We start from the raw sequence: 114,316 nt of genomic DNA, 5'->3' as shown, positions 1-114,316 counted from the left end.
AGTTGAACGTGGGTGCCGGGCCGGTGCCCTTCAGGAAGGCGTCGACCTTGGGCCAGTCGGGGTCGTTCTTCAGGAAGGAGCGGATGGAGATGAAGGTCGAGCTGGAGTTGATCGGGTCGCCGTTCGGCATCGTGCCGCTCCACCCGGCCGGGACGTAGACCGGGTCGTCGATCCGGTTGTAGTCCGCCTTCGTCTCCGGGACCGAGACGCCCTTGGCGTCCTGGAACTTCCAGACGCCGTCGAGGATCGCCTTGGCCATGTTCTTCGCGCCCGTATGGTTGGCCCGGGCGGCGTAGTACATCAGGACCTTCGCGTACGATCCGGCCACGCCCACGTCCGTGGTGTGGTCGGCGACCGTGACGTGCAGGCCGGGATTGGCGGGCGGCATGCCCGTGGTGGCCGACCAGTCGCCGGCCGGCTGCCCGGTCCAGCGCAGCGTCGACGGGATCTGGTAGGTGCCGTCGGCGGCGATCGTGGTGTTCGCCATCGCCCACGCCACCCACTTGTCCAGGATCGCCTTGGCGTCGGCGTTGCCGCTGGCGTTGTAGAGGGCCGCGACCCGCTCCATCGACCAGGCCTGGAAGCCGAACCACTGGTTGGACGGCGGGTCGTGGTAGACCGGCTGCCAGTCGTAGGCCATGCCGTGGAACTTGGGCAGCCCGGCCGGCGGGGCCGCGTAGTGGCCCTCCCAGCTGTTGGTGGCGCCGCCCGCGATCGCGCCCTCATCCGACTGCAGCCACTTGTAGAACTGCAGCTGGCGGGTGAGCGAGGTGGCCCAGTCGCCCGCGCCGGTGGGGCTCTTCGGCTTGAGCTCGGTCACGTTCGACAGCGCCCAGGCCGCCAGCGGGTTCTGGTATCCGGCGTGGTTGTGGCTGGAGCCGATCCGCCAGGCCCAGCCGGCCGAGCTGTCGGTCGCGCCGCCCCAGGCGTAGTACCAGGAGAGCAGGAAGTTGGAGCTGTCCTTGCCGGTGCCGGCCGGGCAGGAGGTGCTGGTGCAGCCCGGCTTCTTGAAGTACTTGTCGTACATGCCGTAGCGGAGGTAGTCGCCCATCTTGGCGGCCTTGGCGATGGTCGCCGAGATCTGCGACTCCTTGCCCTGGGCCTTCGCCCAGGTCTGCGCCCAGTAGGCCACCTGGACCGCGCGGGCGTCCGCGTCGGGGGCGTTGGTGTACTTCCACTGCTTGGCGTACGAGCCGTCCTTGATGAACAGGTCGAGGAAGCCGTTGGGGCCGCCGTGGCGGAAGGTGTCACAGGACGGCTGGGGGAGGGTCTCGAAGACCGACTCCTCCGGGCCGCGCTGGTAGGTGTTGATGTAGGCGGGCCTGGTGGTGCCGTCGCCGCAGCGGCCGAACTTGTAGGTGTTGTCGACGTCGAGCAGCCAGTGCATGCCGTAGACGTCGCTGGTGCCGTAGGCGGTCTTCAGCTCGTTGGCGATCGGGTCCACGCCGACCGAGACGCCCGACTCGATCTGGGTGGGATATTTGTTGATCTCGTTCCACTCTCCGGCGTACGTGGCGGGCTTGGCCGGGTTGTAGAAGGAGTTGGTGGGCTGGTCGGCGGTGGCGGGGATGATGTATCTCTCCATCGACGCCCACGCCGCGTTGAACTTGCTCCAGTCGCCGGTGACCTGGCCGTAGACCGCTTCCAGCCACAGGTAGTAGCTGTAGGCCTCCGACGTGGTCTCGTGGCCGTGGTCCGGCGCTTCCACCAGGAAGGTCTCGACCGAGTGGTACGGCACGCCTTCGGGGGAGAAGTATCCGTTGCCCGGGTCGTGCAGCTTGTTGTAGAGCGTGGTGAAACGCTGGACGTAGGCGTTGGTGCCGCCGGGCTCGTCGTCGGCCTCGGTGGCGGTCAGCGGGGTCGAGAAGTAGAAGACGCCGCCGGTGGCCGAGAAGGTGAACGTGGCCGAGCCGCCCGTGCTGTCGGCGTCCTGGGCCGCCGAGATGGTGACGTTCTGGGCGAGGTTCCAGTTGGCGGGGGTGAACGCCAGCGTCGTGGGCGCCGCGGACAGGTCGGCGTCACCGCCGCTCTGCTTGGTGACGGTCACGGTGACGTTCGAGTTCGGCTGGAGCGAGAGCTTCACCGCGGTCGTGGCGTTGCCGCCCTCCGGCACCACCAGCGAGGTCGGCGCCACCGAGACGAAACCGTCCGGCTGCGGCGACGGGCTGGGCGATGGGCTGGGGGACGGGCTCGGGCTTGGCGACGGCGACGGGCTCGGTGACGGCGACGGCGAGGGTGCTCCGCCGCAGGTCACGCCGTTGACCTTGAACGAGGTCGGCTTCGGGTTGCTGCCGGTCCAGGTGCCGTTGAAGCCGAGGCTGGTGGTGCCGTTCGTCGGCAGGCTGCCGTTCCACGGCATGTTGGTGGCGGTCACGCCGGTCCCGGACTGCGTCCAGTTGGCGGACCAGCCCTGCGTCAGCTGCTGGTTCGCCGGGAAGGCGAAGGTGAGCGACCAAGCGGAGATGGGGTCCCCGGTGTTCTTTATCGTGACAGCGGCGGTGAACCCGCCCTGGCCAGGGCTTGAAGTCCAGTCATTCGAGGTGTACGTGACGTCGCAGGCCACGGCGGCGGACGCGGGCGTCTGCGCCAGGCCGGTCAGCACGCCGGCACACATCGTGATCACGGCAGCCCACACGACGCGTCGCCGCGTGCGTGGGAGCGCTCCCGTTACAAGAGCTCTTTTGCGCATTAGTGAGGGTTCTCCAAAGTACGTCGGGGTGCATCGGACACGAAAAACCTGTTCGAACCAATGCGGATCGAGGTCCAGCTGGCCTTGATAAGATGGGAGCGCTCCCACATAGAATTGTCGGGAGCGCCTCGGTGATGTCAATCGGTCGTTGCCGAACATTCACGCCGCCGGGTCCGGCCTCCGTGAGGGGCGCACTCCGGGCTGGTCTTTTACCGGCATGGTCCCGCTGGCGGTTTTTTCCTGTGCTGAAACTTTCAACTGTTACCCGTGGGTTTCGCCGCCGTGAACGTGTCGCGGACCATGGGTCTCATGGACTTCGAGCTCGATGACGATCAGCGACTGTTCCAGCGCACTCTGCGCGCATTCGTCGACAAGGAGGTCATTCCGGTCGCCCCGGAATGGGAGCGAACCGGCCGCTACCCCGCCGAGATCATCTCCCGCTTCGCGGAGCTCGGCCTGTTCGGCATCACGGTCCCCGAGGAGTACGGCGGCCTCGATCTGGACCGGGTCTCCTTCGCCCTGGTCTTCGAGGAGATCGCCCGCGGCTGGATGGGCGTGGCGGGCGTGCTCGGCTCGCACACCCTCGCCACCTGGATGATCGCCCAGTACGGCACCGAGGCGCAGAAACGCGAATTCCTGCCCGAGCTGGCGGCGGGCGCACGGCGTACCGGAATCGCGTTGACGGAGCCCGGCGCGGGCACCGACCTGCAGGGAATCGCCACCCGAGCCGTCCGGGAGGGTTCCCATTACGTCGTGTCGGGCACCAAGACCTGGATCACCAACGCCCGGCACGCCGACCCGCTCCCCGTGCTGGTCAAGACCTCGATCGAGGAGCCCGCGCATCGGGGCATGTCGGTCCTGCTCGTCGACCAGGACCAGTTCACGGTCAGCCGGGATCTGCCCAAACTCGGCTACAAGGGGACGGAGACCTGCGAGGTCGTGCTGGACGGCGCGCGCGTGCCCGTGTCGCGGCTGCTCGGGGGGACCGAGGGGCGGGGCATGCAGCAGGTGCTGTCCGCGCTGGAGCTCGGGCGGATCAACATCGCGGCGCGGGCGGTGGGGGTGGCGCAGTGCGCGTACGACGCCGCGCTCGGATACGCCAGGGAGCGGCACGCGTTCGGGCAGCCGATCGCGGATTTCCAGGCGATCCAGCTCAAGCTGGCCGACATGGCGACCGAGATCCAGGCGGCCCGGCTGATGACCTACTGGGCGGCGACCCGGTCGGCGGCCGGTCCGGTCACCAGCGAGGCGGCGATGGCCAAGTACTTCGCGTCCGAGGTCGCGCTGAAGGCGACCATGGAGGCGATGCGCGTGCACGGCGGTTACGGCTACTCCCAGGAGTTCGTCGTCGAACGCCTCTACCGGGACGCGCCGCTGATGGCCATCGGCGAGGGCACCAACGACGTGCAGCGGCTGGTCATCGCCCGATCGCTGCTGTCAGGAGCGGCTAAGGTCGGCTGGTGACCGATTGTTTGTTCTGCGCCATCGCCAACGGCGACAAACCCGGATATATCGTCTTCAGGGATGATTCGGTAGCGGCGTTCCTCGACACCCGCCCGGTCTTCAAAGGCCACGTTCTCGTGGTTCCCCGCCAGCACGTCGAAACCCTGACCGACCTCCCCGCCGACCTGGTCGGCCCGTTCTTCCTCCGCGTGCAAACCCTGACCGGCGCGGTGGAAACAGGCGTCGAAGCCCGCGGTTCCTTCGTCGCCATGAACAACCGCATCAGCCAGAGCGTCCCCCACCTGCACGTCCACATCGTGCCGCGCAACCCGAAGGACGGCCTGCGCGGTTTCTTCTGGCCACGCATGAAATATGCCGACGACGCCGAAATCGAGTCGTACGCGGAGAGGATCCGCGCCTGCCTGGCGCCCGTGACGTTCTAACCTGAGCTGAGGCGGTAGAGCAGCTCGGGTCGTCCGACGGCTCCGTACTGGGGCACCCGGCGGGCGATGCCGGTCTCGATCAGGTGCTCCAGGTAGCGCCGGGCCGTCACTCTCGACACCCCGACCGAGGTGGCGACCGTCTGCGCCGACAGGCCCTCGGCGGCCTTTCTGAGTTCGGCGACCACCGCCTCCAGCGTCGGCTGGGTCAACCCTTTCGGCAGGTGGGAGCGGACAGGACCGCGCAACGCCGCGAGCGCGTCGTCGACCTCGCCCTGGCCGCTCGCCGTGCCGGAGGCGTCCACGGAGGAGCGGAACCGGGCGTACTGCCGGAGCTTCTCGGCCAGCGCGGCGAAGGTGAACGGCTTGAGCAGGTACTGGGTCACGCCCACCGACACCGCGGAGCGCACGACCGACAGGTCGCGGGCCGAGGTGATCACCATGACGTCGCAGAGGATGCCGGCGCCCCGGACGGCGCGGCATACCTCGAGCCCGTGCATGTCGGGCAGGTAGAGATCGAGCAGGATCAGGTCGACGGGCTGCCGCCGCAGGAACCGCAGCGCCTCCCCGCCCGAGCGGACCACCCCGGCGACCTGGAATCCCGGCACCCGTTCCACGTAGACGCGGTTCGCCTCCGCCGTGATCTCCTCATCCTCCACGACCAGAACGGAGATCATGTCCGGCCCTCCTCGGGGAGCGGCAGCCGTACCGTGAAGATCGCGCCCGGGCCCGCGGTCACCTCGATCGTGCCGCCCAGGCGGCGCACGGCCTGGGCGACCAGCGAGAGGCCGAGCCCGCGGCCGCTGCCCTTGGTGGTCCAGCCCCGCTGGTACGCCTCGGCCACGGCGGACGGATCAAGCCCCGGACCGCTGTCCGCGACCCGGATCTCGCAGACCCGGCCCGTCGCCTTCAGGCTCACCTCCACCCGCGCGGGCGGCATGCCGGACATGGCCGCGTCCACCGCGTTGTCGATCAGGTTGCCGAGGATGGCCACCAGGTCGCGCGTGTCCAGCCCGACGTCGTCGAGCTCGCTCTCCGGGCTGATGCACAGCTCGACACCGCGCTCGCCCGCCTGCGCCGACTTGCCGAGCAACAGGGCCGCCAGCACCGGCTCCCGTACCGTGGCCACCACCAGGTCGGTGAGTTCCTGCGCGGCCCTGAGTTCTTCGGTGGCGAACGCGACGGCCTGCGAGGGTTTGCCAAGCTCGACGAGAGTGATCACGGTATGCAGCCGGTTGGCCGATTCGTGCGCCGCCGAGCGGAGCGCGTCGGCGAAGCCGCGTTCGGCGTCGAGCTGCCCGGTGACCGCTTGGAGCTCGGTGTGGTCACGGAGCGTGACAACCGTACCGAGCGAGCGTGTCCCCGACCGCACCACGGAGGTGCTGACCACCAGCACCCGGTCCTCGGTCAGGTGGAGCTCGTCGCTGCGGTTCTCGCCGGACGCGAGCAGTTCGGTCAGCGACGGCGGCAGCCCGAGACCGGTGACCGGGCTGCCTTCTGCGTCCTCGGGCAGGCCGAGCAGCGCGCGTGCGCCGTCGTTGCACAGCGTGAGCGTGCCCGCGCGGTCCACCAGGAGCAGCCCTTCGCGCACCGCGTGCAGGATCGCCTCGTGGTAGTCGTACATCCGGCTCAACTCCGACGTCCCCAGACCGTGCGTCTGGCGGCGCAGCCGCCGCCCCACGAGGTAGGTGCCCGCCGTCCCCGCCCCGAGCCCCAGCAGCGCGGCGAGCCCCGCCGTCTCCACCTGGTCACGCAGCATCCCACTGATCTTCTCGACCGTGATACCGGCGCTGACCAGGGCCCGCACTCTCCCCGCGGCGTCCCGCACCGGTGTGATCGTCCGGATGGAGGGACCGAGGGTGCCGGTGTAGGTCTCACTGACCGTCCGCCCGGCGAGCGCGGGAGCGATGGTGCCCAGATAGCGCTTGCCGATCTCGCCCGGCCTGGGGTGGGTGAACCGGATGCCCTCCGGGTTCATGATCGTGATGAAGTCCACCTTGGTCTCCAGGCGAACCTTCTCGGCGTACGGCTGGAGGGTGGCCGTCGGGTCGGCGGAGCCGAGCGCGGCGAGCACGGACGGCGACCCGGCCACGCTCACCGCCACCGCCCTGGTCACCGCCGTGGCGTCGGTGGCGACCAGATCGCGCGCCTGGAAGAACGCCATCACCGTGCCGGCCGCCACGGTCACCACCACGACGACGATCTGGAGCGCGAGCATCTGCCTCGCCAGACTCCACTGCCGCATGCGCTCTCACTTCCTCACGGTCACTTCGGTGATGAACGAAATGTACGCAATGGTGACCCAGATCACCGCCCCGGCGCATAGTCGCTCCACCGACATCCCCCATCCCGAACTGGGAGTGAGCGCCATGTCCACGCCAACGGAAATCCCGCAGGCCCCCCGGGACCGGACCCGCTACCTGTACCTCGCCGTCATTATCGCGGTCTTAGCTGGGATCGCGGTCGGCTTCATCGCCCCGGACCTGGGCAAACAGCTCAAGCCCCTGGGCACCGCCTTCGTGGCGCTGATCAAGATGATGATCAGCCCGATCATCTTCTGCACCATCGTGCTCGGCGTCGGCTCGGTGGCCAAGGCCGCGAAGGTCGGCAGGGTCGGCGGCCTGGCGCTCGGCTACTTCCTGGCCATGTCCACGGTCGCGCTCGCCATCGGACTGATCGTGGGCAACGTCGTCGATCCGGGCCACGGGCTCCAGCTGACCGACGAGCTCCGCCAGGCCGCCGCCGCCGAGGCCGCCAAGGGCGGCGAATCGGACACCACGGCGTTCCTGCTCGGCGTCATCCCGACCACCCTCGTGTCCGCGTTCACCGAGGGATCGGTCCTGCAGACCCTGCTGGTCGCCCTGTTCGCCGGTTTCGCCCTCCAGGCCATGGGGGAGCGGGCGACGCCGATCCTCACCGGCATCGGGCACATCCAGCGGCTCGTCTTCCGCATCCTCGCCATGATCATGTGGGCCGCCCCGGTGGGCGCCTTCGGCGCGATCGCGGCGGTGGTCGGCGCGACCGGCGTGGACGCGCTCACCAGCCTCGGCGTCATCATGCTCAGCTTCTACGCGACCTGCCTGCTCTTCGTCTTCCTCGTCCTGGGCCCAATGCTCCAGCTGGTGGCCCGGATCAACGTGCTCTCCCTGTTCAGCTACCTCCGCCGAGAATTCCTGCTCATTCTCTCCACCTCCTCGTCCGAGTCGGCCCTGCCCCGACTGATCGCCAAGATGGAGCACCTCGGCGTCAGCCGCCCGGTCGTCGGCATCACGGTCCCGACCGGCTACTCCTTCAACCTCGACGGCACGGCGATCTACCTGACCATGGCCACCCTGTTCGTGGCCAGCGCGACCGGCGCCCCCCTCGCGCTGGGCGAGCAGCTGTCCCTGCTGGTCTTCATGATGATCGCGTCGAAGGGCGCGGCCGGGGTGACCGGCGCGGGCCTGGCGACCCTCGCCAGCGGCCTCCAGTCCCACCGCCCCGAACTGGTCGACGGAGTCGGCCTGATCGTCGGCATCGACCGCTTCATGTCGGAGGCTCGCGCCCTGACCAACTTCGCGGGCAACGCGGTGGCCACCGTTCTGGTCGGCAGCTGGACGGGAGAGTTCGACCGCGCCCGCGCGGTGGAGGTCCTCTCCGGCCGAGACCCGTTCGACGAGACGACCCTCCTGGACGAGCACGCCCCCGCGCCGGACGAGCCGGTTCCCGCCGCTAAGGAGGCCGCCATGGCTCCATCCCCGGCCTGAGGAGGGAACGCAGCCTGTTCCCCTCGTCACATCCGGCCTGAGGGGGACGCTCCCGGGAGCCGCCGTGGTTGATGGCACACCCACGCCACGACCTCCCGCCTGGACAACGTCGCCGCCCGCCCACCGGTGGGCGGCGACGTTGTTGGGATGTATCGGAAATGTCGGGCGCGCGGGTAGGCTCCGCGACGTGGAACCCCTGGTGGCCGTACTGGTCCTGGTCGCGCTGGTCGGCGTTCCGGCCATCGTGCTGTGGCGGATCCTGCGCGGACGCCGCGAACTCGGCAGCGGCCCGGCCGAACGCGCCACCTTCGAAACCCTGCACACCGCCTCCCTGGCCGCCCCCATGCTCCGCGCCGGACTCAGCCAGGCCGGAGTGCTCAAAGCCTCCCGCCACCTGCGCCAGCTCCTCGGCACCCAGGCCATCGCCGTCACCAACGCCGAGGAACTCCTCGTCTACGACGGCACCGGCGACCACCACGCCCGCGACGCCTTCGAGCACGCCATCGACACCCTCAACGACGGCCGCACCCAGGTCCTGCAGCTCAACTGCGACCTCCCCGAATGCCCGATCCGCCACGCCATCGTCGTCCCCCTCACCACCGACGACCGCGTCGTGGGATCCCTCGCCGCCTACGGCGACCACGCTTCCGCCGGTTTAGTCCGCGCCGTCCAGGAAGTCGCCCGCTGGGTCGACTCCCAGCTCGAACTCGCCGAGCTCGACCGCTCCCGCACCATGCTCATCGAAGCCGAGGTCCGCGCCCTGCGCGCGCAGATCTCCCCCCACTTCATCTACAACTCCCTCACCACGATCGCCTCCTTCGTCCGCACCGACCCCGAACGCGCCCGCGAACTCCTGATCGACTTCGCCGACTTCACCCGCTACTCCTTCCGCCGCCACGGCGACTTCACCACCCTGTCGGAGGAACTGCACTCCATCGACCGCTACCTCACCCTCGAACGCGCCCGCTTCGGCGACCAGCTCCAGGTCACCCTCCGCATCGCCCCCGAGGTCCTCGCCGTCGCCGTCCCCTTCCTGTGCCTCCAGCCGCTGGTCGAGAACGCCGTACGCCACGGCCTGGAGAGCAAACCCGGCGTCGGCCGGATCACGATCATCGCCGAGGACGCCGGCGCCGAATGCGGCATCACCGTCGAAGACGACGGCCTCGGCATGGACCCCGAACGCCTCCGCCGCGTCCTGTCCGGCGAAGACCGCGCCACCGGCGTCGGCTTGGCCAACGTCGACGAACGCCTCCGCCAGGTCTACGGCGACGAATACGGCTTGGTCGTGGAGACCGGCGAGGGCGCCGGCACCAAGGTCACCCTCCGCCTCCCCAAGTACCGCCCCGGCGTCAGCGCCCGCTAACCGGCCGACCACTCCAGGATCGAATCGGTTAGGCCGGTACCCGTTCTCTTCGCGTAGCGATCGCGGTCCGCCGGCCCAAAACGCTGATATTCGCATCATCAAGAGACGCAGGCGCACCACTGTCATATTCGGTAGCACCCGCGAAGATTTTCGGGCGACCCCCGCTCGCGATGTCATTGATGACCGCGTCGGCCAAGGCTGATCGTTCTTCCACCAATCGAAGCGTGTCCCGGAGTTCGTTCCGGTCAATACCAGCAAATTACCCGGCCACAAGAGCATCGTCATTTATGCTCACAGTGCTGCCATCCCTGCCGACGGAGAAGACGATGGTCACGGCGCGGCACTTCGCCAACAGGCTCGCTGTCCAGTCCGGCAACAAGAACCTCCGCATGACCATAGTCGGAGACGTGCGGTTCGAGATGCGGGTTCCGCTCAAGGCGCTGCGCTTCACGGCGATCGACCATGACACCTTCTGTTTCGCCCCGATCCAAAAGACGGTCGCGGGCACGGCCGTAAATATGGCCAAGGCGGCACAATCACTTTTCGCGACTGCGGTAATCGCCAAGATCGGCGACGACGAGCTCACGCAGTTGATCAAGGACCACCTCAACCGGATCGACGCCGATTGGCATCTCATTGTGGACGCGCAGACCGCCAACGGCCTGGTGGTCATTGTTCGGGATGCCGCTGACGAGAAACACGGCGGGAACCGGCTCCTCGTGTCGGGCCTGCCCGCGCCCGGCCTACGAATCTCGATGGCGGACATACATACCGAGGCCCTGCTCATTCAGCAGAGTGATTTGCTGATGATAGACGGCTACTCGTTGCTGTCACAGAGCGGCCGCGAGGCGCTCATGGCGGCACTGAAGCTGGCCGGCGGAGCAGACACGCTGCGCTGCGTGGACTTGGTTCCGCATAATATCCACGAACTCTTCGAGTACCCGGAACTGGAAGGGTTTCTAGGCCATGCGGACATTGTCATCTCCAATGCGCGGACCTTGGCAGCCCTGCTCGGTGAGCGAGCGGACTACCCGTTGAGCAAAGCCGGTCTGCGGCCATTGCTGGAGCATGTTCGCCGGCTCTGCCTGCCACCGCAATATTGGATCCTACGTTTCGGTGTCGGGGACACGCAGGAAACAGTCATCCTTCGGCCGGAGCGGGAACCCATTTATTACGAAACTGGATATGTCGAGACTGACGACCATGCCGGGTTCGGTGATCGACTGGCGGCGTGGGAGTTGTATCAGATCCTGAATCATCGAGTCGTTGATTAGCATGTTCATTCATTTCTTTCATGGCCAGCTCTTCACGCTATACCAGATACTTGAGAGAGTGCGTCCGCGCGCGGCGCTTGTTGATCGTCTGCGGCATGCCCTCCATTGGTCGGTCTTCCTTACCCATGACGCGCTCGTGATGCCAACGACTGATCTGGTCCAGTCGCCGGTGTCAGCGGCGTTCATGAAAGATCTCCGTTTTCTCGCCGACTGCGATCTTCTTTACTTCGTGGGGTCGACCGTGGATGTCGATGACCTGCAGGCCAGCAAGCGGGCTCATTTTGGCGGCACGTCGATGCATCCGCAGTGGTCGCAAGGCAGCGCGAAACGGCGACTGCGCAGCTTTCAGCGGAACATGAACGCGCGTTCCGTCGACACCACCACCGATGTGAAGATTCGCTGGAAGGGAGATGTCGCCGCCCTGGACCGACAGATTGGAACGTTTGCCATGCGTCAACTCCGGCACGTGCACACCATGCTCGACACGAAACCAGGGCCGAGCCAATACGAGTCCGCTCTGTACGATATTCCGGAGAAGCTGGGCGCTCACGCCTTTCTCTGGAACGTAATCGAGGACCTGAAGATATTCCCGTTCGAGACCTCCTCGATAGCCCGGCGCCATTTCGAGCTGGCGCTCGGCTGGAATTGGGCGCACAGCTATCTCGATGAGTACGGCACCACGATGGTCGGGCGCATTCCCGGGATCGGCTACGTCGATTGCGGTCTCAGGTCGACGGACTCGACGTCTCTGGTGGATCTCGTGACCTATGACGCCGTGCTGCGCGTTCTCGGTCTGACCGAGGTCTTCGCCGCGCTCTCACTTGCGGATCTCGTCCGCCTGCGCGAGGACCCTCGGGTGATTCTCTTCGAGCAGAACGTGCTGGGCGAGTTCTATCGTCTGCTCTCCCGTACCGGTCGCCGGAACTCCTCGGCCTTGCCCTACCTGAGGCGGCTGGCGGACTCCACCCGCGACAGAGTCCAGTCCGCACACAGTCCGGTGGACGCGATGATAGCCGCGGCTCTCAGCGCGACGGAGGACGGCAAACCACTGGAGATGGTGGTCAGGCGAGGGAGATCGACCGCCGCCGATCCGCCGGCTGTGCTGGACGGACTCCGCCCGCATGGGGTGAGCTCACAAACACCTCAGCCGGAGGAACGGCCCACCGTAGCCGTCCTCGTGGCTCTCGTCGAAGAGCTTGACACCGTGCTGACGCTGATCGAGGCGCTCGCCGGCCCGTTGACGATCATTGAAGACGAGGAGACCGGACGGGCCGCTTACCTGACGCCCTACGGTCCCTTCAGGCTTCTCTTCGCCTTGGTCGGCCGGGGGCAGGAGCGGTCGGCGGTCAGCGCGGCCCTGGTCATCGCGAACCACCGGCCGGTGCTCACGGTGAGTCTCGGTATCGCGGGGGCGCTTTCGGAGGAACTCTCGATCGGCGATGTGGTTATCGGCGACCAGGTCGTCAGTTATCTCGCGAATGCGAAGGCGGTGCCGGACGGTGGCAGCGGCTTTATCTTCAGGATGGCCGGTGACCCACTGCGATCAGATGATCTACTAGTAGAACGGGCGGTTCAACTTCCATTTCTCCGCCGATCGGCCTTCGCCGCGTCGAGGGAACGGGTAGCCCGGGCCACGGAGAAGAATCCAGAGCCGCCTATGCGTGCGGGCGGCTACGGATTGGTGGCCGGCCCAGTGGCGTGTGGGCCGGTGGTCGGCGCGGCGACCGAGTTCAGGAACTGGCTGCTCCTGTGGAAACGGGACTTGATAGCCCTGGACATGGAGACCTCGGGGATCGCGGCGGCCGCCTCGGCCCTGGGAACGCTACGACGGGTTCGTTTCTTGGCCCTTCGGGGGATTTCCGACCTCGCCGATGAGGACAAGTCCCGATTGGAGCAGTCCACCAAGGGAAGCGCGCGCCGCCTGGCGATGCGTACCTCACTCGAGGTTCTGTTGCTTCTACTTGATTCCTTGCCAGATGCAATATTGCGCTGAGGACGGCAGGGTCATTCGGAGCGCACCACCACTTAATCAGTTTTGTGGACGGTGCGCGGATGCCTCCATTAAGGTGGGGCGAGAGTTACGGGAGTGATACGGTCTCCGAGCTGCCTCGGGTTGAACGATGCGATTTCCGGACAATGCGTCGAGCATTGCGACTACGGAGTGTGACGTGGTGCCGAGAGCGGTATTGCTGACCGATCTCGACAACACGCTCTTCAGCTGGATCGACTATTTCGCCCCCAGTATCCGGGCAATGGTGGGCGCCCTTAGTTCGGTGACCGGCGTTCCCGCGGACGATATCTATCCGCAACTACGTGAGGTCTTTCGCCGGCACAACGCCGCTGAGCATCCGCGGGTGATACGCGAGCTGAAGCTGTACCATGATCGCGACCCGGTGGAACGCGAAGAGATAGTGCGCCTGGGACAGCAGGTATTCGACCAGGCGCGGAGCGTGAACCTCAAGGCCTACCCTGGAGTCGTTGCCGCGCTGACCGAGTTGAGGAATCATGATGTTGTGGTGGTCGGGGTCACGAGTTCATCCGTTTATGACGCCGTCACCCGGATAGAGATGCTCGGTCTGGCTCCGTTGCTCGACACCGTCATCGCGTGGCAGGGTATTCCAGGAATCGCCCCTCCCGATCATACGGAATTAGCCCGGCGAGTGGTCTCCATCCCTACAGAACTACTGAAGCCCAGCTGCCATCCATATCAGATGGCGCTTGAGCGGTGCGATCTGGACAAGCTGGTTCCGGTGTGGGTGGTGGGCGACAGTATAGCCAACGATCTGATTCCCGCCCGGGCGATCGGCGCCAGAACCGTATGGGCGAGGTACGGGCACGCCTATGAACGCGTCAACTTCGAAACCATCCTACGAGTAACGTTCTGGGATGCCGGGAAGGTTAAATCTGCGTACGATTCTTCGATCATGGAACCGGATGAGATCATCGATGATTTCGGTCAGATAGTCGAACTCATGCTTGGCGAGGAGCGGCGTGCGGCCACCCATTTCGATTTCGCCGGCCCGGACCCCAGGCTTGATTCGATCTCTACCGGATGCGACTCTGAAGAAAGATGAATACACGGGGAGTGGCTTCGATGCGGAATCATGGAGAGGACGCCCTCTCGTTAAGGCAGGCGCGGGTTCACACCATGATCCAGAGTGTCGGTGGATATTGGCGCCCAATCAACGGTCTGGCCCGTCTCCTTGAAGAACTCGGTGAACTTGCCGACGGCATCGAGAGCCGCGACGAGGGGTTCTCGCACGACAAACTGGCAGAGGAGTTCGCCGACATATGGATCATATCCACTTGTACAGCGAACCAGTTCAATATTGACTTGTCCTCGCAGCAGGCGCCGGACGGACCCGTACCGGTGGGAGTGGCCTCGCTCCTGAGCCGCGCCGGTTGGATCGCGCGCATCCTCAATTATTACGACGGCCCCAAAAATCCACGGTCCGTGGCTGACTGGCCCTCGCTCGGTGCGGCCATCGCGACATTCCATGTCGCGCTTAGAAGGTTGGCCGAGGAGTTCAAGGTAGATGTCGACGCAGCCGTTGACGCCAAGATTGAGATGACGCCCGAGAGGGACGTCGGCCGATTCCAGCAGTCGTTCGACCCCAGCACGGCCGAGACGGTCGACGGCTTCGAGAGGCTCCGATTGAAGACTCCCTGCACGCTCGCCAAGCGGGCGAAGCTATGGGGGGCTCCGCCGTGGCGGGCGAACTGGCCGGCATTCATGAACGTTGACGCGCTCGTCCCCTACTTGACCGTATTCGCCAAAGCCGCGGACCGCGAGGGCTTGGATGGCTTCGTCGTCGCGCCACCTGGCGAGATCGAGAACCAAGGTATGCCTGGACTGGCCACCTGGTTCAGAGAGTTCCTGGAACTGCTGGTCCAGAACGACACTCCATCCGATCGTCCCGATGCCCTCACTGATATCAACCGTCCAGGTTGGCAGTTCTCCTACCATGGCGTACGGATGTTCATCTCCGTCTTCTCCTCGCTCTATCCGGCAAACCATCCTCGGCATTCCGCCGTAGGTCCGTACGTGCTGTTCCAGCCGGAGTCCTCGTTCGACGCCCATGGAATCGGCTCCCGGCATCCCTCCTCCGCGCGGCTCAAGCAATCGATCAGGCGGCAGTTCGCCTCGGCCGGCCTCGACTATCCAAGCGAGATAATCGACCAGCGGGTGGAGGCCGCCATCTACCTGTTGCCGAGGTGGCGGGGGGACTCGGAGGTGAGATGGTGGGTCCGCGCGCCGGAATCCGATCGGCGGCTCCCGCTCAAGCAGAGCTGACCCGCTGAAATATGACGTGATGGGCCAGGTGATTCTCCCTCCGTCCCAGTCTGGTGGCCTTGTTCGATCGCACGGCGAAGTCCGCGTGAAACAGGCTCCATAACTCGTGTCGGGTCGGATGATGGATCACGTTTCCGAGCGTTCCGACCCGCTGGCCGCCGCCCTCAGCCGCGGGATCGTCATCCGCGTAGCAGACGATTGCGAACAGGCCACCTGGGCGCACGGCCAAGCTGACGGTTCGGGCGTAGGCAGCCCGGTTACTCACGTCGACGTGATGGAAGACGCTGTAGTCATAGACCAGGTCGAAGGTGGATTCGCTCCGGTAGTCGAGGAGGTTTGCGACCTCGAACCTGATGTCGTCGACCCCACTGGCAGTTGCCTTTTCGCGGGCGGCGGCGATGGCGGTTGCACTGAAGTCGATCCCTGCTACCTGGAAGCCGTGTCGGGCCATGGCAACGGCGTGGTCGCCCCGGCCACAACCGAGGTCCAGGACTGACGAACCAGGTGCTAACAAACTCGCCCACTCGGCGAACTCCACCGGCGTCCTGCTCGGCTCCCAGGGCAGCGCCGCAGTAGCTCTCTGATAGAGCTGCTCCCAGTGATTCTCGGCCGGGGAGGGTCGAATTGGTCGCTGGCCTGATACGCCGTCCATCGGTGTCCATCCATGACAGTGTTCGTGCCGGTGGCGCTCGGAGAGCCCTCGTGGAACGCGTGGGCGTGGTTTGCCGATTCTGACGTTAGAACAGGCCCTGTAGCCGCGCACTGGCAAGTTCCGGCAACGCTGGCACGGTGCGCAACGTCACGCAAATGTGTGATGCTGTCGGGGCTTCATCCATTGGGACACCTGTGACTGCTCCGTGATGGCGTTGACTTCCGTAGACCGTTTCATCAGTCTCTATGGAACTAAGTCATGAGGAGGCGGGACATGACCGGGCTGCGGGTCATGGCGGTCGACGATGAGCAGCCGGCGCTGGAGGATCTGGCGTATCTGCTCCGGGCCGATCCGCGGATCGGTGATGTGCTGACGGCCAGGGACGGCGCGGCTGCGCTGAAACTGCTGGATCGGGCCATGGCTGACGGGCGGCCGGTGGACGCGGTCTTTCTCGACATCCGGATGCGCGGGCTCGACGGGGTCGTGCTCGGGCGGCTGCTCACCCAGTTCTCCCGGCCGCCGAAGGTCGTGTTCGTCACCGCCTACGAAGATCATGCGGTGGACGCGTTCGAGTTGAAGGCCGAGGACTATCTGCTCAAGCCGGTGCGGCCTGATCGGCTGGCCGAGGCGATTCGCCGGGTCTGCGCGGGCAGCACGGGGATTGTGGGCGATCGCGTGGAACATGACGTCGACACGATCCCGGTCGAACTCGGTGGTGTGACGCGTTTCGTGACCAGCAACGAGGTCCGATACGTGGAGGCGCGTGGCGACTACGCCCGGCTGCACACCGCGACCGGCAGCCACCTGGTCCGGATTCCGCTCGCCGCGCTGGAGGAACGCTGGGCGTCCGCCGGGTTCCTGCGGGTGCACCGCAGCCACCTGGTCGCGGTCCGGCACATCGACGAGCTGCACATCGACTCGGGCAAGTGCGTGGTCAGGATCGGCGACACCGAGATTCCGGTCAGCCGCCGGCACACCCGCGAACTGCGCGACCTGCTCGTACGCCGAGCCCGCAAGGCCAAATCCGAATGAGCGCCAAACCCCGCCGCGTCGTCGTCACCAGCCCGCGTACGGCCGTCGCCCGCAGGCCGCGCTACCCGGTGACCCGGGAGATCGACGAGCAGACCCGCCTCGGCGAGGTCTACATGGGCTCCCTGATCCGCACCCAGCTCCGGCTCGCCCTGTTCGTCTGCACCGTCCTGGCCTGCGTCATCGGCGGGCTGCCGCTGCTGTTCCTGCTGGTCCCGGACCTGCGCGCGGTGGAGCTCGCCGGGCTGCCACTGCCCTGGGTGATCCTCGCTGGGCTGATATATCCGGCTTTTGTGGTCGGCGCCTGGCTCTACGTACGCCACGCGGAACGCAACGAGCGGCACTTCGCCGAGCTGGTGGAACGCGAGTGAGTTCCGTCATCGCGATCGTCCTGGTCGTGCTGGCGGCGGTGCTGATCGGGGCGTTCGGGATCCGGGTGTCGCGGACGACGTCGGACTTCTACGTGGCGTCGCGGACGGTGACGCCGCTCTGGAACGCCTCCGCGATCGGCGGGGAGTATCTCTCGGCCGCGTCGTTCCTGGGCATCGCGGGGCTGATCCTCACCTTCGGCGCGGACATGTTGTGGCTGCCGGTCGGGTGGACGGGCGGCTATCTGGTGCTGCTGGTGCTGGTGTCGGCTCCGCTGCGCCGGTCAGGGGCGTACACACTGCCGGATTTCGCCGAGGCGCGGCTGGAGTCGATGGCCGTGCGGCGGGTGTCCAGCGTGCTGGTGGTGCTGATCGGGTGGCTGTATCTGATGCCGCAGTTCCAGAGCGCGGGGCTGGTGTTCCGTACCATCACGGGGGCGCCCACCTGGGCGGGCGGGTTGCTGGTGGCGGTGGTCGTGGCGGTCAACGTGCTGTCCGGCGGGATGCGGTCGATCACGTTCGTGCAGGCCTTCCAGTACTGGCTGAAGCTGACCGCGCTGGCCGTGCCGCTGGTGTTCATGCTGATCGCGTGGCGCTCGAACGGCTCGCCGGGGCTTGAGCCGTCGGATCCCTGGGCGCTGCCCCTGCATGGCCGCGAGTATCCCGTCTATTCGACATATTCGCTGATATTGGCGACATTTCTGGGGACGATGGGGCTGCCGCATGTGCTCGTGCGGTTCTACACGAATCCGGACGGGCGGGCGGCCCGCAGGACCACGCTGGTGGTGCTTTCTCTCCTCGGCGCGTTCTATCTGATGCCCGCCATCTACGGATATCTGGGCAGAATCTATCTGCCCGGCATCGACCGGCCGGACGCGATCGTGCTCACCCTGCCCAGCCATCTGGTCCCCGGCGTGGCGGGGGACCTGCTCACCGCGCTGGTCAGCGGCGGCGCGTTCGCGGCCTTCCTGTCCACCTCCTCGGGCTTGACCGTCTCCGTCGCGGGCGTCGTCGGCCAGGACATGCTCAAGTTCAAGGACGGCGTGCGCTCCTTCCGGGTCGCCACCGTGCTCGCCGTGCTCGTGCCCTTCGCCCTGGCCGGTACGGCGCGCGCCCTCCCGGTCGCCGATGTCGTGGGCTTGGCGTTCGCCGTGGCCGCGTCCTCGTTCTGCCCGCTGCTGGTGCTGGGCATCTGGTGGCGGCGGCTGACCACCACCGGCGCGGTGGCCGGACTGCTGGCCGGCGGCGGCATGGCCTGCTCCGCCGTGATGGTGACGATCATCGCGGGCCCGCATGATGGCTGGGCGGGCGCGCTGCTGGCTCAGCCGGCCGCCTGGTCGGTGCCCATCTCGTTCACCGTCATGATCGTCGTCTCGCTGCTGACCCCCGCGCGGGTGCCCCGGAACGTGGCCAGGACCATGGTCCGGCTGCACACCCCGGAGACCCTGGACGTCGATCGGGGCGACTGGCGCCCCCGCTCAACCTGACCTCCCACGCGTCCGTTTTGCCCCGATAATTTTCGGAACCGTTCGTCGCGCATAGCGGACCATTCGGCGCAACCCAGACCCAGCTGAGCGCCACGTGGCGGCGGCTCGGCGAAGAACGAGCCCACGCCTCTCCTCGCCGGGTACCGTCCCCTCCTACTTTGTGGGTGATCCAGATCACAGGAGGCATCGTGACGACGCAACATCATGATTCGTCGGTATATGAGGAGATCGGAGGCTCCGAACGGTTCCAGGAACTGAAACGCCGCTACCGGTCGTGGGCGTTCCCGATGACGGTGGCCTTCCTCGCCTGGTACCTGCTCTACGTGGTGCTCTCGGGCTTCGCCAGGGACTTCATGGGCACCAAGCTGTTCGGCAACATCAACGTCGCGCTGATCTTCGGGTTGCTCCAGTTCGTGTCGACCTTCCTGATCGCCTGGGCGTACAACCGCCACTCGCTGGCCAAGCTCGACCCGCTGGCCGACGAGCTCCGCCATGAGATCGAGGGGGCTCCCAGCGGGGAAGAGGAGGTCAAGGCATGAGCGAGACCACGCTCTCCACGATCCTTTTCCTGCTCTTCGTGGTCGGCACCCTGGTCATCACCTTCTGGGCCAGCCGCCAGACCAAGACCGCCGCCGACTACTACGCGGGCGGACGCCAGTTCAGCGGCGTGCAGAACGGCCTGGCCATCGGCGGCGACTACATGTCGGCCGCCAGCTTCCTCGGCATCGCCGGCATCATCGCGCTGTACGGCTACGACGGTTTCCTCTACTCGATCGGCTTCCTCGTCGCCTGGCTGGTGGCCCTGCTGCTGGTCGCCGAGCTGATGCGGAACTCCGGCAAGTACACCATGGCCGATGTGCTCGCCTTCCGGATGAGCCCCCGGCCGGTGCGGACCGCCGCCGGGGTCTCCACGATCACCGTGAGCATCGTCTACCTGCTCGCCCAGATGGTCGGCGCGGGCGCCCTGGTCACCCTGCTGCTCGGCGTCACCTCGTCCAACGGCAAGGCGCTGACCATCGTCGGCGTCGGCATCCTCATGATCGTCTACGTGGTCGTGGGCGGCATGAAGGGCACCACCTGGGTCCAGATCATCAAGGCCGTCCTGCTCATGGGCGGCGCGACCCTGGTCACCCTGCTCGTGCTCGGCCACTACGGCTTCAGCCTGTCCGGCCTGCTCGGCGAGGCCGCCGCCCAGAGCGGCAAGGGCGACGCCTTCCTCAATGCCGGCCAAAGGTACGGCACCGAGGCCCAGGGCATCGCCGGAAAGATCGACCTGATCAGCCTGGGCCTGGCGCTCGTGCTCGGCACGGCGGGCCTGCCGCACATCCTGATCCGCTTCTACACGGTCCCCACCGCCAGGGACGCCCGAAAGTCGGTTCTCTGGGGCATCGGCATCATCGGCACCTTCTACCTGCTCACGCTCGTGCTCGGCTTCGGCGCCGCAGCCCTCGTCGGAAGCAAGACCATCTCCGAGCAGAACGCGGCAGGCAATACCGCCGCACCACAGCTCGCGAAGGCGGTCGGCAACCTGATCTTCGGCGAGGTCGGCGGCACCATCCTGCTGGCGGTGATCGCGGCGGTCGCGTTCGCCACCATCCTGGCGGTGGTGGCCGGTCTCACCCTGGCCTCCTCCTCCAGCTTCGCGCACGACCTGTACGCCCACGTGTTCCGGCGCGGCAAGGCCACCGAACGGGAAGAGGTCATGGTCGCCAGGATCTCCGCCTTCGTCATCGGCGCGGTCGCCATCGGCCTGGGCATCCTCGCACAGGGTCTGAACGTGGCCTTCCTGGTCGCCCTGGCCTTCGCGGTGGCGGCCTCCGGCAACCTGCCCGCGATCCTCTACAGCCTGTTCTGGAAGCGCTTCAACACGGCCGGCGCGGTCTCGGCGATCTACGTCGGCCTGGTCTCCGCGATCTTCCTGGTCGTCTTCTCCCCGGTGGTGTCCGGCTCGGCCTCCGCCATGTTCCCGGACGCGGACTTCGCCTGGTTCCCGCTGTCGAACCCCGGCATCATCTCCATCCCGCTGGGCTTCCTGGCCGGATGGCTGGGGACGATCCTCAGCAAGGAATCCAACGACGCGAAGTTCGCCGAGATCGAGGTCCGTTCGCTCACCGGCGTCGGGGCTGAAAAGGCGACGCCACACTAGTCGCCGTCGAGTGCCCCCGGACTGGTCACACCCAGTTCGGGGCACTTTCGTTGTCCAAGTGTCGGCGAGCTTGACGAGTTGGAACGTGAGCCAGGGCTGAGACGCCTCAATGCAGGGCGACGCTCGGAACCGCCGCGTCGTGCCCACCGCCCAGTGGTACGACCAGGTGTCGGCGGCGAACGCCAAACCGGGGCCGAAACCCAAGGCCTGCCCGACCAAGAAGGGCAGCAAGAAGAAGCCCGGCTGTCCTTCCCCGAAACCAGGGTCAGTCGGCGCCCAATTCGGCGTAACGGCGGGACGAGGCCAGGGCCGCCTTCAGGGTGTCCTTCGTGACCTGGACCGGCTTGCTCCAGCCTTCCGGGCCCTTGCTCGCGTACACGGGGGCGTAGGCGGCGGTGTCGCGCTGGTAGCGCCAGCCTTCGGCCAGCGGGCCGGCGTCGACGGTGTCGTAGCCGATCGCGTCGAAGAACTCGATCACCGCGCGCTTCGCCTCGGCGTCGTCGCCGACGATCGCCAGCGCGCTGCGCTCGGGCGAGCCGGCCGGGCGGGCCAGGGCCAGCAGGTGTTCGAAGTAGATGTTGTTGAAGCCCTTGATCACCTTCGACGTGGGCAGATGCTCCTGCAGGAGCTCGCTGGTCGTCGTCGACTCATCATCCAGCGGGGCGAAGTGCCCATCGCGTTCCGGATAGTAATTGTTCGTATCGATGACGACCTTGCCGGCGAGCGGCTCGACCGGGACCTCGCGATATTTGCCCAGCGGGATCGTGACGACCACGAGGTCGCCCGCCTCGCCGGCCTCCGCAGGGGTCGCCGCCCGCGCGTGCGGTCCGAGCTCGTCGACGAGCTCTCGCAGGGTCTCGGGTCCCCGCGAGTTGCTGAGGACGACGTCGTACCCCGCGGCCACCGCCAGCCTGGCCACCGTGCTGCCGATCTTGCCGCTACCGATGAGTCCGATTGTTGTCATGCCCGCCCCAACATGACCGGCCCGGCCCGCATTCCCGCAGACCAACTGACGCAGCTGTGCGATGGAGCGCGGTTCGGGGAGCCAGTCACAGCTGGGCCGGAGCCGGGTACCCGGGCCGCTGGCACGAGTGCGAACCTGGCCACCGGTAAAGATCGCAACTAGGGACTTTGGTCTCTACCTGCGAGGCCGACCGCTGCGGGACAGTGGCGGTCATGACGTCCCGCACCGACCCAGCATCCCGTTTGACCAGGCACCTGCCACGCGAGGAAGCGCTGCGGCTCCTGGAGGTCGTCCGGCTGGGGCGGATCGTGTTCGTCTCCCGGGCGTTGCCCGCCATCCGCCTGGTCACCCACACCCTCACCGACGGCCGCCTGGTCATCGGCGCGGCCTACGACGCCGAACTGGCCGCTGTGCTGGTCCGGCCCGGCTTATCCCATGTGGTCTACCAGACCGACCGGATCGACCCGGCCACCCAGCTCGGCTGGAGCATCACCCTGACCGGCCGCGTCGCCCTCATCCAAAGCAGCGGTGAACTCGACCAGCTCACCCCCCGCCTGCACCAGTGGAACGGCCAGCCCTGCGACCTGGTCGCCTGGATCCACCCCGAACTCCTCACCGGGACCGCCGTCGAGGCGATCACCAACGACGATGACGCCACGGACAGCCCGCGATGACCACCGCCGCACGGCAGATCCGCGACCTGTCCCGCGAGGAGGCCCTCGACCGGCTGGGCAGCATCTCCCTCGGCCGGATCGTGTTCACCCGCAACGCCCTGCCGGAAATCCGCCCGGTCAACCACCTGCTCGACGGCCACGCCGTGATCATCCGCAGCCACCTGGGCGCCGCGATCGTCTCCGCCGCCGCCGAGCGTGGCGTCGTGGTCGCCTATGAAGCCGACAACCTCGACCCCGTCACCCACCTGGGATGGAGCGTCATCGTCACCGGCACCGCCTACCTCATCCGCGAGCCCGCCGCCATCGCCCACTACCAGCAGCGGCTGCGGCCATGGATCGCCCGTGACATGGACTACGTGATCGCGATCGGCGCCGATCTGGTCACCGGAATCGAGCTGACCGCCATCCGCTGACTCAGCAGAGCCGCTGCCGGATCAGCCAAAATAGCCCGCAGACCCCGTCGGGCACCCACGTTTACGCACGTAGGCTGCTGTATGTGGCCACCCACGATCTTGAAGGTGCCGCTGCGGTGGGTTTACCGCTGTCGAAGCCACGAGTGGCGGCAGGTCAAGGGCTTCGGTATCGCGTAGGCCCACTCGGCCCTGGGAAAGCGGGGCGACTTCGATGGGCTGAAAAGGCGGCACAACACCAAACCGCCGTCCTGCAGGGCGCGGGGCTCCATCAGAGCTCCGCGCCCTGTTTCCGCCTCACCGCGGGCCCGCAGGCGTCCCACCTCGATGAAGGGCGGCGCTAGACCACGACGACGTCCTCTTGCACGTCGCCTATATGCGTTGTTGCGTAGCCAGAGTGGTGTCTCCGCTGGAGGCCGATGAGCTCACTCAAGTCGGCGATTCGGGCGGAGGCTCGCCCATCGCCGAACGGACAGGTGACGGGTGCTTCCGTCAGAGAGTTCGTGATCAGTTCCTCGGCGTGCTGGGCCAGGTGTCCCGGATCGGGCACGAGGAGGCATCGTGGGCTGAGGGCTTCGGGACGCTCGGTGGATCGCCGTATGACCAGGAGCGGCAATCCCAGGACGCTGGACTCTTCTTGGAGCCCGCCGGAGTCGGAGATCAGCAGGGTCGCTTGCTCGGCGATCGCAAGGAAGGCCGGATATGTGAGTGGCCCGGTTACGTGCAGCCGTTCGAGGAGGTACCCGAGGCCGAACTGCCGTACGCGCTGTCGGGTTCGAGGGTGCAGCGGGAGCAGGACCGGCAGGTCGAGCGTGCCCAGAGCTTCCAGTAGCCGGCGAAGCCTGTCGGGGTCGTCGGTGTTCTCGGGGCGGTGCACGGTGGCCAGGACGAAGCGCGGTCCGGTGAGGGACGCGGTCGCCCGGTGGGCGGAGGCGTGGTCCCTCGTGGTGAGGTGGACGGCTTCGACGATGGGGTTGCCGGTGAGGATGATCCGGTGCTCGGGGATGCCCTCGGCCCAGAGGTTGGTGACGTTGCCGGGGGTGGCGGCGCAGCACACGTCGGCGAGGTGGTCGATGAGAATCCGGTTGTGTTCCTCGGGCATGGCCCGGTCGTGGCTGCGCAGGCCGGCTTCGACGTGGATGAGGGGGATCTCGACGGCGTTGGCGGCCAAGGCCCCGGCGAGGGCGGTGTTGGTGTCGCCCTGCACGATGACCACCGCTGGCGGGTCGGCACCCCAGTCGCGGGTGAGCTGGGAGGTGGCCTCGCCGATCTGCTCGCCGCGGTGTCGGCCGCCGACATCCAGCCGCCGGTGGGCTTGGCCGCGGCCGAACGCGAGCTCGTTGTCGAAGTGCTGGCCGGTGTGGATGACACGGGCCGCATCGCCGAGCAGGGTGATCAGCACCGACAGTTTGATCATCTCGGGACGGGTGCCGAGGACGACGGCGATGGACCGGTCGGGGAGACGGGGCATCAATCGGGCTGGCTCCTTTTCGGGGACGGCTACCAGAACAGGTGGCTTCGTTCGCCGGTGATGTAGCGGCGGGCAGCGATGAACAGGCGCAGGTAGAGCTGGTCGGTGTCCTTCTCCAGGTACCCCGGGATGAGGTCGGTCCGGCTCAGCGGGGCATCGATGTAGCGGCGATTCGCGCTATCCCGGATCAGGTAGCGGGCTGCCACGTCGGGCCGGGTTCCGTCGGCGAGTTCGATCGCGGCGGCGAGGTCGAGTTCGACGAGCCCGGATACCTCGGCGTCGTCCAGCGGGATCTGTTCCAGATCGAGGTCGAGCGGGAGCAGGTGCCAGTACTGGAACTCCCGTTCCATCCAGCCGGGGGCAAGCGTCACGGCGGTCTGCCGGATCCCCAGCGGCTGGAGGTCGGTGTAGGGGACGTTGATGCCGAGTTCCTCGCGGATCTCCCGGACGCCGTCGGGCGTGGTCTCGCCCGCTTCGTAGTGGCCGCCGACGGTGAAGTCGGCCTGGTCTGGTCGGTCGAAGGAATACCGGCCCGGCTGCTTCTTCTGCAGCAGCACGGTGGCCCGTACGGGGTTGACGGCCAGGCATGAGAACGTGCGGTGCCATAGCCCGTCTTCGTGCGCGATCTTTTTGTCCTGCTGCCCGATGTGCTGGTTGCGGTCGTTATAGACGTCGATGAGCACGTGGTCCTCCGGGCGGCGTGGGTGTTCAAGCCCCGGCGGTGACGCAGGACGCGGTGAGGTCGCCTCGCTCGAAGCGGGCGAGAGCGTCGGCATAGCGGTGGGGCTCTCCGACGGTAACCCAGACAGCGTCCAGGCGGTGGACGCGGACGTCGCCGACACGGGCCTGTTCTCCGACCGCGACGCCGAGGTCGACTTCTCCGGCCGCTTCGGGCCGGGTGACCAGATGATCGAGGATGGCGGGGCGCAGGACCAGGCGGGAGACTACCGCGAGAGGTTCGGCCACCGAGGCGGGGTCGGGGCGCTGCCGGATGCCGGTGACGCGGTTCCCTCCGGGCTCGGCGAGGTCGACGACGCCGAACGAGCCGATGTCGGTACGGTCGATGCGCTGTGCCGCGATGGTCGCCTCGGCGGAGGCGCTCTCGGCCAGGGCGCGCATCGCAGCCAGGTCCGCTCCTGGGGTTCCGCCGAGCAGGACGTCGTCACCGAACGCCACCAGGAACTCTTCGCAGGCGGTGAGCTCGTCGGCCAGAGTCAGCAGCGGCGCAGCGTTGCCGTATCCGCAGGACAAGTCCTCGGGGACCGCTCGGATGGCGAGACCTTGGTCGTGGAGCCAGGCGGTGTAGCCGGGGACAATCTGGTCGTCGGGCCGGGTCACCACGTACACGTGGTCGGCTCCGGCGGCGATGCATTCGGCGATGACATGTCCGAGGGCGGGCTTGGACCCAATGGGCAGCATCTCTTTGGGGACGAACCGGGTGAAGGGGTAGAAGCGGGTGCCGTGCCCGGCGGCGGTCACCACGGCGGGGCAGGGACGGTGCGGGAGGATCATGGGCGGGCTCCGGTCAGGTCGGCCAGGGCGCGGTGCAGATCGGTGATCTGTCCGCGGATCCCGAAGGTCAGCTGGTGGCAGGGGACGGTGGCGGCGAGGTGTTCGCACGCCAGGGCGGCCTGCCTGGTCAGGGCGGTGTCGCTGGTGGTGCGTTCGACCAGCCAGGGCTGCCAGAACTCGTCGGTCGGGGTGAAGCACGCCTCGGTGAGCAGGGCGAGGGTTTCGGTTTCGGTGAGACGTCGGATGCGGGGCGGTTGTGCGGTGTCGCTGAACCGCGGGGCAAGCAGGGTCTGCAGGTGTGACCCGACTGTGAGTGATGATCCGAGCGCCGCGGCGAAGGGCCGGGCCGCCAGGGTGGTCTTGGCGGCCGTGGCGAAGGTGTCGGGCAGATCGGTGCGGGCGGATGCGGGGATGGCGGCGCGGAGTTCGGGGAAGGCGTCGATGGTGCCGCGGGCGACGGGGACGGGCAGTGGGACGGCCACCACCCGGTCGTCTCCGTGCACGATTATCCGGTCGTTGGACAGCAGCGCGCCGTCGTCGCCGAGTGCGCGAAGCAGGGCGGCCAGGGTGCTGGTCTTGCCGGCGCTGCGGGGCCCGCAGATCATCAAGGCGCTCCCCGCCCGGTCGACCCCGGCGGCGTGGAAGACGATGCCGTGCGCGTTCTCATAGGTCCGCAGCATCGCCTCGCGGATGATTCGCACCGCGTAGCGCGCGGCCATTTCGGCGCTGTTGACGAACAGGTCGATGATGGTGCCGTTGATGGAGACCGCCCACGCTCCGGGCCGCTGTTCCAGGTCGTCGCGGCGCACCGTGTAGCTCCGGGTGCCTGCCGACGTACGGCTCTCGGTGAGGGTGACGCCGGGAACAGGTGAGACCTGGCCGGTGACGTTCTCGGTGAACGCGGCCGTGGCGGTGCGGTACTGATCGGATTGGGTCCACAGGTTGAGCTGGTAGCCGGGCAGGTCCAACTCGCCGATGGGGCCGGCCAGGTAGTCGTCCAGGTGGGCCGCCAGGTCGGGAAGCAGGTGCGGCGGGCTGGTGAGGGAGATGCCGACGTCTCCGGCAGATCGGCTCAGGTCACCGGTCCCGATCGTCATGACGACCTGATCCGGCTTGTGTGGCTGCTCAGCGAGGTCAGGGCGGCGTCGATGCGGGGTTGCCGCTCGAGGATCGGAGTATTCCTCAGCCGCAGGACCGAGGAGAGCCCGAACGCGCTCAGGACGGTCTTGGCGGGCAACTGACGACGGAGCGCGGCCACGGCCAGGTCGAGGCGATTATGGAACCAGCGGACGGGCAGGATGCCGGGGTCTGGATGTCCAGGGCAGAGCCCGGGCAGGTCGTCGACCTGGCCGGGAGAGAGCGCGGCTGCGGCGGCCAGGAGAGTTCGGGCGGCATATCCGGCGAGCGCGCACAGGGTGATGTCTACGTCGTAGCAGAGTGCGCCGAACAGCCGCTCCCAGTCGTTGTTCTCGGCGGGCCGCAGGTCGGCCAGCAGCGGCGGGAGGACGTCGATGCAGACCAGCCCGTCGCCCGTGGAGATGAAGTTCGCGAGGTTGGTGTCGAGTCTGGCCGGGGTGACCTTCAGGGCCGTAGCCCAGGCCGCGATCTGCCCGACCGCAGCGAGGAATGCCTCGGGGTCCGTCCCGGCGAGGTCGGGCACCGGGACGCCGGGCACCCACTGGTGCTGGACGGCAGGCCGCCAGGAGTGGACCACGATCCGCAGCTCGGCTGGCAGCCGTACCCCGCCGTCGCGAAGATGCTGGACATATCGGTTCAGGTGGGGCGTGCTGGATTCCTCAGCCCACCGGATGAGCGGGGCGCTTGCGGAGCCGCTCATCAGTTTGAGGACCTCGCCGTCCCGCTGGTGCTGAAGCAACGTCATCGGGCATCACCGTCTCGGTAGCTCGTCAAGAAGTCGCTGGCGTCGGCGTTCATCGCCCGGAACTCGGCTGGCAGGTCCAAGCCGAGCAGCCCGGCGAACTGTGCCGCGGCAGTGACGGTCGCGGCGCTGGCCTGCGGGAGGAGGACCGGGGTCCCCGTGGGCTGGTGCCGGTATCCGGCGGCCACCAGCCCGGCCTCGACGGCCTGCCCGGCACACACCAGCAACAGCAGCAGAGCCTCGATCTCCGACCCGGACGCGGCGGTCCGCGCGAGCTCGATGTGCGCAGGGGGCACGTCGGCCAGGACACTGATGCTGAGAGCGGCCAGGGTCACGTCAGCGAGTTCGTCCCCGAGATCGCCGATCGGCCGGGCCACATCCTCGTAGGCCGACACGTCCATGCCGCGGTGGCGGGCGACGCACAACGCTACATGGCCGAGCTGAACCGCCAGCTCAGCACCCGCCGTGGCGGGGTCCCACGCTCGTGGCGCGGTTCCGGCGAAGCCCTGCCGGAGCCGCCGGGTCCTGTCCACCATGTCTGCCAGGTCCTCGTCGCCGATCACGAGCCGGCCACCTTGATGACCAGCGGCTGCGCACCGGCGGTTCCGCTGCTCCAGTAGGCGTCCGAGCCCTGCCCAGAGACGACGACACGGACCCCGAGGTCCTGGGTGAGCGCCGACACCACCCGGTTGGGGACCGCCGCCTCGATGCGCAGCTCCCGCCGGTCCGACACCAGCTCAAAGGAGACGTCGGCCAGGCCGCGCCGCTCCAGCACAACCGAGATGACGTCCGGGCTGGGGAGTGCAATGTCGGCGGGGGCCGCGCAGACCATCCGCTGCCGCTTCGGACAGTGGTTGCGCTGGGTGCACACCTGCCCGCCGTAGATCCCGAACCGGTCGGCCTCGCCCAGCGTGTAGGCCAGGGCGCACGCGTTGGTGTGGAACACCGGGTGGCCTGGGTGCCGGTCGGTCGTGCGGTGGATGAACTCCCAATACGGTTCGGGGTAGACGCACTCGGCGTCGGTAACCCCCGGTGTGGTGGCGAGCTCCGGCCAGTGGACAGCGAGCCGGTCCAGCGCCTCGGGCTCGACCTTCAGGCCGGCGGCCATGGTGCAGACGGCGTAGCGGGCGGCCGTGTCCAGGACCCGGGTCATCACCTCGATCGTCGCCGAGGCGGGGAACGCCGGCCGCCAGTAGTGCACGACCGGGATCCCAGCCGCGTGCAGGGCGGGGAAGTTCTCCCGGATCTCTTCGTGCCGGACACCGACCTCGATATCGGCGTCCATGCCTGAGTAGCTGAGGTAAACGATGACGCGCAGGCCCGCCGCTCGGACGGCGCGGATCGCTTCGATGGTACCGGCGGGTACCCGGCATTTGGTGATGAGGACGACCGCGTTCGGGAGGCCCGCCGCGACGAACTCGGCCAGGAGCTCGGCCAGGTAGTCCCTCGAAGCCCTCACGGCCATCACGTCGGTCCAGGTGAACAGAGCCACCGTCCGGTCCGCCCCGTACAGGTCGGAGTCCATCAGCAGCCGGACGGTCTCGGCCGGGGTGTGCAACTGGACCGGCCGGACCCGGGTCTGGCCTCGCTGCTTCAAGAAGCAGTAGTCGCAGCTCTTCGGGCAGCCCTGGATCGAGTTCACGGCCAGCCAGGACGCATGCTGGTCGATCACCGGCGTCCACTCCCGGCGCGGGTCCAATAGGCCGACGGGCTCGGCCGGGCTACGGGCGATGGTCGTCAACGCGACCTCCTCGATCGCTTCTTGGGAGCCCTACGCCGGGCCTCCCGCCTGCTCCTCAAGCAAAAGCGACGAGGGATTCGCGCGTGACCCCCGCAGACGGGGAGAACACCCGTGGGGAACTCCTCAGATTCGGGGAGTTCCGGCGGTCAGTACCTCATGCTGAGCGCAAGACCTGCCGCATCGGATGCGGCGGCCCGGCACAGTGGGTACCGTCGGAGTGACTCTCGAGGAGAGCGAGGGCCTTTGCCGTGGGTGCATCTTCTGGCAAGGTGAGCGTTCGTCGACAGGTCGCCGAGCTACGCCAGACGATGCAGGCGAATGGCGCGGCCCCGCACCAGATCGCCGAGGCGATCGCGACCCTGTTGGGCGTCAACAGCCGCGTAGCATGGCGGCTCGCGACCGGTCTCACTCAGGAACAGGTCGCCGATCTCTACAACATGCGGTGGCCGTCGCCCGTGCCCAAGACCGGCAAACAGGTCAGTTACTGGGAACGGTGGGAAGGTCCGGGCAGCCGTTCTTCGACATCAGCGCGGGCCCCGTCGCACCTCGACCTTTCCCGGCTGGCCGTCGTCTATGGCAGTACGGTCGACGATCTGCTGTCCATGCGGACAGGTGGCCGGGCGGACGCTACCGTTGCCCCCGAGATGCCGGGGACCCCTGGTTACGCTGAGATTCTGCTTTCGGACGTTGAGTCGGAGGAGGACGCCACGAACCGCCGGGAGATGCTCGCCAGCATGACCGCTGCGGGGGCCGCGCTGGTCGGTCTCCCGCCTGTGTTGCGAGCAGCAATACCGGACCGAATCGGCCCGGAGCAAGCTGCGGAAGTCCGCAGACTCACTGCGATGTACCGCGGCTGGGTGTACGAGCACGGCGCCAGCGGCCAACTCCAGTGCGGCGTGGCCCGGCTCCTGGGACACGCGACCAGTCTCATCAACCGGACCTCTCACCAGCCCATTCGAGACGACCTTCTTGACGCGCTCGCCGACGTCGCGGGCCTGGCTGCCTACGCATGCCGAGACCTCGGTCTCCAGGACTACGCCGCCCAGCACTACGTCATCGCCTTCCAAGCAGCAAAAGCCTCCGGAAACCACGCTTTGGCCGGCCACACCGTGGTGCGCATGGCCGGACACAACATCGAACTCGCCCGCCCGCGCGAGGTACTCGACTACCTCGACGCCGCCCAGGGCATCGGCAAGACCCGCGGCTTCACTCCCGGTGAGCTCTCCAACCAGTACGCGATCAAAGCTTGGGCGTTCGCGCAGAGCGGCCGCGCCCAAGAGGTCCACCGGGCCGTCGGCATGGCCGAAGAGCACGCCGCCCTCGCTGAAGATCGCAGCGGCCCCGACTGGAGAATCAGGCACGTGGCCGAAGCGGAATTGTTCAGCCTGACCGGCGCCGGCTACGCCGAACTGTCCAAGCACTCACCCGCCCACGCACCCGAAGCCATCTGGCGACTCACCAAAGCCATCGACCTGCGCGGATTCGGCGGAGCCCGAAACGCAACCCTCGACAACATCTCCCTCGCCGAAGCGCACCTCGCCACCCACGATCTTGAAGGTGCTGCTGCGGTGGGTTATACCGCTGTCGAAGCCGCTGGCACCAGTTCGTCCCGCCGCGTTCGAGTCCGACTTGGAGAACTGCGACGACAGCTCGAACCGCACACAAAACACCCCGATGTCGCCGACCTCGCCACGCGGATCTCCAGGCTCTGAAGTCGAGCGAGTTCCGCTCAAATCCAAAGCCTCTTGATTAATGTCAAAGGGCTATCGCTTCGTTTACTTCTGATCAGAAGTCGAACTCGCCAGCCTTGGCGCCTTCGACAAATGCGCGCCATGCAGCAGGGCTGACCACGAGTGGTGGCAGGTCAAGGGCCTCGGTGTCGCGTAGCCCGACTCGGCCCTGGGAAAGTGGGGCGACTTCGATGCAGTCGCCTCCGCTGGACCCCGAGTAGGATGACTTGCGCCAGGCGGCATTTGTCAGCTCATCTTTCAGGTCCATGTGTTTACCATTTTCTCGTTGATTAGCTTCATCGATAGCGTGGCAGGAAGTGCTTCAGCGCGGATGGCTTCGTATCGCACGGTAACGGCGGAAACCTCTTCCGGGCGATTGGTGACATATCCTAGCGTAGCCGACTCAAGGAAAACGGTGTCGGCTTGTCCAGCGAGTTGGGCGATGACGAAACCACCTTCAAGCCCGCAGGTCGCGCGGCTGTCCAGGGGAGCCAGCTGGATGGTCACGAACGGGTGGCCCGCCATATCGATCAGGTGCTTGAGTTGGTTGTGCATCACTTCACCGCTGCCGACCGGGCGTGAAAGTACTCCCTCGTCGAGGACGACCCAGAACATTGGTGGAGTAGATCGTTCGAAGATGGTCTGCCGGTGCATACGGGCGGCGACCGCCTCTTCAATCTGTTCCGGCTTCATGCCGGGTTCGCCGCTGAGGATTGCCCGAGCGTACTCCTCGGTCTGCAACAGGCCAGGGATAAGGAGCGGCTGCCACGTGCGCAGGGTTCGTGCGTCGGGCTCGATCTGAAGCCAGGGGCGAAACCATTGAGGGCTTGATTCCATGGTGATGAGAGGCCATAGGCGGAGAAGTTCGCCGTCGAGCCCTAGCGCCTTCTCGCAGAGTTCGACGAACTCACGGCGAGGCGCGCGTTCCGCGCGTTCAATGAAACTGATCATTCCCGTGCTGAAGTTGATCATTTCGCCCAGCTGCTCTTGAGACAAGTTTGCAGCCAGCCGGTATTTCCTTAGCTCGGAGCCGAGGAGTGCGAGCGGGCTCGCACTGGGGTCGAGCTCGTGAGGGGCAGGCATTCTTCCTCCGTTCGGCCGGGTTATACAGCGGTTTCAATCCGTTTCAATCGCCTTGCCATCGATCTCTATAACAGATGTGCCGGTTTCTTCTGTGCTTCAAGTCAAATTAGGGGCAATCTTAGGGCCGTTCGTCAAGAGCCGCGAGGCGGCGGGCCTTGTGGCTCTTGACGGCAGTCCTCCGACAAAAGGGGTAAATCGCCATGGCCACGGGACAGGTCGCGTCGAGATTGCTTGGTGCCCTCAGTTTGCCGGGCGTCGACAGCTCGGTGTCGGTCGCGCGGCGATACGTCGCGACTGTGCTCAGGAACAACGGGTTCGGCCGGATCCACGATGTCGTCTTGCTGGCCTCGGAGCTGGTTACCCATGCGCTCGCCCACTCGGAGTCGGGCTGTTCGCCTGTCGGTCGCTTGATGATGACGGTGTCCGCGGATGGCGCGTCTGTGCGGGTCGAGGTGATCGACCAGGGATCAACGTCCAGCAGGCCGAGCGTGTGCGCCCACCCTCACCCGGACAGCTCCGGAGGCTGGGGCCTGTGGTTGGTCGAGCAGATCTCGACCGCGTGGGGGTTTAGGGACCACGAGTTGGGCCGGGCGGTCTGGTTCACGTTGGAGGCCCCGCGTTCCCTATCGAAGAAGCCAAAGATGAACGGAGATGACATGTCCACGGCCACTGGGCAGGAAACCACCCTTCTCATCCCTGAACCCACCGTCGAGCCAATTATTCGCCGGAAGCCCCCGACCAGCGCCCAGATCGCCGAGCTACTGGCCGCTCAGATCAGCAGCGGCGCACTCGCCAAGGGCGAACCGATCCCGACCATCCACGAACTGATGAGCACTCACGACGTGAGCCGCCACACCGCGACCAACGCCCAGCACCGACTGTGCTATCGAGACCTGATCCACCTTCTTCCTGGAGACGGCTACGTGGTGAGCGACCCCGATGAGGTGGTTCAGATCGTTCCCGCCGCTGAGCGGGTCGGCACGATCGTCCAAGACATCATCTCCAGGATTCAGTCCGGCGAGATCCCTGGGCACCGCAATCTCGGCCCGAGGACCAAGCTCCGCGCCGAACACGGGCTGTCTAGATACGCGGCCCATCAGATCATGATCAGACTGACCAAGCTGGGCTGGGCGTACTGCATCATCCACCGGGGCACCTATTCCGTTCCGCCCCACTTCTGGCCGACCAAGAGCATTCACGGCATCTCACGGAAGCAACTCATTATCTACACCTACGACAGCATGGATGAACTCGAAGCACGGCTCGCCGCCCACCTGGGCTTTACCGGAGAACACACCAGCTAAAGCATGCGAGTAGGTGCCGGACCGCCGGTTCCGCTGCCACGACTGGTTTCGTATTCACAGACACAGGCCCGATCAAGATTGGTGACCTTCGCTCAACGCGCCTTTCTAGGGCATAGGGGCAGGCCAATCCCACTCAACGGTGATGTTCCGGACGAGTTGGAAGTGGCGATGTCGCGGGCGATTCTCACGGAAACGGCGGCTGCCGCTCTGGCGGCGGCTTCCTGATCAGAGGAGCGCCGCGATTTCCGGCCAGGCGTAGAAGACCTCGTAGGGTGGCACCTCTCCCGCGAGGACTCCGCCGAGGGAGGTGTAGAAGCGGCGGGCGCGTTCGTTGACGGCCAGTACCCGGATCGCCAGCGAGCCGAACCCGTCGGCGCACAGATCGGCCGCCGCCGCCCGCAGCAGGGCGCGGCCGTGGCCCTGGCCCTGATGGCCGGGACGGACCGCGAGGGCGTAGATCTCGGCGTCAAAGCCGAGCTCCGGATCTGCCGGGCCGCCCATGACCAGACCGATGACCGTTCCGTCCGGCAGTTCGGCGATCCTGGTGTGGTGTGGCCGAGGCCGTTCGGCCGCGTCCCCGAGGAGATTCCGGCGCCAGTTGGCGGCGGATTGCTCGCGGGTGACGTCGAAGGTCTCGAACTCGGCGAACGCGGCACAGGTGATCTCGGCCATGACGTCCGCGTCGGGCGGAAGGGCGTACCGGATCGGCATGAGCGGAGACTACGGCGAGGTTCCGGCTGCGGTAGGAGAGGGGGTGTCGGGTTGGGTCGGACCGGAGCGCCCTGCCGTGATCGTGTGCAGCGCCTGGACGAGGTCGTGGGCGGAGGGGGCGCTCTCCGGATCGACCAGCCACTGGGTCGCCAGCCCGCCGAGTAGCGCCTGGTAGAACGTGCCGACGGCCATCGCCTTCTTCTCGTCGACGGCCGGGTCCAGGTTCTCGAAGAGCGCCGCCAGCCCCAGCCGGGCCTCCCGGTTCGCGCTCGCGAAGGACTCGCGCAGCTCCGGCAGGCGGTCCATCTGCGCGATGAGCTCGAACTGGATGGCCCAGAGGGGTCTGAGCCTGATGTAGGACTCGATGATCCGCTCCCACGTTGCCTCGAACCGCTGCAGGGGGGTCGCGCCGGGCGGCGCCTCGGCGGCGAGGGCGTGCTCGATCTCCTTCCCCCATTCCTCCATCGCCTCGACGAGGGCCGCGTTCAGCAGCGCCTTCGTCGATCTGAAGTGGTAGCCGATGGAGGCGAGGCTGGTGCCCGACGCGGCTGCGATATCGCGAGCGGTGGTGCCCGCGTATCCCTTCTCCATCAAGCACCGCTTCGCTCCAGCGAGCAGATCTTCCCGATTACCCATACCCACGATCTTAGCCGATGGTCGTACAAATGTCTTGGACGAACGTACTAGACAAACGAATGAGACGTTTGTACGGTCAAGGCATGGTAAACATCCTGATCTCCGGTGGGAGCGTCGCCGGGCCGGCGCTGGCCTTGTGGTTGCGGAAGTACGGGTTCAACCCGACCGTCGTAGAGCGCGCGCCCTCGCTGAGGGACGGCGGCTACAAAATCGACATTCGCGGGGCAGCCCTTGAGGTCGTCGACCGCATGGGGCTTCGGGACGAGGTGGAGCGGAACAGCACCGACATGCGGATCGCGCGGTTCGTCAACGTGAACGGCGAGCAGGTGGGGACCATGAGCGCCCAACTGTTCGGCGGTCGCGAGGGTGACGACATCGAGATCATGCGCGGCGACCTGGCCCGGATTCTGTATGACGCGACCAAGAACGACGTCGAGTACGTTTTCGACGACTCCATCACCGCACTGCAGGAGACGACCGAAGGCGTGCGGGTCACCTTCGAGAACGCCCCCCCGCGGATGTTCGACCTCGTGGTGGGCGCCGACGGCCTGCACTCCAACGTCCGGGCGCTGACCTTCGGCGAGGAGTCCCCGTTCATCCACCACCTAGGGCACTACATCTCGATCTTCACGGTCCCGAACCATCTCGATCTCGACCGCACCGAGATCATGCACCCGGCCCCGGGCAAGAGCATGGGGATGTACAGCACCCGGCAGAGCGCCGACGCCAAGGCGATGTTCCTCTTCTCCTCGCCCCCGCTCGCGTACGACCGCCGGGACGTCACCCAGCAGAAGAAGCTGCTCGCCGAGATCTTCGCCGGCCAGGGCTGGGAGGTCCCGCGACTCCTCGACGCCCTGGTGGACGCGCCGGACTTCTACCTCGACTCGATCAGCCAGGTGCGCATGGCCCGCTGGTCCTCCGGCCGGGTGGCCCTCGTCGGCGACGCCGCCTACGGGCCCTCACCCGCCTCGGGCCAGGGCACCAGCCTGGCTCTGGTCGGCGCCTACGTCCTGGCGGGCTCCCTCGCCGCCGCGGCGGGGGACCATCGGGCCGGGTTCGCCGCCTACGAGAGCGACATGCGGCATTTCGTCGAGGAGAACCAGAAGCTCGCCGCGAACAACCTCAAGGGCATGGTGCTGAAAACGGCGGCACAGATCCGGTTCCAGATGTTCATGCTGCGACTGATGCCGCATCTGCCGGGGAAGAACAGCATGATCAAGCGGATCACCGAGCCGATACGCAGGGCCGCGATCGCGATCACACTCAAGGACTACTAGCTCCGGTCGGCTGCCCCGGTGCGCTCGGCCGGCCCTGCACCACGTACCTCCGCAATACTCTGCGCCGTCCGGATCGCACCGCCATCGGCGATTGGGTAGCGCTGTACATTTCTCGCGAGCAGCCATGAAGGTGGGTATATGACACCTGACGACCAGCCGTTCCGCGACGCGGTGCGCGAACATCTGGAGTTCGGCTCGCGAGTGGCCCAGCAGAACTCCCGCGCAACCACAGACGACGAACTCCATCCGTTGCGTGATGTTCCGCTTTGGACATGGAACGAGCCCGATCCGGCCAGTTAGTGCGATGCCCCCGCTCGGGCGTCGATGCCCGCGGCCGGGCCCAGTCGATAGAGTACGCAACACCAACGCTTCTGCGGGCGGCCTTGAATGTAGGCCCGTAACTCGGGGTTCAGCCCTATCTTGCCGGGCTTGGGGTGCGGCCGGCGCGCGTCGGCGCGGGCCTGGGCCGCATGCGGGCGGTACCGGCCGTTGGTCGGATGTCGGTCGCGCCACCGTTACCCGGTTCGGGGGCGCTTTCGTTGTCCAGGTGGTCGGCGTCGGCGAGCTTGACGAGTTCGGTCATCGCCTCGCGGATGTGGTCCATGACCTGCCACACGTCGGGCACCCGCGACGGGCAGGCGACCACGCCGAAGTCGAGGTTGCCGTCGTAGGACAGGCAGGTGATGCTCAACCCGCCGGTCATGTCCGTCAGGACCGACATGGGGTAGTACGCGAGGAGCCGGGCCCCGCTCATATACAGCGGAACCTGCGGCCCCGGCACGTTCGAGACGATCAGGTTCACCCCGGGCGTCACCAGCCCGGCCAGCCGGAAGACCGCGGGCGTGGCCCGGGCCAGCACCGCGGGCAGCGCCGAGCAGAGGTCGTTCAGCCAGGTCGTGTGGGACACCGCGAAGCGGCGCTTGGCGGCGTTCATGGTGGCCCGGACCGTCGTCAGCCGGTCCTTCAGGTCGGCCACGTCGGTGGCCAGCGGGGTGATCATCGCCGAGATCTGGTTGCGCCCCTCACCCGTACGGCCCGAGCGAATCGAGACCGGGACGGCGGCGACCAGCGGCTGGCCCGGCAGCGAACCCCGCTCCTCCAGCCAGGCCCGCAACGCCGACGCGCAGACCGTCATGACCACGTCGTTGACGCTCATCCCGAAGGTCCTGGCGACGTACTTGAGGTCGGCGAGCGCGACAGACCCGTAGGCGAAGCTCCGCCGGCTGGACACCGGGCCGTTGAACGGGGTGCGCGGAGCCGCCAGCGAGGGCAGGTCCGGGACCGGCTTCTCGCCCAGCATCGAGCGGGCGGCGCGGGCGATGCGCCGCGCCCCCGGCAGGGCGGAGAGCACCGGGATCGCGTCCAGGTCGGCGACGGCCCTGCTCAGCGAGCGGACCGAGGCCATCGGCTGGGACAGCGCGCGGTTGACGGCGTTGGCCAGCATGTCCCGCACGTCGGGCGCGGTGGTCGGCGTGGCGGGCGGGGCCGGTTCGACTTCGCGGGGTTCGGGGGAGAGGTCCAGGAATGAGCTCAGGATCTCCGCGCCGGAGACGCCGTCGATGGCGGCGTGGTGCATCTTGGTGTAAAGCGCCACCCGGCCGTCGCCGAGGCCGTGGATCAGGTGCATCTCCCACAGCGGCCGCGACCGGTCCAGCCGCCGCGCGTGGATGCGCCCCACGTGCGCGGCCAGCTCGTCCGCGCTCGGCACGATCGACTCGTACACATGATCGGCCACGTCGAAGTCCGGGTCTTCCGTCCAGTACGGCCGATCCAGCCCGAACGGCACATCGGCCAGCCGCATCCGCAGCGGCGGGGCCAGGTGCAGGCGCTCCCGCAGCAGCTCGATCAGCCTCGCCCGGGTGATGGCCCCATCCAGCACGGCCAGCCCCGCGACATGCGCCGCCGTGGTGGCAGACTCGCCGCTGAGAAACTGCGCGTCGAGCGCCGTCAGCTGACGCATGGGCTTCCTCCCCTGTTGACCCCCGGTGTTCTACCCAGGGTGACCATCTTCGCCGTGTTCGGTTACCAGGGCATTTCCCCGACGTCTCCGGGAGATTCTGTCAGCAGCCAGACAATGGACATGACCTTGCCAGTCATTGACGAGACCACCCGGAGCCCCGCCCACCTGCCCCTTCACCCCCAAACTGCCCAGGTAGTGACATTTGCCTATACAGCGGTGACGGGATGTTCGACGACGGCGTCGAAAAGGTAACCGTTGGGGTTGTATTCGGCACGGACCGGCTGGGTCGCGCCGGTCTCGTCGGTGGCCCTGGCCAGCAGCGTGTACGGCCCCGGCGCCGGCGGGCACCAGGCGATGTGCCAGGGCGCCCAGGCCGCCGCCAGCCGCTTGCGGGTGTGGGCCCGCTGCCAGGAGCGCCCGCCGTCCACGCTGACCTCCACCCGCACGATGTGCCCCGCCCCCGACCAGGACCTGCCGTGCAGGATGTGCTGGCGCCCGGCCTCCAGCCGGGCTTCCCACGGCAGCTCGAAGGCGCTCTTCACCACCTGCGTGGTCAGCGGCCGGTCCGCGAGGCGGTAGAGGCCGGTGCTCCACGGCGAGCTCAGCTCCCGGGAAGCCACTTCGATGCTGCCCAGCCATTTGATCGACGCCACCCCGGTCCAGCCGGGCACGACCAGCCGGGCGGGGAATCCGTGATCGGGTGGCAGCGGCTCGCCGTTCATCTCGTACGCGACGAGCACGTCGTCCAGCGCCTTGGCGACCGGCAGCGGACGCCGTACATGCCCGAGGTTGACGCCGTTCTCCACATATTCCTGGTCCAGGCCGACGGGCATCACGTCCACCGCGTCCTTCGTGATCCCGGCCAGGTCCAGGAGGGTGGCCAGTTTCACGCCGCGCCAGCGGGCCACCCCGATGCCGCCCAGCCGCCACTGGGTGCCGGTGGCCGGAGTGCCCTGCTGGCTGGCGAAGAAGGAGCGGCCGTTGCCGGCGCACTCGATCGTCACATCTCTGGTGGTGGCGGGGAGGGCGAGCAGGTCTTCGTAGCGGAACGAGCGGGGGGCGCGCAGGGCGTCGCCGTGGAGGCGCAACCGCCAGGTCCGTACGTCGATGATCGGCGTGGCCGTGTGGTTGCGGACGAAGAAGCGTTCGGTGGGGACGTGGTAGCCCTGGCCGCGCATGGCCTCCCAGCGCATCTCGGCGCTGGTGCCGTGCACGATGAACAGGTCGTGGGGGAGGGGTTTGACGATCGGGCCGGACGGGGGCGAGGCGGGATGGTTGCGGATGAGTGGGGCGATGTCGCCCAACGTACAGAGCGCTGAGGTGTGGAGCTCCATCGGGACACCTCTCTCGGGATTTCGGTATTCCCTACCAGGAAACCATTGAATCACCGCCGGAGGAAAGTGAGGAGGCGCTCCAGGGGCCAGGTGTTGATGACGTCGTCGGCGGTCAGCCAGGCGCGCTGGGCGATGCCGACGCCGAAACGCTGGTTCTCCAGGTGCGGGATGGCGTGGGAGTCGCTGTCGATGGAGAACTTCACGCCGTGGTGACGGGCCAGCCGTACCAGGTCGGAGGGGAGGTCGGCGCGGTCCGGGTAGGAGTCGATCTCCATGGCGGTGCCGGTGCGGGCCGCGGCGCGGAAGACGGCCTCCCAGTCGGCGTCGACGGGTTCGCGTTTGCCGATCTTGCGGGTGGTGGGGTGGCCGATGATGTGCACGCCCGGGTTCTCGCAGGCCGCGATGAAGCGGCGGGTCATCTCGTCGCGGGACTGGCCGAAGTGCGAGTGCACGGAGGCGACCCGGACGTCGAAGCCCTCCAGCACGTCCAGCGGCCAGTCCACGGAACCGTCGGGCGCGATGTTCAACTCGGTCCCCTGCAGGAGCCGCATGTTCGGATATTTCGCTTGAAGGGCGGCTATCTGGGCGCGCTGGTCGAGGGCCTTTTCCAAGGTCATCCGCTGCATGACCAGGTCCGGGGCGTGGTCGGTAATCGCGTAGTAGGCGTAGCCGCGGGCTGACGCGGCGGCGACCATGTCCTCCAATGAGGCGATTCCGTCGGTCAGGTTGGTGTGGGTGTGCAGATCGCCCTTGATGTCGGCCAGGGTGACCAGCTCCGGCAGCTCCCCGCGCAGCGCGGCCTTGATCTCGCCGCCGTCCTCCCGCATTGGCGGCGGCACCCACTGCATGCCCAGCGCCTCGTAGATCTCCTCCTCCGTCGCCGCCGCGATCACCTGGTCCTCGGCGTCGAAAAGCCCGTATTCGGAGAGCTTCCAGCCCTTCTTCACGGCCATCTCGCGAATGTGGACGTTGTGCTCCTTCGACCCCGTGAAGTAGACGAGCGCCGCCCCCCACGACTCGGCCGGGACCACCCGCAGATCCACCTGAATGCCACGATCGGTCCGGATCGAGGTCTTCCGCTCACCTGCGGCGATCACCTCCGTCACGTACGGCTGCGCGCTGAACACCTCCATCAGCGAAACCGGCCCGACCGCCAGGATGTCGATGTCGCCCACCGTCTCGCGCATCCGCCTCAGCGACCCCGCGTACGCGATCCGCTCAGCCGGCAGCGACGCCATCACCTTCTCCGCCAGATCCATGGCCACCCCGAGATGCACCCGCTGCCCGGACTGCTCCATCTGCTCGATGCCCTTGAGCAGGTTCTCCTCGGTCTTCGCCCCGAACCCGCGCACCCCCGCCAGCCGCCCCTGTCGGATCGCCTCCGCGAGCGCCTCCGGAGAGTCGACACCCAGCTCCTGGAACAGGAACAACGCCTTCTTCGGCCCGAGCGAGGGAATCCTCGTCATCCTGCGCACCCCGTCCGGCACCTTCCCGCGCAGGTCGTCCAGCTGCCGGAAACTCCCACGGTCCAGGAACTCCTCGACCTTCTTCGCGATCGCCTCACCGACCCCCGGAATCTGCCGCACCGGGATGGTCCGCAGATCCTCCGGATGCCCCGCGATCGACTTCGCGGCCTTCTGGTAACTCCGCACCCGGAACGCGTCCCCGCCGTTCAGCGCGAACAGCTCCGCGTATTCCTCCAGCGCCGCCGCAGCCTCATCATTCGCCCGTGCCATGTCGATCAGCGTACATACCTGTGCTTCACTCCTGGCGGGAAGTGCTCCGGGTCGCCGTACGGGCGGAGCGTGACCACGGGTGCCTGGCGGTCCTCGGGGACGTAGTGTGCGAACTCGCTGTTCAGGCGCTTCAAAGCCTGGAGCACTGATGTGGAGACCCGCTCTGCCAGTTCGGGCGTCCCGACTGTTCCCTGGGCCAGTTCCACGGTCAGTTCGATCCCTTTCGCGCCCTCGGGGGCCGCCAGTACGAACTTGCCCGTCACCGAGTCGCTCACGCCTGGCTGCTCGAGGCCGACCGTGACGTTCTCCGGGAACACGTTCGCCCCGTAGTACGAGACGACGAACAGGCTCCGGCCGAACACGTACACGAACGGCAACTCAGGTCCCTGCGCCGCCGGACGGAAGCCGAATCGGGCCAGGTAGCCGAGCATGCCCTTGTGGGAGATCAGGCCGCCCTCGTCGGCGATGTGGTAGCGGATGAGCGGGATGCCGTTGTCGCCGGTGAACAGCAGGGTGCCTTCGTGTTCCTCGAAGAACCGCACGGCCGGGTCGTACTGCACGAGCGTGGGCAGCCGGGAGGCTCCGAAGAGTTCCTTCGCCGCGTCGGGGCGTCCGGCCAGGAATCGCCGGATCTCGATGGACAAGGGCGTCTCGTTTCCCAGGACGCCCGCGTCCGCTGTGCCGTACAGGGAGGCCGTTCCGGTCAGCGGATCCGCGATCCCCGCGCGCTCCGCGACCAGAGCCCGCCACTCCTCGGAGAACACCTCACCCGCCGTGACAATCTTCACGTTGTACGACGCCCACGGCACCCCAGGCGTATCGATCACGTCCTTCAAGAACGGCGGATACCCCAGCAGAACCACCTGCTCGAACTGCGGCGCCAGAACAGGAAGAACCCGCAGAATCTCCCCCTTGTTGTTCCCCGGCGCGATCACCGTCACCGGAAACCCCTGATCGGCCAGCTGCCGCACACAGGCGATCGTGAACAGCCCACCCACCCAGGTCCCCAGCGAGAAGCACACCACCGCCAGCGTTCGGCGCTCGGCCGCCCCAAACGCCCGGAACACCTCCGCGAACCGCTCCCCAACGACCTTCTCATCGGCCGTCGACCGCACCCAGAACGCGGGCTCACCACTCGACCCCGACGACACCGCGATCATGTCCCCAACAACACCATCCCGGCACAACGCGGCAAGCGCATGTCGCCGGACATAGCTGTCCTTCGTTGTCATCGGCACATCGCCGAACTCCCGCACCGCCCGCGGATCTACGCCGTGCTCCTTCAAGAACGCCGCATACGCCGGCACACTCTCCGCGACCCGCCGAAACAACTCAATAGGCACCACGCGCCGACTGTACGACCAACATCCTTGTAACGGGGACAGCCGACTCACTGTGAAGTTTCGATGCGGCCCTGCCGTTCGGCGAATAGCTGACGATGGCGTCGAATGTGTCATCGTCGAACGGCAGACGCTCGGCGGAGGACTCCGGCTTGGGCACTCAATGCGCGGGCCGCCGCCCGCGCATGACCCGACGCCCGTCACCAGCTAGCGTGAGTGATCATCGGTCCGGCGCGCTGGTCTGGGGATCGATCCCTCGGCTGATGTCGATGACTTCGACCTTGACCTGGGCAAGAGCGAACATTCGGATCGTGTGCACGAGGGACACCTGGGAAAACGTAAACAGGGTATCCGCGGTCAGCGGCCGGTACGTGGCCGGCTGGCCCTTCTTCTTGTCCTTGAGCGCGATGGCGAAGATCACTGTGAGCTGCGCCGGAACCGCCATTCCGGGGCGGGCGTGGTTTACGCGTTCGGCTAGCTTCTCGGCTGCCTCCGGGTCGTAGCGGAGAGCATCGTAGGAGGTCAGGGCCTGACGGAATAGGTGGCTGAGCTCGCTCGACCCGGTCGGCGCCTTGACGTGGATGAACTCGATGTTCGGGCCTAGCAGATCGCAGGCCTCGATGCCGCGGGGGTGCTGGGTGGTGTGCAGCTTCTTCTTATCGAGCAGCACGAAGTCGTCGTTCTTGGCGGCCTTCCTGTTGTACTCGTCTTCGTCCTTGAAGGCGGGGTCCCACGACGGCAGCGAGATCGACGGCGGCTGGGACAGCACCTCCTCGATGCGGGAGCGGATCGTCTCCAGGTGGGCGGTGCCGATCTCGTACCACTTGCCTTCGTGCAGGAAGTAGCGGTGCGTGTCTACGGCGATGTCGGCGGAGATCCACAGGTGGCCCTTGATCCTGCTACTGAGTGGCGACTCGCCCTCATGGTCGGCGCAGAGCTGGATATATCCATCCCGCAATGCTTTGATCCGCTGACCGGCCGAGTGCGGGCGCGTCAGCGCGAGGATGGTCTCCAGGGACAAGTCCTCCTCGGTGGCAAATCTCTGAGGGCCGATCTTGACTCGGTAGGACTGGTGCTCCTCCTCCACGTCCTGGCAAGCCAGTGGGAGAGCCAGGGCGAGCTCACCGTCCGTGCCTCCGCCGAGCAGTTCGTCCACGGCACTGTTGAGCTGCGGGATCAGAGGGTCCTTCGACTTGAGCGCCCGGAGCCGGGCGATGAACTCCAGTTCCTGCACCGGGGACTCCTGGTCGCACACCTGGGTGATCCGCTCGAGGTCGTCGAGCAGGTCCGCCGGGTCGGTGGCGAGGTGGACTTTGAGCGAGTCGGTGCCGGCCACGCTGATGTGACGCTTGCGTCCCCGATTGAAAGTGAGCTCGACGTCGGCCAGTTGGCCGGTGATCCTCCCGACGATTTCGCCGTACTCCTCCACGCCGTACCAGCGGATGTTCTGCCCGGCCGGGACGGAGCTCCGCTCATATCGGGGCTGAGCGAGCATCGCGGTCCGGGTGACCTGCTTGATCTTCTCGGGGTTGACGGCTCGTACAGCAAAGCTGAGGCCGAACCCGGGGTCGATGAAGTGCGGGTCTATGAGCAGGTGCCCCATGCCGTAGCTGAGGGCGTACGTGCTCTCGCCGACCGGGATCGCGAGTACGGCCGCGGCCGTGCAGTTTGTCTCCTCGACGGGGGCCTCGGTGAGCTTCTTGAGCACAGCGGACCAATCGGTGACACCGCGAGAGATTGTGCCGTGCACGAGAAGCGACGGGACATTGCCGACAGTGACGGGTTCGGCGGTGAATCCCTCCTTGTCCAGATAACGGGGAACGATGATTTTCCGCAGCTCGTCCGGGTGGCCCCGGGCCTCGTGTAGGCGGTAGAGCGTGGTCTTGCGAGTCTCCGGGGGTTCGTTGGTCGATGGCATCGAACTCTTCTCCTTCTCTGAGATCAGGCCTTCCGGTTGGCGTGTGTGCTCGCCGGTTTCCAGTAGAGCAGACTGTTAGCGATGCAAACAACAAACTTACTGACCCATGGACGCGAACAGTCCATATGGGCTAGGTTGTAGCTAACGTGGACTAGTGAGGGGCGGCCTGCTTGAGTGAACAGGTGACGGTGACCGCCGCCGAGATCGCGCGCCTGGCCAAGGTCGAGCGTGCTGCGGTCAGTAACTGGCGGCGCAGGCACCAGGATTTCCCGGCTCCCGTCGGTGGAACTGCCGCGAACCCCCTATACGCGCTCACCGAGGTTGAGGGGTGGCTTGAGGCGCGCGGCACGCCAGCATCCATCGCGCCCCTGGATCGTCTCTGGCAGGAGCTACGTATCTGTGGGGAGGAAAGCCGCCTTGTCGATGTTCTTGCTGATGTCGCCTCTTTCCTCTCGTGCAAGTACCTGGGAGACGACCTGCCTTCCGAGCCCGATGAGATGCTCGCAGCACGGCTCCCCGTCGCGGTGGCGCGGGAGTCCCACCTGCCTGGCGGCCCTCCGTTTCCCGATGGGCTCCCCCCACGGCACGTGCCGTTCTGGCGCAGGCTCGCCGCTGTCGCACGCGAACATCCGGCTGACGATCTCTTCGAAGAACTGCACAGCCGCTATATCGATTCGACGTCACGTGCGACCCCGACGACATCGGCCGAACTGACGTCACTGATCGCCACGATGGTGGAGCCGGACGGAAGTGTTCTCGACCCGGCGTGCGGGACCGGAAATTTGCTCTGGGCCTTAGCTGCCAAGAGCGATATTCGCGTAGCCGCCCAGGAGATCGATCCGGCACTGGCCCGGATAGCGGCGTTCCGGCTGGGTGGCGCGGATGTCAGAGTCGGTGATTCCCTCCGCGATGATCGGTTCGCGCTTTCGCCCGGTCATGATGTGGTCGTCTGCGATCCGCCCACCGGGATCAAAGACTGGGGGCATGAGGATCTCGGTTATGACCCGCGCTGGGAGTTCAGCCTGCCGCCACGCGCCGAGTCCGAACTGGCATGGGTCCAGCACTGTTACGCCCATGTGCGGCCTGGGGGAACCGCGATCGTGGTGATGCCGATCGCGGCGGCCTCCCGCAGATCAGGGCGACGGATCCGCGGTAACCTCGTTCGCGCCGGGGCACTCCGTCGGATCGTTGCCTTGCCGCCACGCATGACCAGTGGGCACTCACTGGGGCTGCATCTGTGGGTACTTACTCGCAGTGGCGACCACCCGTCCACCGTACGCATGATCGACGTGTCGGCCTTCGACCGGGACCGCCTTCAGGACGGGCTTCCTGACGACCAGCCAGGCGTGACCGCGGATGTTCCCGCAGTCGAGTTGCTGGACGACGAAGTAGATCTCACCCCGGCCCGGTATATGAAGCGGCCAGTCCACACCGTCGCCGACGACCACTCCGCCGCGCTGGAGGGCCTGCGGCCATTGCTTCGCCGAGTGACCGGCGCTGTGCCCGCTCATCACGATCGTGCTGAGGTGGCCATGTCGATGGTCTCCATCGCGGACCTAGTGAAGGCCGAGGCTGTGCACGTCGTGCTAAACCGGGACACACCACGCTCGGATCTGCGCCCACGGCCCGGAGACATCCTCGTCCCCGCCCTCGATTCGGCCGCGCCCCCCGTCGTTCTCGACGAGCCACTGAACCAAACGCCTCCGGACTGCCATCTCCTCCGCTGCGATCGTACGGTGCTCGATCCTCACTTTGTGGCCGGGTTTCTCCGCAGCGAGGCCAACATGCGGCAGGCAGTCACCGGGACCGGTACTTTCCGTTATGACGTCCGGCGGGCGGTCATCCCACGGATGCCGCTGGCCGAGCAACGACGCTACGGCGCGGAGTTCCGGCGGCTGGCAAAGTTCGCCGACCTGCTGCACCGTGCGGTTGCGCTCGGTGATGATGTTGTACGGCTGGCGCACGCCGGCCTGACGACCGGTGTGTTTGACCCTCTCGATATGGAAGGCGAGTGACGTGGCGGCGACAACCAGTCACAGCAAGCTGGCGGCTAAGATCTGGGAGGTGGCCGACCTGCTCCGGGGCGACTACAAGCGCTCCGAGTATGGCCGGGTGATCCTGCCGTTTGCCGTGCTGCGCCGCATGGACTGCGTACTGGTGCCCACGCGCGACCTCGTCTGGGAGCTCGACAAGAAGTTTCAGGTGGCCGATAAGCACGACCTGATCTGCGATCGGATCGGGCTGAAGTTCTTCAACCGGTCTCGGCAGAGCTTCGCCACGGTTGGCGCTGACGCCGACAGCGTGCGGACGAACTTCCTCGACTACCTGCGAGGCTTCTCCGTCTGGGGCCAAGAGGTCATCGAAAAATACGACTTCTATCGCCAGGTCGACCGACTGGCCAACCTCGGCCTCTTGTACAAGGTTGTCCAGGCGTATCAGGAATTTGACCTCGGCCCCCGGGCCATCGACAACCACGACATGGGATACGCGTTCGAGGACCTCATCCGACGCTTTGCCGATGCCTCCAACGAGACGGCCGGAGAGCACTTCACCCCGCGTGAAGTAATCGAGTTGATGGTGAATCTCCTGCTGGCCCCCGACCACGGCCGTTTCGCTCCCGGCGACGTCATCAACATCCTCGACCCGGCCTGCGGAACGGGCGGCATGCTGACCGCGGCCGAGGAGCACATTAAGACTCAGATGAACGAAGACGTCCATGTCGAACTCTTCGGGCAGGAGTTGAACGAGGAGTCCTACGCCATCTGCGTTTCCGACATGATGATCAAGGGCCATGACCCGGACCACATCAAGCTCGGCAACTCGTTCAGTGACGACCAGCACAAGGGCAAGTCATTCGACTACCTACTGGCCAATCCGCCGTTCGGTGTCGAGTGGAAGAAGGTGCAGGAAGCCGTCGAGTCGGAGGCCAAGGCGCTGCGTCACGCGGGGCGCTTCGGCGCGGGCCTCCCCCGGATAAACGACGGCTCGTTCCTCTTCCTCCAACACATGATCTCCAAGATGCGCACTCCGGAGGAGGGTGGCGCCCGGCTAGCGATCGTTTTCAACGGCTCCCCTCTATTCACCGGCGCTGCCGGATCCGGCGAGTCTAAGATCCGTCAGTGGATCCTGGAGCGCGACCTCCTCGAAGCCATCGTCGCCCTGCCCGACCAACTCTTCTACAACACCGGCATCTCCACCTATTTCTGGATCCTTTCCAACCGCAAGGATCAGAAGCACAAGGGCAAGGTGATCCTGCTCGACGCCCGTGACTACTGGACCAAGATGCGCAAGTCCCTCGGCGAGAAGCGCAAGCAAATCACCGATGACCAGATCGCCGAGATCTCCAAACTGTACAGGGAAGCCCTACACGCGGCCGAAGATCCTGACCACCCGGGCCGTGCGAAAGTGAAGGTCTTCGACACCGAGGATTTCGGCTACCGGCGCATCACAGTTGACCGTCCGTTGCGCCTGCGATTCGAGATCACCGATGAGGTCCTTCATCAGTTAGTTCAGCGGGGTTCCCTGCCGAAGTTCGCCGGGTTAAGGCCACTGGCCGAGGTGTTCAGGCCCCTGGTCGGTAAGGCCTGGTTCACTAAGGTCGAGGCCCGTATGGCATTGCATGCGACGCTCGCCGAAGCTGGGATCATGTGGCCGGACACAGTGGCTGACAAGGAACTCTGGTCTTTGATCTCTACGATCGATCTCAACGGCGAGGTTCAGATGAAGACCGGCAAGCCGCTTCCAGACCCCGACCTGCGCGACTTCGAGAACGTGGTGTTGAAGCAGGACATCGACGAATACTTCGCCCGCGAGGTTCTCCCACATGTTCCAGATGCCTGGATCGCCGACATCAAGGACCCGGATACCAAGGAGACCGTCCGAGCGAAGATCGGCTATGAGATCCCGTTCACCCGGCACTTCTACGTCTACACTCCGCCACGACCGCTAGCCGAGATTGACGCCGAACTGAAGGAACTCGAAGCCAAGATTCAGGCACTCCTGTCGGAGGTGACCGAGTGAGACCTAGTTCATGGACTGAGACAGCTATCAAGCGCGTCGCTCGGGTGCGCTACGGCTTGGGACAGCCACCTCCGTTGAGCTGGGAAGGGGTGCCGATCATAAGGGCAACGAATATTTTCCGCGGTTCGATCGTTTCGGAAGGGTTGATCTATGCACATTTAACTGACCTGCCGCTTGATCGGGCTCCGCTCTTGCAAGCGGGAGAGATCCTGGTCGTGAGGAGTGGCGCCTACACCGGTGACTCCGCCCTGATAACAGAGGATTGGGCGGGGAGCGCACCCGGATACGATCTGCGAATCACACCGGAAAGTATCGACTCGCGGTTTCTTGCATACGCGTTTTTAAGCGGTCCTGTAATGCACGCCATTGACATCGAGCGGAGTCGTGCGGCGCAGCCGCACCTCAATGCTGAGGAACTAGGTAGGATTCGAATCTCTGCCCCAGATGTCGGGGAGCAGCGGCGGATTGCCGACTTCCTCGAAGTGGAGACAGCTCGGATAGACGAGATGGAAGCTATTCAGCTATCTGTTCGGTCCAAGCTAGATGAGAGGGATCGCGCCGTTCTGGATTTGGAACTGGACCTCTTGGAAGACGCGTATGGTTTTGCTCCATTCCGCCGCTCGATCGTTCGCATCGAGCAAGGCGCCAGCCCTCAATGCGATAACGTTCCAGCCGAAGATGAGGAGTGGGGCGTTCTTAAAGTAAGTAGCGTTAAGCATGGCATCTTCTGGCCGGATGAGAATAAGCGTCTTCCAGACGAAATCTTGCCGGAAAGGCGATATGAAATCAAGGAAGGCGACCTGCTCATCACACGAGCCAACACGCCTGCACTGGTCGGAGCTACCGCAGTGGTTCAGACGACGCGAGAGAAGCTGCTGCTCTGTGACAAGATTTTCCGAGTAGAGGTGGCTCCCCACCTGGACCCGCGTTTCCTGGTCGCAGTCTCCAGAGGCACAAAAATCCGCAATCTATGTGCAGCAGCATCGCACGGTTCGTCACCCTCGATGGCGAACCTGAAGACCAGCGACATCAAAGAATGGCCAATTCCTCGGGTAGATATCGATACCCAGCGTCAACTGATATCGCGAATATTGAAGCATTGGGAAGTAACAGAAGGCCTAAGGTCGGCGATCTCCGCACAGCTAGATCGACTCGCTGAAAGACGTCAGGCTCTGATCACGGCGGCGGTAACAGGGCAGATCGATGTCACAACGGCTCGGGGGGTGTGATGAAGCAGGCGGTGCCATTCTTGAACCGAGTCCGGGTGGAAAACTACCGGAGCATCGCCTCGTGTGAGGTTGCCTTCACTCCTTTGGTGGTACTGCTGGGTCCTAACGGGGCGGGCAAGAGCAACTTCATGGACGCACTGCGCTTCGTCGCGGATGCGCTGGCGACAACGCCGGCCGATGCCGTGACGCGACGGGGCGGGCTCGCCGAGATCCTCCGGCAGGTCCCCGAGCCGACCGATCAGTTCAGCATCGACCTGGAGTTCAGGGTTGCAACCCCAGAAGGCCTCAAGCAGACCGGATACGGATTCACGCTGGGACGCGACACGACGGGCCGTCGTCCGTTGGTGGTCAAGGAGGAGCACTGCGTAATCCACCAAGGTCAGGATAAGGAATCACGCTTCGACGTGCTGGCTGGGCTGATCGTCGATGGCGGCGGCATCGAGCGCGAGAGGCTGTACTTGCCGGTGGCAGCGGCACAGGGCGACTTCAGCGAGGTCTACTACGGCCTCAGGGAGATGCTCTTCCACCACCTGGACACCGATGAGATGCGTCAGTTCCAGTCCGACCAGCGGACGGGGAGAGTCGGCTTTTCCGGGGAGAACATCGGAACGGTCCTGGGGGAGCTTGCCTTCCGATACCCGGTGTTCAAATCCCGTGTCGACGACTACCTTCAGGCGATCGTACCCGGGGCCTTGGGTATGGATCAGCGGGTATATGGCACGCGGTCGACGGTGGAGTTGCGTACTAATCGTGGGACTCAGCCATTCGGGCCAGATGCGATCTCGGAAGGAACCCTCCAAGCTGCGGGAGTGCTCGCCACTCTGTTCCAGCCTGCCGTGCTGGACGGGCAAGCGACGCTGATCGCGATCGAAGAACCGGAGACAGCGCTTCATCCGGCCGCGATCGGAGCACTGTTCGACGCCCTTACCGAGGCCAGTGAACGAGTTCAGATCATCATCACCACTCAGAGCGCTGACTTGCTCGATCACGATGACTTCGACGCGAGCTGGGTGCGGGTCGTGACGATGGACGGCGGGCTCACCATCATCGGCGATATTGACGAGGCCGTCCGCAAGGTGGTGGACGAGCGGCTCGCCACTCTGGGCGAGCTAATGCGTGATCGCCAACTTCGGCCCAGGGATTCCGAATGAGCGGCCAGATCACCATCGCGTCCGTTGTCGAAGGACATGGAGAGGTCCGTGCCCTACCCGTGCTGCTACGCAGGATCACACAGGCGGCGGGGATCTGGGACATCAAGATCCCCGAGCCGCATCGTATTCCTCGTGGCACGCTGGTCGCTCCCAATGGAGTGGAGAGCGCTGTGCGAAAGGTGGCCGCTCTCAACGCGATCAGCGCTGGCGGCATCCTCGTGCTCGCTGACTCCGACGATGACTGTCCCGCCACGCTGGGGCCCGAGCTTCTGGCACGGGCCCGTCAGGCACGCGCTGACAAGAACATTTCGGTGGTGCTAGCCCATCGGGAATTCGAGGCATGGTTCCTGGCCGCCGCAACATCCTTGTCAGGATGCCGAGGGCTGGCAGACCCGCTGCAACCACCAGACAATCCAGAAGGCATCCAGGGAGCCAAGGAATGGCTCACCGCACGGAAGGTCGACGGCACACCGTACAAGGAGACTGCGGATCAGGCAGCCTTGGCCGGAACATTTGACCTGGTCGAGGCCCGGAAGGCTGCGCCGTCTTTCGATAAGTTCTGCCGAGATGTGGAACGTCTGATCGAGGGTGGTTCATGAGCCGCGCGCATACCGAGGAACCGTTCGAGTCCGTCATCGAGACCGCCCTGTTGGAACGAGGATGGGTCAATGGGATCTCCTCGTTCTACAATCGGGAACTCGGCCTCGACACCGGCGAAATGTTCACCTTCATCGGGGCCACGCAAATCGATGAGTGGAACGAACTGCTCAACCGGTATGGCGTGCGGCAGCCGTACGACCCGAAAGCGAAGACCCACCCGGTGGAGACCGACGCGGTCATGCGCGAGTTCGCCAAGCACGTCGCCCGAGAGATCGACGATCGTGGTGCGTTGGACGTTCTGCGGCACGGCGTGAAGGACAAGGCGGTCACGATCCGGCTCGCGTACTTCCGGCCGAGCCACACCCTGGCGAAGGACGCGCTGAAACATTACGACCAGAACCGGCTGGCTGTGACGCGGCAGCTCCGCTACTCGGTCAAGGATCCGCTCAAGGAGCTGGACCTGGCGTTCTTCCTCAACGGAGTGCCGGTCGCCACGGCCGAACTCAAGAACAAAGCGACTGAGACCAGCGTCGAGGATGCCAAGGCCCAGTATCGGGAGAAGCGGGATCCGAAGGATCTCATCTTCGCCCGCCGTACTCTGGTGCATTTTGCGGTGGACCAGGATCTGGCGTTCATCACCACTCGGCTGACCGGGCCTACGACGAGGTTTCTGCCGTTCAACATAGGCTCCCGCGGCCCTGGAGAGTACAGCGGGGCAGGCAACCCAGCGGGTGACGGCTACCGGACGGCTTACCTGTGGGAACAAGTGTGGGAGCGGCACGCATGGCTCGACGTGATTCACCGGTTCCTGCACGTCGAGGACGAGGGCCTCAAGAAGGGCCGCGCTCCGGTGGCCAAGCGCGGGGACGCGCATCGCAAGCCGCTGATCTTCCCTCGCTTCCACCAATGGCATGCTGTGCGGAAGCTCACCGATCACGCCGCCCGGTACGGCTCCGGAGACAATTACCTGATCGAGCACTCGGCGGGCTCGGGGAAGTCGAACTCGATCGCCTGGCTGGCGCACCGGCTGTCGTCGTTGCACACCCCGGAAGACATGCGTGAGCTGTCGGCGGAAGCTCTGGCGAAAGGTCTCGGACCGAACCAGCCTGTCTTCGACAAGGTGATCGTGATCACCGATCGGAGGGTGCTCGACAACCAGCTCAAGGACACGATCTATCAATTCGATCACGTCGCGGGCGTGGTCGAGCGGATCGACGAGGACTCCACCCAGCTCGCGCGGGCGCTGGCCGGCCAGACCGCGCGGATCATCATCACCACGCAGCAGAAGTTCCTGTTCGCCCGCGAGAAAGTCTCCGGGCTTAACGATCGGCGCTATGCGGTGATCGTCGACGAGGCGCACTCCTCGCAGTCGGGCGATGCGGCCGACGCGGTGCGCAAGCTGCTCGGCAGTCGTAAGGGCAGCGACGACGACAGTCTGCTCACGGCGGCCGCGAGTGAACGCGGACAGCATCCGAACCTGTCGTACTTCGCTTTCACCGCGACACCGAAGAGCAAGACGCTGAACCTGTTCGGCCTGCTCTCCGATGAGCGGGACGAGGAGGATATTCCGAAGTACAAGCCATTCCACACCTACTCAATGCGCCAGGCGATCGAGGAGGGCTTCATCCTCGATGTGCTGCGGAACTACAGCACCTACGACTTCTACTTCCGGCTGCGCAGCGCGATCATTGAGGCCGAGGAGGATCGCGACGTCGACGCCCGCGGCGCGAAGGCAGAGCTCATGCGGGCGGTGAAGCTCAATCCGGCCGCACTCGGCCAGCAGGCGAAGATCATTATCGATCACTTTCGTGAGCATGTGATGGCCGGTATGGGCGGGCGGGCCAAGGCCATGGTCGTGGTGGACTCGCGGCGTCGAGCGGTCGAGCTCTACCAGGCCATCCGCTCCTACATCGACAAGAGGGAGCTCACCGACTGCGGCACCTTGGTCGCCTTCTCCGGGATGGTCGAGATCGACAAGACCGAGTTCAGCGAGACCAAACTGAACGGGTTCTCCGAGGCTCAGCTTCCCGCCCGGTTCGCCTATGTGAAGGCCGACGACCCGCACGCCGTGACCCGCGACCAGGATGAGTACCGGATTCTGGTCGTGGCCGACAAATACCAGACCGGATTCGACCAGCCGCTGCTCTGCGCGATGTACCTGGACAAGAAGCTAGACGGGATCGCCGCCGTGCAAACGCTTTCGCGGCTCAACCGAATCCATCCGCTTAAGCGCCAGGAGGACGTGCGCATCCTCGATTTCGCCAACGAGGCCGACGAAATCCAGGCGGCCTTTCAGAAGTACTTCGAGGAGGCCAACGCACAGCCCGCCGACCCCAACCTGTTGAACACCAAAGCACGTCAGGTCAAGGGTTACCAACTCCTCGTGGACGTCGAGATCATAGCCTTCGCGGAGGCCGAGATCGGGACGGAGCGCCCCGGCATGACCCGGTCGGAGGTGGAGAACGCGCATCGGCTCTTCTACTCCCTGACCACCCCGGCCAGGGATCGCTTCGCCCAGCTTGAAGCGCAGGACGACGAGGCCGCGAACGGCTTCCGTAAGGCACTGGACCAGTACGTCCGTGCGTACAGTTACTTGTCGCAGGTTGCTGGCTACTACCCGGACGAGGATCTGGAGGCGCTCTACCGCTACGGTCGCTTCCTCGCACGACTCATCAAATCCGAGGCTTCCGCAGGCGTGGATGTCGGCGCGGTCGACCTCACCCACCTGCGGTTCGTGAAGTCGGCCGACCGCGACGTGAGTCTCGTGCCGCGGGGTCCGCAGATGCTCCCTGGTTTCTCCGCGGAAGGAGGCGGGAAACGCGAGGAAGAGGAAGTCCCGCTCTCGCAGGTCATCGAGGAGATCAACGGGCGATACGGCTGGGACCTCAACACCGGGGATCGGATCTGGGCAGGGCAGGTGATCGTCGAGCTTGCCGAGGACCCCGTGATCCAGCGTGCCGGGTTGGCGAATGACGATATCGACAAATTCGGCCAAGTCTTCGATAAGCACCTTCGTCGCGTCGTCGGTGAGCGCGCTGAGGCCAACGACACACTGGTGAAGCGTTTCTTCGGCGAGGATCCAGAATTCAAGGAAGTATTCAGCCATGTGGCACGGATGCAGGCATATGAGCTAATCCGCCGACCGGCCCGCCGCGAAGCCGAGCGCCGTTTACGCAAGAAGTCCGGGAACACTGGTTCCGAATCACAATGAGCGGGTTGCCCCGGCTTGATCTCGACTGTCAAGCTGGAGGCCTATGACCGATCCCACCGGTGGACGTCTCATCGCCGAGCGCTACAGGCTTGAACTCTTCCTTGGCCAGGGCGGGATGGGTGAGGTCTGGGCCGGGTACGACGTGAAGCTCGACCGGCGCGTCGCGGTCAAGTTGATGAAGCAGAGCGCCACGCATGCCGCATCGGCGGAGGACGCCGAGATCGCACGGCAGCGCTTCCTCCGCGAGATCAGAGCAGCTGCGAGCGTGAACTGCCCGGGGATTCCCGCCGTGTATGACACTGGCGTCGATCCTTTGACGGGCGACCTGTACCTGGTGATGGAGCTATTGCACGGCGCCGAGCTCAGTGATCTGATCGCTGAGCAGGACTATACGGATCATCCGCCGTCGACCGCCTGGGCCGCCGCCATCGGTGCCCAGATCGCCGCTGCACTGGTGGAGGTGCACAGGCTTTCTGTCGTGCACCGTGACATCAAGCCGCGGAACCTCTTCGTCACGCTCGGCGGCATCATCAAGATCCTTGACTTCGGAGTTGCCGCCCTGCTCAGCCGTGATGACGTGCCGAAACTCACCCGAATCGGGGAGAGCGTCGGAACACCGCCCTACATGTCTCCGGAGCAATGCGTCAGCAGTGGAGTCGGTCCCGCCGCCGATGTGTACGCTCTCGGCTGCGTGCTGTTCGAAACGTTTACGGGACGGCCGCCGTTTATCCCCAACGGGAGCAGGTCCTTCCAGTATCACCATGTGCACTCTTCGCCTCCGCCGCTCAGCCAGTATCGGCCTGACGTTCCTGTAGCGATCGCCGATCTCATCCGGGCCATGCTGGCGAAGACGGAGGAGGACCGTCCGGGTGCGGAGACTGTCTACGACGTGCTGCTTCCGTTCGCCCAGGCGGGGGACGCTGCCGCCGTACGCGAAGATCTTGACCCTACACGACCCTTCACTCGGCCCATGGGGGCGACGCCACGCAGGCGAGCCACGGCCGTGTCCGCTTCGGCCGTTCACGACGGCGCCCCCCTAACTGATGACGAATTCGAGTCCGTCGTAGCGCATGCTCAAGAGCTTGCGGAGGAGCAGCAGTTCGCGCAGGCGACCGATGTGCTGCAGGCGGCGATCGATCGCGCCGGGCACAGCACGGCACTCACCGCCGACCTCCAATTCCGGCTGGCGGGGATTCTGCTCGCCGCAGGCTCCTATAGGCGGGCGCTGCAGGAGTTCGAGCAAGCCCGGACGATCTATGCTGATCTTTACGAGAACAATGACGAGGGGCTACTGGAGAGCCGCTACTACGCCGCATTGTGCCGATCACTCCTCGGAGAGAACACGAACGCCCTTGCGGGTTTCCAGGCACTACTGCCCGACTGGCTCCCAGTCATCAGCCAGAACGATTCAAGAACCGACGTGATCCGAGTTCAGATCGGTACGCTGTTCGCGCGGCTTCAGCGCTTTGCAGATGCCCGTCGCGCTTTCGGCGAGGCCCGTCGCGCGCGAGTCGCCCGGTTCGGTGAGAGCTCCGCCGAGGTGGCCGAGATCGACGAATACCTGCTCCGCCTCGGTCAGTACGAACGGTAGATACCTCGCGCTGTTCGCCTTCGCCGTGGAAGCCAGGAAACGTGGCGAGATTCGGTGCACGACCCATGGGGGCGGTCGGGTCTTTCGAGGCATCGTCGTCCTCGACGTGGGGTGGCATCGGACCGGGGAGCTATGCGTCTCGGGTCCTCAAGGGGACGATTTGGCGTAGTCTGACGTTCCATCCTTAGGTGCGGTTATGCACATAGAACCGAGCAGATTCACCCAGTGAGGACGCATGGCGAACTCCCGCCGTACCGCGGCATCCGAGTGGGCGACCATCGTCGGGTGTGTCGTCGCCGTGGCTGGCTTGGTCGTCGCCATCTGGGCGTTACAGATAGCGCAGAAGTCTTACGAGCATGACCTCGCCTTGCAGCCCTATCCTTCAAACTCTCAGAACGTCCGACATTCGGTCTCGCCGCTGCCGGATTCCTCGGGTGAATTCAAACGGTCTATCCCGAAAGATAGTTCCACTCGGCAAGACCAGAGCATGTTGGGCGAACTAGCTTTTCCATTCCCGGCCACCAATGCCACGCCCTGGTGGGTCACCGTTTCGTGGGGGATTGGACTCGTGCTGGCGCTGGCGCTGGTATGCGGCCTCTTCTCCTTCGGTCGGTACGCGAAGCGTCTCAGTGAAGAAGGGGGCCAACTGATCGTATTCGGTCTGCTGGTGACGGCCCTGGGGGGCGTGTTCTATCTGTACGCGTTCTGGGCGGCGGTCGCCTGGTGGTGCCTCGTCTACCTGTTGATCTCATTGGTCATAAACTGGCTGGCACTCGTGCTTGGCTTGGAAATCGGCGTTAACCGACGCAGGCGCGGAGCTCGTTCCCTCAATACAGGCAGACCTTTGAGAATAGCGGAGCTGCAGCAAGATCCAAAGATCGTTCGACGGTTGCGATCTTCCGCCTCCAATGCGGATCGGTTTCCCCGCACGCCGCCGGCGCATCGCCAACAGGAGCTGTGGAACATAGTATTCGGGGAAAACTATGAGGCGAGCTAGATTCGCTAATAGAGCGTTTGATCCGGCGGGATTCATGAGCTGGGCGCAACGCTTCTATCCAGGGCGCCGACCTTTGGTCATGGGAGGCCGATGAGCAGGCGGAGGGAGCCCAGGAACTCGGGCTGGGTGCGTAGGTGGCCGTAGTGGGTGTCCCAGGTGCCGTTTGCGAGGTCGGTGCGTAGGTGTTCGATTGCGCGGGATTCGGCGGTGGGGTCGACGAAGCCCCATGCGGACTGTGATTTGCGGACGGCTGGGTCCAGGAAACGTTCGGGGCGGGCGTAGTAGGCCTCGGTGAAGCCGTCTGCGCAGTCGATGGGGATGGGGACTGGTTCGACTCGGGCTGTGGTTCCGATGTGTTGGGCGATCCAGTCGATCTTGGGGTAGCGGAGGCGTTCGGCGGTGACGAGTTCGGGGGCGTACTCGGCTAGCCAGAGGAGGTCGAGGGCGTCGCCGTCGAAGGTGAGCACGACGACGGGGCCGCGGGAGACGCGGCGTAGTTCGCGTAGGCCCTGTTCTGGGTCGGGCCACTGGTGGACGGTGATCGACGCCAGGGCGGCGTCGAATGTGTTGTCGTCGAATGGCAGCTGTTCGGCGGTGGCGTTCAGGGCGGGGACCCGGCGGGCGGGGCGTTGTCCGCGCATGACGGCGGACGGTTCGACCGCGACCACATACCGGTCTTCCGGTTCGTACGACCCGGCGCCCGCGCCTACGTTGATCAAGCTGCGTCCCTCGCCCAGAGCGGCATGGACCAGGGCCTCGATTCGCGGATCGGTACGGCGCTGAGTGGCGTAGCCGTACCCATGGGTGTCGTAGTCGAAGTCCCCGGCTGGGGCGGTTGTCATGGGTTCTCCATTCCGGTCTGGAGTGATTCCGGCGAGTAGGGCAAGCTGGGGCGACTCTGTCGGGGGGAATGTGGTGTTGGTCGAGGGTTTGGTTGGGTTCGGGGCTGGGTTGCTGATCGCGGTGTTCACGACTCCGGTGGGGGTGTCGGGGGCGGTGTTTCTCCTTCCGGTTCAGCTCAGCGTGCTGGGTGTGCCGAGCCCTGCGATAACGCCTACCAATCTGCTGTTCAACGTCGTGTCAGGGCCTGGAGCGCTCATGCGCTACCGGCGGAACGGATCGCTGATCAGCCCGCTGACCAGGCAACTCATCGTCGGCACCCTCCCCGGGGTGGTCATCGGCGCGATCATCCGTGTCTTCGTCGTGCCAGGCCCGCAGGTGTTCCGGATCCTTGTCGCGGCATTTCTGCTGCCCCTCGGCGTCTGGTTGTGCGTGCGAACTCTGCGTCCGGAACGGCACCGCCCCGCGCGGGAGGTGCGCACCCGCACGATCAGCCTGCTGGCCCTCGTCGTCGGAGTCATCGGCGGCGTGTACGGCATCGGCGGCGGCTCGATCCTGGGCCCCATCCTCGTCGGATGGGGAATGCCGGTCGGATATGTCGCCCCTGCCGCTCTCGCCTCGACCTTTCTGACTCGATCGTGGGCGCGCTCGCGTACGCGGTCCTCGCCCTTACTACCTCAGGTGACATCGCGCCCGAATGGCTTCTGGGCCTGGTCTGCGGCTTCGGCGGGCTGATCGGCGGCTATCTGGGCGCCCGGCTTCAACCTCGCCTTCCCGAAACCGGCCTGCGTCTCCTCCTCGGCGCCCTGGCCATCGCGGTCGCCCTCCTCTACGTGCTGCAGTCGCTCTGAATCAGAAGGAGACCGGGCGTGGCTGGTAGGGCTCGGTCAAGGCGGACTGCTCCTCCGGCGAGAGGGTGAGGTCGGCGGCGGCGATCGCGTCGTCCACGTGGCGTTCCTTGGTGGCTCCAATGATCGGGGCGGTCATGCCCGGCTGGTGGAGCAGCCAGGCCAGGGCCACTGTCGCCGGGGCGACGCCGCGCTTCGCCGCCAGGTCGGCCACGTTGGCGAGGATGGTGGCGTCCGCGGGGCCGCCGTACAGCTGCTGCTGGCGGGCTCCGTCGCCGACCTGCCGGGTTGTGTCCTGTTCTGTCCCCGCTCGCGCGAGGAGTCCCCGTGCCAGGGGACTCCAGGGGATGAGGCCGACGCCTTGGTCGACGCAGAGGGGGTTCATCTCCCGCTCGTCTTCTCTGTACAGGAGGTTGTAATGGCCTTGCATGCTCACGAACTTGGTCCAGCCGTGCTTGTCGGCCACGTGCTGCGCTTTCCCGAACTGCCACGCCAGCATGGACGAAGCGCCGATATATCGGGCTTTGCCCGCCTTCACGATGTCGTGGAGGGCTTCCATGGTTTCCTCGATGGGGGTTTCGTCGTCCCATCGGTGGATCTGGTAGAGGTCGACGTAGTCCGTACCGAGACGGGTGAGGGACGCGTCGATCGAGGCCATGATGTGCTTTCGCGACAGGCCGCCGTCGTTCGCGGCTTTGCCGACGGGGAAGCGGACCTTGGTCGCCAGGACGTAGTCCTCCCGCCGGGGGAAGATCTTTCGCAGCAGGTTGCCGGTGACGATCTCGCTGGCCCCGGCACTGTACACGTCGGCGGTGTCGAAGAAGGTCACACCTCCGTCGGCGGCTTTCCGGACGATCGGCTCAGCCTGCTCCTCCGGCAGCACCCACCCGTTCCAACTTCCCGGATCGCCGTAACTCATCATCCCCAGGCAGATCTTGCTGACCTTCAGCCCGGTGTTCCCCAACCGCACAGAATCCATGCCCCGACATTAGCCAGCCCGCCAGAGTCGCGACAGCGGGGGTTCCGGCTGGGGGGAAGCCGGAACCTTCGGGTGTTACTCGAACACGGGATAGCCGACGCAGGACCTGGTGGAGAGGCGCCTGACCGAAGAGATCTTGTCACCGAAGTTGTAGGTGTGCAGGTTGCGGATGTACTGGCCGGAGCGGATGCAGAAGCGATGGTCGCGGTAGCCGCTGTCGACGTACAGAACCCAGGCGTCCTCGGTGTCGTTGAAAACCGAACTGGCCTCGTCGCCGGCGCTACCGAGGCTGGAGGTGCTGTCGTAGTAGAGCCAGATCTTTCCGGCCAGGCTCTGATGCTCGCCGAGCCGCAGGGCGCCCGCGCTCGCCTGCGCCGGAGCTGCGGTCAGGGCGGCGGCCGACAACACGGTCAGCCCGGCAAGGGCAATGCTCATCGCGGCACGCCGCAGGTTCGTAGCCATGTTCTTCCTCCGTATGTGATCGCACTGGGCGTCGCACCCAGGCATCCCTACGGCGTGACATCGAGTTCCGCGCCCGCTGGAACGCCCGGGAACAGAGCGGAACTCCTGGAACTCGGCTGAGTAGTTGCAATGCAACGGCACAGACTTGATTTCCATGTCCCCCTGGTGCGGCACACCGATTGTCACGCGCGACATCTTCCGCCAGAAAGTGGACGGCATGCGCCGCCACGCCCGTCATCGGCGCTAGCCCGGCTCCGGCCTCGCCTGGGAGATCAGCGGTTGCGCAGGACAGTGACCTCCCAAGGGGGAACCATGATGGCCTACAGGCAGTTCACAACTGCGAATAGCGGGCGAATGCTCTCAGGAATTCTTCCAGAATTGGAATAGATAGTCCTCCGGGTAGCTCGGGTCGGAGGTGGGGCGGCGGTGGGCGAGGACGTTCCAGACGGTGTCTTCCTCGCCGAGGAGCAGGTAGGCGGTCTGGGTGTTGAGGAAGACGTCGCTGACGCAGATTTCGCCGAATTCCGAGAACAGCTGGGATGATATCGGGTCGTCGCTCCAGTCGTCCGGGTCGACCGGGTCCGGGGGCTCGGACCAGAGTTCGAGTTTGACCGTCGCGTACATGCCTGATGTGAATCCGAGAATGAGCGCGCAATTGTCCATGGTCTGGAACCAGGTATCGCTGCCGAATTCAGTGATGTCGAAGTCGGTGCCGACGTCGTGGATGAAGAATTGGCCGTAATCTAATCCGACGCTGTCCTCGCTGGTTTCCTGTAAGGGCATGGGTGGTTCCTCGGGGCGGGCGCTGAAGTCTGGGAGTCCACGAAACAGGACGTGGGGGACGATCGTGCCGCAACGCGTGATCGATTGGGTAACTTCGCGCGCCGATGGAACGGGGTGGAACGGGATGGAACGCCTTAAGGCAGGGGCGGAGCTGTTTCCACGCTGCCTGTCCCACCGTGTTCGTCTTATCGCGAAGAGTGATCAGGGAGTTCTTCTCATGGAGATATGGCATGGGCACGCGCGAGTGAGCATGATGATCGCCGGGGTGGCCGTCGCGGGGGTCGTGCTCAGCGGATGCGGGGCTCTCGGGCTGACTTCCACCGCGCCGAGCAACGACAGCACGTCGACGGCGAGCGCGGAGGACCCGGTGGCCAAGGAGACCGAGGAGGCTCCTGAGGTTCCGGCCTTCGCGAGCGACCTGGAGCGCGTGTGCGCGGACGGCCTCGGGTTCTCGGGGCTGCCCGAGTATCGCCGCTCCGACAAGGGCCTTCATCCCGCCGTGCTGATGCGCAAGTCCGACGATTCCTGGACGCAGAACTCGATCTCGGCAGGGGATTACCCCAAGGGCTGGATCCTCGACTTCGGCGACGACGTGTCCAAGACCCAGCTGGTCGCCTGCTACGAGCAGACCGGCACCACCCCGGCCGGAAAGGTCTGCGACATGGAGGAGAAGGAGACGAAGAAGGCATACAAGATGACGATGTACAACACGTCATACCTGGTCCGTGTCGTGGACGCCCGCACCGGCAAGACGATCTCCCAGCACAAGGGCAGGGCCGCCTCCACCACCTGCCCGATAATCACGTTCTTCAGCGAGGGCGACGACAAGTCGAAGTACTACACCGAGGCCTCCGCCAAGGACTACCGCACCTTCCTCAGACGCTATATCTCCACCTGACCTCAGACGGCGAGTTCGGGAGTGGTCTTGACGCGATGGAAGAGGGCCGTGGCCTCGTCACGAAGATCTTGCGGGATCGGCCCGGACTCGGCCTCGTTCCGCTGAAGCGCTTCCTCCAAGAGGTCCCGCTCGATCTGACGTTCCACCGCGGCATCCACATATGCCGAGAAACCTCGCGCGCCGACGCGCTCCCGATCGCTTGGATGGTGCCCGCACGCAGGGACACGCTCACCTTTTCCGCTGGACCGTGACCCGGCGGGAATCGTTCCTCCTCCATGCCCATGAGTATGCAATGGGTGCAGGTCCCCCCCGAGGGACCTGCATCCGGTTTGGGTTAGGAGAGGTTCCACTTCTGGTTGGCGGCGCCGGTGCAGGTCCAGATTTGGAGGCGGGTGGCGTCGGTGCTGGTGTTGCCGGTGACGTCTAGGCACTTGTTGGCGGCGGGGTTCACCAGGTCGCGGGCGGCTGTGTAGGTCCACTGCTGGTTGGGGGCGCCGGTGCAGGTCCAGAGTTGGGCCTGGGTGCCGTTGGCGGTGCCGTGGGAGACCAGGTCGAGGCACTTGCCCAGGGCGCGGAGGGTGCCGTCGCCTGGGCGGGTCCACTGCTGGGCGGCGGTGCCGTTGCAGGTGTAGAGCTGGACGGGGGTGCCGTCGGCGCTGCTGGCGCCCGCGACGTCGATGCACTTACCGGCGAGTCCGGTAATAGGGGTCCCGCTGCCCCCGCCGGAGCCGGGAGTGCCTGACCAGGTGAAGGTCGCGGTCGTACGGGCGGGCAAGTTGTACACGAAGGACTGGTTGCCCCAGTTCACCCGTACGGACTGGGCGGACGTGCCGCCGTTGTGGGCGATCAGGGCCTTGGAGCCGTCCGGGTTGCGCCAGGCGACGTTCTGGATGGTGGTGTTGTTGGTGGAGTCGATCCGGAACGCGCCGGGCTTGACGAACTTGGACAGGTGGCCGGTGGTGTAGTACTCGATCGTGTAGTCGATCTGGCCAGCCCGCGCGCCGCCCTCCTGCACGGTGATCAGGCCGGTGCAGACGTCGCAGCCGCCGTTGTGCGGGCCCTGGAACTGGTTGAGCGCGAGGCTCCACTTGACCAGGCTGCCGCTCCAGTTGCGGGCGTAGGTGACGATGTCGTTCAGGTCCTCGTTGTGCTGGTTGCCGATCCAGTTGCCGCCGGAGTGCTCGGTGCTGAACTGTTTCACGGCCGGGAACTGGTTGTGGACCTGGGTGCCGACGGCGGGGTCGCCGAAGTAGCCGTGCCAGGCGACGCCGCCGAACAGGGGGTCGTTGCGGACGGCCGCGTCGTTGAGCACGCCCGAGCCCATGGTGGCCCAGTCGCCGTAGTTCCAGTCGTGGATGAGCACCTTGGTGGTGATGCCGGCCGCCCGGAACGCCGGGTAGATGTGGTTCTTGGTGAACTCGGCCAGGCCGGAGGAGTTCCAGCTCATGCCCGGGTAGTTCATCGCGGGCGGGTTGGCCGCCTGGCAGCAGTTGGGCTCGTTCTGGACGGAGATGTAGTCCACCGGGATTCCGGCGGCCTGGTAGCTCTGGATGTACTTGACGAAGTACTGGGCGTACATCGGGTAGTACGAGAACTGCAGCCAGCCCATCTGGTCCATCCGGCCGTTGTCCTTCATCCAGCCGGGCGCGCTCCACGGCACCCCCTTCACCCGGAGCGCCGGGTTGAGGGACTTGGCCTGCTGGGTCAGCAGGCGGACGTTGGTGTCATAGCCGTTGGCGCCGAAGTCGTTGAGGTTGCAGCAGGTGTCGTCCAGCGAGACGTTCCCCGGGCGGGACAGATCGGAGGCGCCGATCGGGTTGCGCACGAAGCCGAGCCCGATGCCGTCGACCGGGTGGAACAGCTTGCGCATCGCGGCGTCGCGGGTGGCGGCGCTCACGGGGCCGCCGCGCAGCAGGTAGGCGGTGGTGTCGGTGATCGACGCCCCGGCGCCCTCGAACTGCTGGTACGTGGTGCCCTCGTTGACGGTGATCGTGTGGTTGGCGCTGCCGCCGGCGGGGCCGAACGTGATGGGGGACTGCTGCTGCAGGCCGCGCGTGACGTTGCGGCCGCCGGCGTCCGAGGTGGTGGTGAGCCAGATGTTGACCTGTTCGTTGGCGGCGTACGCGGGCGAGGCGATCACGGGCCCGGCGACCCAGACGGCGGAGGCGAGGACCACGCCGAGGGTGACGGCCCTGCGAGACGGACGGAACACGAAGGATTCCTTTCACGACAGGCTCCGACGGGCCGGGAACCGTCGGCGTAACAAATGAAACAAGGCTTGAAACATGTCTTGTTGGAGAAGGACAACACGTGTGGAACTTGGTGTCAAGGCCCGTATATGTCGCATTCAGAGCCCGGAAAAGGGCCACCACCGCCCTGTGAAACAAAATGAAACAAACTAGGCGGCCGGGCCGGTCGAGCCGCGGATGATGAGCTCGGTGCCCAGCGAGACGTGCAGGGCTTCCAGGGTGTGGCGGTCCAGCAGCCGCATCAGGAGCGCGACCGCCATGCGGCCCATTTCCTGCAACGGCTGGCGCACGGTGGTGAGCATCGGCCGGGTGGCGCGGCTCACGTCGATGTCGTCGAATCCGGCCACGGACAGGTCGCGGGGGATGCTGAGGCCGCGTTCCGCTGCGGCCAGTAGGGCGCCGACCGCCATCTTGTCGTTGAAGCCGACCAGCGCCGTCGGGCGTTCGGGGAGGTCGAGGAGTTCGCAGGCGGCGCGGTAGCCATTCTCGGTGTTCGGCTCGACGACCGTCCGCAGCAACTGGGCGGCGGGTAGCACGCCCGCGTCGGCGAGGGAGGCCGTATAACCAGCGAGCCGGGCGTCGCTGGCCAGCCAGTCCTCCGGGCCGCCGATGATGCCGACCCGGCGATGGCCGAGTTCCACCAGGTGGGACATGAGCTTGCGGGCCCCCGCGAAATGCGCGGCGGAGACGGCCACAATGTCCTTCGGCGGGGGCGTACGCGGATCGATCACCACGAACGGGAACTGGCGGTCGCGGAGCCTGACGAGCTCTTCCGCGGGTTCCGGCGGCAGGATGAGGATCGCGCCCGCGATGTCGGGCCGGTCGCCGAGGGTCGGCAGCACGGCAGTGCGCTGGGCGGCCTCACCCGCGCCGAGGATCAGCTGGCGGCCGTGCAGCTCCACGGTCTCGGCCACCGAGGAGACGATCAGCCCGAAGTAGTCGGTGAGCAGGTAGGGGCAGCGGACGTAGATCCCGCCTGGGACCGCGCCGCGCCGCCGCGGCGCCTGGTCGCCGAGCCGGTCCACCGCGCGGAGCACGAGCTCCCGGGTGTGCGCGGCGACATTCGCCTGGCCGTTGAGCACCCGGGAAACGGTCGCGATCGACAGGCCCGTCTCGGCCGCGACATCCCGGACCGTCGCCCGATTTCCCGCCGATCTGGCCACCGCCACAGCATATTGACTCCCTCAACTTAAGCACCAGAATGAGCGGCTCGCCGCTATCCGGCGCCTGGACCTGGCCTCCCGGGTCACCGGCGGTGGGTCAGGAAATCGCCGACCGCGGTCTGGAACTCGGCGGGTTTCTCCACCCAGGGCAGGTGGCCCGCGTTTTCCAGCACGACCCGGGAAACGCGCGGCAGCGCGTCCGCCAGCGAATTCACCGACCAGCGGGGGCGGATGTCATTTTCGCCGTCCACGATCAGCGCGGGCACCTCGCAGGCCCGGCAGCGGTCGTGGAGTTCCGTGGCCCCCCAGGTGAGCTTGTCTTCGGCATTGATGGCGGCGTTGTAGTCGAAATTAACGCCGAACCAGGGACTGGCCATGCTCTCGGCGTGTTCCAGCCCGTTATCGGCGAATTCCGCCGACCATTGGAGCACACACATTTCCCGCTCCTCGGCCTCCGAACGCGCCCGGCCCTTCAATTCCGCCCACCGAGCCAGCCGCCCGCCCAAACGCTCCTGGAAATTCTTCTGGTACGGCTCCCGCCACGTGGCCACCGGATCGATTCCCGTACCGGCGATGTAGATCAACCCGCTGACCTGCCCGGGATTATCAAGCGCATAACGCAACGCCAGCTGGGCTCCCCAGGAATGCCCGGCCAGCACCATCCGCTCCAACCCGAAATATCGCCGTACGGCTTCCAGGTCCGCGAGCGCCCGACCCCACGTGTACGGCCCACGCCGATCCGATCGCCCGCATCCCCGCTGGTCCCACCGATGGACCGTAGCCACATTTTTCAGCAGATCGGCCATGTCGCCGAACATGTCCCACAATCCCGGGCCGCCGTGACAGAGCACCACAGGAACCCCCTGGCCGACCCGCGTCGCCCACAAGCGCACGCCGTCGTCCGTCTCCACCGTTTCCGCCGGAAATTCAGAGGCCAAGATAATCCTCGATCAGATACTGGCATCTATGCCATTTGTAGGTGATCGTCCCCACCTCCCGCCAGCGCCGGTTGAGCAGCAGCAGCCGCAGGATCGGATACGGAAATATCACCCCTTCCTGGGCCGTCAGCTCCCGCCATTCCATCCGTGTCGGCAGGTAGACCCGCGCCCGCGCCATCCGCCCGAACCCAGGCCCCAGCTCCGCGATCTCCGCGTTCAGATCGGCGTGGATCGACTTGATCTCCGGCATGAGCGGCCGTAACCCCGAGAAATAGAAAGCCGCCACCGCCCCGATTGTCTGCGGAACCGACAGATCCCGATCACCAAGATCGGCGGCCTCCTCAATCAGCTCAATCAACCGATTGAAACAGCCATTTATGCGGATAAATCGGGCGAGCCGTGGGTCATCGTGGTCGTCATCCAGGGCGGGCAACCTCGTCCGATGCCCGAGCGTCAGCAGTTCCCGATCATCCCGCCCATCCGACCGCGCCGCCAGAACCAGCACCCCGACCACCAGCACCACCGTGACCAACGTCACCGCGATGATCAGCCACACCACGATCGTGGCGATCGCCCCCGCCACCGCGGTCAGCGCCGAGGTGTAGCTGACCGCCGTCCAGCACACGGCCGCCACCGCCGCGCAGAACATCACCGCCTTGACCAGCCGCCACCCCGACTGCGTCCCGATGAAGGCGAGCACCACGGCCAGCACCAGCGCCACCAGCGGATCCCGCAGCCACCCGGCCACCCCGTCCGCGTCCAGCCCGTCGACGAGCCCCGACCCCGGCGTCTCCCCGGCGGGCAGATTCACCGCCACGGCCACCAGCACCCCGGCCGCCGCCCCGAACAGGAGCACTTTCAGCAGCCGCGACGACACGAGCGCCGACAGCACGATCAGTACGATCGCCGTCACCGCTCCCGGCACCGGCTGGGTCACCCAGGCGACCACAACGCCCCCAGATATCAACCAGGTCCCATAGCCAGCCGCATTGCCGCCGACCAGGCGATTCACCGCCACGGCCGTCCAGATCACGGCTTTCTAATTAACTGGAACGCCCCGAAGAAAAGTGTCCGAAGGCCCCCGGTCCTTCGCGCCTCAATTCTTGGCAAGCCACGCCCTGCAGGCAACCCGTTAACGGAAACAGTTCATCTCCGACAGCGGAGCCGGCGGAACGCGAACAGGGCGGCCAGCGATTAACCGTTCATTGCGGGCGGCGGAGCGGGCGGAGCGCGAGCAGGTCGGCCGGCGATTGACCGTTCATTTCCGGCGGCGGAGCAGGCGGAACGCGAGCAGCGCGAGCAGGGCCACCAGCAATTGCCCGCCGAGGACGAGCCGCCCGACATCGAGCGCCGGTTCCCAGCGGACCTCGCCGTCCTTGATGACGTAGGCCCCGATCGGCCGTCCGTTGATGCCCCCGCCGCCGCCCTCGCCGGAGCCCAGCTCTCCATTGCCGTTGCCGAAGCCGCCCCCACCTCGGATGACGGAGGCGGGGATGACCGTGATTCCGTCGCGTTCGTACGGTTCCCCGTACACGCGCTGGGCTCCGGTGAGGCCGGACAGGAGCTCTCGAATATCCATACCCAAGTGTGTCCCCAATTCCATAGCAAGTGGTCGCCAAGTGGCCCGGCGTACAACGGAGGCATGGAAATCAGGCATCCGAAGCCCGCAGACGCGGACGCGATCTACGAACTGGTGGCCGAGCACGACACCCGGGTGCTCGGACGGCCGGACTTGACTCCGGCGGACGTACTCGATCAGCTCACCGAGCCCGACTTCGATCCGGCCGCGGACGGCTGGCTCGCCTACGAGGGGGAGCGGCTGGTCGGCTGGGGCTGGGCCTGCCGCAAGGGGGAGAGCGACCGGGTGGACATCGACGTCCGCGCCCGCGGCGCCGAAGCCGAGGAGGCGCTCTGGGAGCTGGTGCTCGGCCGGTTCAGCGGCGTCACCGCCGACATCGGCATCTACGCCCAGGACACCGCCCAGCAGGAGGCGGCGAGGGCGCGCGGGTTCGCGCCCGCGACCAGCTTCCACCGCATGCGCATCGATCACAACGGCGAGCCCGCGCCCTCGTTCCTGGCGGGCGTGACCGTCGAGACCGGTTCGGGCGACGACGAGGAACTGCTGCGCGCCGCCCACGCGATCAAGGAGGAGGCATTCGCCGAACATTTCGGGCACGTCCCGCAGAGCTTCGAGGAGTGGGCCGACGCGCGGGAGGCCTCCAGCGCGCACGACTGGGGGCAGGCGCTCGTCGCGAAGGTGCACGGCGTTCCCGCGGCCGTGATGGTCGGCACGAACCACTTCGTCCCCGACGAGAACTGCGGCTACGTGCTGACCTTGGCGGTCAGGCCCGCCTTCCGCGGCAAGGGTCTCGGCAAGCTGATGCTCCGCCGCGCCTTCGCGGCCGACTGGCGTCGCGGCCGCATCGGCACGATCCTGCACGTGGACTCCGGCAACACGACCCCGGCCCTGGACCTCTACCTGTCGGTCGGCATGCGCCGCATCCTCGCCATCGACATCTGGCAGAACACCCTCTGAGCAGGAACGGAGGACACACCGGCCGCGCGAACTCGACGCGGCTGGGGGGTAGGTGCCGGCGAACCACCGCCGAAGTCAGGTGCTCACCCTCCTCAATACCACGCGCAGTACGCCGATGAACACGTCGATCTCGGCAGGCGTGATCACCAGGGGAGGTGCCAGGACGACGGCCTGGCGCACCGACCCGACGAGCACGCCGCGCTCCCTTATCGCCTCGACGACCGGCTGCGCGGGCACCGACAGGTCGAAAGCCCACCAAAGGCCGCGGCCACGGACGTCGACGAGCAGATCGGGGAACTGACCGCGCACGGACTCCAGGCGCTCGCGCAGGTAGGCGCCGGTCTCCGCCGCCTTGGCGACCAAGCCTTCCTTCTCGATCAGGTCGAACGCCGCGATACCGGCCACGCAAGCCACCGGGCTGCCACTCATCGTGGTCCCCAGTGACGCGAAGACTTCGGGCCGGGCCAGCACCGCCCCCAAGGGGAACCCGCCGCCGATGGCACAGGTGACGATGTCGGGGTCGACGCCCCACAACTGGTGGGAGAACCACGTCCCGGTGACGCCCATGCCGCCCCGGTTCTCGTCGCAGATGAGGAGCGCGCCCCGGCTCGTGCACAGCTCCCGCAGCCCGGGCAGGAAGGCGTCGGCGGGAACACGCCCCTGGATCGGTTCCACGATCACCGCCGCGGTGTGCTCGTCAACGGCCGCCGCGGCGGCGTCGAGGTCATCGAAGGGAACGAACTCCTCCTCACGGCAGGCCATGACCTTGAGCCGCCCGGTGTGGGCGCGGGCCAGCTCGAGTGCGTAGTCGATGGCCTCAGCGCCACCGGAGGTGAGGCAGGCCTTGGTGAGCCTGGCACCGGCCACCCTGGTGAGACGTTCCGCGAACTCCACCTGCACCGGCGCCACGAAGCGGTCGTACCCGTCGACATGAGCGTAGCGGCGGATCTGCTGATGCACCGCGCTGATCACCTCCGGCCTGCTGTGACCCACGCCGGGGACCGCGGTGCCGGACGTCATGTCGAGGTAGACCCGCCCGTCGGCCGCCTTGATCGTGCACCCGGACGCCGCCACGATGACTGAGTTCAGCATGTGTCGAACCGGTGGGTGAACCATCTGCGGGCACGCCGCAGTTCCACGGCGCTGTCGTGCCCCCGGGCATTCCAGTCGGCGTCGGGTACGACCCGGCCGGGCAGGTGCCGAGCGGCGAGCGCCACCCGGGCCCGGTCCTCCACCGCGTAGAGGCGGGTGGCCGCCTCCACCGGGTCCGCGCCGACGGCGATCGCCCCGTTGGCCCGCAGGAGCATGGCCATGTACGTCCCCAGGCGACCGGCCGCCGCGGCGCCCCGCTCCGGCGTGGAGACCAGGGCGACGTCGTCGTACACCTGGACCCGGCGTCCGGCCAGCAGGCCAAGCCCGTGCAGCACGGGCAGTTCCGCGGCACCGGTGCCCCAGGCCACCGCGGCCGGGGAATGCCCGCGGCAGATTCCGCCCACGTCCGGTCGCGCGGCGTACACCGCCAGATGCAGCCAGATCTCCAGCGGCACGTCGAACAGCGGACCGGACACGGCTCGGCCCGCGGCGTCGAACACGATCACGTCCTCGGCGCCGGCGGACAGCAGCGGACGCGTCGAGGTGATCGCCGCCCCGCCGTCGGGGAGCCGGGCCGAAACGTGCCCGAAGGCCTCGATCAGGCCGGCGGCGGCGATCATCCGCGCCGTCCGCGCCACCTCGGCCCGCAGCTCCTGCACCGCGCTCACCGCGGTGCCGCTGTCCACGCGTCGAGCCAGCCGATGAGATGCGTAAGGGTTTCCGGCAGGGCCAGCGGCGTGTCGCGGCCGTCCCCGCGGGCGAAGATCGAGCGCACCGATCCCGGAGTGGCCGAGCGCCCCTGGCCGGACAGCCGCTCGCGCAGCGCCTCGGTGGCGGCCTCGAGCTGGGCCCGGGTGGGCATCAAGGTGACCACTCCAGGGAGGAGGTCGAGCACCCCCGTGAGCGTCCTCGGCCCGGACACGCCATGCTTCACCGCCGGGATGCCGTCGGTGCGGCGCCGTTCCCGATCGGCCAGGAAGCTGACATGGGTCAGGCCGGGCGACACCCAGGCCCCGATCCCCGCATAGGACGGGGCGAGCCTGCCGAGCACCGCGGCCAGCACGTCAACGAGCGCGTTGTGCACCTCGGCGTACGCCTCCCGCTCCCCGGGCCCCCACCGCCAGGTGCCGTCCCGCAGCGGCACGGCGGTGCAGTCATCCCGGTACGGCGAGACCGAGGTGCCGCGGGACTCGAACAGCCCCGGGTCGTCATAGGACGTCGCCGGGCTCTGCTCGCCCCGCCACCAGTAGGCATGCTCGTACGGCACCAGCCCGAGCGGCTCGCTGACGATGAACCGGTCGAGCACGAACCCCTCGCGCACCATCGGCGTGACGTCCAGCAAGCGGCCGTCCTCACCGGAGTCCAGGCACTTCTCCAAGCCGTCCGGAACCGGCCCGCCGATCGGCGCCCACCCCGCGTCCAGCAGGGCGGAGTTGATCCCGCGATGCTCCCGGCTGGTGGGATACGGCTTGTACTTGGTGCAGGGCACCAGGAGCGCGATGCGGCCCACCGCGCCGGGCACGGGCGTCGGGGTCCACTCCCGCCGGATGAACTCCAGCCAGGAGGCGACCCTCGGGTGCCGGAGCGCGTCCAGATTCTCCTGCGGCGAGTAGAAGCGCAGATCGGGATCGAGGGCGAACGGCGGCCTGATCTTGCGGGCCGAAGCCGTCAGCCTTGCCTGCCTGGTCAGCGTTTCTGCGTTCATCGGCCGTTCTCCTCGGTTCTGACCACGAACCGCATCGCGGTCGGGTCGTAGTTGTTGCACGGGCTCAGGTCCTGCGGGCACGCGGAGATCAGCACCACCAGGTCCCGCTCCGCGCGCAGGGTCATGGTGGAGCCGGCCGGATGCGTCGCCGGGTCGGTGACCACCTCTCCGTCGGCGGTCACCCGGTTGTGCATGAAGACGTTCCAGGCGTTCTCGCCGCGCACCACGAGGCCGAGACCGAGCAGGTCGCGCGCCTGGCGCAGGTTATTCAGGCAGTTGCGGTGCTCGGTCACCCCGTAGGAGTACGCGTACCGTTCGGGGTCGCAGCACGGGACCACGATGTCGTGCTCGCCGACGTCGTCGCGCAGGATCGTGAGCAGGGGGTTGCGATGGTTGGAGTACACGCTGTGGCCCACCTTCAGCCGCAGCGAGGTGTTGACCGCGGCGGTGTGCGCGGGCGACAGATACTCCTCGGGGTTGTCCGCGTCGTAGGCCACCAGGTCCGCCACCTGGCTGCCTTCCAGGTCGATCACGTCGAGCAGTTGCCCGGCCGCCACGCGCACGCCGCGGCCCTCACCTGCGGGGATGACGGCTTCAGTGATGATCATTCATGCCTCTCCGGTGGTGTCAGCAGACGTGCGCCGAGCCCGGCGGCTGCGGGATGGGCGGGGTGACTCGTGCGGCGCGGCCGGCGGCCGGGGTGTTGCGGCTGGACAGCGCCTTGATCTCGCCGTCCACGAGGACCGCGCTGATGCCGGGGATGTCCCCGCGGGCCAGGGCGCCGAGCGCGTCGGGCGCCTGCGACCCCCAGGGCGCGTCCAGCACGACCAGGTCCGCGGGACGGCCCGGTGCCACGATCCCCGCCTCGAGCGAGTAGACCGATGAGGCGTTGCCCGTGGCCCAGGCCCACGCGACGGCGGGGTCGACACCGGCGAGGGAGCTCAGCTCCGCGACCGTCTTGATCACGCCGAGTGGCATCGTGCCCGTGCCCGTGGGGGTGTCGGACCCGAGGACCACGCGCCGCTCGGCGCCGTACTCGCCGACCAGCGCGACCAGTTCGATGGCGCTGCGCAGGTTGCCGGCCTGGACGAGCTGCAGGGCCATGCCGGTGTCGCGGACGATCGCGCGCAGACCGCCTGCGTCCAGCGAGGTGGGACCGCCGTTGAGATGGCCGCAGACGTCCGGCCGGAGCAGGAGCAGATGGTCGGTGGTGATCGGCTTCGAACCGGGGATGGAGGCGCCACCGGAATGGCAGGTCACCACGATCCCCGCGGCCCGCGCGTCCCGGATCTGCGGCACGCCGTCGGCTGGGTCGGCGTAGCGGCCGAACCCGAACTTGGCCCAGCGCACCCCGAGCTCGGCGAGTTCGCGCAGGTCGTCAGCGGTGAGCACCGGCTCAAGGACGACCGAGCCGCCGTTGACCTTCATCCCGCCTGGGCGGTACGCGCTCCAGGACCGCTGGGCGATCACGGCGAGCGCCTTCACTCCCGCGGCGTCGTGCGGGCGGCCGGGCAGGTGGATCTCGCCCGGCGAGATCACCGAGGTGATCCCGCCGTGCAGGTAGGAGGCGAGAAAGCCCACCGCGGTCTGCCGGGGCGTGTAGTCGCCCAGCACCACGTGGCAGTGGGAGTCGATCAGGCCGGGGGCCACGGTGGTGCCGAGGGCGTCGATCACCTGGTCGGCCTCGCCGGGAGTGACTCCGGTGCCGACCTCGGCGATCTTTCCGTCCTCGATGAGGATGGCGCCGGGATCGGCGACCGGCGCGGCGATGTCGCCGGTGATCAGGGCGCCGATGTTGTGGATCAGTGTGCGGCTCATCGGGCCAGCTCCGAAAGGTGGCTCAGCCCGGCCCTGGTCACCAGTTCCCTGGCCAGTGGCCGCGAGCGTGCGACGAGGTCGGCCACATCGACGGTGACCACGTCGCCATCGGCCACGCTGGGCCGCCCGGCGACGAGGACGTCCTTCACCTCGCGGGATCCGGCGACGTAGACCACCGCCTCGTAGGGGTCGTGAACGTTGGCGAGAGCGGGCGAGGAGCCATCGAAGACGACCAGGTCAGCGGCTTTGCCGGGCTCCAGGGAGCCGACGGTCGCCGCCATGCGCAGCGCCCGGGCGCCGCCGATGGTGGCCATCTCGAAGGCCTCGCGGGCGGTCATGGCGGTGGCCTGCAGGTGGTGCACCCGCGCCAGCAGCGCGGTGGCCTTGACGGCCTGCAGCATGTCCTGGCTGTCATTGGAGGCCGCGCCGTCGACGCCGATCCCGACGTCGACCCCCAGCGCCCGCAACTCGGCCACCGGGGCCGCGCCGGAGGCGAGGATCATGTTCGCCACCGGGTTGTGCGCCACCCCCACGCGGTGCCTCGCCAGTAGGTCACGGTCGGCGCGGTCGGCCCAGACGCAGTGCGCGGCCAGGGTGGGCGCGGTGAAGAGCCCTTCCCGGGCGCAGTGGGCGATCGGGGTGACACCGAACCGCTGGCGGGTGGCGGTGACCTCCTCGCGGACTTCGTGCAGATGGATGTGCACGCCGTGCCCCCCGCGCACCGCGAGGTCGGCGGAGGCGGCGAACAGCTTGTCGCTCTGCCCGCCGACGGCGCCGATGCCCACCCTGAACGTGCACAGCCGGCTCGCTGCCGCCGCCTCCCGGAGCGCCTCGTGCTCCGCCAGCTGCGGCGCGACCTCGCCGGCCGAGCGCAGGTCCCCGGCGCCGAAGGAGACCACGCCGCGCAGGCCCAGCTCGTCGAGCGCCGTCACCACCGCCGGCGTGACCGGCTCCGGCCGCGGCTCGCACACGAACATGTCGTTGGCGGTGGTGATGCCGCTGCGCAGCATCTGGATGCCCGACAGCATCGTGGCGACGTAGGCCATGGCGCGGGTGAGGTGGGGGGCGATCGGGTTGATCAGCCCGTGAATCCACTCCCCGAGGGTGTACTGCTCGCCGATACCGGCGAGCAGGCCCTCCGAGAAGTGCCCGTGGGTGTTGACGAACCCCGGCGTCACGATGTCGTACGGACCGCCGAGCGCACCCGCGTCCGGGTGCGCGGCCCGCAGCTCGTCGTACGGGCCGACGTCGGCGATGCTCTCGCCCACGACGAGGACCGCGCCGTCATCGACCACGGCGGGCGTGGCCGAGGTGAGCACGTGGCGGCCACGGACGAGGATGCTCTCTGCGATCATCAATCGACGCCGATCGACTCGTCGATGAACTCGTTGGTGACCAGGTCGGCCGGTTGCACGCCGCTGACGTCGGTCTTGGTGTACGTGCCGACGATGCCGATGAGTTCCTGCACGCGGTTCATGTCGAAGTTGCCGAGGATCTTGTCGTCGCCGTTGCTCACCAGGCCCAATTTGATCTGCTCGTCGATCGAGGCCTTGGCCCGGCCCGCGGTGTAGATCCAGCCGGTGTCATAGGTGTCGACCAGCTCGACGATGAGCGCGTTCGTCTTCTCGGAGTTCTGGACGTAGTCCTTCAGGGACCGCTGGATGATCGGGATCAGCTTCGACAGGCAACCGGCCTGTTCGGTCACGTCGGCCTTGCGCACCACCAGCGACTGGAAATACTCCGGGTAGCCGACGTCGTGAAGGAGCTGGCCCTTGACCGGGCGGCCCCACTGGGGCATCTCGTGTTCGTACATATAGGGCTCTGAGGTGATGAAGCCGGCTTGGGCCTCCTTGCCGCCCGCGGCGACGAAGGCGCCCGGCTGGGGGACGCTCCGGTCGGCCTGGGACTCGGTGACCAATCCCTTTCCGAGCAGGTATTCCTGCCAGACGGCGTTCTCCGAACCCATCTCGATCACGACGTTCTTGGCCTTCAAGTCGGCGATCGCCTGGACCTCGGGGTAGGTCTTCGGATCCCAGAAGATGGCGTAGGGGCTCTTCTCCAGGAGGGCCATGATGGAGACCACCGGCGTGTCCTTGAGCGCGACCATGTACTCGGTGACCCGGCCGAAGCCGATCAGGATCTCGGGGTCCTGGTACAGCAGCGAGTGCGCCGACTGGTAACCGACCGCCGAGCCGCCGATGCGGATCTGGGCGTCGACTCCGGTGTCCTGACCCGCGGCCAGGAGCGGTCCGGTGACCGACTTGGTCCGCTCGTCGATCTCGTACTTGTCGCCGAGGAGGTGGTAGACGCCGCCGTGCTCGGCCTCGGGCTCCCAGTCGGCCTGGATCACCACGGTGCTCGGGCAGACGCCGGACAGCACACCCTGACGGTCGGCGGTGGTCGAAGCGGTCGTTTGCTCCGCCGAGCAGGCGGCGAGCAGCCATATCCCCACGAGGAGCGCTGCCGCGCTATTGGGTCCTTTGCGCATGTTCTCGGTCCTTTCACTGCGCCTGGGCGTGGGTGAGCCGGTCAGCGCCGGCCGGCGGGTGGTCCAGCTCTCCTTCGAGAGAGGGGGAGGAGACCTGTCGTTCTGCTGCTCCCCACGCGTCGGACCAGCGGCCGACGATCCGCCGCCCGAGTACGCCGAAGATCCAGAAGACGAGAATGCCCAGGGCTGCGGCGACGAACATGGTCGCGATCATCTCGGCCGACTGCAGGCGGGAGCTGTACCGGGACAGGAGCAGGCCGAGCCCGGTCTCGCCGCGGCCGAAGAAGAAGTCACCGACGATGGCGCCGACGATGGCCAGGCCCGCGGCGGTCTGCAGGGCGACGAAGACCTGCGGCAGGGCGGACGGGATCTGCAATTTGATCAAGCGGGTGAGGCGGCCGGCGCGGGCCAGCGTCATCAGGTCGTGCAGGCCCCGGTCGGTGCTCAGCAGCCCCTGAAGCGGATTGATGATCAGCGGGAAGGCGGAGATGAGCACGCAGACGATCACGCGCGCGGTCAGCTCGTAGCCGAACCAGAAGCCGATGACGGGAACGATCGCCAGGATCGGGATGGTCTGCAGGAAGACGGCCCACGGATAGAGCGAGCGTTCGATCCAGCGGGCCTGTGCCATCAGGATCGCCAGCACGGAGCCGATGACGAAGGCGATCGACAGGCCGATCGCCGCCACCTTCAGCGAGACCAGGGCGGCGGTGAGGATGTCGGCGCGAGTGTCGGCCACCAGGTAGCCGTCCACGATCACCTGATGCGGCGGCGGGAGCAGGAAACGCCGATCCGCGTCGAGGATTCCGTAGGTCACGCCGTACCATCCGGCCAGGACCAGGACGAAGACCGTCAGCGGCGGCAGGGCCAGCCCCAAGGTGGACGTCCTGCGTTTCGCGGTCATGACGCCACCTCCAGGGCACGGGCGACCTGCCCGGCCAGTTCGACGAACTCCGCCGTGTAGCGCAGCTCGGCCGGTCGCGGGAACTCGAAGGGGATGGGGAACTCGGCGACGATCCGGCCGGGGCGCGCGGACATGACGGCCACCCGCGTGGACAGGAAGACCGACTCCGCCACCGAGTGGGTGATGAACAGCGTGCCGAACCGGCGCTCGACGAAGAGGTCCATCAACTGGAGGTTGAGGCGGGCGCGGGTGATCTCGTCGAGGGCGCCGAACGGCTCGTCGAACAGGAAGAGCTCGGGTTCGAGCACCAGCGCGCGGGCCAGGCTGGCCCGCATCCGCATCCCGCCGGACAACTGCCGGGGCAGGTGTTCCGCGAAGTCCGCGAGACCCACCGACTCCAGCACCGCCTGGGCCCGGGCCCGCACGCCGTTCCTGTCGCCTCTGGCCAGGTCACCGAGGAGTTCGACGTTGCGCCGCACGGTTCGCCAGGGCATCAGGGTGGCGTCCTGGAACACGTAGCCGATGTTCGTGGTCGTGGTGCGGACCGTGCCCGACGTCGCGGTGTCGAGGCTGGACGCCAGCCGCAGCAGCGTCGACTTGCCGCAGCCGGACGGGCCGATCACGGAGACGAACTCGCCCGCCGCTATCTCCATGGAGACCGGGGCGAGGGCCGTGGTCCGCCCGAACGATTTGGTGACCGCCGCGAAGGATAGCAGCGGGCCGGTCATGTCAGGCCGTCCCGTCCGGCCACGTCGGCGGCGGCCAGTCCGCCGAGCCGCGCGTTGAGCCGCCCGCGGTTGGCCACGGCCACCGCGACCAGCACCTCGCCGGGGAGCGGCGCGTCGGCGGGGAACAGCGTGACCGCGTCATAGTGATCGCGCACGTAGAGGGCGTCCTTGTGCGCTAGGGGGATGGTCAGCGGGGTGCCGGCGGCGCCGACGCAGGTCGCCGAGGAGACCCAGGCGGCGCCGCCGCCGACCGCCTTCCGCAGCGCGTCGCCGAACGGTGTGGTGATGAACGCGACGACGTGCTCCTGGACGCCGCCGGTCCCGGCGATCCCGCCCTTGCCGTAGCTGAGCGCCGGTTCTCCGAGGGCCCGCACCGCCAGGCCGGCGAGCAGCGCGCCGAGTTCCGGCGACCAGTCGACGGCCGGGGACAGGTCCTCGACGTACCGGCCCGCGAACGGGTTGTCCAGGATCGCTCCAACGACGACCTTCCGCAGCGGCCGGTCGGCGGGGACGCCCTCGCAGGAGCGGTCTTCGGTGACCTGGGTGACGAACCGGCGGATGGTGAACTCGCCCATCACACACCCGACTCCGTCGCCGCGCGCCCGGCCGGCGGGAACACCGCGTCGAACAGGCCCGCCTCCAGTGATTCCAGGTGGTGCACGACGTCGTCGGTGTCGGTGACGTCGGCGTACTTCATGTGCACGTCCATGAGCGCGACCTTGTGGGAGAGCTGGGAGCGGTCGAACACGGCCTCGTACGGGATGGTGACCTTGAGGTCGTAGGAGATGCCGTCGACGGCGGTGGCGCGGACGCAGCCGCTGGTCGTCGAGCCGGTCAGGATGATCGAGTCGGCCTTGAGGTTCGTCAGGTGGCTCATCAGCGGGGTGCCGAAGAACGCCGACGGTTTGCGCTTCTCGAGGAAGATGTCGCCGTCCAGCGGCGCCACCTCGTGGACGACGTCGTTGCCGCGGTGGCCCATGATGTCGACGGCGTCGGCGGATCGGTGACTCTTGTCGTTCCACACCCCGAGGTCGAAGCCGTCCGGGCGGCGCGGGTTGGTGGTGTAGACGATGGGCAGCCGCTTGCGCCGCCCCACCGCCAGGATGCGCTGGATCGCCGGGATGCCGCGGGTCCACGCCTCGGGGCCGCAGGAGTACCGCCACCGGCTGATCGAGTCCAGGATGGGCTCGGGCCTGTCGCCGCAGAAGTTGTAGTTGACGTCGATGACGACGATCACCGGACGGGTGCCGAAGCCGGCCCGGCGGCCCCAGCCCGCCGCCGTGAAGACGGCGCGGTCGGTCTCGTCGAGGACGTCGTCCCAGGGGGCCACGCCCCTGCCGTAGAGCTCGCCCACGGTCAGTTTCCCTTCATCGAGGTGTACTTGAGCGTCTCGGGGGAGAAGCCGGGGCGGGAGAAGTCGGTGCCCAGCCAGCGGCCGCTCGGGGCGACCCGGGTCGGCTCGGTGACCGCGTAGGCCTGCTTGCGGCCCGCGGGGGTGCGGGGGAGGTAGACGCCGCGGGACTCGCCCACGGGACGCATGCCGGGGGAGTCGTCGGCCCACTCGGCGCTGACCCGGCCGCGGAGGATCGTCTTGACCGGCCACCCGGTGAAGGTGTGGCCCTCCATGATGGACCAGCCGGATCGCGTGTTCAGGTGCTCCTTCCCGACGGTCACCTCGCGGCCCGCGTCGACGATCGTGATGTCGGCGTCGAAGCCGGGCAGCAACGAACCCTTCCGGCCCCACAGCCCCGAGGTCTTCGCGGGATTCTCACAGACCACCTGGACCAGGCGCTCGATCGAGATGCGGCCCTTGGCCACCCCCTCGGAGAGCAGGACGGGCAGCAGCATCTCGACGCGGGAGAAGCCGGTCCGGCAGTCCCAGATGTTGGCGTTGTACATCTCCTCGTAGGACGAGGGCTCCCAGCCGACCACGTGGTCGGAACCGACCACGTCGACGATCCCGTCGGCCAGCGCCACCCACAGGGCCTCGATGTTCTCGCGGCGGCGCAGCGGCACGTTGATCCGCCAGCCGTACTCCGGCTCGGCCCACAGCCAGGCGGGGCCGGTCTGGGCGTAGACGTCGACGCCTTCGCCCCGCGCCTTCAGCACCTCGTCGAAGCTGAGCTGGGTCGAGCAGTGCTGGAGGTACAGGGAGACACGGCCCGGCGTCTGCTGGGCCAGATAGGCGTAGGCCCGGATGTGCTGCGCCTCCAGGAAGTCGGGGGAGCGGTCGGTCCAGGCGCCGAAGTCGGTACGGCCGGCCGCGCGCAGCCGCTCCTCGAAGATCCGGCCGATCTCCCAGTTCTCGGGATGGATGTGCACCATGCCGCCGTAGCGGGCGGCCTCCTCCATGACGCGGTAGACCGTGCCGTCATCGATGCCGGTGCCCAGGCCCGCCCGGCGGGACGGCCAGTTGTTGTCCTCGGCGTCGGACATGCCCTTCATCCCGCGGGTCTGCAGGTAGAGCTTGTAGTCGGTGACGCCGTGCTGTTCGACGTACTCGGGGATCTCGTTGGCCTGCTGGTCGGTTTCGAGCATGTAGGTCAGATAGGCGTCGGTGAAGGAGACGTCCTCGATCACCTTGCGCGCCGAGGGGAACGCCTCGTGGAAGGAGACCACGTCCTGCTTGCCGACGACCTCCTTGAACGGTTTGGTGCCCAGGCGCGTGACCGGCGCCTGGATGCCCCAGGTGGTGATGCCGGCGCAGGCCGCCGCGCGCGACTCGGTGCGCATGTCATATTCGAAGGGCACGTAACAGCCGGGGTGGGCTTCGGAGTCCACGACGCCGGGGATGACGTAGTCGCCGCGGGCGTCGATGACCTCGTTCGCGTCGGGCAGCAGTTCGTCAGCGGCCAGGGCCACGATGACGCCGTCTTTGACACCGACGCCGAGTTTGTACTTCCCGTCCCCCAGGACCACGGTCCCGCCGATCACCTTGAGGTCGAGTTTCTCTTGTGCCATGTGGGTGCCTCCACCGAAGGGACAGCAGGACGGCTGCGTGATCGTCGACGGCCTGTCTCTTGTCGCTGTCAGAGGACAGAGAACCACAGGAAGCGGGTGCCGGTAAATGGGGAGTTTGGCGGTTTACGTCGTATTCACATAGCGTGCTGCCGGGCTCCAGAGGGCTGGATCCGGGGCCTGACGTGCTGAAACGCGAGCACGTTCCGGTCAATTGAGCTACCTCAGGCCGTGTCTCTGCTGTTTCGGCGGCGTTCCATTCGTGTGTCGGGGCTGCCGAAGCCTTGCTCACCAGGGCAAACAGGAAGCCGCCCCCTATCCATCTGGACTTCGGCATGCTTTTATGGTGCCCTGTCAGCAACAAGAGACAGAGGAGAAGCAGTGCCCACCAACCGTTTCGTGATCGACACGGACACAGCCTCCGATGACGCCGTCGCGCTCCTGCTGGCGCTCGCCGCGGACGTCGAGATCGAAGCGATCACCACCGTCGGCGGCAACGTCGACGTCGTGCAGGCCACCCAGAACGCCCTCTACACGTGCGAACTGATGGGCAGCCGTGTCCCCGTCCACATGGGCTGCTCGAAGCCGCTGCTGTTCGAGCTGGAAACGGCCCAGCACGTCCATGGCGCCGACGGCATGGGGGACATCGGGCTCCCCCTGCACGGCCGCGAGCCCGCGCCGGGTCACGCGGTCGACGCGCTGATCTCCGCCATCCGCCGCAGCCCGGGCGAGCTCACCCTGGTCACGCTCGGCCCGCTGACGAACATCGCCGTCGCGCTCGCCGTCGACCCGTCGATCGCGCGCATGGTGCGCCGTTGCGTCGTGATGGGCGCGACCGGTGACGGGCTCGGCAACATCACGCCGGTCGCCGAATACAACATCTACGTCGATCCCCACGCCGCGCGCCTGGTGTTCGAGTCCGGCCTGCCGATCGAGGTCGTCGGCTGGGACATCTCCCGGCGCTTCGCCACCTATTCCCCGCACGATGTCCAGCAGCTGCGCGCCGTCGGCACACCGCTGGCGCACTTCGCCGTCGACATCCAGCGCGTGTTGCAGGAATTCTCCCTCGACCTGGGGCTTGAGGGCTTCGACCTGCCCGACCCCGCCGCGATGGCGGTCGCGCTGGATCCCGGCATCGTCACCGAGGCCGAGGACGTGCGGATCGACATCATGGTCGACGAAGGGCTCACGCGCGGCCAGAGCATCGTCAGCCGCCCGATCGACGGGCGGCGACCGAACGCCGGCATCGTGCGCGCACTCGACGCCCAGCGCCTGCGTTCGATGATCCGCGACGCCGTCCGCTCCACCAACAGTTAGGGAACATCATGTCCGACCTCCGGCAATGGGTCGTGGCCCTGCCCAAAGGCGAGATCCACACCCATCTCGAGTCTTTCGCCGACGCCACGCTCGCCGACCTCGCCAGGAAGGCCGGCGAGCCGGCGCCCGAGCCGGGCCACAAACCGCGCGGCCTCACCGAACTGCTCGACTACCTCGACTGGTGCTGCGGCCTGGTGCGCACCGAGGATGACGCGATCCGCATCGGGCGCGAGTTCGTCGAGCGGGCGGCGGCCTCCGGCGTGCGCACCGTCGACGTGATCCTCAACCCGTCGCACTGGACGCCGTGGAAGGACCGGCTCGACGAGCTGGTCGCCGCCCTCGGCACCGGGTTCGCGCAAGGGGAGGCGGCCGGCGGTCCAAGCACGCGCATCTGCCTGAGCATCCTGCGGTACTGGACCGCCGAGCAGGCGATGGAGCTGGTCGACACGATGGAACGCCTGCGTCCTTCGCGCGTCGTCGCCCTGTCGATCGACGGCAACGAGGAGGTCTCCGGGCCGGTGAGCGCGCGCTTCGCCCCCGCCTTCGCCCGGGCGCGCGAGCTCGGCTTCCGTACCACCGCCCACGCCGGCGAGTCGAGTCCCGCGTCGGGTGTGTGGGACGCGCTCGACGTCCTGGGGGCCGAGCGCATCGACCACGGCTTCCGCTCGGTCACCGACCCCGAACTGCTGCGGCGCCTGGCCGAGCAGCGGGTGCCGGTGGCCCTGTGCCTGTCGCAGAACCTCACCCTCGGCTGGGTCTCGAGCCTGTCCGAGCATCCCCTTCGCCGGCTGCACGAGGCCGGCGTCCGCCTGTCGCTCAACACCGACTCGTCGTTCAGCTACGTCCTGGCCGACGAGTACGTCGCCTGCGCCGAGGCGCTCGGCTGGGGCAGGCGCGAGCTCGCCGCGCTGGCGCGCACGTCGATCGAGGCCAGCTTCACGCCCGAGGAGGAGCGCCAGGCCCTCCTAGCGGAGCACGATCGTTTCGTCGCCGCCACGGTATGACCAGCTGGCTCCGTCCCGCGACGCTTGACGAGCTCCTCGACGCCCGCGCCGGCGGGGCGACCCTGGTCGGTGGTGGCGTCGGGCTGTGCTCGGCGGCCTTTCCCGGCGCGCTCACCGGCGCGCTCATCGACGCCCGCGCCGTGCTCGGCGGCCAGGTCGGCGGCACCCACGCCGGCGCGCTCGCGACACTCGCCACGCTCGCCGCGACGCCCGGGGTGCCCGCCGCGATCCGCCGGGCCGCCGCGGCCACGGCCAATCCGGGGGTCCGCCGGCGCATCACGGTCGGCGGTGTGCTCGGCTGGCGCTCCCCGCTCGCCGACCTGCCCGCCGCGCTCGACGTGCTCGACGCCCAGGTACGCGTCGCCGTACAGGCGGGAACCGCACCCACGCTGGTGCCGCTCCGCGCGCTGTACGGGCCGGAGCCGCCATCCGTCATCCTCGACGTGCACTGGGCGCCCGCCACCGCCAGCAGCTATCGGCGCGCCGCCGGTCGCCCCGGGCCCGCACCGCTCACGATCGGTCTGGCGGGGGTCCGACGGGATGGCGACATCCGGCTCGTCGCCTCCGGTGCGGCCGACACGCTGCTCGCGTTCACCCCCGACCGGATCCCGGCGGAGGCCGAGCTGCGTAACGACGCGCGGGCCTCGGCCCGGCACCGGCGACGGCTGCTCGACCGTCTCCTGGAACAGGTCATCGACGATCTGGAGGCTTCCCCATGAGCGACGACGAGATTTGCCTGCGGGTCGACGGGATGCGCGTGACGGCCGATCCAGGGCGATGGACCCTGGCCCGCTTCCTGCGCGAGCGATGCGCCGCCACGAGCGTGAAGGTGGGGTGCGAGGAAGGCGCCTGCGGGGCCTGCACCGTGCTCGTCGACGGCGATCCGGTGCCGTCCTGCGTGGTGCCCGTCGGTCTGCTCGACGGCTGCACGGTCGAGACGGCCGGCCACCTTGCCGGCGATCCGAACGGGCAACGGGTCGTCGACGCGTTCAGCCGGCACGCCCCGATGCAGTGCGGCTTCTGCACCCCGGGTCTGGTCTGTACGGCGACCGCGCTGCTGCGGTCCGGCAGCCGCCCTCGCGACGCCGAGCTCGCCGAGGCCGTCTCCGCGCACGTGTGCCGGTGCACCGGCTACGCGCGCTACCTGCGGACCATCGGGGACGTGCTGGCATGACACGAATCGACGCGCCCGCGAAGGCGCGCGGCACCGCCCGATACGCGGCCGACCATGCTCCCCAAGACGCCGCGATCGCCGGGCTGATCTGCACGAGATCCGCGCACAGCCGCGTCCGCCTCGACGCGACCGCGGCGCTGGCCGTGCCCGGTGTCCTCGCCGTGCTCGGACCACAGGACGATCCCGGCCACTCCTATTGCTCCAATCCCCACGGCGGCCGCGAGGACCAGCAGGTGTTCACCGCCGAGGGCCGGTTCGCCGGCGACGTGGTGGGCGCCGTGGTCGCCGAGAACCGACCGGCTCTCCTGGCAGCCCTCGACCTGGTCGTGGTCGAGGAGCACCCGCTGCCCGCCGTCCTGGACGTCGATCGGGCGCTCGATCCGGCGGCGCCGCCCGCGCATCTGGGCTTCCCCGGCAACCTCGTGGCCGAGCTGGCATTCGGCGCCACCGCCGAGGAGGCCGAGGCGGCCCTCGCCGGCGCGCCGTACGTCTTCGACGACACCTTCCGGCTCGACGCCGGCCCCGTCGGCTTCCTCGAACCGCCGGCCGCGGTCGCCCAGTGGATCGACGGGACGTGCCACCTCTGGTCGACGACCCAGTGCCCGCAGCTCGTGGGCCCCATCGTGGCGCGTCTGGTGGGAGTCGGCGACGATCGCGTGGTGCTCCACCCGGTGCCCGTCGGCGGCGGATTCGGCGGCAAGGAGGAGATGCACCTGGAGGCCGCGGCGGCGCTGTGCTCCCGGGCCGTCGGCGGCCGGGCCGTCTCGCTGGAAGCCAGCCGCCATCAGGTGTCACGACTGCGGAGCCGGCACGCCGCGACCGTGCGCGTGCGCACCGGCGTCGAGCCGGAGGGCCGGTTCCTCGTCCGGGTCATCGACACCACCTTCGACGCGGGTCCGCACGCCTTCCACAGCGCCGAGATCGCGGGCAACAGCATCGGCGCGGCGTTCGTGCTCTACCGCGCACCCGTACGGCGGGGCACCGGGACGGTGGTCGCCACCAACCACACCCCAGCCGGCGCGTTCCGCGGCTACGGGGGCGAGCACGCGCTTTTCGCCGTGGAAAGCCAGATCAACCACATCGCCCGCACCCTCGGCATCGATCCGATCGAGCTGCGGCGCCGGAACATGGTCACGGCCGGCGACGAGGATCCGTTCTGGCATTGGCCCATCCAGTCCTTCAGCCTCGACCGGTGCCTCGACGAACTGGCCGCGCGAAGGAGCCGGCCGCCCTCCGCCGACGACGGTCGGCGACGCGGCACGGGCATCGCGGCCTTGGTGAACGTGAGCAGCGCGACCGGCCCGCTGGGCCGCGACCGCGCGCTGGCGCGTTGCACGCTCGCCGCCGACGGCACCGTCACCATCGACTGCGGCGTGGCCGATCTCGGGCAAGGCGGCCACGCCGTGCTGGTCGCCATCGCGCAGGAGGTCCTGCCCGGATTCACCGTCCGGCTCGCCACGCGCGACACGGCATCGGCTCCACCCGATCCCGGCGTGTTCGCCTCGCGTGGGGTCTACCTCACCGGCAACGCCGTCCACCTCACCGCCCGGCGACTACGCGAGGCCATCGAGGACGGCCAAGGATCGGCGCTGGTACGGGCTCACCCGGCCGCCGCCGAGTTCGCCGACGGCCGATCCGTGCGCTGGCAGGACATCGGCGTGCACCAGGCGGAGGCCGCGTTCGAGGCGCCCGACAACGCGCTGGCCGCCGGGGCGCAGCTCGTCGAGGTCGCCGTCGACCCGGTCACCGGCGAAGTCGAGGTCGAGCGGGTCGTCTCCGTGCACGACATCGGCCGGGTGCTCGACCAGGAGGGCGCGGCGGCTCAGGTCCACGGCGGAGTGGTCCAGGGCATCGGGATCGCACTGTACGAGCGATCCGTCATCGACGCAGACGGGAGAACCGTCACCGGAGGCTTCTTCGACCATCTCGTCCCCACCTCGGTCGCGGTGCCACCGACCGAGGTGGTGTTCGTCCAGGCTCGGCGGCACCAGGCATCCCCGACCGGGGCCAAGGGTCTCGGCGAATGCCCCATCCTCGGGGTGGCCCCGGCCATCGCGAGCGCCATCGCCGACGCCACCGGCGCCCGGCTCCATCAGCTGCCCATGACGGGCGAGCGCGTCGCCGACGCCCTGGCCGCACGTGGTCATAACTTAGAATGGCAGAAGATATGACACCGCCCACTGTCTCCGACGTGCACCGTGCCCTGGTGGAGCGCATCAGCTCAGGGGCGCTCGCGATCGGCGCCCGGCTCCCGTCGTGCCGGACGCTCGCCGCCGACCTCGGCTCGAATCCGAGCACCGTGGACCGCGCCATCCAGCGTCTCGCCGAATCCGGTCTTGTCCGCACCGTTCCGCGGCGCGGCACCTTCGTCACCGCCACCGAGGGCCCCGACGTGGACGTGCACGAAGAGCTGTCCACCGAACTCGACCAGATCGTCACCCGCGCCCGGGCGACGGGCATGGCGATGCCGGCCATCCGGGAGATGTTCGCCGCCACGCTCCAGCGGGCCGAGCAGCCGCAGGCTATCGCGTTCGTCGAATGCAACCCCGTCGACCTCGAGCACATGGCGACCCTGCTCGAGAACGCCACCGGGCTCAAGCTCAGCCGCATCCTGCTCGACGACATCTCCGCCCATCTGGACGAGACCTTCCCGGTGATCGCCGCCCCGCTGTTCCACGTCGCCGACCTGTTCGACCGAGTCGGCAGCTTCGATCACGTCATCGGGCTCAACTTCCCCCCGGCCACCGCCGCGCTGCGGCAGCTGGCCCTGCTCGACCCCAAGGTCACCGTCATGGTCGCCGCCCCCACCACCCGTGGCCTCGAACGGCTCGCCGCGCTCGTCCGGCAGTACAACGTCGGTCCGACCGAGACCTTCCTCACCGGGATCGACCCGCCGGAGCGGCTGGCCACGGCCGGGGTGCTCGTCCGTACCAACGCCGTCCGCATCCGGCCCGAGCACCTCCGTTCCGTGTCCCAGGAGATCGTCATCGAGTGGGAGCTCGACCCGTTCTCGGCGAAGGCGTTCCGCTCACGCGCCAACGCCGCGCTTCGCCGGCAATCGGACGTCCCCTAGGGCTGGGATCAGGCCGCTTCCTGGACCTCGGCCTGGGCGGTGCACGGGACGCGGTGGCGCTCGTTGTGGCGGGCCAGCAGGAAGACGATCAGGGCCACCAGCAGCAGCGGGAGGGCCTTGATCAGGAAGGCGCCGGCGAGGGTGGGGGAGTCCCACCAGGCGTGCATGAGCATGGCCAGGGCGAGGCCGCCCGCGCCCACCAGGACGCGGCGCGGCATCGGCCGGCAGACGCGGCCGAGGAGGTAGCCGAGGGCCGCGCCGCTGACTGCGGTCATCGCCCAGTGGCTCCACCAGGCGGAGAGCACCACCCGGACGAACAGCGAGCTCAGGCTGTCGCTCACCTCGTGGACCCCGCCCGCGGCGGTGATCGTGTTGAAGACGTAGAGGAAGTTTTCGACGACCTGGAAGCCCAGCCCGGCAAGGGCGCCGTAGCCGAATCCGGCGAGAGGCCCGCTGATGAGATGGGGAACCATCAGGGCCAGCAGCGCCACCCCGGCCACCTTGGCGAGTTCCTCGTCGATGGGGGCGACGATCGTGTTGCCCCACCGGTCGGCGAACTCCAGGCCCACGGTCTTGCGCAGCAGGCTGAGGAACGCGGTGTTGGCCGCGAACGCCACCCCGAAGGCGCCGAAGCCGCCCCAGGCCACGGCCATCAACGCGTACCTCACCGGATTCGAGCGGACGGGGCGGATGCGATGGAACAGCCAGAACCCCACCAGCAGCAGGGGTACGAGCACGACCAGGCCGATCAGCGCGCCCGAGCTGAAGACGCCGGCCTGCGGCACAATGGTGATCAAGGTCGTGTACGCGCCGAGCGCGCACCCCACCGCCCACACCCAGAACGCCGGACGCCCCGTCATGCCCCGGCTCCGGCGAACCTGATCGAACGCAGCATCGCGCCGACATCCGCGCCCATGACCTCGGCGGGCGGCCCTGCCACCACGACGTCGGCCCCCAGCACCGCGGCGGCGAAGACCGCGACCATGGCCATCCGATCCCGGAAGGTGACGGGTCCGACCAGCCCCGGCACGCCCTGCGTGGTCGTGATGGCGACGGTCTCACCCTGGCGGGCGTTGACGCCGCCGGCCTGCTCGATCCGGCCCAGGCCGTGCCACAGCTGCTCCGGCGTGGCCCCCTCGGACATGATGACGCTGAGCTGGAACGAGGTGGAGCCGTTGAGCAGCGCCACCGACTCCGACAGTTCCGTGGCGTCGATATCCAGCGCCCACCCGTCCGGCACCTGAACCGAGACCGGCCGCTGCTCGTCTTCCCCCAGCGGCCCCACCTGGACCCGCGCGCCCGCGGGCAACGGCACCGCGCCCGCGCTGACCCGCCGATCCGCCATCGGGAGCCCGACACCGAGCACGACCAGCACCGCGGCGACCGCCAGCGTCCCTGGCCATCCCTTGCGGTCCATCCGGTCCCCTCGGTCAGGAGGGGGATGCCTCAGTCATAGCCTGCCTGTTCCGGATCAAACGTGTTATGTCTTCCGCCGCGCCGCCCACACCGCCAGGGCCAGGCCGGCGATGACCACGATCGGCCCGATGATCGCCCACGTGGTGTTGTCGCTCATGAAGCTACCGCCGATGAAGCCGAGGCCCTGCAGGGTCCAGACGCCCCCCATGAGCACCAGGAGGGCACCAAGACCGATCAAGAAGGGTTTTCCCATACCCCCAGTCATAGCGCTTCTGAGGCGATCTTGGCGAGCGCTCACCGCCGGACCCGGCTCCGTACGGCCAGCAGCGCCAGCGCCAGCAGGAGCGGGGCGAGCAGGCGCAGCACGAGTTCGATCCATTCGCCGGCCGGGGTGAGCGGGACGTCGGTGCCGCGCAGGAGCGAGGTCGCGGCCCGGACGCTGAAACGCACGGCGTCGCCGTACGCGACGGGAGCGCCGGGGAAGCCCCACTGGACCAAGGCGGCGGACGTGGTGAGGATGACGACCGCCAGGGCGGTCAGGGCGCGCCAGACGCGCACGCCGTAGCCGGACAGCAGCCAGTAGAGCGACACCAGCAGCCACTCGCCCAGCGTGGCCGTGACCCCGCGCCACCAGCGCTCGCGCAGCCGGACCCGGAACTCCTGCCAGAGCCCGATCCGGCGCATCTCCATCTCGCCGTAGTAGAACTCGGTGACGGCGGGCTCGTCCTTGACCTCTTCGTGCATGCGGCGCAGGGCGTGGTAGTCCCCCTGGATGGTGCCGCTGACGGCGGCGTCCTGGTCGTCGCCCGGGATCGCCCAGCGCCGCCGGCGGCGGGCCGACCCGGTTCTGGCGCGGAAGCGGCGTTCGTCCGCCAGGGCGATCCGGCGGGTCACCCAGAGCCCGCGCGGGGTGTGGCCCCACGAGTTCCAGTCCTCGACCGCGAGCTGGTGCAGGTTGTGGGCGCCCGCGAACGAGCAGCGGGACAGGTCCACCGAGGAGAGGGTCAGGCCGGTCAGGTCCGTGCCGAGCACGCTGAGCAGCCGGGGGCGGTCGGCGGGGCGGTACTCGGTGATCGTGGCCGGGGCGGCGGCGATCGCGGAGGGCGCGCCGAAGTGCACATCGTGCAGGACGATCTCGGCCGGTCCCGACGAGGTGAGCCGGACGCCGCTCTCGAAGACGGTCCGGTCACATTTGAGCGTCCCGTCGGCCACCTCGATCCTGGCGCGGCGGCGGAACGTGCTCAGGCTGAAGTCCGTCATGGGGGCGTCCAGGGTCAGGCTGGCGGCGCCTTCGAACAGGGCGCGGGTGAGGCGGGCTTGGCTCCGGAACGTGACCCCGTCGAAGAGGACGTCCCCGTGGAAGCCCACCTGCTGGAACCAGGCCTCGTCCTCGAATTCCGCTTCGACGAAGCGCGTGTATCTGGCGAACGACGCGTCGCGAAAGGTCGCCTCGGCGCGGAAAACGGTGTTCCTGATCGTGCTGCGATGCTCGAATGTGGCGTGTGCGAACAGGGCCGGGCCGTTGAAGACCACGTTGTCCAGGGCGAACCGGTCGGCGAAGGTGGCGCCGGTGAAGTCCGCCGGGCCATGGAAAACCAGGTCGGTCAAGTCGAATCGGCTGGCGAAGGTGCTGCCCTCGAAGGACGCGGGGCCCTCGAAGACCACCCTGGTGTGTCCGAATCCGCCCAGGTGTTTGCCGCTGAGATCCACGGCGCGGACGATGGAATGGCCTTGGTCGTCACGCTCGCCCGTGCCGAAAGTATGCGACAGGCAACAACGACTTCCGGGGAGTGCGTTCTCCGTACATTCGGTGCACGTTGGCATGAGAGAACAAGCTACTCGGCGGTCGCGATAACCTCCTCAGACATGGAGAGGATCTTCAGTGTCGAGGGCGCCCGTTCCCTCATGCCCGAGGCGCGCGAACTCGTCGGGGAGCTGATCGAGCTCCGCGCCGACCTGGCCGAGCTCGGCTACGACCTGAAACAGTCCGGGACGTCGACGCGGGGCGGCCTGGCCGAGGCCAAGGGCCTGGAGGCCAGGATGGCCGAGATCGTCGGCTGGTTCTCCGACCAGGGCATCGAGCTCAAGGGCATCGCCCCGGTCCTGATCGACTTCCCCGCCGTCCTGGAGGGCATGTCGGTACGGCTCTGCTGGATCGAGGGCGAAGGCGAACTCGCCTGGTACCACCGCAGCGAACTGGGCTTCGCCGGACGCCGGCCGCTCTGACCCGAGGCGGGTAACCGCGGCCGACTTCGCGGCCCAAAGGGGTAGCCGTGGTCGGGTCTGAAGGGGCGGCATCGGTCCGGTTCGCGGAACGACGGCTGTCTGTGACCCTCAGCCGGGAGCGGGGAGCCCACCAGTCAGACCTGGATGGTCAAGCCCGCTGTCCTGACTCTCGGCCGGGAGCGGGGAGCCCCCGGGACGAGCTGGAGCCCTAGCCTTCCGGGTATTCCTCGCCGAACTCCCCGAGTTCCTCGAAGTCCTCGTTCAGGTTGCCCAGGATCGCGCCGTACCGGACGGTCACCATGCGGGCGACCGCCTCGTGCGCGCCCAGCGGTGACGCGCAGCCCATGCACTCCGCGGCGGCGGCCGTGATCCGGTCGGGATCCACCTCGGGGCCGATCACGAAGGGCGCCAGCGCGATCCGGGACGCGCCGATGTTGCGCAGGCGGTCGGCCGCGTCGGCGACCGTGGGGCGGCCGTCGAAGGCGGCGGGGACGACGGGCAGGGCCAGGCGGGCGGCCAGCAGGACGGCGGTCGCGTCGGCGGCCCTGGCGGATTCGTCGCCGCCGACGGTGGCCACGATGATGCCGTCCACCGGCGAGGTCACGTTGAACAGGCGGATCCGGTCGGCGCGGGCCAGGCCGCGCTCCGACAGGCGTACGTGCAGGGCCTCGGCGAGGAAGGGGTGCGGGCCGAGCGGGTCGGTGACGGTCACCGGGGCCTCGCTCTCGGCGACCGCGTCGCGGACCGAGCGCATCACGCGCGGGTGCGAGCCAGTGATCAGCGGGACCACGATGGCGGCGCGCGGGTGAGGTTCGCCGTCGGCTTGGGCGGGGAAGCCGCGGGTGGCGCGTTCCGCGGCGATGGAGGAGAACTCCTTGGCGAGGTCGGCGCCGCCGTCGGTGAGCGAGATGAGCCGGAGGTCGAGTTGCGGGTTGTCCACTCGGATGATCGAAGCCAGCTCGGTCACGACGTCGTCCACCGCCCCTGGGACCGCGAGCACCAGGGTGGGCGCGTCCGCGGGCAGGTTGACGGGCAGCGGCCTGCGATGGCGGCCGCCTCCGCCTGGGCGCGACGAGCGTTCCCGGATGGGGAGCTTCGCCGGAACGTCTTGACCTTCGTTCACACCGGCGGATTCTAGGACTAATCAGCCGAATTAGTGGAGTCGACGGGCCGATGCGTTCCCTGGGAGGAACATAGGAAGCGTGATCACGGTATTCGGCAGCGCCAACATGGACCTCGTCGCCTACGTCCCGCAAGCCCCTCACCTGGGGGAAACGGTGTCGGGAACCGAGTTTCGCACGGTTCCCGGCGGAAAGGGAGCAAACCAAGCGATCGCTGCGGCGCGAGCCGGCGCGGAGGTCGCCTTCGTGGGCGCGGTGGGGTCCGACGCGTTCGGGCCCGCGTTGCGGGCGGCGCTTGATGACGCTGGGGTGAACACTGAAGGGCTTCGGGTGGTCGAGGGGCCGTCGGGGATCGCGCACATCGTGGTCGAGGAGGGCGGCGGGAACTCGATCATCGTGGTGGCGGGGGCGAACGGGACGGTCACCGGGCCCTCGGACCGGGATCTGGAGGCGATCGCGGCGTCGGACGCGCTGCTGCTCCAGCTGGAACTGCCGATGGAGGCGGTCGTCGCGGCGGCGGTCGCGTCGCCCGCGCCGGTGATCCTGACGCCCGCCCCGGTGGTGGAACTGCCGGACGAACTCCTCGACGCGGTCGCCCTGCTCGTCTGCAACGAGCACGAGGCCGCCGCGATCACCGGCCTGGGAGTGCCCGACAGAGCCCTGGAAGCCCTTCTGGAGCGCGTTCCGGAGCTTGTGGTCACTCTGGGGTCAAAAGGGGCTCTGTACGGCTCACGCGACGGCTCACGCCTCTGGGCGCCCGCCGTACCGGTCAAAGTGGTGGACACCACGGCCGCCGGGGACACGTTCGTGGGCGCGCTGGCGGTGGCGCGGGCCGAAGGGCGCGGCCCGGAACAGTTCCTGCGGTTCGCCTCGACGGCCGCGGCGCTGTCGGTCCAGCGGGCCGGGGCGTCCACGTCGATGCCGTTCCGGCACGAGATCGACCAGGCGCTGGACGATCAGCCGCTGGCCAATCCGTAGGCGACGGCGTGCCGGTGCCCGAGCCGCCCGGCGACGTCACCGCGCCCGACCGGCGTGGCCAGCTCGCGCGCCAGCACCGCGAGCACCTCGTCGTCCCCTGCCTGGCCGCCGATCACGACCGCCCGCTCGTACGGCACCGCGAGCTCGTCCAGCGCCCTCCTGAGCGTCGCCCCCAGCACCGCACGCTTGATCGACAACCGCAGCGACCGCCACTCCGCCGGGCTCATCGCCGCCGAGAACGGCAACAACCCCGCAGGGCCCGGTACTGCCAGCCATCCCACCGCGCTCCCCGCAGCGGCCATCCGGTTGGCACGCGTTCACGGGTCCGCCCGCGTGGGATGTAGACGTCGCGGGTCTCGCGGACGAGGGCGGCGTCGATAGGGCAGCCATGGGTGGTGAGCCAGGTCGGTGAGTTCGGTGGTGGTGGAGCGGTGGGGGCAGAGGGTAACTGCTGCGCGGTTCGTCAGCGTTTATCAGTCCGTTTTCCGTTTCCCGGGGGATCCGGCGGGGTGGCCGGCTCGCCAGGTGTGGAGTTGGTCGGCGGGCCGCAGCAGGGCTGGGCCAGCCTTGATGGGTTGCGGGAACCCTCGGAGCGTTTGCACCGGTTGTCGAGGACGCGTCAGGTGATCCCCAGACAGGCGCACGCGTCTTTCTTCGCTGCTCAACCGTCCGCCTCGAAGCCGGGCGCTGGCTCGTCTCGTTCTCCGTCCAGATCGAGCGCGCCGCAGCCACGCCGTCGCGGCCGGAGGCGGTGGTCGGGGTGGACTTGGGCGTTAAGACCCTTGCCGTCTACTCCGACGGCCGTCCGCCCACGGCCAACCCCCGGTACCTGGCCGCCGCCTCCCGCAAGCTGCGCCGCCTGTCCCGGGCGGTGTCCCGCAAGCAAGGCCCGGACCGGCGCAGCGGACAGCAGCCGTCCGGCCGGTGGCGAAAGGCCGACGCCGCCCGCAACCGGGTCCATCACCGGGTGGCCGCGCTGCGCCGCGATGCCATCCACAAGCTCACCACGACGCTGGCGGGCGAGTGCGGCACGCTGGTGGTCGAAGACCTCCACGTGGCCGGGATGGTGCGGAACCGGCGGCTGGCCCGCGCGATCTCCGACGCCGGGTTCGGCGAGATCCGCCGCCAACTCGCCTACAAGACCGAATGGAAGGGCGGCCGACTGGTGGTGGCCGGCCGCTGGTTCGCCTCCAGCAAAACCTGTTCCGGATGCGGCGCGGTGAAAGCCAAACTCGCCCTCTCCGAACGCACCTACACCTGCACCGCCTGCGGCCTGATCGTCGATCGCGACCTCAACGCCGCGCTCAATCTGGCTTCCCTGGTGAAGCAGACCGTCGCCGGGAGTGGCCCGGAGACGCCAAACGGACGTGGAGCCGACCGTAAGACCCCGCCTGCCGGGGCCGGTGGCTGGGAAACGTCTACCCCGCACCGGGCACCGCCCGGGTCAGACGGGGACCTCCGCCCAGCAATGGACGGATCACTGAGAAACACTGAAACTCAGTGAACGGCTTCGTAGATGCGCATCGCTCAAGCTCCAGCGCCTCCTCCACCGAACACAGCACGAGCACGCCGGGCGCGCCCACCGCCGACCCGATCGACACCGCCACCGCGTCGGACGGTGCGTCGGTCAGCACCGGCACGGTCGTCTCCAGCTCCCGGAACCCGAACGCCGCCGCCGTCGCGGCGTCGGCCGCCAGCAGCAGCGGATCGTCCAGCCGGTTGGTGACATGCGCCTGGTTGGACGGCGTTCGCCGCGCCCGCAGCTTGGTCATCGCCATCACCAGCTCGGCGGGGCGCAGCATCGCCAGCACCTTGGTGAACTTCGCCGAGGTCATCCCCGCGCACAGCCGGATCACGCGAACGCGTTGAGTGGGTTCAACGCCTCGAAAACCATGCCGTCGGGGCCGCCGCCGCGCGCCGGCACCGAGCCGCCCATCAGGGACAGGATGAGGACCTCGCCGATCAGGAAGACCTCGAGGACGGAGACGGCGATGTCGAACTAGCCGAACACGCCGATGGCGGCCACGCTGAGCGCTGCGTAGACGATCCAGCTCAGGTCGGGACCGCCCATCAGGTCCACGGCGAACTTGGTGACCGAGGAGAAGATGCCGATGAGCGAGGCCTCGAATACCACGTACGCCAGGGTGGGGCCTCTCCCTCCGTACTGATCCGTGCGCGAATAGTGACACCCAAGGAGGTTGTCAAACTATACGACATGTAATGCAAATGCTTACAAATCGAACGATTGACAAAAGGCGGAAAATGTTCCGAAATTGCGCCTTAAATGGACCGGAAATTGGTTTGAGGTCGTGGGCCGAATGTGTCGGTGCCAGGTCGTATCGTGGGCGTTATGTCCGATGCGGAGATCATTGAGGTCGCCGGCCGGGAAGTGAAGATCACCAGCCCTGAGCGGGTGGTCTTTCCCCGCACCGGCCACACCAAGCTGGACCTGGTCCGTTTCTACGCCGCCGTGGGGGAGGGCGCCCTCCGCGGCGTCGCCGACCGCCCGCTGGTGCTCAAACGATTCGTGCACGGCGTCGACGAGGAACCCTTCTTCCAGAAGCGCGCCCCGGCCAAGCGCCCGGCCTGGATCGAGGTGGCCGAGCTGCGCTACCCGTCCGGCCGCTCCGCGGAGGAGGTCGTCGGCCGCGACCTCGCCGCCGTGCTCTGGACCGTCAACCTGGGCTGCGTGGACCTGAACCCGCACCCGGTCCGCGTCCCCGACCTGGATCACCCCGACGAGCTGCGGATCGACCTCGACCCGGTGCCCGGCGTCGCCTGGGACGAGATCGTCGACGTCGCCTTCCTGGCCAGGGACGTGCTCGGCGAGCACGGCCTGACGGCGTGGCCGAAAACCTCGGGCTCGCGCGGCTTCCACGTCTACGCCCGGATCGCCCCCGGCTGGACCTTCCCCCAGCTGCGCAAGGCGGCCGAGGCCGTGGCCAGGGAGATCGAAAGCCGCGCCCCCGGCCTGGCCACCAGCCACTGGTGGAAGGAGGAACGCCAGGGCGTCTTCGTGGACTTCAACCAGAACGCCCGCGACCGCACGGTCGCCTCCGCCTACAGCGTGCGCCCGACCGGCCTGGTCTCCACCCCGCTGCGCTGGGACGAGGTCCGCGGCTGCCGCCCCGAGGCGTTCTCCCTCGACACCGTTCCCGCCCGCTTCGCGGCCGGAGGCGACCCCTGGGCGGAGATGGACTCCTCAGCGGCCGAGGGATCCCTGGATTCGCTGCTCGCGCTGGCCAAGGAGCAGGGCCCGCGCCCCAAGGCGCCCAAGGGCACCGGCCGCCGCCAGCCCACCATGCCGCTGATCGAGATCGCCAGGGCCGAGACGAAGAACGAGGCGCTCGTGGGCCTGGACCGCTGGAAGGCCCGCCATCCCGAGGTCGCGGCGCTGCTGGAGCCCGCCGACATCCTGGTCGACTCCATGCGCGGCCGCAGCTCCGCCTGGACCCGGATCCGGATCAACCTCCAGCATGTTCCTGAAGCGCAGCGTCCGGCCCAGGAGCCGCTGGAGGTCGACTACGACCCCTGGAAGCGCTAGTTGCCTGGGCCGTACACGTCCCAGAGCTCGCCCAGGAAGAACGCGCCGAAACGGGCCAGCGCCGCCGCGCCACCGGGACCGGCGGTGTGGAAGGTGGTGAGCATCCTGGTCAGGTCGGCCGGCGAGATGCGCAGGGTTCCGGTGGCCAGGACGTTGCCCTCCTCGCCCTCCTCGACATGGCCCTCCAGCAGGGTGCTGTGCAGAGTAGAGGTGTCCAGCCACAGCCGGGTCGGCGGGCCGTGCTTCACGTGCTTCACGCCGAGCAGGGTGCGGGGCTGGTTCTCGCCGTCGCGGAAATGCAGCCGATAGCGCATTTCCCGGTGGTCGGGCGACTCTCCAGGCGCGAAGAGGTTGAACCAGCCCCGCTCGATCGGGCGCCGGCCCCCGCAAATGGCGGCGTCGATCCATCCTTCGGCCCGGGCGAGGTGCTCGGGCTCGGTGAGGAAACGGTCTACATCGTCGGCGGTGATGGTGATGTGGAACGCGAAGCCGTCGCCGCCGTTGAGCGTGCCGCGCATTTCCTCGGTGAACGACAGGGCGGTGCGGACGGGCATTGGCGCGTTCTTTCTGGTGGTGATCCGGTCCGCCATCCGGTCGGCCATGGCGGCGATGGTGAGCGAGGGGTTCGGCCCCACCGGTCCTGGCATGGCCGCGCCGTCGGCGACGTACAGGCCGGGGAAGCCGAACACCTCGCCGCGCGAGTCGCAGACGCCCTCACCGATGTGGCGGCCCATCGGGGCGCCGCCGAGCGGGTGCGCGGTGAGCACCCGCCGCAGCGGCGCGTCGGAGTATTCGGCGCCGAGGACGTCGCCGATACGTCGCATGGTGCCGCGCAGCTCCGCGTAGTACTCCCTGCTGGTCTCGGCGTCCCAGTCCAGGACGAGCCGCTCGCCGTGCAGCCGCAGCACGCCGTCGGGCACGTCCCGGCCCATGCCGAGGATCGGCAGCGACCGGTCGGACAGCTCGCCGGTGCCCAGCAGCCGGGACAGCTCGGCGGACAGGTTGTGGTCGCGGGTGATCAGGCCGCGCAGCCGCTCCCAGACGAACCGCACGGCCCGCTTGAACTCGTCCCCCACGGCGGCGGCCTCGGCCATCCAGTCCACGAAGGCGGGGAATCCGCCCTCCTGGATGTAGGCGCCGTCGGGCAGCCGGATGGAGCTGGTGATCACCGGCCCCCGGCTGGCCGCGATCGGCCGGTCCTGGGCGCGCAGCAGGAACGAGATGATGTCGCCGTTGCCGGAGAACCGGGTCCCCAGGGTCTTGCTGATCCCCGGCAGCTGGTTCTTGAGCAGGAGATAGGTCGTGCCGTAGGTTCCCGCGGCCAGCACCAGCCGGTCGCAGCTGATCGTCTGGAGTTCGGTCAGCGGATCGTGCTGGACGAAGCCGACCTCGTAGCCTCCGCCCGGCCTCGGGGTGATCGTCCGGACCTCGTGCAGCGTCCGCAGATCCGCTCCGTGCCGCCGTGCCGCCGATAGATAGGTGTGGTCGAGGCTGTTCTTCGCGCCCTCGTTGCAGCCGAGGTCGCACTCGCCGCACAGCTTGCAGGTCCGGCGGGTCACGCCGTGCAGGTTGCCGTACTCCGGATCCACGATCTGCAGCCCGATCTCCGGCCGCGCTCCCGGCTTGGGCGCGAAGCTGACCGCCAGCGGCGGCAGCTGCCAGTCCAGACCCAGCTCGGCCGCCGCGTCCTGCATGGCCCGCGTCTTGGCCGTGTCCTGGTAACCCTTCTTGTCGAGCGGGTACGGCGCCGCCCCCAGCATGCGCTCCACCGCGTCATAGTGCGGATCCAGCATGTCCCTGCTGATCGGCCAGTGCTCGTAGCCCCCGCCCGGCAGCGGCGACTCCCGCACGAACCACTTCTCCTCCTTGCGGAGCAGCACGTTGGCGTAGATCAGCGACCCGCCGCCGAGCCCGCTGGACACCACCGAGTCGCAGTCGCCGAAGCTCCACACGTCGAACAGCCCGTGCAGGCCCGCGGCCGGATCCCAGAACGCCTTCCCCATCTGGGCGGGGCTGCGCGGGAACGAACCGGGCGGCCAGGCCCGGCCGCGCTCCATCACCACCACCTCGAACCCGGCCTCCGCCAGCCGGTAGGCCGCCACCGAGCCCCCGAACCCGGACCCGGCGACGAGGACGTCAACGTGCTCCATCACGCCCGCCCTCGCTGTGCTTGCGCAGGAACTCCAGGATGTGCGGGAACACGTCGCGGGCGGCGTCCTTGCCGATGATCGGGTCGACGTGGCCGTAGCCGGGCAGCACCTGCAGCTCGTGCAGCCCCGGCCGGGCCTTCGACATGATCTGGTGGCAGACGATGTTGGAGTCGCGGAAGACGTGATTACGGTCCCCGGTCAGGAACAGGACCGGCGTGTCGATGTGCTCCGCGAGCTCCAGATAGTCCTTCGGCAGGGCCGGGAACCGGTCGTCGTGCCGGACGGCGTGCCCGGCGCGCACCATCCGCCGCATGTGCCGGTAGTAGTGCAGCCCGTTCGCGCCGAACAGGTCGGCCACCCGGGCGTGCGTCGCCGGGTCCAGGTTCTCGTGGCTCCACAGCCCGGGATTGCCCGCCCCCCACATGAAACTGATCATGTGGCAGGCCCGGAAGTCGCACTCGCGGTGGAACAGCGACACCGCGCGGGAGATCATCCAGCCCCGGGTCAGCACCGGCGCGTCCCCGAACCGCGAGTCCAGGAACGACACGCCCGCGATGTAGTCGAAGAAGCCCGGCCCCAGGGCGAGCTTGATCTTGGACCAGCGCGGCACCCGGGTGACCAGCGCGACGCTGTTGGAGGTCATGCTGGCGATCTCGCCGACCAGGCCGGCGGCCAGGCTCATCATGAACGACACCGAGCCCAGGCACTGCGCGATCACGTGCACCCGCTTGTTCCCGATGTGCTGGCGTAACTCCCGCAGCGCGGCCGGATGGTCGAACAGGGCGATGTCGTCGAGCGTGAACCGGTGTGTCTCGGTGTCGTACGGGAAGCGGTTGCTCATCCGGAAATCCAGCGACCACACGTCCGGGTAGCCGCTGTCCAGCAGGTACGAGACCAGGTTGCGGTGCTCGGGCATGATGAACATGTCCGTGGACGCCGGGAGACCGTGCAGCAGCAGGATCACGTCGTCGCTGTCGGCGCGGTGGAAGCGGTGGAGCTCCAGGCCGAGCCCGTCCTCGGTCGCGAACGGATGCTGCGACACCTCGGCGTTCGGCACGCCTTCCGTGGTGAAACGCGCGATCCGCATGGTTCCGCCCTCCCGGGTATTTCCGAGATCACACCATCCCAAGAGCGGCCACCGGCGGGCATCGTGGAAAACCCGTATTTTTCACTTCAAAGCCAGCGCCAGGCCGATCCTGGACGACACCCCTAGCTTCTCGTACGCATGCGAAAGGTGCGTTTCCACCGTCCGTACGCTGAGGAAAAGGCGTTCGGCGATCTGCTGGTTCGTGCACCCTTCCACGACCAGCTGGGCGACTTCCAGCTCCCGCGGCGACAGCCCGTGCCCGCCCGTGCCCCGGCTCTTCGCGGCCACCCGCTTCCCGGCCCGCCGCTGTTCCCGTACGGCTTGCGCCAGCAACCCCGGCGCGCCGCACACCTCGAACAGATCCCCGGCTTCGGCCAGATGGGGGAGGGCGTCCTTCTTGCGGCCCACGGCGGTCAGCGCGGTCCCGGCGCGCAGCAGGGCGCGCCCGGCGGTGAGCCGCTGCCCGGCGGTCGCCAGGACCTCCGCCGCCCGTAACGCCAGCTCGGCGGCGGCCGTGCCCGACTCGGCGTGGGAAGCCGCCAGGTCGACGAAACCCGCGTTGAACTCCAGCTCCGGATGGGCGACCTCGGCCGCGCGCGCCGCCCACACTCCCGGCTCGTCGCTGTGGGCGGCCATCGTCTCGCAGAACGACAACATGCTGAACTGGTCCAGCCGCCCCGCCGCGAAAGCCTCCTCGATCGCGGCCACCGGAGCCTGCCCGGCCCGCCCGGCGTGCGCGAGCGCGGTGCCGTAGGAGTACAGGGCCTGGGCGCCCGGCCACTCCCCGGCGCTCACCCCCGAGGTCGCCGCCGCCTCCCCCAGCCGCACCGCCAGCGCGTCGTGGCCGGTCGCGGCGGCCAGCAGGCTCTGCTGGGCCTGGGCCACCACCTCCGCGTAACCCGAGTGCAGCAGCCGGGCCACCTCCGCCGACTCCTCGGCCGCGACCGTGGCCTCGGCCAGGCGGCCCACCACGCCGTACGCGCGCCCCTGGCCGGCCAGCATGTTGGTCACGATGAACGTCTGCCCGGTCGCCTTCGCGATCGAGATCGCCCGCTCGAACCGGGCCACCGCCGACCCGTGGCCGCCCAGCCACAACTCGGCCCAGCACAGCCAGGCGATCGTGTCCAGCCACTCCAGCAGCTGCACGTCCGGCGTGGCCGACACCAGCGCGTCCGCCCGGGCCAGATGATCGATCGCCGCCGGGATGCGGCCCGCCGCGTAGGCGGTCATCGGCCGCAGCGCGGCCACCGCGATCACCAGGCCGTGGTCGGCGGGATCGCGTGGCATGAAGTCCAGCACCGCCTGGGCGGCCCGGTGGTCGCCGCGCATCAGGCTCTCGGCCACCAGGCGCAGCCGCATCGGCAGCGCGGCGGGCAGCCGGGGGTCGGGCATCTCGCGCAGTTCGGCCAGCAGCACCGCCCTGCCCTGCGCCGGGCGGTCCAGCAGGCGCTCCACCAGAGCGCAGAAGCGGGCCGCGAAAGCGCGTTTGGCGTGATCCTCGCGCGGCAGCAGGCGCAGCACCTCGTAGGCGGTCTCCCGCCCCTCGGCCAGCCAGCCGGACACCACCTGGCCGCGGGCCAGCTCCAGCAGCAGGTCCAGGCGGTGCTCCCGGCCGTCGGCGTCGTCGGGCAGCAGCCGGATGGCGGCCTGGAGCCAGTGTGCGGTGGTGGCCGGCGCGGTGGTGGCGACCGCGCGGGCCGCCTCCACCAGGACCGCGACCGCCTCGCGGTCGCCGAAGGTGGCCGATCGTTCGATGTGGTGGGCTCGTACGGTCGCCGGGGCGCCCACCGCCGCCAGATGCTCGGCGATCCTGGCATGGGCGGCCAGGCGCCAGCCGGGGGCGGCGGATTCGTAGGCGGCCTGCCGTACCAGAGGGTGGCGGAAGCGGAACCGGTTGCCGGGGCCGACCGGGCGGACCAGGTCGCGGGCGACCAGCTCGTCCAGGGCCTTCAGGATGGCCGAATCGGCCAGTTCGGCGGCGACGGCCGCGAGCGGGGGTTCGAACTCGTCGGCGGCGACGGCGGCGGACTGGGCCACCAGCAGGGCGTCGCCGGACTGGTCGGCCAGCTCGCGCTGGAGCGCCGCGTGCAGCGTGGTGGGCAGGTCGCCGGCCTCGATCCTGGCCAGCGCCTGCAGGTAGAAGGGGTTGCCGCCGCTCGCCTCGTACAGGGCGCGGCGGCGGCCCCGGCTGATCTCCGGGCCGAGCAACTCGTCGGCCTCGGCCGCGCTGAGCGGCCCGACCACGATCTGCCCGCCGCCCGCGGCCAGCCGCGGCGGCGCCTGGTTCGGCCGGTACGCGACGGTGATCAGCACCCGGGCCCGGGGCGGATGCCGGACCACGTGGTCGAGGAACTCGATCGTGCTGCCGTCCGCCCAGTGCACGTCATCCAGGACCAGCACCAGCCCCGACGGCTCGGCCAGCCGCTCCAGCATCCCGATGATCGCCCGATAGAGGCGGTATCTGGCCAGGCCACTGCGGTCGTCGCCCGGCTCCTCGGCCGCCCCCAGCGCCGGGAACACCGTGGCCAGCAGGGGATCGTGCTGCACATCCCCGGTCTCCAGATGCCCGTCGAGCGCGTCCACCAGCGCGCTGAACGGGATCACCTGCTCGAACTCCGCCGCCCTGCCCCACAACGCCAGGCAGCCGCGCGCGCGGGCCGCCGCGTCGAGCTCGGCCAGCAGCCGCGTCTTTCCCGCTCCCGGCTCGCCGACCAGGGCCAGGAACCGGAACGCGCCGTCCATGCTCGCGTCCAGCGCCCCATGCAGGTCCCTGAGGACCTCGCCCCGGCCGACCAAGGGGGCGGTATGACCATCCATGCCCACTCACCCTGATCATTTGCCCGCTGCTACAGGGGCACTTTACAGAGCGACGACTAACCTGGAGGGACATAGCGCGATCAACGCCGACATAAAACAAACTGTCATCGGCAGCGTTCAGCTGTCCTGTCACTCATGCTTCATCCGTCTCGCGGCTTTCCCTCACCGGAAATTGTCGTTGCCGCATGACAGTGTGTGGCTACCCGACACGGACATGCGAAGGAGCATTCCATGCTGACCACCGACTTCTACCCGGGCGCGCCCAACTGGCTCGACCTCGGTTCCCCTGACACCGAGGCCAGCGCCGACTTCTACGGCTCCGTCTTCGGCTGGACCTTCGCCTCCGCCGGTCCCGACTCCGGCGGTTACGGCTTCTTCCAGCAGAGCGGCAAGACCGTCGCCGCCCTCGGCCCGCTCACCGAGGCGGGCGCCCGCTCCGCCTGGACCATCTACTTCCACGCCCCTGACGCCGACGCCGCCACCCAGCAGGTCCGCGAGAACGGTGGAACGGTCCGGGTCGAGCCCTACGACGTCTTCGACAACGGCCGGACGGCCGCGTTCACCGACCCCGGCGGCGCCCAGTTCGCGATCTGGCAGCCCGGCAAGACCATCGGCCTCGACGTGGTCACCGAGCCCGGCTCGCTCGGCTGGACCGAGCTGTATGTGCCGGATCCCAGCGCCGTCCGCGACTTCTACACCACCCTGTTCGGCTGGACCATCAAGGAGGTGCCCTTCGGCGGCGGCATGACCTACGTGCTGGCCTCCACCGCCGAGGGCAAGGAGCCCGACATCGCCGGGATCATGCCGCTCCAGCAGGGCGACACCCCGCACTGGCTGCCCTACATCGAGGTCTCCGACACCGACGCCACCCTGGTCCGGGTCGACGCCTCCGGCGGCGCCGTGCTGATGCCCGCCATGGACGTGGAGGGCGTCGGCCGGTTCGCCGTCTGCGCCGACCCGAACGGAGCCAGGTTCGCGGTGATCACCAGCTCCGAGACACCGATGTGAGAGCCCGGCCCAGGAGGTAGGGCCTAGCTCCAGACCTCCTGGGCGGTCTCCACGATCAGGCGGATCTTGGCGAACTGCTCCTCGTGGGTGAGCGTGTTGCCCTCCACCGTGGAGGAGAAGCCGCACTGCGGCGACAGGCACAGCTGGTCCACGTCGATGAACTTGGACGCCTCCTCGATCCGGCGCTTCAGGTCGTCCTTCGACTCCAGCGCGCCGTTCTTGGTGGTGACCAGGCCGAGCACCACGTACTTGTCCTTGGGCACGAACCGCAGCGGCTCGAACCCGCCGGAGCGCTCGTCGTCGAACTCCAGGAAGAACCCGTCCACCGCGAGCTCGCCGAACAGCGCCTCGGCGACGAAATCGTAGCCGCCCTCGGCCGCCCACGAGGAGCGGAAGTTGCCCCGGCACATGTGCGTGGTCACCCGCAGCTCCCGGGGCCGGTTGGCCAGCGCCGCGTTGATCTGCTTGATGTAGCGCAGGTGCAGGTGGTCGGCGTCGTCGCCGCGCGCGGCGATCTCGGCCCGCTGCGCCGGGTCGTTGAGGTAGGCCAGGCTGGTGTCGTCGAACTGCAGATAGCGGCAGCCGAGCTCGGCCAGCCGCAGCACTTCCTCGTTGTACGCCGCCGCCAGGTCCGTCCAGAAGTCCTCAAGATCGGGGTAGACGCCGGGATCGATGGAGGCGGGGCCGCCCCGGTAGTGGACCATGTTCGGCGACGGGATCGTCAGCTTGGCCGTCTGGCCCGACTCGACGGTGTCCCGAAGGAACGTGAAGTCGTCCGCGAAGATCGTCTCGGTGAGCCGGATCGGCTCGGCCACCCGCATCGCCGGGGGCGCGAACTCCAGCTCCTCCTGGTCGTTCCTGAACCGGACCGTGATGCGCTCGCCGGTGGCCTGGGTCACCCCGCCGAGCCGGTAGATGAAGTCCATGTGCCAGGACGCCCGCCGGAACTCCCCGTCGGTCGCGGACTGCAGCCCCGCGTCCCGCTGGGCCCGCACGACCTCCCGGATCGCCGCGTTCTCGACGTCCCTGAGCTCGGCGGTCGTGATGGTGCCCTGGCCGAAGTCGTCACGCGCGCGGAGCAGCTCGGCCGGTCGCAGCAGGCTGCCGACGTGGTCCGCACGGAATGGGGGTTCACTGCGCATTGCTGGATCATCTCCACACGTTCGGTGTGCGAATGCTCGTTCGTTTTCAGGCCCCGATAGGGCCGACGCTAGCGCCATTGCGTGCCCCAGGCGATCAGAACTGACAATGATCGCGACATTTCAGTTGATTCGCGGGTTCGTGGTGACTTAAGTCACAGCGGCAACTCGGCTTGGTCTTTGTCACACCGTGTTCACAAACGGGCAATGGATGCGAAACGGGGGGTTGAAAGCCTCGGGCGTGGCGAGCTTACGACCTGGCTCGCGTCTGAGGAAGGGAACGACGTGGCTTTCAAGGCTGAGTACATCTGGATCGACGGCACGGAGCCGACGCCGAAGCTCAGGTCCAAGACGAAGGTCCTCGCGGACGGCGCCGACCTGCCGATCTGGGGCTTCGACGGATCCAGCACCAACCAGGCCGAGGGTCACTCCTCCGACTGCGTGCTCAAGCCCGTCTTCTCCTGCCCGGACCCGATCCGCGGCGGCGACAACGTCCTCGTGCTCTGCGAGGTCTACAACGCCGACGGCACCGCCCACAGCACCAACACCCGCGCGCTGCTCACGCCCGTGGACGAGAAGTACGCCGCGCAGGAATCCTGGTTCGGCATCGAGCAGGAGTACACCTTCTTCAAGGACGGCCGCCCGTACGGGTTCCCGGTCGGCGGGTTCCCCGGGCCGCAGGGGCCGTACTACTGCGGCATCGGCGCCGACGAGGTCGTCGGCCGCGACATCGTCGAGAAGCACCTGGACGCCTGCATCGAGGCCGGGCTGAAGATCTCCGGCATCAACGCCGAGGTCATGCCCGGGCAGTGGGAGTTCCAGATCGGCCCCGGTGGCCCGCTGGAGGCCTCCGACCACATGTGGATGGCCCGCTACCTGCTCTACCGCATCGCCGAGGACTTCGGCGTCTCCGCCACCCTCGACGCCAAGCCCGCCAAGGGCGACTGGAACGGCGCCGGCGCCCACACCAACTTCTCCACCCGCGCCATGCGCGAGAGCTACGACGCGATCATCACCGCCTGCGAGTCCCTCGGCGCCGAGGGCAAGGTCGAGGAGCACATCGCCGGGTACGGCTTCGGCATCGAGCAGCGCCTCACCGGCCTGCACGAGACCGCCCCCTACAACGTCTACAGCTACGGCGTCTCCAACCGCGGCGCCTCGGTGCGCATCCCGTGGCAGGTCGAACTCGACAAGAAGGGCTACATCGAGGACCGCCGCCCGAACGCCAACGTCGACCCCTACGTGGTCACCCGCCTGATCACCAACACCTGCTGCGAGGCCCTGGAGAAGGCCGGCCAGGTCTGACTTGCAGCGAAACGGCTCCCACCCTTCGGGGCGGGAGCCGTTTCTGTCTGTGCCGGACACATTGCCTGCCGCGATCCTGTCGGCCGGTTTCAGCTACGGCTGGGCACGACCCTCTGGATGGCGTCCCAGGAACATCACGCTGCGGTGGCCAAAACCCACTTCACAATGGCGCCATTCGTGGCGAGATCACGGCAACATCGCCTCGATCAGGTCGGCGGCGCGGGTGGTGCCGCCCTCCGACAGCGCAGCCGCCCGCAGCCGCGCCGACCGCTCTGCCACCTCCGGATCCCGGGTCAGCTCCAGCAGTGCCTCCCGCAGCACCTCCGCGGTGGCATCGGCGGTGTCGATCCGCCGCGCCATCCCCAGCTTCACCAGCTGATCCGCGTTGCCGAACTGGTCGACCGCCTGCGGTACGGCGATCATCGGAACCCCCGCGTACAGCCCCTCGCTGCTCCCGCCCATCCCCGCATGGGTGACGAAAGCCGCGGCCTGCCGCAGAATTGCCAGCTGCGGCACCCACCGATGCACCTCGACGTTCCCCGGAATCTCCCCGAGCTCCCCGACCTCGGTCTGCTTCCCCACTTGCAACACCACATGCCACCCCGGCAACCCCCCGAACGCCTTCAGGCACTGCCGATAGAACTCCGGCTGCCGCGTGTACGTCGTCCCGAGCGAGATCAGCAGCACCTTCCCCGCACCCTCCGGCTTGACCCACCCGCCCTTCTCGTCCCGTCCGCCGAAACACGGCCCGACAAAGGTCACCGCCCGCCGGTCGACCCGATCCGCGTGCGGCTGCATCGCATCCGGCACCAGCGCCAGCACCCGCGCCGGCCGCCCCGAGAACAGGTCCACATCCGTGGTGACGGCCCCGCACTCGGCCAGCCACGTCCCGAACTTCGCCCGATACCCGGCCGCCCCCGGCAACTGCCACAACTGAGCCCCCACCTCCTCGTCATAGCCCTCCCAGGCCACGTAGGTCGGCGACAACTGCACAACCGGCCGCCCCTGCCCCTCCGCGAGCGCCCTGCCCGCGTAACCCCCGATGTCGTACATATACAGATCCGCCGGATCCTCCCCATAAGCCGCCCTCAGCTGCGGCAACACCTGGATCGCGTCATCGAGGAACACCTCCATCGCCGCGATCGGATCCTCCGGCCACGCGTCATCCGCCACCGGCAGCGACGACCGATACGGAACGAGCCCGGCCCCCGTCCCCGCGACGAGCTCCGCGACGACGGGATCGTTGGCATATGTCACCCGATGCCCACGAGCCACCAGCTCCCGGACGACTTCGAGACTGGGCAGAACATGACTGACGGCGGGAACGCCGACCATGGCGATATGCGCACGGCGAGACATGGAACTCACTCATCTCAGATCTACGACGAAACGAACACGACAACCCCACACGCCGCCGGCCTTGCCGGTCGCGCGCGTTCAGGGCGAGGACGAGTTACTCCGCCGCCGTATTAGCCGTAGATCTGCACATGCATGCCCGCAATGCTAGCGAATCACCTCACTGGGACTCGTCCGATGCACAGCGATCCCATGATCCACGAACGCGGGTTATGAGCTTCCGTCCAGAGTTTCTCACCGCGCGTAACCTCCGGCCTGCTCAGCAGCGCGAGCAGCTTGTGGTCGTCGTCGAAGAGCAGTTTCGCGGCAGGGTTGCCCGCCTGCCGGAGCATGGCCTGGCACGCGTGGGAGAACGGCTGTTCGCGGATCGTCTGCGCGGCAAGCCGGGAGTTCAGGTCGTCGGGGATGCCCAGACGGGCATCATCTCGCCTTGATTGTCTCGGCCTTCCGAGAACAGGACGACCTCTCCGGTCCCCGCCGGAGAGGTCGTCTGCGGTTGGGTTAGCGGGCGGATTCGCCGAAGTTGTCCAAGGCTTCGGTGGTGTCGGGTATGCCGGGGGAGTCCTGGTGGAGGAATTGGCCGTCGTCGGGGTCTAGGCCGCCGAAGCCGAAGATGCCGAAGGTGTCCTTGCCGAAGACGAGGTTGAGGGCGCCGGGGCTGGTGGCGCCGCTGCCGGGGACCTCTTCGCCGGGGATGGTGATGAGGAGGTCGGATTCGCCGTTGTTGTTGTAGTCGCCATTGGTGAGGGCGGTGCCGAGGGCGTCGTCGGTTTCGGCGGGGTCGCCGAAGGTGAGGTTGTCACCGAAGAGGAACTGCTGGTTGTCGGTGCCGAGGGCGGCCCCCCGGTCGCCGTAGATGACGTTGACGGCGCCGACGCCTGCGTTCACGCCGTCCTCGCCGGGGACGCCGACGGCCAGGTCGTCCTGGTTGTCGCCGTTGAAGTCGCCGGCGGTCAGGGATCGGCCGAAGGCGTCGCCGGGGTTGCCGGCCTCGGAGATGCCGGCGGTGTCCTGGGACCAGACCTGGGCGCCGGTGGTGACCAGGGAGTTGCCGTTGCGGTAGATCACGTAGGCGACGCCTTCGCCGGCGTCCTCGCCGGGGGTGCCGACGGCGAGATCGTCGGGGAACTGGCCGCTCACGTTGGCGGCGTTCTCGTTGAAGTCGCCGACGGCCAGGGCGGTGCCGAACGCGTCCCCGGCCTCCGGGCCGCCGGGGAGCGGGGCCGCCTGGTTCCAGAGCTGGTCGTTGGAGGTGGACAAGCCGGTGGCGGAGCCGTACAGGACGTTGACGGAACCGGCGTTGTCGATGGCGGTGACCTCGTCGCCGGGGACGCCGATGGCCAGGTCGTCGAAGGCGTCGGTGCCGAGGTCACCGATGGCGAGCGCGGAGCCGAAACGGTCGCCGGCGGCCTGGGCGCCTTCCACGCTGGCGCCCTGGTTGAGCTGGGTGGCCGCGAAGGTGTCGAACCGGAAGTCGCCGAAGTCGAACTGGAGCACCCAGACCTGGCCGGCGTCGACCACGCTGACGTCCTCGCCGGGCGCGCCGACGAAGACTTCGGCCTCGAAGTCGCTGTCCACCCGGCCCACGGCCAGGGCGGCACCCCACTGGTCGCCCGGCTCGTTGTCGGCGTCGGACAGGGAGCTGGCCAGCTCCTGGTCGAGGGTGATGCTGCCGGTGCCGGTCAGGCCGCCGGAGACGTGGCCGAACAGGACGTGGATCGCGCCGGAGTCCTGGGTGAGGCCGCGGTCCTCGCCGGGGACGCCGATGATCAGGTCCTCGATGCTGTTGCCGTCGACGTCGCCCACCGCGAGGGCCGCCCCGAACCGGTCTCCCGTCTCCGGTCCGGGGTCGTCCATGATGCTCGGGTCGATGCCGGGGCTGTTCTGCTGGAAGGTCTGGCTGCCGCCGCTGCCGAGGCCGCCGGGGCCGCCGTACAGGATGTGGACGAGGCCGGCGTCTTGGATCGCTCCAATGTTCTCGGAGGGGACGCCGATGGCGGCGTCCGCGTACCCGTCGCTGTCGAAGTCGGCGTGGAGTTCGACGCTGACCGAGTCGGCCAGGGCCGGTGGGGCGAGGGCGGCGGAGCCGCCGAGGGCGACGATGACGGCGACCGCCGCCCGGGTGAGATGACGATGGATCATGAAATGTTCCTCCTTGTCAGGGGGTGAAAGCTCGACAAGGGAAACAGCCGTCATTCCGCTTGATCTGCGGAAATGTCCGCAGTTATTGGGTGTAAAAGGACGTCGTGCGTCAGGCGAATAGGTATTTGTCCGTGAAGGGGTTGCGGAATTTTCCGGATGGGTCGAGGTCGTCGGCCAGAGCTTGGAAGTCGGGGAGGCGGGTGTAGAGGGGGCGCAGGGCGTCCGGTGGGGTGGTGAAGATCTTGGCCCAGTGCGGGCGGGGGGCGAACGGTGCGAGCGCCTCTTCGATGCGGGCGACCGCCGGGAGCACGGCGGGAGTGTCGGCGATCCAGGTGAAGTGCAACGCCACGGTGTCCCGCTCGTAGCACGGGCTGAGCCAGAGCCGGTCGGCGGCGATGGTGCGGATCTCGCAGATCCGCAGGACCGGGTGGATGTGGTCGCGGATCGCGTCGAGCGCGGTGAGCGCCGCGACGGCGTCGGAGGCGTCGATCATGAATTCCGATTGCAGTTCGTCACCCGCGCTGGGGATCCGGTCTGGCCGGAAGTGCGGCAGCCGTTCGAACCAGGGGCCGGGAATGTCCGATTGTACGGTGCAGCTGTCCGGCGACATTCCGGGCACGGGATGGCGTGGCCCGTCGGCGGGCTCGGCCGGGATCGGCACGACGGCTTCGCCGTCCCGCCGCTTCACCCACACCTGATTGATCACCGGCCCTCGCCAGTCCGTGAAAAGACTCACGCTGTACGCACTAGACACGATTTCCTGAAATTTCGGGAAAAGGGCGTCCAGTGGCAGTGCTTCGTAAACACGTTGCCGCACCTGGAAGGACGGAACCAGGTCCAGTTCCAGGGCGACCACTACGCCCAGCGCGCCAAGCCCGACCACAGCCCCGTCGAACCCCTCGTCCCCCCGCCTTAGCGTGACGAGATCACCCTCAGCTGTGACCAGCTCAAGCCCCGCGACGGCCGCCGAGAGATTCGCGTTCCCCACCCCCGACCCATGCGTCCCGGTCGCACACGCCCCCGCCACCGAGATATGCGGCAACGACCCCAGGTTCCCCAGCGCGAACCCACGCTCATCGATATACCGCCCCACATCCGCATACCGCAGCCCGCCACCCACCCGCACCCGCGCCCGGTCCGAGTCCACCTCGACAACCGGCTCCAGCCCCCCAAGCTCCACCAGCTCAGCGGGCGTATCACCGACCTCGTTGAACGAATGCCGAGTCCCCAGCGCCCGAATCCGCGGACCCCGCGCCACAACCCCCTGCAACTCCCCGACCGACACCGGCCGATGAACCCGCGCCGCACTGTAAGTGAGATTCCCCGCCCAATTGACTTCCATCGCCATGGCCACGACCCTAACCACCTCCTCACAACCCAGGGAGAGTGGGGCGGTAGCCCAGCAGGCTCGGCACTCCCACGATGCGAAAGACCACTTTGCGACGCGCGGGGAGCGCCCAACCGCGTCCCGCTGTCGCCGGGTTTCGCGCCGTTATCCGGCGCCGTTCACGCAGGCGGCGGTCCTCGCCGCCTCGGCGCCGAGTGGTTGCGGCGGCTACCAGGACGGGCCCTGCTCTTGCGCACGCTCGCCGCTTGGGTGCCAAAGGTGCAGTCGGCTACAGCTTTCCTTTGGCACGCTCACCGCCTCGGTGCCAAAAGTGGCCGGAGGGTCGGTGCACGTTGTCTGCCGGGCCGTGGGGGACCGCTAGCCTGGATGGGCGATGAGTAGTCTCGTGACGCCGGTGGGGGAGTTTGAGCTCGTCCGAGCCACCGGGAATGGTCGTGATGGGCTTCGGGCCTGGGATGCGGCTGATGAGTATCTGTTGCGGCATCTGGCGGAGACGGTGGATCTGGCCGGTCAGGTGGTGGTTTTCGGGGATCGGTGGGGGGCGATTTCTACCGCGCTGGCGGAGTGGGGGCCTAGTCAGGTCAGTGATTCGTTTCTTGCTCAGCGGGCGACGCGGGTGAACCTTGAGCTCAATGGGGTGGCGGGGCCGCGGCTGCTTTCTCCGTTGGATTCGCTGCCGGAGCGGATCGACGTGCTGGTGGTTCGGCTGCCGAAGAGTTTGGCGCTGCTGGAGGATCAGTTGCACAGGCTCGCGCCCTCGGTTCATGAGGGGACGGTGATCGTCGGGGCGGGGATGGTCACGGAGATTCATACGTCCACATTGGCGTTGTTCGAGCGGATTCTTGGTCCGACCAGGACGTCGCTGGCGGTGAAGAAGGCGCGGCTCATCTTCTGTGCGCCGGACATGGGGATCAAGCGGACCGGCAGTCCGTGGCCGCGTACCTACGATCTCCCGGAGGGGGTCGGCGTGGTTTCGGGGCGGACCGTAACCAATTACGCGGGGGTGTTCTGCGCGGACCGGCTTGATATCGGGACGCGGTTCCTGTTGCGTCATCTGCCGGCGCGGAGCGGGCAGGTCGTGGATCTCGGTTGCGGGAACGGGGTGGTCGGGCTGGCCGCCGCGCTGGCCGATCCGGGTGCGGAAGTGACGTTCGTGGACGAGTCCTACCACGCGGTGGCCTCGGCGGAGGCGACCTTCCACGCCAACACGGCAGCCCCCGGGCGTTTCCTCGTCACCGACGGCATGTCGGAAATATCGCCTGGCAGTATGGACCTCGTCCTGAACAACCCGCCGTTCCACAGCCATCGGGCCATCGGCGACGCCACCGCCTGGGAGATGTTCACCGGCTCCCGCCACGCCCTGCGCCCCGGCGGCGAACTCTACGTCATCGGCAACCGCCACCTCGGCTACCACGTCAAACTCCGCCGCGTCTTCGGCAACTGCGACCTGATCGCCAGCGACCCCAAGTTCGTCCTTCTCCGCGCGGTCAAACGCCAAGCCGCCGGACGAGCCGACGGGTAAGGCCGAGCCCAATGCGCGACTTATATGGCACGCCACCAGAATGACGCAGGTCACCGAGTCGCTCGCCGTTATCCGGCGCCGTTCACGCCGGTGGTGCTTCCCGCCGCACCGGCGCCCAGGGCGGTTGCGTTGGGCGTTCCTATTCGGGGTGGGTGAACGTGGCGATTGTCGCGGTGAACTGATCGGCGAGGGCTCGCATCGATGAGGCTTCGAAGAGGTCGGCGCTGTAGTCGAGGATGCCGGACAGGCCGTCGCCCAGTGGCCACATCTGTACGGCGACCTCCGCCTTGGTGTAGCGGGATCCGGGGCCGGGATAGAACTCGGCGGTCAGGTCGCCGATTGAGGGGCGGAGCATGTCGTTCTGCGGTGTGTTTTGTAGCGCGAACATGGCCTGGCACAGGGGCAGCCTGCTGAGGTCGCGTGGCAGGCGCAGTGCGGCGATCACCTTCTCGTACGGCGTGTCCGCACGGGTCATTGCCTCGATCACGGTCTTCCTGACCCGCCTGACCAGCTCTCCTGGCCCTGGAATTCCTGATAAATCCGCTCGAACCGCCAGCGTGTTGGCGAAGGAGCCGATCATCGGCGCGTACTCGGCCTTGGCTCTTCCGGCGACCGGCACGCCGACGCAGAAGTCCTCCTGTCCGGCCGCTCGCCCGAGCGTGGCTTGGAAGGCCGCCATCAGGACCATGAACGGCGTGCACCGCTCTCGCCGCGAGAACCGCTCCAACCCCCGGACGGTCTCGCCCGCCACCTGGAACCGCACCGCGGCCCCCCGACCGGTCCACCGTGACGGCCGCGCATGGTCGGCGGGCAGGTCGAGATAGGGCGTCCCGGCCAGCCGCTCGGCCAGGAACGTAACGGCAGATCCGACGTCCCGTTCCCGCTCCCACGCCGCGAACGCCGTATACGGCATCGCCAGCTCCGGCAGTTCCGGCTCCCGTCTTTCCACGGCGGCGGCGTAACACTCGGCCAGCTCCCGCATCAGCACGTCCAGCGCCCATCCATCGGCCGCGATGTGATGCAGCACGATGCACAACAGCATGTGATCGTCGACCACCCGCAGCAGCGCCACCCGCCACGGAGGCTCCATCTCCAGGTCGAAAGGACGGTTCACGAACGCGTCCACCACGACCGCCGGATCCCCTAGTAGTTCCCTCCGTTCCAGGGTGACCGGCCCCGGCGGCAGGATGAACTGCCGAGGCCCCGCGCCGGTCATCCGAAAGCGGGCCCGCAGGACCTCGTGCCGGGCGGCGATCCGGGTGAACGCCCCCGCGAGCAGCTCCGGCCGTACCGGACCGCGCAGCCACACGCACCACGGCACGTGATAGCTGGTGTCCTCGGGGTCGAACGCGCTCAGAAACCACAGCCGCTCCTGCCCGGTCGACAGCGGCGCCATCACCCCTCTCTTGTCCCCGAGGGTGCGCCGCAGCGCCTCCCGCCGCTCGGGCGGCACCCTGGCGAGCCGGTCCAGCAGGGCGGCCCGCAGATCCGGCGAGATCACCGAGACCTCCGGAGGAAGCCCGGTCCTTCAGGGCCGGGAGGAATTCGGACCCCCCTTGGGGTGGCCCGGCGAAGCCGGGACAGCCGTGGGCGCCAAGCGCACATCAGAGTTTGTCGGTCCTTCCCGATAGGTTGCTGACCATGTCGAGGTCGCAGGCGGGGAATGCCGGGCACGCTCGGTACACCTACCGGTTGCGTGTGTCCCAGGCCGCGCTTGCCGCGCTGGAAGCCGAGTGGGCGCGCTGCCGGTGGGTCTGGAACGAGTCCGTCGCCAAGTCCAAGCAGGTCTA

The 114,316-nt window shown here is 67.7% G+C and carries 103 protein-coding genes (1 of these 103 cut by a window edge); 44 read left to right on the top strand and 59 right to left on the bottom strand.

Features of this window, described 5'->3' with window-relative positions; genetic code table 11:
- Nucleotides 1-2,614, bottom strand: the 5' portion of a protein-coding gene (locus ABGB08_RS13000; RefSeq protein WP_347589946.1) for a glycoside hydrolase family 48 protein. It extends 74 nt beyond the left edge of the window; the window shows 2,614 of its 2,688 coding nt (coding positions 1-2,614); the start codon lies at nt 2,612-2,614; its stop codon lies off the left edge, out of view.
- 384 nt (nt 2,615-2,998) lie between these two features.
- Between ABGB08_RS13000 and ABGB08_RS12995 the strand changes: the two genes are divergently transcribed.
- Complete coding sequence (locus ABGB08_RS12995; RefSeq protein WP_347589772.1) at nt 2,999-4,153, top strand: acyl-CoA dehydrogenase family protein; 1,155 nt, start codon at nt 2,999-3,001, stop codon at nt 4,151-4,153.
- On the top strand, nt 4,150-4,575 hold the full coding sequence (locus tag ABGB08_RS12990) for an HIT family protein (RefSeq protein ID WP_347589770.1): 426 nt from the start codon (nt 4,150-4,152) through the stop codon (nt 4,573-4,575). The genes ABGB08_RS12995 and ABGB08_RS12990 overlap by 4 nt, the downstream gene beginning before the upstream one ends.
- Here ABGB08_RS12990 and ABGB08_RS12985 read toward each other — a convergent pair.
- Entirely contained in the window at nt 4,572-5,249 is a 678-nt protein-coding gene (locus tag ABGB08_RS12985) for a response regulator (RefSeq protein ID WP_347589768.1), read from the bottom strand. The two genes, ABGB08_RS12990 and ABGB08_RS12985, sit on opposite strands and share 4 nt — an antisense overlap.
- On the bottom strand, nt 5,246-6,817 hold the full coding sequence (locus tag ABGB08_RS12980) for a sensor histidine kinase (RefSeq protein WP_347589766.1): 1,572 nt from the start codon (nt 6,815-6,817) through the stop codon (nt 5,246-5,248). The genes ABGB08_RS12985 and ABGB08_RS12980 overlap by 4 nt, the downstream gene beginning before the upstream one ends.
- A 31-nt stretch (nt 6,818-6,848) precedes the next feature.
- Between ABGB08_RS12980 and ABGB08_RS12975 the strand changes: the two genes are divergently transcribed.
- The 6 genes from ABGB08_RS12975 to ABGB08_RS12950 all read left to right on the top strand — a co-directional run bounded on the left by ABGB08_RS12975 (nt 6,849) and on the right by ABGB08_RS12950 (nt 15,249).
- On the top strand, nt 6,849-8,318 hold the full coding sequence (locus ABGB08_RS12975; RefSeq protein ID WP_347589944.1) for a cation:dicarboxylase symporter family transporter: 1,470 nt from the start codon (nt 6,849-6,851) through the stop codon (nt 8,316-8,318).
- 187 nt (nt 8,319-8,505) lie between these two features.
- Nucleotides 8,506-9,681, top strand: a complete 1,176-nt coding sequence (locus ABGB08_RS12970; RefSeq protein WP_347589764.1) for a histidine kinase — start codon at nt 8,506-8,508, stop codon at nt 9,679-9,681.
- A gap of 287 nt (nt 9,682-9,968) precedes the next feature.
- Entirely contained in the window at nt 9,969-10,955 is a 987-nt protein-coding gene (locus ABGB08_RS12965; RefSeq protein ID WP_347589762.1) for a PfkB family carbohydrate kinase, read from the top strand.
- Between the two features lies 1 nt (nt 10,956).
- Nucleotides 10,957-12,948: a hypothetical protein gene (locus ABGB08_RS12960; protein ID WP_347589760.1), complete on the top strand. Its 1,992-nt coding sequence runs from the start codon at nt 10,957-10,959 to the stop codon at nt 12,946-12,948.
- A gap of 175 nt (nt 12,949-13,123) precedes the next feature.
- The gene (locus ABGB08_RS12955) at nt 13,124-14,029 is read left to right on the top strand and encodes an HAD family hydrolase (protein ID WP_347589758.1); all 906 of its coding nucleotides are present in this window, start codon (nt 13,124-13,126) and stop codon (nt 14,027-14,029) included.
- 74 nt (nt 14,030-14,103) lie between these two features.
- Entirely contained in the window at nt 14,104-15,249 is a 1,146-nt protein-coding gene (locus ABGB08_RS12950; RefSeq protein WP_347589756.1) for a YqcI/YcgG family protein, read from the top strand.
- Here the strand turns inward: ABGB08_RS12950 and ABGB08_RS12945 are convergent.
- Nucleotides 15,236-15,901 (bottom strand): methyltransferase domain-containing protein, encoded by a 666-nt coding sequence (locus ABGB08_RS12945; RefSeq protein ID WP_347589754.1) that lies wholly within the window; start codon nt 15,899-15,901, stop codon nt 15,236-15,238. The genes ABGB08_RS12950 and ABGB08_RS12945 overlap by 14 nt on opposite strands.
- Nucleotides 15,902-16,174: 273 nt before the next feature.
- On the opposite strand from ABGB08_RS12945, the gene ABGB08_RS12940 reads away from it, so the two are divergent.
- From ABGB08_RS12940 to ABGB08_RS12920, 5 genes are all read left to right on the top strand, one after another.
- Complete coding sequence (locus ABGB08_RS12940; protein ID WP_347589752.1) at nt 16,175-16,933, top strand: LytTR family DNA-binding domain-containing protein; 759 nt, start codon at nt 16,175-16,177, stop codon at nt 16,931-16,933.
- Nucleotides 16,930-17,301, top strand: coding sequence for a hypothetical protein (locus tag ABGB08_RS12935; RefSeq protein WP_347589750.1), 372 nt, complete (start codon nt 16,930-16,932; stop codon nt 17,299-17,301). The genes ABGB08_RS12940 and ABGB08_RS12935 overlap by 4 nt, the downstream gene beginning before the upstream one ends.
- Nucleotides 17,298-18,785, top strand: coding sequence for a cation acetate symporter (locus tag ABGB08_RS12930; protein WP_347589748.1), 1,488 nt, complete (start codon nt 17,298-17,300; stop codon nt 18,783-18,785). The genes ABGB08_RS12935 and ABGB08_RS12930 overlap by 4 nt, the downstream gene beginning before the upstream one ends.
- 188 nt (nt 18,786-18,973) lie before the next feature.
- The gene (locus ABGB08_RS12925; protein WP_347589746.1) at nt 18,974-19,324 is read left to right on the top strand and encodes a DUF485 domain-containing protein; all 351 of its coding nucleotides are present in this window, start codon (nt 18,974-18,976) and stop codon (nt 19,322-19,324) included.
- The gene (locus tag ABGB08_RS12920; RefSeq protein WP_347589744.1) at nt 19,321-20,931 is read left to right on the top strand and encodes a cation acetate symporter; all 1,611 of its coding nucleotides are present in this window, start codon (nt 19,321-19,323) and stop codon (nt 20,929-20,931) included. The genes ABGB08_RS12925 and ABGB08_RS12920 overlap by 4 nt, the downstream gene beginning before the upstream one ends.
- Nucleotides 20,932-21,196: 265 nt before the next feature.
- On the opposite strand, the gene ABGB08_RS12915 is transcribed toward ABGB08_RS12920, so the two are convergent.
- Nucleotides 21,197-21,895, bottom strand: coding sequence for an NADPH-dependent F420 reductase (locus ABGB08_RS12915; RefSeq protein ID WP_347589742.1), 699 nt, complete (start codon nt 21,893-21,895; stop codon nt 21,197-21,199).
- Nucleotides 21,896-22,107: 212 nt separating this feature from the next.
- On the opposite strand from ABGB08_RS12915, the gene ABGB08_RS12910 reads away from it, so the two are divergent.
- The gene (locus ABGB08_RS12910) at nt 22,108-22,569 is read left to right on the top strand and encodes a pyridoxamine 5'-phosphate oxidase family protein (RefSeq protein ID WP_347589740.1); all 462 of its coding nucleotides are present in this window, start codon (nt 22,108-22,110) and stop codon (nt 22,567-22,569) included.
- Nucleotides 22,566-22,982, top strand: a complete 417-nt coding sequence (locus ABGB08_RS12905) for a pyridoxamine 5'-phosphate oxidase family protein (protein ID WP_347589738.1) — start codon at nt 22,566-22,568, stop codon at nt 22,980-22,982. Before ABGB08_RS12910 ends, ABGB08_RS12905 begins: the two co-directional genes overlap by 4 nt.
- A 337-nt stretch (nt 22,983-23,319) precedes the next feature.
- On the opposite strand, the gene wecB is transcribed toward ABGB08_RS12905, so the two are convergent.
- Genes wecB through ABGB08_RS12870 form a run of 7 tightly spaced genes read right to left on the bottom strand, consistent with a single transcriptional unit; the run spans nt 23,320 to nt 29,582 of the window.
- Nucleotides 23,320-24,450 (bottom strand): UDP-N-acetylglucosamine 2-epimerase (non-hydrolyzing), encoded by a 1,131-nt coding sequence (wecB, locus tag ABGB08_RS12900; protein WP_347589736.1) that lies wholly within the window; start codon nt 24,448-24,450, stop codon nt 23,320-23,322.
- 29 nt (nt 24,451-24,479) lie between these two features.
- The gene (locus ABGB08_RS12895) at nt 24,480-25,133 is read right to left on the bottom strand and encodes an NUDIX domain-containing protein (protein ID WP_347589734.1); all 654 of its coding nucleotides are present in this window, start codon (nt 25,131-25,133) and stop codon (nt 24,480-24,482) included.
- Nucleotides 25,134-25,158: 25 nt separating this feature from the next.
- Nucleotides 25,159-25,962 carry a sugar phosphate nucleotidyltransferase gene (locus tag ABGB08_RS12890; RefSeq protein ID WP_347589732.1) on the bottom strand — a complete coding sequence of 268 codons (804 nt, stop codon included), beginning with the start codon at nt 25,960-25,962 and terminating at the stop codon, nt 25,159-25,161.
- A complete protein-coding gene (locus ABGB08_RS12885) occupies nt 25,959-27,059 on the bottom strand; it encodes a hypothetical protein (RefSeq protein WP_347589730.1) in 1,101 nt (366 codons plus the stop codon). Before ABGB08_RS12885 ends, ABGB08_RS12890 begins: the two co-directional genes overlap by 4 nt.
- Nucleotides 27,056-27,844: a hypothetical protein gene (locus tag ABGB08_RS12880; RefSeq protein ID WP_347589728.1), complete on the bottom strand. Its 789-nt coding sequence runs from the start codon at nt 27,842-27,844 to the stop codon at nt 27,056-27,058. The genes ABGB08_RS12885 and ABGB08_RS12880 overlap by 4 nt, the downstream gene beginning before the upstream one ends.
- On the bottom strand, nt 27,841-28,404 hold the full coding sequence (locus tag ABGB08_RS12875) for a hypothetical protein (RefSeq protein ID WP_347589726.1): 564 nt from the start codon (nt 28,402-28,404) through the stop codon (nt 27,841-27,843). The genes ABGB08_RS12880 and ABGB08_RS12875 overlap by 4 nt, the downstream gene beginning before the upstream one ends.
- Nucleotides 28,401-29,582: a radical SAM protein gene (locus ABGB08_RS12870; RefSeq protein WP_347589724.1), complete on the bottom strand. Its 1,182-nt coding sequence runs from the start codon at nt 29,580-29,582 to the stop codon at nt 28,401-28,403. Before ABGB08_RS12870 ends, ABGB08_RS12875 begins: the two co-directional genes overlap by 4 nt.
- A gap of 269 nt (nt 29,583-29,851) precedes the next feature.
- On the opposite strand from ABGB08_RS12870, the gene ABGB08_RS12865 reads away from it, so the two are divergent.
- On the top strand, nt 29,852-31,294 hold the full coding sequence (locus tag ABGB08_RS12865; protein WP_347589722.1) for a hypothetical protein: 1,443 nt from the start codon (nt 29,852-29,854) through the stop codon (nt 31,292-31,294).
- 73 nt (nt 31,295-31,367) lie between these two features.
- Here ABGB08_RS12865 and ABGB08_RS12860 read toward each other — a convergent pair whose 3' ends face one another.
- A complete protein-coding gene (locus ABGB08_RS12860; protein WP_347589720.1) occupies nt 31,368-31,580 on the bottom strand; it encodes a DUF397 domain-containing protein in 213 nt (70 codons plus the stop codon).
- Nucleotides 31,571-32,395 (bottom strand): helix-turn-helix transcriptional regulator, encoded by an 825-nt coding sequence (locus tag ABGB08_RS12855; protein ID WP_347589718.1) that lies wholly within the window; start codon nt 32,393-32,395, stop codon nt 31,571-31,573. The genes ABGB08_RS12860 and ABGB08_RS12855 overlap by 10 nt, the downstream gene beginning before the upstream one ends.
- A 200-nt stretch (nt 32,396-32,595) precedes the next feature.
- Here ABGB08_RS12855 and ABGB08_RS12850 point away from each other — a divergent pair, with 200 nt between their 5' ends.
- Nucleotides 32,596-33,699, top strand: a complete 1,104-nt coding sequence (locus ABGB08_RS12850; RefSeq protein WP_347589716.1) for a GntR family transcriptional regulator — start codon at nt 32,596-32,598, stop codon at nt 33,697-33,699.
- A gap of 225 nt (nt 33,700-33,924) precedes the next feature.
- On the opposite strand, the gene ABGB08_RS12845 is transcribed toward ABGB08_RS12850, so the two are convergent.
- Nucleotides 33,925-34,410: a GNAT family N-acetyltransferase gene (locus ABGB08_RS12845; protein WP_347589714.1), complete on the bottom strand. Its 486-nt coding sequence runs from the start codon at nt 34,408-34,410 to the stop codon at nt 33,925-33,927.
- Between the two features lie 9 nt (nt 34,411-34,419).
- A complete protein-coding gene (locus ABGB08_RS12840) occupies nt 34,420-35,046 on the bottom strand; it encodes a TetR/AcrR family transcriptional regulator (protein WP_347589712.1) in 627 nt (208 codons plus the stop codon).
- Between the two features lie 83 nt (nt 35,047-35,129).
- On the opposite strand from ABGB08_RS12840, the gene ABGB08_RS12835 reads away from it, so the two are divergent.
- A complete protein-coding gene (locus tag ABGB08_RS12835) occupies nt 35,130-36,323 on the top strand; it encodes an FAD-dependent monooxygenase (RefSeq protein WP_347589710.1) in 1,194 nt (397 codons plus the stop codon).
- 138 nt (nt 36,324-36,461) lie between these two features.
- Nucleotides 36,462-36,623 (top strand): hypothetical protein, encoded by a 162-nt coding sequence (locus tag ABGB08_RS12830; protein WP_347589708.1) that lies wholly within the window; start codon nt 36,462-36,464, stop codon nt 36,621-36,623.
- A 115-nt stretch (nt 36,624-36,738) separates the two neighbouring features.
- Here the strand turns inward: ABGB08_RS12830 and ABGB08_RS12825 are convergent, their stop codons facing one another.
- The 5 genes from ABGB08_RS12825 to ABGB08_RS12805 all read right to left on the bottom strand — a co-directional run bounded on the left by ABGB08_RS12825 (nt 36,739) and on the right by ABGB08_RS12805 (nt 44,611).
- On the bottom strand, nt 36,739-38,283 hold the full coding sequence (locus ABGB08_RS12825) for a wax ester/triacylglycerol synthase family O-acyltransferase (RefSeq protein WP_347589706.1): 1,545 nt from the start codon (nt 38,281-38,283) through the stop codon (nt 36,739-36,741).
- Nucleotides 38,284-38,489: 206 nt separating this feature from the next.
- Nucleotides 38,490-39,617, bottom strand: a complete 1,128-nt coding sequence (locus tag ABGB08_RS12820; protein WP_347589704.1) for a sulfite oxidase — start codon at nt 39,615-39,617, stop codon at nt 38,490-38,492.
- 50 nt (nt 39,618-39,667) lie between these two features.
- Nucleotides 39,668-41,353, bottom strand: a complete 1,686-nt coding sequence (gene polX, locus ABGB08_RS12815) for a DNA polymerase/3'-5' exonuclease PolX (protein ID WP_347589702.1) — start codon at nt 41,351-41,353, stop codon at nt 39,668-39,670.
- A gap of 5 nt (nt 41,354-41,358) precedes the next feature.
- Nucleotides 41,359-42,699 (bottom strand): phenylacetate--CoA ligase family protein, encoded by a 1,341-nt coding sequence (locus tag ABGB08_RS12810; RefSeq protein WP_347589700.1) that lies wholly within the window; start codon nt 42,697-42,699, stop codon nt 41,359-41,361.
- Between the two features lie 214 nt (nt 42,700-42,913).
- Entirely contained in the window at nt 42,914-44,611 is a 1,698-nt protein-coding gene (locus ABGB08_RS12805) for a DUF6119 family protein (protein WP_347589698.1), read from the bottom strand.
- A gap of 170 nt (nt 44,612-44,781) precedes the next feature.
- Between ABGB08_RS12805 and ABGB08_RS12800 the strand changes: the two genes are divergently transcribed.
- The 8 genes from ABGB08_RS12800 (at nt 44,782) to ABGB08_RS12765 (ending at nt 57,410) form a co-directional block, all read left to right on the top strand.
- On the top strand, nt 44,782-46,626 hold the full coding sequence (locus tag ABGB08_RS12800; protein ID WP_347589696.1) for an N-6 DNA methylase: 1,845 nt from the start codon (nt 44,782-44,784) through the stop codon (nt 46,624-46,626).
- Nucleotides 46,592-48,631, top strand: a complete 2,040-nt coding sequence (locus ABGB08_RS12795; protein ID WP_347589694.1) for a class I SAM-dependent DNA methyltransferase — start codon at nt 46,592-46,594, stop codon at nt 48,629-48,631. Before ABGB08_RS12800 ends, ABGB08_RS12795 begins: the two co-directional genes overlap by 35 nt.
- A 74-nt stretch (nt 48,632-48,705) precedes the next feature.
- Complete coding sequence (locus ABGB08_RS12790; protein WP_347589692.1) at nt 48,706-49,860, top strand: restriction endonuclease subunit S; 1,155 nt, start codon at nt 48,706-48,708, stop codon at nt 49,858-49,860.
- On the top strand, nt 49,860-51,011 hold the full coding sequence (locus tag ABGB08_RS12785) for an AAA family ATPase (protein WP_347589690.1): 1,152 nt from the start codon (nt 49,860-49,862) through the stop codon (nt 51,009-51,011). The genes ABGB08_RS12790 and ABGB08_RS12785 overlap by 1 nt, the downstream gene beginning before the upstream one ends.
- Nucleotides 51,008-51,610 (top strand): DUF4276 family protein, encoded by a 603-nt coding sequence (locus tag ABGB08_RS12780; RefSeq protein WP_347589688.1) that lies wholly within the window; start codon nt 51,008-51,010, stop codon nt 51,608-51,610. The genes ABGB08_RS12785 and ABGB08_RS12780 overlap by 4 nt, the downstream gene beginning before the upstream one ends.
- A 239-nt stretch (nt 51,611-51,849) precedes the next feature.
- Entirely contained in the window at nt 51,850-54,822 is a 2,973-nt protein-coding gene (locus ABGB08_RS12775; protein ID WP_347589686.1) for a DEAD/DEAH box helicase family protein, read from the top strand.
- A gap of 43 nt (nt 54,823-54,865) precedes the next feature.
- On the top strand, nt 54,866-56,413 hold the full coding sequence (locus ABGB08_RS12770) for a serine/threonine-protein kinase (protein WP_347589684.1): 1,548 nt from the start codon (nt 54,866-54,868) through the stop codon (nt 56,411-56,413).
- A gap of 235 nt (nt 56,414-56,648) precedes the next feature.
- Complete coding sequence (locus ABGB08_RS12765; protein WP_347589682.1) at nt 56,649-57,410, top strand: hypothetical protein; 762 nt, start codon at nt 56,649-56,651, stop codon at nt 57,408-57,410.
- A 77-nt stretch (nt 57,411-57,487) separates the two neighbouring features.
- On the opposite strand, the gene ABGB08_RS12760 is transcribed toward ABGB08_RS12765, so the two are convergent.
- A complete protein-coding gene (locus ABGB08_RS12760) occupies nt 57,488-58,252 on the bottom strand; it encodes a class I SAM-dependent methyltransferase (protein WP_347589680.1) in 765 nt (254 codons plus the stop codon).
- Between the two features lie 73 nt (nt 58,253-58,325).
- On the opposite strand from ABGB08_RS12760, the gene ABGB08_RS12755 reads away from it, so the two are divergent.
- A complete protein-coding gene (locus ABGB08_RS12755) occupies nt 58,326-58,985 on the top strand; it encodes a sulfite exporter TauE/SafE family protein (protein ID WP_347589678.1) in 660 nt (219 codons plus the stop codon).
- 117 nt (nt 58,986-59,102) lie between these two features.
- Here the strand turns inward: ABGB08_RS12755 and ABGB08_RS12750 are convergent, their stop codons facing one another.
- The 3 genes from ABGB08_RS12750 to ABGB08_RS12740 all read right to left on the bottom strand — a co-directional run bounded on the left by ABGB08_RS12750 (nt 59,103) and on the right by ABGB08_RS12740 (nt 61,322).
- Entirely contained in the window at nt 59,103-60,077 is a 975-nt protein-coding gene (locus ABGB08_RS12750; RefSeq protein ID WP_347589676.1) for an aldo/keto reductase, read from the bottom strand.
- Between the two features lie 75 nt (nt 60,078-60,152).
- Nucleotides 60,153-60,539, bottom strand: coding sequence for a beta/gamma crystallin-related protein (locus ABGB08_RS12745; protein ID WP_347589674.1), 387 nt, complete (start codon nt 60,537-60,539; stop codon nt 60,153-60,155).
- A 360-nt stretch (nt 60,540-60,899) separates the two neighbouring features.
- A complete protein-coding gene (locus ABGB08_RS12740; protein WP_347589672.1) occupies nt 60,900-61,322 on the bottom strand; it encodes a hypothetical protein in 423 nt (140 codons plus the stop codon).
- A 217-nt stretch (nt 61,323-61,539) separates the two neighbouring features.
- On the opposite strand from ABGB08_RS12740, the gene ABGB08_RS12735 reads away from it, so the two are divergent.
- On the top strand, nt 61,540-62,220 hold the full coding sequence (locus ABGB08_RS12735; protein WP_347589670.1) for a hypothetical protein: 681 nt from the start codon (nt 61,540-61,542) through the stop codon (nt 62,218-62,220).
- A gap of 2 nt (nt 62,221-62,222) precedes the next feature.
- Here ABGB08_RS12735 and ABGB08_RS12730 read toward each other — a convergent pair whose 3' ends face one another.
- The 6 genes from ABGB08_RS12730 to ABGB08_RS12705 form a co-directional block, all read right to left on the bottom strand.
- Nucleotides 62,223-62,366 (bottom strand): hypothetical protein, encoded by a 144-nt coding sequence (locus ABGB08_RS12730; protein WP_347589668.1) that lies wholly within the window; start codon nt 62,364-62,366, stop codon nt 62,223-62,225.
- A 188-nt stretch (nt 62,367-62,554) separates the two neighbouring features.
- Nucleotides 62,555-64,432, bottom strand: coding sequence for a ricin-type beta-trefoil lectin domain protein (locus ABGB08_RS12725; protein ID WP_347589666.1), 1,878 nt, complete (start codon nt 64,430-64,432; stop codon nt 62,555-62,557).
- Between the two features lie 186 nt (nt 64,433-64,618).
- On the bottom strand, nt 64,619-65,632 hold the full coding sequence (locus tag ABGB08_RS12720) for a LacI family DNA-binding transcriptional regulator (RefSeq protein WP_347589664.1): 1,014 nt from the start codon (nt 65,630-65,632) through the stop codon (nt 64,619-64,621).
- A gap of 83 nt (nt 65,633-65,715) precedes the next feature.
- Nucleotides 65,716-66,570, bottom strand: coding sequence for an alpha/beta hydrolase (locus tag ABGB08_RS12715; RefSeq protein WP_347589662.1), 855 nt, complete (start codon nt 66,568-66,570; stop codon nt 65,716-65,718).
- A complete protein-coding gene (locus tag ABGB08_RS12710) occupies nt 66,560-67,507 on the bottom strand; it encodes a hypothetical protein (RefSeq protein ID WP_347589660.1) in 948 nt (315 codons plus the stop codon). The genes ABGB08_RS12715 and ABGB08_RS12710 overlap by 11 nt, the downstream gene beginning before the upstream one ends.
- 321 nt (nt 67,508-67,828) lie before the next feature.
- Nucleotides 67,829-68,149: a spore germination protein GerW family protein gene (locus tag ABGB08_RS12705; protein ID WP_347589658.1), complete on the bottom strand. Its 321-nt coding sequence runs from the start codon at nt 68,147-68,149 to the stop codon at nt 67,829-67,831.
- A 63-nt stretch (nt 68,150-68,212) separates the two neighbouring features.
- Here ABGB08_RS12705 and ABGB08_RS12700 point away from each other — a divergent pair, with 63 nt between their 5' ends.
- Nucleotides 68,213-69,106: a GNAT family N-acetyltransferase gene (locus tag ABGB08_RS12700; protein WP_347589656.1), complete on the top strand. Its 894-nt coding sequence runs from the start codon at nt 68,213-68,215 to the stop codon at nt 69,104-69,106.
- Nucleotides 69,107-69,181: 75 nt separating this feature from the next.
- Here the strand turns inward: ABGB08_RS12700 and ABGB08_RS12695 are convergent, their stop codons facing one another.
- From ABGB08_RS12695 to ABGB08_RS12640, 12 genes are read right to left on the bottom strand one after another with little or no spacing between them, the layout of a single operon-like run.
- Nucleotides 69,182-70,198, bottom strand: coding sequence for an aspartate aminotransferase family protein (locus ABGB08_RS12695; RefSeq protein ID WP_347589654.1), 1,017 nt, complete (start codon nt 70,196-70,198; stop codon nt 69,182-69,184).
- The gene (locus ABGB08_RS12690) at nt 70,192-70,884 is read right to left on the bottom strand and encodes a class II aldolase/adducin family protein (protein WP_347589652.1); all 693 of its coding nucleotides are present in this window, start codon (nt 70,882-70,884) and stop codon (nt 70,192-70,194) included. Before ABGB08_RS12690 ends, ABGB08_RS12695 begins: the two co-directional genes overlap by 7 nt.
- A complete protein-coding gene (locus ABGB08_RS12685; protein WP_347589650.1) occupies nt 70,863-71,903 on the bottom strand; it encodes a hypothetical protein in 1,041 nt (346 codons plus the stop codon). Before ABGB08_RS12685 ends, ABGB08_RS12690 begins: the two co-directional genes overlap by 22 nt.
- Nucleotides 71,900-72,511 (bottom strand): urea carboxylase-associated family protein, encoded by a 612-nt coding sequence (locus ABGB08_RS12680; RefSeq protein WP_347589648.1) that lies wholly within the window; start codon nt 72,509-72,511, stop codon nt 71,900-71,902. Before ABGB08_RS12680 ends, ABGB08_RS12685 begins: the two co-directional genes overlap by 4 nt.
- Before the next feature lie 19 nt (nt 72,512-72,530).
- A complete protein-coding gene (locus tag ABGB08_RS12675) occupies nt 72,531-73,721 on the bottom strand; it encodes an amidohydrolase family protein (protein WP_347589646.1) in 1,191 nt (396 codons plus the stop codon).
- Entirely contained in the window at nt 73,718-75,076 is a 1,359-nt protein-coding gene (locus tag ABGB08_RS12670) for an amidohydrolase (protein ID WP_347589644.1), read from the bottom strand. The genes ABGB08_RS12675 and ABGB08_RS12670 overlap by 4 nt, the downstream gene beginning before the upstream one ends.
- Nucleotides 75,076-76,209 carry an ABC transporter substrate-binding protein gene (locus ABGB08_RS12665; RefSeq protein WP_347589642.1) on the bottom strand — a complete coding sequence of 378 codons (1,134 nt, stop codon included), beginning with the start codon at nt 76,207-76,209 and terminating at the stop codon, nt 75,076-75,078. The genes ABGB08_RS12670 and ABGB08_RS12665 overlap by 1 nt, the downstream gene beginning before the upstream one ends.
- A gap of 13 nt (nt 76,210-76,222) precedes the next feature.
- Nucleotides 76,223-77,113, bottom strand: coding sequence for an ABC transporter permease (locus ABGB08_RS12660; RefSeq protein WP_347589640.1), 891 nt, complete (start codon nt 77,111-77,113; stop codon nt 76,223-76,225).
- Nucleotides 77,110-77,841, bottom strand: coding sequence for an ABC transporter ATP-binding protein (locus ABGB08_RS12655; RefSeq protein ID WP_347589638.1), 732 nt, complete (start codon nt 77,839-77,841; stop codon nt 77,110-77,112). The genes ABGB08_RS12660 and ABGB08_RS12655 overlap by 4 nt, the downstream gene beginning before the upstream one ends.
- Entirely contained in the window at nt 77,838-78,416 is a 579-nt protein-coding gene (locus ABGB08_RS12650) for an amino acid synthesis family protein (protein ID WP_347589636.1), read from the bottom strand. The genes ABGB08_RS12655 and ABGB08_RS12650 overlap by 4 nt, the downstream gene beginning before the upstream one ends.
- Nucleotides 78,416-79,195, bottom strand: a complete 780-nt coding sequence (locus ABGB08_RS12645) for an isochorismatase family protein (protein ID WP_347589634.1) — start codon at nt 79,193-79,195, stop codon at nt 78,416-78,418. Before ABGB08_RS12645 ends, ABGB08_RS12650 begins: the two co-directional genes overlap by 1 nt.
- A gap of 2 nt (nt 79,196-79,197) precedes the next feature.
- Nucleotides 79,198-80,802 (bottom strand): amidohydrolase family protein, encoded by a 1,605-nt coding sequence (locus tag ABGB08_RS12640; RefSeq protein WP_347589632.1) that lies wholly within the window; start codon nt 80,800-80,802, stop codon nt 79,198-79,200.
- A gap of 396 nt (nt 80,803-81,198) precedes the next feature.
- On the opposite strand from ABGB08_RS12640, the gene ABGB08_RS12635 reads away from it, so the two are divergent.
- Genes ABGB08_RS12635 through ABGB08_RS12610 form a run of 6 tightly spaced genes read left to right on the top strand, consistent with a single transcriptional unit; the run spans nt 81,199 to nt 87,367 of the window.
- Complete coding sequence (locus ABGB08_RS12635; protein ID WP_347589630.1) at nt 81,199-82,116, top strand: nucleoside hydrolase; 918 nt, start codon at nt 81,199-81,201, stop codon at nt 82,114-82,116.
- Nucleotides 82,117-82,124: 8 nt separating this feature from the next.
- Nucleotides 82,125-83,120 (top strand): adenosine deaminase, encoded by a 996-nt coding sequence (gene add, locus ABGB08_RS12630; RefSeq protein WP_347589628.1) that lies wholly within the window; start codon nt 82,125-82,127, stop codon nt 83,118-83,120.
- Complete coding sequence (locus ABGB08_RS12625) at nt 83,117-83,839, top strand: FAD binding domain-containing protein (protein ID WP_347589626.1); 723 nt, start codon at nt 83,117-83,119, stop codon at nt 83,837-83,839. The genes add and ABGB08_RS12625 overlap by 4 nt, the downstream gene beginning before the upstream one ends.
- The gene (locus ABGB08_RS12620) at nt 83,836-84,294 is read left to right on the top strand and encodes a 2Fe-2S iron-sulfur cluster-binding protein (protein WP_347589624.1); all 459 of its coding nucleotides are present in this window, start codon (nt 83,836-83,838) and stop codon (nt 84,292-84,294) included. The genes ABGB08_RS12625 and ABGB08_RS12620 overlap by 4 nt, the downstream gene beginning before the upstream one ends.
- Complete coding sequence (locus ABGB08_RS12615) at nt 84,291-86,465, top strand: molybdopterin cofactor-binding domain-containing protein (protein WP_347589620.1); 2,175 nt, start codon at nt 84,291-84,293, stop codon at nt 86,463-86,465. Before ABGB08_RS12620 ends, ABGB08_RS12615 begins: the two co-directional genes overlap by 4 nt.
- On the top strand, nt 86,462-87,367 hold the full coding sequence (locus ABGB08_RS12610) for a GntR family transcriptional regulator (protein WP_347589618.1): 906 nt from the start codon (nt 86,462-86,464) through the stop codon (nt 87,365-87,367). The genes ABGB08_RS12615 and ABGB08_RS12610 overlap by 4 nt, the downstream gene beginning before the upstream one ends.
- 8 nt (nt 87,368-87,375) lie before the next feature.
- Here the strand turns inward: ABGB08_RS12610 and ABGB08_RS12605 are convergent, their stop codons facing one another.
- From ABGB08_RS12605 to ABGB08_RS12590, 4 genes are all read right to left on the bottom strand, one after another.
- Complete coding sequence (locus ABGB08_RS12605) at nt 87,376-88,227, bottom strand: PrsW family intramembrane metalloprotease (RefSeq protein ID WP_347589616.1); 852 nt, start codon at nt 88,225-88,227, stop codon at nt 87,376-87,378.
- Entirely contained in the window at nt 88,224-88,784 is a 561-nt protein-coding gene (locus ABGB08_RS12600) for a hypothetical protein (RefSeq protein WP_347589614.1), read from the bottom strand. The genes ABGB08_RS12605 and ABGB08_RS12600 overlap by 4 nt, the downstream gene beginning before the upstream one ends.
- Nucleotides 88,785-88,847: 63 nt before the next feature.
- Entirely contained in the window at nt 88,848-89,036 is a 189-nt protein-coding gene (locus ABGB08_RS12595; protein ID WP_347589612.1) for a hypothetical protein, read from the bottom strand.
- A gap of 41 nt (nt 89,037-89,077) precedes the next feature.
- Nucleotides 89,078-90,493 (bottom strand): pentapeptide repeat-containing protein, encoded by a 1,416-nt coding sequence (locus ABGB08_RS12590; RefSeq protein ID WP_347589610.1) that lies wholly within the window; start codon nt 90,491-90,493, stop codon nt 89,078-89,080.
- Between the two features lie 156 nt (nt 90,494-90,649).
- Here ABGB08_RS12590 and ABGB08_RS12585 point away from each other — a divergent pair, with 156 nt between their 5' ends.
- A complete protein-coding gene (locus tag ABGB08_RS12585; protein WP_155359600.1) occupies nt 90,650-91,009 on the top strand; it encodes a DUF2203 domain-containing protein in 360 nt (119 codons plus the stop codon).
- 208 nt (nt 91,010-91,217) lie between these two features.
- On the opposite strand, the gene ABGB08_RS12580 is transcribed toward ABGB08_RS12585, so the two are convergent.
- On the bottom strand, nt 91,218-92,132 hold the full coding sequence (locus tag ABGB08_RS12580) for a hypothetical protein (protein ID WP_347589607.1): 915 nt from the start codon (nt 92,130-92,132) through the stop codon (nt 91,218-91,220).
- Nucleotides 92,133-92,211: 79 nt separating this feature from the next.
- Here ABGB08_RS12580 and ABGB08_RS12575 point away from each other — a divergent pair, with 79 nt between their 5' ends.
- A complete protein-coding gene (locus tag ABGB08_RS12575) occupies nt 92,212-93,108 on the top strand; it encodes a ribokinase (protein WP_347589605.1) in 897 nt (298 codons plus the stop codon).
- On the opposite strand, the gene ABGB08_RS12570 is transcribed toward ABGB08_RS12575, so the two are convergent.
- Entirely contained in the window at nt 93,087-93,389 is a 303-nt protein-coding gene (locus ABGB08_RS12570) for a diol dehydratase reactivase ATPase-like domain-containing protein (RefSeq protein ID WP_347589603.1), read from the bottom strand. The two genes, ABGB08_RS12575 and ABGB08_RS12570, sit on opposite strands and share 22 nt — an antisense overlap.
- A 431-nt stretch (nt 93,390-93,820) precedes the next feature.
- Here ABGB08_RS12570 and ABGB08_RS12565 point away from each other — a divergent pair, with 431 nt between their 5' ends.
- The gene (locus tag ABGB08_RS12565) at nt 93,821-94,612 is read left to right on the top strand and encodes an RNA-guided endonuclease TnpB family protein (RefSeq protein ID WP_347589942.1); all 792 of its coding nucleotides are present in this window, start codon (nt 93,821-93,823) and stop codon (nt 94,610-94,612) included.
- Here the strand turns inward: ABGB08_RS12565 and ABGB08_RS12560 are convergent.
- Together ABGB08_RS12560 and ABGB08_RS12555 are read right to left on the bottom strand one after the other, a co-directional pair.
- Nucleotides 94,527-94,964 carry a propanediol/glycerol family dehydratase large subunit gene (locus tag ABGB08_RS12560; protein WP_347589601.1) on the bottom strand — a complete coding sequence of 146 codons (438 nt, stop codon included), beginning with the start codon at nt 94,962-94,964 and terminating at the stop codon, nt 94,527-94,529. The two genes, ABGB08_RS12565 and ABGB08_RS12560, sit on opposite strands and share 86 nt — an antisense overlap.
- Nucleotides 94,965-95,107: 143 nt before the next feature.
- Entirely contained in the window at nt 95,108-95,242 is a 135-nt protein-coding gene (locus ABGB08_RS12555) for a hypothetical protein (protein WP_347589599.1), read from the bottom strand.
- A 216-nt stretch (nt 95,243-95,458) separates the two neighbouring features.
- Between ABGB08_RS12555 and ABGB08_RS12550 the strand changes: the two genes are divergently transcribed.
- A complete protein-coding gene (locus ABGB08_RS12550) occupies nt 95,459-96,652 on the top strand; it encodes a DNA polymerase domain-containing protein (RefSeq protein ID WP_347589597.1) in 1,194 nt (397 codons plus the stop codon).
- On the opposite strand, the gene ABGB08_RS12545 is transcribed toward ABGB08_RS12550, so the two are convergent.
- The 3 genes from ABGB08_RS12545 to ABGB08_RS12535 all read right to left on the bottom strand — a co-directional run bounded on the left by ABGB08_RS12545 (nt 96,649) and on the right by ABGB08_RS12535 (nt 102,706).
- Nucleotides 96,649-98,802 (bottom strand): GMC family oxidoreductase, encoded by a 2,154-nt coding sequence (locus ABGB08_RS12545; RefSeq protein ID WP_347589595.1) that lies wholly within the window; start codon nt 98,800-98,802, stop codon nt 96,649-96,651. The two genes, ABGB08_RS12550 and ABGB08_RS12545, sit on opposite strands and share 4 nt — an antisense overlap.
- Entirely contained in the window at nt 98,789-99,889 is a 1,101-nt protein-coding gene (locus ABGB08_RS12540; RefSeq protein WP_347589593.1) for an alpha/beta fold hydrolase, read from the bottom strand. The genes ABGB08_RS12545 and ABGB08_RS12540 overlap by 14 nt, the downstream gene beginning before the upstream one ends.
- A gap of 81 nt (nt 99,890-99,970) precedes the next feature.
- Nucleotides 99,971-102,706, bottom strand: coding sequence for an AAA family ATPase (locus ABGB08_RS12535; RefSeq protein ID WP_347589591.1), 2,736 nt, complete (start codon nt 102,704-102,706; stop codon nt 99,971-99,973).
- Between the two features lie 231 nt (nt 102,707-102,937).
- Between ABGB08_RS12535 and ABGB08_RS12530 the strand changes: the two genes are divergently transcribed.
- Nucleotides 102,938-103,714, top strand: coding sequence for a VOC family protein (locus ABGB08_RS12530; RefSeq protein WP_347589589.1), 777 nt, complete (start codon nt 102,938-102,940; stop codon nt 103,712-103,714).
- A 23-nt stretch (nt 103,715-103,737) separates the two neighbouring features.
- Here ABGB08_RS12530 and ABGB08_RS12525 read toward each other — a convergent pair whose 3' ends face one another.
- The gene (locus tag ABGB08_RS12525) at nt 103,738-104,856 is read right to left on the bottom strand and encodes a 5-methyltetrahydropteroyltriglutamate--homocysteine S-methyltransferase (RefSeq protein WP_347589587.1); all 1,119 of its coding nucleotides are present in this window, start codon (nt 104,854-104,856) and stop codon (nt 103,738-103,740) included.
- Nucleotides 104,857-105,138: 282 nt separating this feature from the next.
- Here ABGB08_RS12525 and glnII point away from each other — a divergent pair, with 282 nt between their 5' ends.
- Nucleotides 105,139-106,158, top strand: a complete 1,020-nt coding sequence (gene glnII / locus ABGB08_RS12520; protein WP_347589585.1) for a glutamine synthetase — start codon at nt 105,139-105,141, stop codon at nt 106,156-106,158.
- 186 nt (nt 106,159-106,344) lie between these two features.
- Here glnII and ABGB08_RS12515 read toward each other — a convergent pair whose 3' ends face one another.
- On the bottom strand, nt 106,345-107,517 hold the full coding sequence (locus tag ABGB08_RS12515; protein WP_347589583.1) for a macrolide family glycosyltransferase: 1,173 nt from the start codon (nt 107,515-107,517) through the stop codon (nt 106,345-106,347).
- 209 nt (nt 107,518-107,726) lie between these two features.
- Here ABGB08_RS12515 and ABGB08_RS12510 point away from each other — a divergent pair, with 209 nt between their 5' ends.
- Nucleotides 107,727-107,948, top strand: coding sequence for a hypothetical protein (locus ABGB08_RS12510; protein WP_347589581.1), 222 nt, complete (start codon nt 107,727-107,729; stop codon nt 107,946-107,948).
- A 67-nt stretch (nt 107,949-108,015) separates the two neighbouring features.
- On the opposite strand, the gene ABGB08_RS12505 is transcribed toward ABGB08_RS12510, so the two are convergent.
- Both ABGB08_RS12505 and ABGB08_RS12500 read right to left on the bottom strand, forming a co-directional pair.
- A complete protein-coding gene (locus tag ABGB08_RS12505) occupies nt 108,016-109,656 on the bottom strand; it encodes an FG-GAP repeat protein (protein ID WP_347589579.1) in 1,641 nt (546 codons plus the stop codon).
- A 109-nt stretch (nt 109,657-109,765) separates the two neighbouring features.
- Nucleotides 109,766-110,998 (bottom strand): D-arabinono-1,4-lactone oxidase, encoded by a 1,233-nt coding sequence (locus ABGB08_RS12500; RefSeq protein WP_347589940.1) that lies wholly within the window; start codon nt 110,996-110,998, stop codon nt 109,766-109,768.
- Nucleotides 110,999-111,377: 379 nt separating this feature from the next.
- Here ABGB08_RS12500 and ABGB08_RS12495 point away from each other — a divergent pair, with 379 nt between their 5' ends.
- Nucleotides 111,378-112,526, top strand: coding sequence for a methyltransferase (locus tag ABGB08_RS12495; RefSeq protein ID WP_347589577.1), 1,149 nt, complete (start codon nt 111,378-111,380; stop codon nt 112,524-112,526).
- 139 nt (nt 112,527-112,665) lie between these two features.
- On the opposite strand, the gene ABGB08_RS12490 is transcribed toward ABGB08_RS12495, so the two are convergent.
- Nucleotides 112,666-114,027 (bottom strand): condensation domain-containing protein, encoded by a 1,362-nt coding sequence (locus ABGB08_RS12490; RefSeq protein ID WP_347589575.1) that lies wholly within the window; start codon nt 114,025-114,027, stop codon nt 112,666-112,668.
- Nucleotides 114,028-114,316 lie beyond the last annotated feature (289 nt).

Source organism: Acrocarpospora sp. B8E8 (assembly GCF_039871605.1).
Lineage (GTDB): Bacteria > Actinomycetota > Actinomycetes > Streptosporangiales > Streptosporangiaceae > Acrocarpospora > Acrocarpospora macrocephala.
This window is presented reverse-complemented; position numbering and strand designations above follow the sequence as displayed.

Coding starts and splice junctions, on each gene's coding strand:
- ABGB08_RS12830 (WP_347589708.1), top strand. CDS start 36,462: ATGACACCTGACGACCAGCCGTTCCGCGACGCGGTGCGCGAACATCTG.
- ABGB08_RS12740 (WP_347589672.1), bottom strand. CDS start 61,322: ATGCCCTTACAGGAAACCAGCGAGGACAGCGTCGGATTAGATTACGGC.
- ABGB08_RS12705 (WP_347589658.1), bottom strand. CDS start 68,149: ATGGATATTCGAGAGCTCCTGTCCGGCCTCACCGGAGCCCAGCGCGTG.
- ABGB08_RS12835 (WP_347589710.1), top strand. CDS start 35,130: ATGGTAAACATCCTGATCTCCGGTGGGAGCGTCGCCGGGCCGGCGCTG.
- ABGB08_RS12910 (WP_347589740.1), top strand. CDS start 22,108: ATGACGTCCCGCACCGACCCAGCATCCCGTTTGACCAGGCACCTGCCA.
- ABGB08_RS12940 (WP_347589752.1), top strand. CDS start 16,175: ATGACCGGGCTGCGGGTCATGGCGGTCGACGATGAGCAGCCGGCGCTG.
- ABGB08_RS12775 (WP_347589686.1), top strand. CDS start 51,850: ATGCGCGAGTTCGCCAAGCACGTCGCCCGAGAGATCGACGATCGTGGT.
- ABGB08_RS12765 (WP_347589682.1), top strand. CDS start 56,649: ATGGCGAACTCCCGCCGTACCGCGGCATCCGAGTGGGCGACCATCGTC.
- ABGB08_RS12785 (WP_347589690.1), top strand. CDS start 49,860: ATGAAGCAGGCGGTGCCATTCTTGAACCGAGTCCGGGTGGAAAACTAC.
- ABGB08_RS12885 (WP_347589730.1), bottom strand. CDS start 27,059: ATGACGATCGGGACCGGTGACCTGAGCCGATCTGCCGGAGACGTCGGC.
- ABGB08_RS12850 (WP_347589716.1), top strand. CDS start 32,596: ATGGCCACGGGACAGGTCGCGTCGAGATTGCTTGGTGCCCTCAGTTTG.
- ABGB08_RS12680 (WP_347589648.1), bottom strand. CDS start 72,511: ATGATCATCACTGAAGCCGTCATCCCCGCAGGTGAGGGCCGCGGCGTG.
- ABGB08_RS12780 (WP_347589688.1), top strand. CDS start 51,008: ATGAGCGGCCAGATCACCATCGCGTCCGTTGTCGAAGGACATGGAGAG.
- ABGB08_RS12535 (WP_347589591.1), bottom strand. CDS start 102,706: ATGGATGGTCATACCGCCCCCTTGGTCGGCCGGGGCGAGGTCCTCAGG.
- ABGB08_RS12825 (WP_347589706.1), bottom strand. CDS start 38,283: ATGCGTCAGCTGACGGCGCTCGACGCGCAGTTTCTCAGCGGCGAGTCT.
- ABGB08_RS12700 (WP_347589656.1), top strand. CDS start 68,213: ATGGAAATCAGGCATCCGAAGCCCGCAGACGCGGACGCGATCTACGAA.
- ABGB08_RS12805 (WP_347589698.1), bottom strand. CDS start 44,611: ATGCCATCGACCAACGAACCCCCGGAGACTCGCAAGACCACGCTCTAC.
- ABGB08_RS12660 (WP_347589640.1), bottom strand. CDS start 77,113: ATGACCGCGAAACGCAGGACGTCCACCTTGGGGCTGGCCCTGCCGCCG.
- ABGB08_RS12905 (WP_347589738.1), top strand. CDS start 22,566: ATGACCACCGCCGCACGGCAGATCCGCGACCTGTCCCGCGAGGAGGCC.
- ABGB08_RS12855 (WP_347589718.1), bottom strand. CDS start 32,395: ATGCCTGCCCCTCACGAGCTCGACCCCAGTGCGAGCCCGCTCGCACTC.
- ABGB08_RS12670 (WP_347589644.1), bottom strand. CDS start 75,076: ATGATCGCAGAGAGCATCCTCGTCCGTGGCCGCCACGTGCTCACCTCG.
- ABGB08_RS12675 (WP_347589646.1), bottom strand. CDS start 73,721: ATGAGCCGCACACTGATCCACAACATCGGCGCCCTGATCACCGGCGAC.
- ABGB08_RS12820 (WP_347589704.1), bottom strand. CDS start 39,617: ATGGAGCTCCACACCTCAGCGCTCTGTACGTTGGGCGACATCGCCCCA.
- ABGB08_RS12960 (WP_347589760.1), top strand. CDS start 10,957: ATGTTCATTCATTTCTTTCATGGCCAGCTCTTCACGCTATACCAGATA.
- ABGB08_RS12545 (WP_347589595.1), bottom strand. CDS start 98,802: ATGGAGCACGTTGACGTCCTCGTCGCCGGGTCCGGGTTCGGGGGCTCG.
- ABGB08_RS12655 (WP_347589638.1), bottom strand. CDS start 77,841: ATGACCGGCCCGCTGCTATCCTTCGCGGCGGTCACCAAATCGTTCGGG.
- ABGB08_RS12965 (WP_347589762.1), top strand. CDS start 9,969: ATGCTCACAGTGCTGCCATCCCTGCCGACGGAGAAGACGATGGTCACG.
- ABGB08_RS12540 (WP_347589593.1), bottom strand. CDS start 99,889: ATGCGGATCGCGCGTTTCACCACGGAAGGCGTGCCGAACGCCGAGGTG.
- ABGB08_RS12650 (WP_347589636.1), bottom strand. CDS start 78,416: ATGGGCGAGTTCACCATCCGCCGGTTCGTCACCCAGGTCACCGAAGAC.
- ABGB08_RS12515 (WP_347589583.1), bottom strand. CDS start 107,517: ATGTCTCGCCGTGCGCATATCGCCATGGTCGGCGTTCCCGCCGTCAGT.
- ABGB08_RS12980 (WP_347589766.1), bottom strand. CDS start 6,817: ATGCGGCAGTGGAGTCTGGCGAGGCAGATGCTCGCGCTCCAGATCGTC.
- ABGB08_RS12915 (WP_347589742.1), bottom strand. CDS start 21,895: ATGACAACAATCGGACTCATCGGTAGCGGCAAGATCGGCAGCACGGTG.
- ABGB08_RS12935 (WP_347589750.1), top strand. CDS start 16,930: ATGAGCGCCAAACCCCGCCGCGTCGTCGTCACCAGCCCGCGTACGGCC.
- ABGB08_RS12685 (WP_347589650.1), bottom strand. CDS start 71,903: ATGAACGCAGAAACGCTGACCAGGCAGGCAAGGCTGACGGCTTCGGCC.
- add (WP_347589628.1), top strand. CDS start 82,125: ATGTCCGACCTCCGGCAATGGGTCGTGGCCCTGCCCAAAGGCGAGATC.
- ABGB08_RS12525 (WP_347589587.1), bottom strand. CDS start 104,856: ATGCGCAGTGAACCCCCATTCCGTGCGGACCACGTCGGCAGCCTGCTG.
- ABGB08_RS12620 (WP_347589624.1), top strand. CDS start 83,836: ATGAGCGACGACGAGATTTGCCTGCGGGTCGACGGGATGCGCGTGACG.
- ABGB08_RS12975 (WP_347589944.1), top strand. CDS start 6,849: ATGAACGAAATGTACGCAATGGTGACCCAGATCACCGCCCCGGCGCAT.
- ABGB08_RS12600 (WP_347589614.1), bottom strand. CDS start 88,784: ATGGACCGCAAGGGATGGCCAGGGACGCTGGCGGTCGCCGCGGTGCTG.
- ABGB08_RS12595 (WP_347589612.1), bottom strand. CDS start 89,036: ATGGGAAAACCCTTCTTGATCGGTCTTGGTGCCCTCCTGGTGCTCATG.
- ABGB08_RS12950 (WP_347589756.1), top strand. CDS start 14,104: ATGATCCAGAGTGTCGGTGGATATTGGCGCCCAATCAACGGTCTGGCC.
- ABGB08_RS12770 (WP_347589684.1), top strand. CDS start 54,866: ATGACCGATCCCACCGGTGGACGTCTCATCGCCGAGCGCTACAGGCTT.
- ABGB08_RS12760 (WP_347589680.1), bottom strand. CDS start 58,252: ATGACAACCGCCCCAGCCGGGGACTTCGACTACGACACCCATGGGTAC.
- ABGB08_RS12625 (WP_347589626.1), top strand. CDS start 83,117: ATGACCAGCTGGCTCCGTCCCGCGACGCTTGACGAGCTCCTCGACGCC.
- ABGB08_RS12665 (WP_347589642.1), bottom strand. CDS start 76,209: ATGCGCAAAGGACCCAATAGCGCGGCAGCGCTCCTCGTGGGGATATGG.
- wecB (WP_347589736.1), bottom strand. CDS start 24,450: ATGCCCCGTCTCCCCGACCGGTCCATCGCCGTCGTCCTCGGCACCCGT.
- ABGB08_RS12585 (WP_155359600.1), top strand. CDS start 90,650: ATGGAGAGGATCTTCAGTGTCGAGGGCGCCCGTTCCCTCATGCCCGAG.
- ABGB08_RS12890 (WP_347589732.1), bottom strand. CDS start 25,962: ATGATCCTCCCGCACCGTCCCTGCCCCGCCGTGGTGACCGCCGCCGGG.
- ABGB08_RS12510 (WP_347589581.1), top strand. CDS start 107,727: ATGAGCTTCCGTCCAGAGTTTCTCACCGCGCGTAACCTCCGGCCTGCT.
- ABGB08_RS12860 (WP_347589720.1), bottom strand. CDS start 31,580: ATGGACCTGAAAGATGAGCTGACAAATGCCGCCTGGCGCAAGTCATCC.
- ABGB08_RS12550 (WP_347589597.1), top strand. CDS start 95,459: ATGTCCGATGCGGAGATCATTGAGGTCGCCGGCCGGGAAGTGAAGATC.
- ABGB08_RS12640 (WP_347589632.1), bottom strand. CDS start 80,802: ATGGCACAAGAGAAACTCGACCTCAAGGTGATCGGCGGGACCGTGGTC.
- ABGB08_RS12500 (WP_347589940.1), bottom strand. CDS start 110,998: ATGGAAGTCAATTGGGCGGGGAATCTCACTTACAGTGCGGCGCGGGTT.
- ABGB08_RS12985 (WP_347589768.1), bottom strand. CDS start 5,249: ATGATCTCCGTTCTGGTCGTGGAGGATGAGGAGATCACGGCGGAGGCG.
- ABGB08_RS12840 (WP_347589712.1), bottom strand. CDS start 35,046: ATGGGTAATCGGGAAGATCTGCTCGCTGGAGCGAAGCGGTGCTTGATG.
- ABGB08_RS12735 (WP_347589670.1), top strand. CDS start 61,540: ATGGAGATATGGCATGGGCACGCGCGAGTGAGCATGATGATCGCCGGG.
- ABGB08_RS12610 (WP_347589618.1), top strand. CDS start 86,462: ATGACACCGCCCACTGTCTCCGACGTGCACCGTGCCCTGGTGGAGCGC.
- ABGB08_RS12605 (WP_347589616.1), bottom strand. CDS start 88,227: ATGACGGGGCGTCCGGCGTTCTGGGTGTGGGCGGTGGGGTGCGCGCTC.
- ABGB08_RS12845 (WP_347589714.1), bottom strand. CDS start 34,410: ATGCCGATCCGGTACGCCCTTCCGCCCGACGCGGACGTCATGGCCGAG.
- ABGB08_RS12695 (WP_347589654.1), bottom strand. CDS start 70,198: ATGCTGAACTCAGTCATCGTGGCGGCGTCCGGGTGCACGATCAAGGCG.
- ABGB08_RS12750 (WP_347589676.1), bottom strand. CDS start 60,077: ATGGATTCTGTGCGGTTGGGGAACACCGGGCTGAAGGTCAGCAAGATC.
- ABGB08_RS12745 (WP_347589674.1), bottom strand. CDS start 60,539: ATGGCTACGAACCTGCGGCGTGCCGCGATGAGCATTGCCCTTGCCGGG.
- ABGB08_RS12920 (WP_347589744.1), top strand. CDS start 19,321: ATGAGCGAGACCACGCTCTCCACGATCCTTTTCCTGCTCTTCGTGGTC.
- ABGB08_RS12505 (WP_347589579.1), bottom strand. CDS start 109,656: ATGATCCATCGTCATCTCACCCGGGCGGCGGTCGCCGTCATCGTCGCC.
- ABGB08_RS12945 (WP_347589754.1), bottom strand. CDS start 15,901: ATGGACGGCGTATCAGGCCAGCGACCAATTCGACCCTCCCCGGCCGAG.
- ABGB08_RS12530 (WP_347589589.1), top strand. CDS start 102,938: ATGCTGACCACCGACTTCTACCCGGGCGCGCCCAACTGGCTCGACCTC.
- ABGB08_RS12880 (WP_347589728.1), bottom strand. CDS start 27,844: ATGACGTTGCTTCAGCACCAGCGGGACGGCGAGGTCCTCAAACTGATG.
- polX (WP_347589702.1), bottom strand. CDS start 41,353: ATGGCACGGGCGAATGATGAGGCTGCGGCGGCGCTGGAGGAATACGCG.
- ABGB08_RS12615 (WP_347589620.1), top strand. CDS start 84,291: ATGACACGAATCGACGCGCCCGCGAAGGCGCGCGGCACCGCCCGATAC.
- ABGB08_RS12495 (WP_347589577.1), top strand. CDS start 111,378: ATGAGTAGTCTCGTGACGCCGGTGGGGGAGTTTGAGCTCGTCCGAGCC.
- ABGB08_RS12995 (WP_347589772.1), top strand. CDS start 2,999: ATGGACTTCGAGCTCGATGACGATCAGCGACTGTTCCAGCGCACTCTG.